This is a genomic window from Salinibacterium sp. GXW1014 (assembly GCF_044769865.1).
In the GTDB taxonomy this organism is placed as follows: domain Bacteria; phylum Actinomycetota; class Actinomycetes; order Actinomycetales; family Microbacteriaceae; genus Homoserinimonas.
Genome location: NZ_JBIZWA010000001.1, coordinates 672666 through 786083 on the forward strand (window position 1 = coordinate 672666; position 113418 = coordinate 786083).

Genomic DNA, 113418 nt, shown 5'->3' on the forward strand with positions numbered 1-113418 from the left:
GGCCACCAGGAGCGTGCTGAATGACATGCGCGTCACATCCTGAAGACGCCGTAGGACGGCGCCGGGATCGGGGAGTTGGCGGCGACCGACAGGCCCATGCCGAGCACGCGGCGCGTGTCGGCGGGGTCGATGACGCCGTCATCCCAGAGGCGGGCGGTCGAGTAGTAGGGCGAACCCTGTTCCTCATACTGCGTGAGGATCGGGTCGCGGAAGGCGGCCTCCTCCTCGGGCGACCATTCGCCACCCTTCGCCTCGATCGCGTCGCGGCGCACGGTCGCGAGCACGGATGCCGCCTGCTCGCCGCCCATGATCGAGATGCGGGCGTTGGGCCACATCCAGAGGAAGCGCGGGTCATAGGCGCGGCCGCACATGCCGTAGTTGCCGGCACCGTAGGAGCCGCCGATCACGACCGTGAACTTGGGGACGACGGACCCCGCCACGGCCGTCACGAGTTTTGCCCCGTCCTTCGCGATGCCGCCGTTCTCGTACTCGCGGCCCACCATGAATCCCGTGATGTTCTGCAGGAACACGAGCGGGATGCCGCGCTGGTTGCACAGCTCGACGAAGTGGGCACCCTTGAGCGCGGACTCCGAGAAGAGGATCCCGTTGTTGGCGACGATCCCGACCGGGTACCCCCAGATGCGGGCGAAGCCCGTGACGAGCGTCGTGCCATAGAGCTCCTTGAACTCCTGCAGCTCGGAGCCGTCGACGATGTGCCGGATGACCTCACGCACGTCATAGGGCGTGCGAGAGGAGACGGGCACGACGTCATACAGCCCCTCCTGCTCGTGCAGCGGCTCGACGATCTCGCGCTGCTGCAGGCTCGGCGCCTCGTGCCGTTCGAAGGTCGCGACGATGTTGCGCACGATCTGGAGCGCGTGGTCGTCGTCCTCCGCGAGGTGGTCGGCGACGCCGGAGGTGCGCGCGTGCACGTCGCCGCCGCCGAGCTCCTCCGCGCTGACGACCTCCCCCGTCGCCGCCTTCACGAGGGGTGGCCCGCCGAGGAAGATCGTGCCCTGCTTGCGCACGATGACCGTCTCATCCGACATCGCCGGAATGTAGGCGCCGCCCGCCGTGCAGGAACCCATGACGGCCGACACCTGCGGGATGCCGCGAGCGCTCATCTGCGCCTGGTTGTAGAAGATGCGCCCGAAGTGTTCCTTGTCGGGGAACACCTCGTCCTGCATCGGCAGGAAGCCCCCGCCCGAGTCGACCAGGTAGATCGCGGGAAGCCTGTTCTGCAGCGCGATCTCCTGCGCGCGCAGGTGCTTCTTCACCGTGAGCGGGTAGTACGTGCCCGCCTTCACGGTCGCGTCGTTGGCAACGATGACGCATTGGCGGCCGCTCACCATGCCGATGCCCGCGATGACGCCCGCGCTCGGCACCTCTCCCCCGTACATGCCCTCGGCCGCGAGGGGAGCGATCTCGAGGAACGGGCTGCCCGGGTCGAGCAGGCGGTCCACCCGTTCGCGCGGCAACAGCTTGCCCCGCGCCGTGTGCTTCTCACGGGCGCTGGCCGAGCCGCCCTGCCGCGCCGCGTGCATCCGCTCCCTGAGCTCTTCGACCAGTGTGCGCAGTGATTCCGTCATGCGGCCGGGCCCTGTGGCCTGCCATAGGTCGCGGCGGCACCCAGACCGGTGCCAGCGACACCCCATCGTGTCTCCATACCGCGATCCTAATCACGCGATCTGGGCAGCGTCAGTCAGCGAAGGCGTGAAACGGCCCGAGCGCTCGGAAGCGCACACGACAGCCCGCCGGCAGCTGGCCCGCAAGGTCGAGGTGGTGGGATGCGACGGCGCCGATGACGGGATACCCGCCCGTCAGCGGGTGGTCGGCAAGGAACAGCACGGGCTGCCCATCGGCCGGCACCTGGATCGCACCCGTGACCGTGCCCTCGCTCGGGAGTTCGCCGTGGACCGTCCGCTCGAGCGGTTGTGCGCCGTCGAGCCGCAGCCCGACGCGGTTCGAGCGCGGCGTCACGTGCCATTCCTGTCGCTGCAGGAGCTCGAGTGCATCGTGCGTGAACCAATCGCTGCGCGGCCCCAGCACGACGTCGAGCACGACCAGTTCGCTTGGCGCGGGGAACGAGCGTTCGGGCGACTGCGCCGTATCGACCACCCGGATGCCGCGAGCGGCCCTGCGCACCGAGAGTCGCGTGCCCGGGGCGAGTGCGGGAGGGCCGAGGCCCGAGAGCGTGTCGGTCGAGCGGCTGCCGAGCACGACTTCAGCCTCGAGTCCGTGCCGCACGGCGAGGTAGGCGCGCACGCCGCGCGCTGGGGCGCCGATGTGAAGCTCCTCCCCGTCCTCGAGCGCGATGGCGCGCCTCGGCAGCACGGCGCTCTCCCCCGCCGCCGACACGAGCCGCAGCTCGCCGACCGCGCCCGTGACCGCCACCTCCGTCACCCCGCGACTCACGACGACGAGTCCACCGTGCGCGACCTCGATGCCAGCAGCGCCCGCCTCATTGCCGACGAGCCGGTTGGCCTCGCGCAGCGAGCGACGATCGAGGGCCCCCGACGGGGAGACGCCGAGGCTCGCGTGCCCGGCTCGCCCCAGGTCCTGCACGAGCGACTGGATGCCCGCCTGCCGCACCTCGAGGGTGGGCCCTTCTGCTGCCGCTGGGCTCGTGGCATCCGCGGTGCGCACCGGGCCACGCCGCGCGCCCCGAGCTTCGACGAAGCGCACGCGGTCGCCGGGCTGCAGCAGGGCGGGCGTCTCGCGCGAGAGGTCCCACATGGGCACGTCGGTCACGCCGATGAGCTGCCAGCCGCCGGGACTCTCGCGCGGGTAGACGCCGCTGAAGGTGCCCGCGAGGCCGACGGAGCCGGCCGGGATGCGCGTGCGCGGCGTCGCCCTGCGCGGCACGTCGAGCGCGGGGTCACCACCGCTGAGGTAGGCGAAGCCCGGCGCGAACCCGGTGAAGGCCACGCGATACTCGGTGCCCGTGTGCCGCTCGACGACCTCGCGCTCGCTCAGGCCGAGGATCGCGGCAACCTCAGCGAGGTCGTCGCCGTCGTAGTGCACGGGGATCTCCACGAGCGTTCCCGAGCTCGCCTCGGCGGTGCCCAATGTGCGGGCTCGCAGGAACTCGACGAGCCGCTCCGCCGTCACGGCGGCCGGCTCGTACCTCAGCAGCACGGTGCGGGCGCCCGGCACCAGCTCGACGACGCCGCGGAGTGGCTCCGCGACGAGCGAGGCGTGCAGCGCCATCGCCTGGCCCAGGTCATCGACCTCGACGAGCACCGCGTCATCGGCGGCGGGAAGCACTCGCATGGGGCTCAGGCGGCGACCACGGGGGCGATCTGCACGCCGGCCGCCTCGAGCCGCTGCCGCACGCGCCGGGCCATCTCGAGCGCGCCAGGGCTGTCGCCGTGCACGCAGATGGAGTCGGCGCGCACCCGCGCCACCGAACCGTCGATCGCCGTCACGGTTCCCTCGGTCACGAGCCGCAGCATCCGCTCGGCCACCTCGTCGGGGTCGTGCAGCACGGCTCCCGGTTCCCGGCGAGACACGAGGGTGCCCTCTGGCGTGTAGGCGCGATCGGCGAAGGCCTCAGCGACCGTGCGGAGGCCCGCCTCCTCGGCCAGCCGAAGCAGGGCCGAGCCGGGGAGGCCCATGACGGCCAGGCGCGGGTCGATCGCGACGATCGCCTCGACCACGTCCCGCGCCTGCCGCTCGTCGTGCACAGCCGTGTTGTAGAGCGCGCCGTGCGGCTTCACATAGCTGAGCTGTGCACCGACGGATGCCGCAATCCCCTGCAGGGCCCCGATCTGGTAGATCACGTCCGCGACGAGGTCTGCGCTCTCGACGTCGATGTTGCGCCTGCCGAAGCCGGCGAGGTCGCGGTAGCCGGGATGCGCGCCGATCGCGACACCGGCAGCCCGCGCGCCCCTGACCGTGCGCAGGATCGAGCGGGGGTCTCCGGCGTGGAAACCACACGCGACGTTGGCGCTCGACACGAGCTGGAGCATGGCGAGGTCGTCGCCCAACTCCCAGCGACCGAAGCCCTCGCCAAGGTCACTGTTGATGTCGATTGTTGCCACTGCCGCTCCCGTCGCCGACGGCATCGACCCTAGCGGGCGGCGCGCTGCCTCGACACCTCGTAGAGGGTCACACTCGCGGCGATGCCCGCGTTGAGCGACTCCGTCGCGGCGCTGATCGGGATTGACACGATTGCGTCGCACGTCTCGGTCACGAGGCGAGAGAGCCCCTTGCCCTCGCTGCCGACGACGATCACGAGCGGCTCCTTCGCGAGCTGCAGCGACGGCAGGTCGATGTCGCCGTCACCGTCGAGGCCGAGCACGAAGGCGCCGCGGTCCTTGAGCGCCTTGAGTGTCTGCGTGAGGTTCGCCGCCATCGCGACGGGCGTGCGGGCGGCGGCGCCGGCCGAGGTCTTCCACGCCGAGGCGGTCATGCCGACCGAGCGACGTTGCGGCACGATGACGCCCTGGCCACCAAAGGCAGCGGTCGAGCGGATGATCGCCCCCAGGTTGCGCGGGTCGGTGATGCCATCGAGTGCCACAAACAGGGGCACCTGGCCGCGGTCGACCGTGAGGTCGAAGAGGTCGATGGGGTGCGCGTACTCATAGGGCGGCACCTTGAGGGCGACGCCCTGGTGCACGGAGTCGAAGCCGCCCATGCGGTCGAGCTCCGGACGCATGACCTCGAGCACGGGGAGGCCGCGCTTCGTGGCGATCGACATGATCTCCTTGACGCGGTCGTCGTACTCGATGCGGGTCGCGATGTAGAGCGCCGTTGCCGGGATCTTGGCGCGCAGCGCCTCGACGACCGAGTTGCGGCCCGTCACGACCTCGGCCTGGTTGGCGCCCTGCTCCGACTTGCGCTGGCGCGACTGCGGCGGGCGGCCGCCATCGGCCTGCTGGGGCTTGCCGCCCCGGCCACCGCGCTTCTCGGCGAGACGCTCCTGCGCCGCCTTGCGCTTGCCCGCGGGGTGGTACGGGCGGTCCTCCGCCTTGGGGGTCGGCTTGCGACCCTCGAGGGCCTGGCGACCCTGGCCGCCAGAGCCGACCTGGGGCCCCTTGCGGCTCTTGCGCACGGCTCCGGCCCTGGGCTTGTTTCCGCTGTTCTTCATGGGGTGTCCCTACTGCTCGGCACTGCTATCTGTCTGTGAGGCTCCAATGTGGGCCTTCCGGGGTGTCCTCGATCTGGATGCCCGCGGCGGCAAGCTCGTCACGGATGCGGTCGGCCTCGGCGAAGTCCCGCGCCTCGCGCGCAACCCGCCGACTGTCGAGCAGTCGCGTCACGAGGGAGGAGAGGGCCGTGACGGCCGGCTCATCCGCTGCAGTCTGCCACTCTACGCTGAGCGGATTGATGCCCAGGATGTCGGTCATCGCAAGCACGGCACCCTGAGCGCGCGCGGCCGTCGCGAGATCCTCGTTGTCGAGCGCCGCATTGCCGGCCCGCACGGTGTCGTGGATGACGGCGATCGCCTGGGGCACCGAGAGGTCGTCGTCCATCGCCGCGGCGAACTCCTCGGGCACATCCCGCACCACCTCGGCTGCGAACCGCGTGGACGAGATGCGTCGGTCGGCTCTCCGCAGGAAGCCCTCGATCCGCTCGATCGCCGAGTCGGCCTCCTCCAGCACCCCGTCGTGGTAGTCGATCGTGGAGCGGTAGTGCGCCGAGCCGAGGTAGTAGCGCACGGCGAGAGGGCGTGCAGCCGAGAGCAGGTCACTCGCGAAGACGGAGTTGCCGAGCGACTTCGACATCTTCTGCCCGTTGACGTTCACGAGGCCGTTGTGCACCCAGTAGCTGGCGAAGGCATCCCCCGCGGCGGCCGACTGGGCGAGCTCGTTCTCGTGATGCGGGAAGCGCAGGTCGAGCCCACCGCCGTGGATGTCGAACGCCGGGCCGAGATAGCGCGACGACATGGCCGAGCACTCGATGTGCCAGCCGGGCCGTCCCGCGCCCCAGGGCGACGGCCAACTCGCCGAGGCTGGCTCCTCCGGCTTGTGCCCCTTCCAGAGCGCGAAGTCGCGGGGGTCGCGCTTGCCACGCGGGTCGGCATCCGTCGCGGGCGCCATGTCATCGAGCCCCTGACGCGTCAGCTCCCCGTAGGTCGGCCACGACGCCGTGTCGAAGTAGACGTCGCCCGAGCCGTCCTCCGCCGCGTAGGCGTGGCCACGGTCGATGAGTCGCTGGATGATCTCCTGCATCTGCCCGATGCTCGCGGTCGCGCGCGGCTCATAGGTCGGGGCGAGGATGCCGAGGGCACGGTACCCGGCGGTGAACTCGAGCTCCACGCGGTAGGCGAGCGCCCACCACTCCTCCGACTCGGAGGCGTTCGCGAGGATCTTGTCGTCGATGTCGGTGACGTTGCGCACGAAGGTGACGTCGTAGCCGCGCCAGGTGAACCAGCGGCGCCACAGGTCGTAGACGAGGGCCGAGCGCAGGTGCCCGATGTGCGGCGACGATTGCACGGTGGGTCCGCAGACGTAGATGCCCACGCGACCTGGCTCGAGCGGTTCGAAGTCGAGCAACTCCTGGGCACGGGAGTCGTAGAGGCGCACGGTCATGCGCCCAAGCTTATTCGAGCGAAGCGCGGCACGACTCGGCCGACGGATGCCTCGGCCCGCTAGTTCACCGAGCGGATGAGCGCGGTCGCGAGCGCCGTCAGCCCCTCGCCGCGCCCCGGGAACCCGAGACCGTCCGAGGTCGTCGCGGAGACACTTACCGGCGCGCCGACGAGACCGCTGAGGTTCTGCTCGAGTTCGACGCGGCGCCCCGCGAGCTTGGGCTGGTTCGCGATCACCTGCACGGCGACGTTGACGACCTCATAGCCGGCCCCCGCGACCAGTCGCACGGTCTCCCGAATGAAGACGTCGCCGTGGGCACCAGCGAAGCGGTCGTCGGCGGTGCCAAAGCGGCCGCCGATGTCGCCGAGCCCCGCGGCCGAGAGCAGCGCGTCGCAGATGGCGTGGCAGACGGCATCCCCGTCGCTGTGGCCCTTGAGCCCCGGTTCGTCCGGCCAGTAGACGCCGCCGAGCCACAGCGGGCTCTCGGGATCGAAGGCATGAACGTCGAGGCCGATACCGCTGCGGAAGACCGGCACGTCACTCGAACGCCCGGCCGCAAGCGTCTCGGCGCGGGAGAGGTCCCACGGCGTCGTGACCTTGAACGCCAGCGGATCGCCCGAGACCGTCGTGACGGCGTGGCCGGCCGCGGCGAAGAGGGCTGCGTCGTCCGTGTGCTCAACGGTTGCCCCGGCGTATGCAGCGACGAGCTGTGCTCGCGGGAATCCCTGCGGGGTCTGCGCTGCCGCCAGCTCTGAGCGATCCGGGGTACCCACGACCGAACCATCGCGCTTGAGTTGCTTGATCGTGTCGGCGACCGGCAGCACGGGCAGCACGCCCGCGCGAGTCGCGCGTGCGGCATCCGCCACCGTGTCGAAGAGCGACGAGGGCGTGAACGCCCGCGCAGCATCGTGCACGAGCACGACGTCGACCGAGCCGCGCACCGCGGCAAGCCCCGCCGCGACCGACTCCTGACGGGTGGAACCACCCGCGACGGCCGTCACGAGGTCGGCGACCGGCCCCGCGAGCTCTCGCGCGATCGACTCCGCCGCCTCGACGCGGTCCGTCGGCGCGACGACGACGACCTGGGCCGGTGCGGTCATGCCCAGCACGGATGCGACGGCATGGCCCAGCAGGGTGCGCCCGGCAACCCTGACGAAGGCCTTGGGCTCGCCGAGTCCCAGGCGGGCGCCGCTGCCTGCGGCGACGATTACGACAGCGGTGCGAGGCTCATGCATGCTTACGAGGGTAGCGCCGGCCGACAACGCAGAAGCCCCGCCGTCGCTGTCGCGAAGGCGGGGCCGTGAAGCGTTGGTGCCGACTAGGAGGCGAGCACATCGTCGAGCATGCCCGACGCCTTCTCCTCGTCAGTCTTCTCTGCGAGCGCGAGCTCCGAGACGAGGATCTGGCGCGCCTTGGCAAGCATGCGCTTCTCGCCGGCGGAGAGGCCGCGGTCCTGGTCGCGGCGCCAGAGGTCGCGCACGACCTCGGAGACCTTGATGACGTCGCCGGAGGCGAGCTTCTCAAGGTTGGCCTTGTAGCGGCGTGACCAGTTGGTGGGCTCCTCGGTGAAGGGAGCGCGCAGCACCTCGAACACCTTGTCGAGGCCCTCCTGGCCGATGACATCACGCACACCGACGAGGTCGACGTTGTCAGCCGGGACCTCGATCGTCAGGTCGCCCTGAGTGACATTGAGCTTGAGGTAGAGCTTCTCTTCGCCCTTGATGACGCGCTTCTTGACCTCAATGATGGTTGCAGCACCGTGGTGCGGGTATACGACGGTTTCGCCGACCTCGAAAAGCATGGGTTAAGCTCCATTCCGTGGCCCCCAGTTTACCACAGGGGCGCCCCCCTTCGGCCTGCCCGCCGGGCACCGGGCCTGAGGGCCGTAGGATAAACTCAGAACTGCCGCGACGGGGATCTCCCGGCGGCCACATGCACCTGTTCCGACTCACCTGGAGGGTTCCCCGTGAGAGCTCGCACCGTCGCCACCGTCGCCCTCTCGGCGAGCATCGCACTCGTCGCCACGGGCTGCGGCTTCATCACGCCGCAGGCGACCACCGAGTCCTACGACCCGAGTGACGGCGTCGGCGCCACGATCGGTGACGTCAAGGTGCTCAACGCCCTCGTCGTCTCCCAGGACGGCGAGAACGGCAACCTCGTGGCGGGCTTCGCCAACAAGGGCACCGAGCGCGCACGCATCACCATCCAGTTCGAGGGCAGCGACGGCAAGCAGGACCGCACCGTCACGGTCGCGCCCGGCGAGGTCAAGTCGATCGGCAGCGAAGAGGTCTTCGAGCTCGAGGGCATCGACGCGGAGCTCGGCTCGCTCATCCCCATCTTTGTGCAGCACGGCAACGAGACCGGCAAGCAGCTGCTCGTGCCGGTGCTCGACGAGTCGCTGCCCGAGTACTCCGACCTCGCCCCGTAGGGCGCCCGCGGCATCCGCCAAGTCTGAGCGTCCGTCAGTCCAACCGCCTTCGTGTGCGGCGCTTCAGCGCGCCGCTCGACCTGACGTCTAGGCCGACTCGTCTTCGAAGCGGTAGCCCAGCCCACGCACTGTCACGAGCAGCTTCGGCTCCGATGGCGTCTGCTCGATCTTCGAGCGCAGCCGCTTGATGTGCACGTCGAGGGTCTTGGTGTCGCCGAAATAGTCAGAGCCCCAGACGCGGTCGATCAGCTGACCGCGGGTCAGCACCCGGCCCGCGTTGCGCAGCAGCACCTCGAGCAACTCGAACTCCTTGAGCGGCATGGGCACCTCCGCGCCGCGCACCTCGACCGTGTGGCGGTCGGTATCCATGCTCACGGGGCCGACCTCGACGATCGCGGGGTCGAGTTCCTCGGCCGGCTCCACCCGCCGTCGCAGCACGGCGCGCACCCGTGCGAGCAGCTCCCGGCTTGAGTAGGGCTTCGTGACGTAGTCGTCGGCCCCGAGTTCGAGCCCCACGACGATGTCAACCTCGGAATCCTTCGCCGTGAGCATGATGATCGGCAGCTGCGAGACGGCACGGATGCGACGGCACACCTCGGTGCCCGAGATGCCGGGCAGCATGAGGTCGAGCAGCACGAGGTCGATGCCGCCCCGCTCGAACTCCTCCATCGCGGCGGTGCCGTCGTCGGCGATGGTGACGTCGTAGCCCTCCTTCGCGAGGAGGTACTCGAGCGGCTCGCTCAGCGAACGTTCGTCTTCGACGATCAGGATGCGGGTCACGAGACTCCCTCTAGGGTGGCTGGGCTCGGCAGGAGCGGGGTTGGGCCGGTCGCGGCATCCGTCATCGACTTGAGCGACGACTGCGATGCCTCGGGAAGACGGATGGTGAAGGTGGAACCGCGGCCGACCTGCGACCACACGCGCACGTCGCCACCGTGGTTCTGCACCGCGTGCTTGACGATGCTGAGTCCGAGGCCCGTGCCGCCCGTGTTGCGGGCGCGAGCCGGGTCGATGCGGTAGAAGCGCTCGAAGACCCGCTCGAGGTCCTCCTCGGGGATGCCGATGCCCTGGTCGGTCACCGCAACCTCGACGACGCCGTCGCTGTGCGTCACGCCGACGCCGATCCGCGAGCCGTCCGGCGAATACTGCACGGCATTCGACACGAGATTGTGCACGGCGGCGACGAGGATCGGCTCGTCGCCGTAGACCTGCGCACCCGTCGCGCCGCCACTGACGAGCGTGATGCGGTGCTTGTCGGCCTGCACGCGACTCGCGTCGATCGCGGCGGCCACGATGTCGTCGACTTCGACGAGCTCGGGCTTGGCAAGGGCATCCGCCGCCTGCAGCCTCGAGAGCTCGATGATCTCCTTGGTGATGCGCGCCAGCCGGTCAGACTCCTTCGTGAGGCGCTTGGCGAACCGTCGCACCTGCTCAGGATCGTCGGATGCCGACTGCAGCGCCTCGGCAAGCAGCCCGACCGCGCCGATCGGGGTCTTCAGTTCATGACTGATGTTGGCGACGAAGTCGCGCCGCACCTCGTCGAGCCGGTAGGCCTCCGTGCGGTCCTCCGCGAGCAGCAGCACGAAGCGGGAGCCGATGCGGGCGACGCGCACGAAGAGGTGCACATTGGCGTCGCTGAAGGGGCCACGCGAGAGCACGACCTCCTGCGAGACGGGATCACCCTCGCGTCGCACCCGGTCGACGATCTCCACGAGCTCCGGATGCACGAGCGACTGTTGCGCGACGAGGCCGAAGGCGAGCGCGCCCGGCGAGGCCTTCATGACGTTGTTGGAAGGGTCGAGTACGACCCCGGCGGTCTCGAGCGCGTCGAGCACCTGCTCCACGCCGTCAGGAACGCCGCCGCGCACCACCGCCACGGCTCGCTCGCCCCGGCGGGCGGCATAGTGAATCAGGCTGACCAGCGCAGCGCCCACGGCAAGGCCGAAGAGCAACGACAGGGCAACCAGCACGCTGGGTTCCATAGCGACTAGATTAGTTACATCTCGACCCCGTCCGTCCGGGTGGCTGCTGGTTCGCTTTGAGAAGCCGAGGTGTTCAACGGATGCTCACCCCGCGTTAACCTTCCCCGGTCAGGATGGCCCGGGATTGTGCGGGCTCACTGCCCCGCACCATTAACGCCAGGAATGAGGAACGGTCGATGCGCGAAGTCTTCCAACAGGAACTGCAGGAGGTGCAGGAGCGTCTCGTCGAGATCGCGAGCCTCGTCGCCATCTCGATCGAGAACGCCACCCGCGCCTTCAACGAATCCAACGTCTCGCTCGCCGAGCGGGTCATCGCCGACGATGACAAGATCGACGAACTCGCCATCAGCCTCGACGAGCTCGCCATCAACATCCTTGCTCGCCAGCAGCCGGTCGCGCGCGACCTGCGCATCGTCGTGAGTGCCCTGCGCATCTCGGCCTCGCTCGAGCGCATGGGCGACATGAGCGAGCACATCGCCCAGCTCGCCCGTTATCGCTTCCCTGAGAAGGTTGTGCCCAAGACGCTGCGGCCCACCTTCGCCGAGATGGGGCAGCTGGATGTCACCATGGCGCGCAAGCTCGCGGAGCTGCTGCGCACGGAGGACGTGCGCCTCGCCGAGGAGATCCGCAATGACGACGACAAGGTCGACGCGCTGCACCTCAGCGTCTTCGACACCGTGCTCGGTGAGAAGTGGAAGGGCGGCGCTGAAGACACGGTCGACGCGACGCTCGCCTCGCGGTACCACGAGCGCTTCGCCGACCACGCCGTCTCGATCGCCAAGAAGGTGCAGTACCTCGCGACGGGTGACTGGATTCCGGTCGACTGACCCTTTGAGTGCAGAGAAAATGCCCATCCCGCTCGGCGGGATGGGCATTTTCTCTACTTCGAGGGCCTAGTGCTTGCCCTGTGCCGCGACGGCGGCGGCGCCCGCGGCGGCCGCCTCGGGGTCGAGGTACCGCGAGGGCGCGACCGGCATGAAGTCTTCGCCGAGTTCGTAGACGAGCGGGATGCCCGTGGGGATGTTCAGGGCAGCGATGTCGTCATCCGAGATGCCGTCGAGGTGCTTGACGAGGGCGCGCAGGGAGTTGCCGTGCGCCGTGACCAGCACGGTCTTGCCCGCCGCGAGGTCAGGCGTGATGTCGGACTCCCAGTAGGGAAGCATCCGCTCGATCACGTCTTTGAGGCACTCGGTGCGGGGCAGCTCGTCGCCGAGCTCGGCGTAGCGGGGGTCGCCTGCCTGCGAGAACTCGTTGTCGTCATCGAGGGGCGGCGGCGGGGTGTCGAAGCTGCGGCGCCACGTCATGAACTGTTCCTCGCCGTACTTCGCGAGGGTGTCGGCCTTGTCGAGGCCCTGCAGCGCGCCGTAGTGGCGCTCGTTGAGCCGCCATGAACGGGTCACGTCGATCCAGTCGCGGTCGCAGGCCTCGAGCGCGATGTTCGCCGTGTGGATGGCGCGCTTGAGCAGCGAGGTGTGGAGGATGTCGGGCAGCAGGCCCTCCTGGGCCATGAGTTCACCCGCGCGACGCCCCTCGGCGCGGCCCTCCTCGGTGAGGGGCACGTCCACCCATCCTGTGAAGAGGTTCTTCTCGTTCCAGTCGCTGCGGCCATGGCGGAGGAGGATGAGCGTGTAGGTCATGCGGACAGTGTACTGAGGGCTCAGGGTCTGGCGGATGCGATGTCATCCCTCAGGACTACCGGGAGGCGACCCGAGGCCGACGCGGCAGGGGCCGCCTGCGCAGTGGGATGGAACCATGAACGTTTCACGCCTACTCGCCGCCACCGCGGCCGCCGCCCTCGCCACATCGACCCTCGCCGGTTGCGCCGTCATCGACATGATCTTCGAGGACGGCCCGCCCAAGGACCCCGAGGAGCGCCACTTCGAGGTGTACGCCGACGCGCCCACGACGGGGCAACTTGCCTTCGCGATGCCGAGCTTCGTGCCGAAGGACGCGACCGACATCGACGTGCGGCTCATGCCGAGCGCTGAGCCCGGGTACCTGCTCCGCTACACCTCAAGCAAGGGCTTCAAGGATGCCCGCTGCGAACCCATCGCGGAGGCACCGCCCGCCGCGATCGACTCCACCTGGTGGCCCGACGAGGAGTTCGCGGAGGCGTGGGAGTGCAACGAGAAGCGCATGATCCGCCCTGTCTACGTGAGCGCCGCCGGCGACACCGTCTATGCGTGGACATCCGACCTCGAGGCGGCAGACATGACCCCGGATGCCACGCCCGAGGCCGAGTCGGAGCCCGCACCCAAGACGACCGACGGCACGCCCGGCGCCGAGTAGCCCTAGGAGCTGGGAAGAAGCGTCCGCGCCTCCTCTGGCCGCATGCCAGTGGCCACGAGGAGGTCGACGACGAGCGGCCGCAGCAGGTGCACGACGATCGTCGTCGGCATGCGGGCCCCGGGCAGGGAGTTGCTCGGGTCGAGCATGGGCATGACGTCCACGAGCACGCCGCGGGCACGCTCGGCGGCGGCGGGGTCGTCGAGGCTCTCGCCAAGGAGGGTGACGGCGTCCGCCACCTGCTGCACGAGGCCGGCGAGCGCCGGCCGCTGCTCTCCATCCCGCACGAGGAAGGCGATACGGCGCGAGATGACACGAAGGTGGCGCGCGGCCAGGTCGAGGCCCGCCAACACCTGCGACTGCCGCCGCAGTGCCGGCAAATGACGCCGCAGGAAGGGTGAGATACGCGCGATCGCGATCGCCGATTCTTGCGACTGCGCCCATGCGTCGATGAGCGCCTGCGTGCGCCGCAGCCTGGAGAGTGCGAGGGATGCCGCTGGCTCCTGTCCGTCGCGAAGCGCCTCGACGACCGACGAGAGCGACTCCGAGAGCGTCGCGAGCAGCCGCTGCGCGTCACGCCGGGCGATGCGTCGCGGGTCTCGCGGAAGCAGTGCGGTGACGGCGAGGGCGACGAGGCCTCCCACGAGCCCGTCGATGCTCCGCGTGAACACGCCGCCGTCGGGCGCGGGCAGCACCATCACGAGGATCGACTGCACTCCCGCCGCGATCGCAAACGGTGCACTAGGTGACAGCAGTCGGGCCACGAAGAGGGTGACGGTGAGCACCGTGGCGATCTGCCACCACCCCGACCCGACCACGAGCAGCGCGACCTCGCTGAGCACGATGCCAACGAGGATGCCGACGGCAGACTCGAGCACGCGCCGGGGGCGGGCGTCGCGGTTGAATCCCAGGATCGTCAGGGTCGAGACGAGCGCGATCGCGGGGGTCGGATGACCGAGCACCTCGTGCGCGATGAGCCACGCCAGCATGGCCGCCAGCACGATCTGCGCGATGTTCGGTGCCGATTCGGCAACACGGCCCAGCGCCGCCCGGGCGTCCAGGCTGCGGTTGAGGCGGCGTTCGAGCCGCCGGGCGCTGCCGCTCTCAGCCATTCGCGCCGGGGCGCGTGGGGCGCGTAGCCGCCCCCAGCCGCGGCAGACGCGGGATGTCGGCCGTCGCGCCCGCGCCGACAGGCACGATGACCTCTTGGCCGGCAGCGACCGGGCCGCCATTCGTCACCACCGTCAGCGTCTCGACCGGGTCGGTCGACCGCTTGATGACGGCGAGGGCGATGGGCCCGAGCTCGTGGTGGCGGGCGACGGATGTCACGGCGCCGACCTCCTTCTCGCCCAGCACGACGGTGTCACCGCGCTGCGGCAGCAGGTCATCGGAGCCGTCGAGGTGCAGCATGACGAGGCGGCGGGGCGGACGACCGAGGTTGTGCACCTTCGCGACCGTCTCCTGGCCGCGGTAGCAACCCTTGTTGAGGTGCACCGCGCTGCGCAGCCAGTCAAGTTCGTGGGGGATGGACCGCTCGTCGGCCTCCGTCACGAGCCGTGGGCGCCACGCGGCCACCCGGAGCGCCTCGAGCGCGAGCACCCCCGCGGGAGGCGTGTCGAGGCTCTCGAGCGCGGCGCGCTCGATGAGCGTCTCCCGGTACGGGAACGCGGGCGAGGGATGCTCGCCCTCCGCATACTGCCACCCGCCCGCGACAACCTCGGTCCACGGGTCACGCCACACCAGCGCCACGCCAGCGCGCTCCACAGCGGGCAGGTCGACGGGCCCGATGTGGCCCAGGGTCGCAAAGTCGGCGCTGCGGTCGGCGATCTCGACCCGCATCATGAAGCGCATGCGCAGGAGCCAGGCGGCGAGGGCATCCGCTTGGCTGCGGTCGACGAGGAGCCATGCGGTCTCGCCGTCATCGACGATGCGTACGGAATGCTCGATGCGGCCCTGCGGGTCGAGGATGAGAGTCTCGGCGGAGTCGCCTGGCGCGAGCCGGGCGATGGACTGGCTGCTGATCGAGTCGAGCCAGGTCAGCCGGTCTGGGCCAGTGAGGGAGAGCACTCCCCTGTGGGACAGGTCGACGACGGCGCGGCCGGCCTCGAGCTCGCGCTGTTCGCGCACGGGGTCGCCGTAGTGGGCGGCGACGCCGGCATCCGGCTCGTCGGCCTCGACCGCGCCGGGGCGGTCGAGCCAGGGGGAACGCCACGCCTCGGTTGCGGCGGGCTCGGTGCCGGCAGGCTCGGTGTTGGCAGGGTCAGTCGACACGGGCGAGCCTCGCGGATGCGTGGGAGGTGAGCTGCTGGCCGAGGGCCGCAATGTCCCAGGCCCACAGCAGGTGGTCCTCGACGAGCCCATAGATGCGGGTCGACGCGGAGTGCTCCTTGGCGTCTGCCGAGCGCATGACGGCATCTGTCGCCAGGTCGATGCGCGGGCCGTTGACCTGCCCCAGGTAGAGCTCGCTCACCCCGCCGGGGTGGATGATCGACACCTCGATCTCGAAGGCGCCCGCAGCGTTGCGGAGGGTCTCGACCTCGCTCGCGGTCGAATATGGCGTGTCGCCCACGCCGGGGAGCATGCCGGGGCCGACATCGCCCTCGCCGAGGGCACGCGAGAGGCGCCAGTACCCCGTCTCGGCGGTGAGGACGGCCGGTTGCTCCCCCTCCTGGAGGAGCCACACGGAGGAGCTGTAGTTGAGGTAGGACGTGCCGTCATGGCTGAAGCTCACGCGCTGGCCGAACTCGAACTCCCTGACGTCACCATCGACGGGGTAGGAGATGACTCCCGTGCCCTCCCAGACGCCGAGCAGCCAGGAGAGGGGCACCAGCTCGGAGGGGAGCGAGGCGTCGAGTTCGATCATTCGGGCACCTCCCGTGGCGATGCGATCGGATGCAGCGTGCTGCGACCCCGGCTTAGCGCTGGCCGCGGAAGAGGTTGTACAGCACCACCGCGGAGACCCCGCCGATAGCCAGGAGGGCGAGGATCAGCAGTCCGACGTAGAAGAGTTCGAGTGCAAGGAGCATGGGGCGATTCTACCCCTCCACTGACGTGGCGAGGGCGAGCACCCCGGTGGCCACCGCGAGGATCACGACGGACCCCCCGACACTCGCCATGAGTCGGTTCACGAAGCCCACCTTGCTGTCGAGCGCAAGCTGCAGGCAGAACGACAGGATGGTCGCGGCTGCGAGCACGATCGGGAACCACTGGAGTCGAGCATCCGGAGCAACGAACACGGCCGTGATGACGGCGCCCACCGCGACGAAGAGCCACACCGCCGCGACGCTCACCCGCGCCGTGGAGCGGTTCGGTGCCGTGTTCTCGTCGACCGTCATGCCCCAATCCTGCCTGATATCCCCGAAAACGCCCTGATGCGGCCTGAACATTCACGGCGCTACGGTCTGGATAGACTTGCTCCAAAATTTTGGAGGCCCCGTTGGCGCAGCTGTTGATACTGACTCCGGCAGTCGACAGCGAGGTGCTGCCATCCCTGGCCCTCCTCAGCCACCGGGTGCGTCAGGTGCCCGCGACCTCATCGCAGTTGGTCAACATCCCGAGTTGCGATCTCATGATGGTCGATGCGCGCAAAGACCTCGCCGCCGCCAAGGCCCTCTGCAAGATCCTCGGCAACACGGGAGCCTCCGTCCCCGTGATCGCCATCGTGACGGAGGGCGGGCTCACCGCCGTGACACCCGAGTGGAACGTGGCCGACGTCGTGCTCGTCGACGCAGGGCCCGCTGAGGTGGACGCGCGCATCCGCCTGGCCATCGGTCGCTCCTCGGCGGATTCCTCGAATCGCAAGATCCAGGCATCCGGTGTCGTGATCGACGAGGTGAGCTACTCGGCCAAAGTGCAGGGCAAGCCGCTCGACCTCACGTTCAAGGAATTCGAGCTGCTGCGCTTCCTCGCGAGCCACCCCTCGCGCGTGTTCACACGCGAACAGCTGCTGAGCGAGGTGTGGGGCTACGACTACTTCGGCGGCACGCGCACGGTCGACGTGCACGTGCGACGCCTTCGCGCGAAGCTCGGCGACCTCGAGTCGCTCATCGGCACGGTGCGCAATGTCGGCTACCGATTCACGGGACACGATGATGCCTGAGCAGCTTCCCCAGTGGCTGCGTACGCTCGCGACCCGCGCCACCGAGGTCGACGGCCAGCCGCCCTTCTCTGACCAGACCTGGGTGGAGTTGCGCGACGGACGCCGCGAACTGCTCGCGACGGCTGAAGATGCCGCAGCGGCAGTGCGGCCCGGAACTCCCGGCGAGCTCGAACTGGTCGTGCACCCGGATGCCCGGGGCCGCGGCATCGGCGGCGCCCTCCTCGAACGCGTGCTCGGCGAGCATCCCGACGTGCTCGCGTGGGCACACGGCGACCACCCCGCATCGCGGGCCCTCGCTGCGCGCACGGGCTTCGAACCCATCCGCGAGCTCCTGCAGCTGCGCCGCGACATCGCCGACCACGAGCCCGCCGCGAACGCGCTCGACGGCTTCACCTCCTTCCGGCCGGGTAGCGACGACGCCGACTGGCTCGCGCTCAACGCGGCAGCGTTCGCGAGCCACCCCGAGCAGGGCTCCCTCACCCAGGTCGACCTGGACGAGCGGATGTCGGAACCCTGGTTCGACGCGGGCGACTTCCTGCTCCTCCGCGACGCCGACGGGCTCGCCGCCTTCGTCTGGATGAAGGTCGAAGACGACATCGGGGAGTTCTACGTCGTCGGCGTGGACCCGTCCCGCCAGGGCGGCGGCCTCGGACGGCGGCTCGTCGAGGCGGGGCTCGCGCGACTCGTGAGCCGCGGCATCCGCACCGCCTCGCTCTACGTCGATGCCGACAACACGGCCGCTGTGCGCCTGTACCGCGGCTACGGATTCGGCGACCACACGATCGACGTGCAGTACCGGCGCGAGGTTCGTTAACCCGACGGCAAGGTCTCGGTGCCAAGATTGGCCGATGGACGCCGAACGCATCATCGATGACACGGGGCTCGCGACCGACAGTCTTGACGACGACTACGACGCGGTCGGCTGGGTCGACGACGGCACGCTGCCCGCCGATCGCTACCTCGACCGCGAGCTGAGTTGGCTGGCGTTCAACCAGCGGGTGCTCGAGCTTGCGGAGGACCCAACCCTGCCGCTGCTCGAGCGCGTCAACTTCCTCGCGATCTTCGCGAGCAACCTCGACGAGTTCTTCATGGTGCGCGTCGCGGGGCTCAAGCGCCGCATCACGACGGGCATCGCCGTGCCGACCAACGTGGGCCGTTCCCCCACCGATGTGCTCGCCGACATCAGCGCCAAGGCGCACGAGCTTCAGGAGCGGCACGCCCGGGTGTTCCGCGAGATCGTGAAACCGGCACTCGACGAGGCCGGCATCCACATCGAGGGATGGGCCGACCTCCACGAGGATGACCGCGACCGCGTCGACGAGATCTTCTCCAGCCAGATCTTTCCCGTGCTCATGCCGCTCGCGGTCGACCCCGCGCATCCGTTCCCCTACATCTCGGGGCTCTCGCTCAACCTCTCGGTGCGGGTGCGCAACCCCAAGACGCGCAAGGAGCAGTTCGCCCGCATCAAGGTGCCGACGATCCTGCCCCGCTTCGTGCAGCTGCCGGATGACGAACGCGGGCTGCTGCGCTTCATCCCCCTCGAAGACCTCATCTCGAACCACCTCGAGGAGCTCTTCCCCGGCATGGAGATCCTTGACCACCACGAGTTCCGCGTCACGCGCAACGAGGATGTCGAGATCGACGAGGACGAGTCGGAGAACCTCATCCAGAGCCTCGAGCGTGAGCTCCTGCGCCGTCGCTTCGGTCCGCCCATCCGGCTCGAGATCACCGACGACATGGACGACCGCACGCTCGAACTGCTCGTGCGCGAACTCGGCGTCACCCCGCAGGAGGTCTACCGCCTGCCCGCGCCGCTCGACCTCGGGGGGCTCTTCGAGGTCTTCAAGATCAACCGGCCCTCACTCAAGTACCGCAAGCACGTGCCCGCGACGAGCCCGGAACTCATGCCACCGGAGCCGGGCGCCAAGCCCAACATCTTCGCCTCCATCAGCCGCGGCGACATCCTCGTGCACCACCCCTACGAGTCATTCGGCACGAGCGTGCAGGCCTTCCTTGAGCAGGCGGCATCCGATCCCGCCGTGCTCGCGATCAAGCAGACCCTGTACCGCACGAGCGGCGACAGCCCCATCGTGGAGGCGTTGATCGACGCGGCAGAGGCGGGCAAGGCAGTGCTTGCGCTCGTCGAGATCAAGGCCCGCTTCGACGAGCAGGCCAACATCGAGTGGGCGCGCAAGCTCGAGAAGGCAGGAGTGCATGTCGTCTACGGGCTCGTGGGCCTCAAGACGCACTGCAAGCTCGCGCTCGTCGTGCGGCAGGAGAAAGACGGCAGCCTTCGCAACTACAGCCACGTCGGCACGGGCAACTACAACCCCAAGACGAGCCGCGTCTATGAAGACTTCGGGCTCTTCACAGCCGACCCCGTCGTGGGCCGCGACCTCACACGACTCTTCAACGAACTCTCGGGCTACGCGATCGAGAAGAAGTTCAAGCGCCTCCTCGTCGCGCCCCTGCACCTGCGCAAGGGGCTCATCAAGCGCATCAACGCCGAGCGCGACAACGCGACCGCGGGCAAGCCCAGCGGCATCCGCATCAAGCTGAACTCGGTCGTCGACGAGCAGGTCATCGACGCGCTCTACCGCGCGAGCGAGGCGGGAGTGCCGATCGACCTCGTCATCCGCGGCATCTGCGCCATCCGCCCTGGGGTGCCCGGGCTCAGCGAGACGATCCGGGTGCGTTCGATCCTCGGCCGCTACCTCGAGCACTCCCGCGTGTTCTGGTTCGAGAACGACGGCGACCCGCAGGTCTACATCGGCAGCGCCGACATGATGCACCGCAACCTCGACCGCCGAGTCGAGGCGCTCGTGCGACTCACCGAGCCCGAGCATTTCGAACGGATCGCAACGATGTTCGACCTCGCGATGTCGGACTCGACCTCGTCGTGGCGCCTCGAGAACGACGGCTCCTGGGCACGCCAGTACGAGGGCCCCGACGGCGAGCCCCTCGACGACATGCAGAATGTGATCATGGACCTCATCACCTCCCGCCGCCGCCCTGTGAGACCACGATGAGCCCCGCGGAGCCCGTGCTCGCGGCCGGAGCCGTGTGCTGGCGCATCGTCAAGGGCAAGATCCGCGTCGCCCTCGTGCACCGCGAGCGGCACGGTGACGTGTCCTTCCCGAAGGGCAAGGTCGACCCGGGTGAGAGCCTCCCCGAGACCGCCGTGCGGGAGATCGCCGAGGAGACCGGCCTCGAGATCTCGCTCGGCGCGCCGCTCGGCACGACCGAGTACACGCTGCCCGGCGGGCGCGACAAGGTCGTGCACTACTGGACGGCCGAGGTCGACGACGTGACCCACGCGGCATCTCCCTTCGTGCCCAACGATGAGATCGAGCACCTCGAATGGCTCTCGATCAAGAAGGCGCGCAAGGCACTCAGCTACGCGCACGACCGCGACGTGCTCGATCGTTTCGCGGCGCGGGTCGACAACGACACCCTCCGCACCTTCGCGATCATCGCGCTTCGCCATGGCAAGGCGATGCCTCACCACCAGTTCGATGGTCCGGATGCCAAGCGACCGCTCCTCCCGCAAGGCAAGCAGGACTCGGATGTCGCGGCTAGGGGCATCGCCGCATACGCCCCCGAGAAGCTCATCACGAGTGACGCCGTGCGTTGCCGCCAGACCATCGCCCCTCTCTCCGAGCTCATGGGCCTCAAGGCCAAGAAGACGTCCAAGATCAGCCAGGACGCTTGGGAGAACGGCGAAGCCGAGGTCGAGAAAGTCGTCGCGAAGCGGCTCCGGAAGGGCATGACGGCCGTGCTCTGCAGCCACGGGCCCGTGCTGCCGGAGATCATCGAGCAGGCGGCGCGGCTCACGAACTCCCCCGTCGACCGCTCAGTGCGGGCATCCGCGATGCTCGACACGGGCGCCTTCGCGGTGCTGCACTTCGCGAAGGAGCGGCCGGAGGCGGGCATCATCGCGATCGAGGTGCATTCGCCCGGTCGCTAGTGAACGCGGGGTGAACCGCACGCGGCACGCGGGTGAATTGGTTAGCCTGTGCAGGTGACTTTCGACGGCCGCCCCACCGCCCTCCGCAGACGAGTACTCGCCACCGCCGGCGCGATCACGGCGACCCTCCTGCTGGCGTCCTGCGCTGTCAACGAGCAGCCGCCCGGCGCCGACGTCGGTGGCCACCGCGGCATCGTCGTCGGAGGCGGCTCCAGCGCGCAGCAAGCCGCGCAGGAGGCCTGGGTCGTCGGATTCCAGACCGACAACCCCGCCGCGACGGTCGAGTACGATCCGGCAGGTTCGGGCGCAGGGCGCGAAATGTTCATCGCCGGTGGGGCAGCATTCGCCGGATCCGACCGTGCCTTCGAACTCGAGGAGCTCGAGGAGGAGGAGTTCGTCGCCTGCGAGCCCGGCTCCGGCATCATCGAGCTGCCCGCCTACATCTCCCCGATCGCCCTCGCCTTCAAGCTCGATGGCGTCTCGTCACTCAACCTCGATTCCGACACGATCGCCCGCATCTTCACGGGCGAGATCACGCGTTGGGACGACCCCGCCATCGCCGAGCACAACCCCGACGTCGACCTGCCCGAGCAGACCATCACTGCCATCCACCGTTCCGACGATTCGGGCGTGACCGAGAACTTCACCGAGTACCTCGCGGCCGTGGCATCCGACGCCTGGCCCTACGAGCCGAGCGGCGTGTGGCCGCTCGAGGGTGAGGCCGCGCAGGGCACCTCCGGCGTTGTGAGCGCGCTCAACAACAGTTCCGGCACGATCGGCTACATCGACGCATCCCGCGTGGGCGACCTCGGGGTCGTCGCGGTCGGCGTCGGAAGCGAGTTCGTGCCCTACTCCTCCGAGGCGGCCGCCGCAATCATCGACGCCTCGCCCGTCGGCGAGGGCCGTGGGCCCGGCGACCTCGCCGTCGAGATCGACCGCACCTCGACCGAGCGCGGCGTGTACCCGATCGTGCTCATCAGCTACCTGATCGGTTGCGAGGACTACATCAACGACGACGACGCGGAACTCGTGCGCGCCTACTTCGAGCACGTCATCAGCCCCGAGGGGCAGCAGGACGCAGCGGATGCCGCGGGCTCGGCGCCCATCTCCGCGACCATGTTCGAGCGTGCCTCCGAGGCTGCCGCGCTCATCCACTGAGCCCGCCCCTCGAAGCCCAGACCCCGCCGGGTCGCATCCCGCCGCACTCGCTGTTCGCGGCTCGTTCATCTTCCGTTCACCGGTTGTGGTCACTCTGGTCAACAGGCATTCGTAGCGTCGCACGAGGGCCTGCACCGGGCCCACGATCACATTCCCGAAAGGAAGTCCGTGAACATCACGCGCAACGCCAAGCGGTGGGGCAGCCTCGCCGCCATCGCCATCGCAGGCTCCGTTGTTCTCACCTCGTGCGCAGCAAACGAGGGCAATGCATCCGACACGGCCAACGACAGCGGCCTCTCCGGCACGATCGTCGGCGGCGGCGCCTCCTCGCAGGGCGTGGCCCAGGAGGCCTGGGTCGCAGCCTTCCAGACCGCAAACCCCGACGTCACGGTCGAGTACGACCCCACCGGTTCCGGCACGGGCCGCGACAACTTCATCGCGGGCGCGAACTGGTTCACCGGTTCCGACCGCGCGTTCAAGGACGAGGAGCTGGCCGAAGACAACTTCGCCGGCTGCGTGCCCGGAACGCCCATCGTGGAGATCCCCGCATACATCTCCCCCATCGCCGTCATCTTCAACCTTGACGGCATCGACAGCCTCAACATGGATGCCGCGACCATCGCGGGCGTACTGAAGGGCGACATCACCAACTGGAACGACCCGGCAATCGCCTCGCAGAACGAGGGCGTCGAGCTGCCCGACCTCGCCATCACGGCCGTGCACCGCTCCGACGAGTCGGGCACGACGGAGAACCTCGCCGAGTACCTCGCGGCGGCAGCTCCCGACGTGTGGACCGCTGAGGTCAGCGGCGACTGGGCCTGGGATGGCGGCGAAGCCGCACAGGGCACCTCCGGTGTCGTCGACGCCGTCTCCGGGGGCACCGGGACGATCGGGTACGCGGATGCCTCGCGTGCCGGTGACCTCGGAACCGTCGCCGTGCAGGTCGGCGACGAGTACGTCGAGTACTCGGCCGAGGCCGCTGCCGCGATCGTCGACGCCTCGCCGATCGTCGAGGGCCGCGACGAGGTCGACCTCGCGATCGAGCTCGACCGCACCTCCGAAGCCGAGGGCGTCTACCCGATCGTGCTCATCAGCTACCTCATCGCGTGCTCCGAGTACGAGGAGACCGAGCGTGCCGAGCTCGTGCAGGCCTACCTCGACTACGTGATCAGCGACGAGGGCCAGCAGGCCGCAGCTGACGCTGCCGGCACCGCGCCCATCTCCTCCTCGCTCTTCGAGAAGGCCAAGGCCGCGGTCGACAGCATCAAGTAACGACCACCACCGCAGACTGCCCGGTGCCCCTCGTGTTGTGCGAGCAGGGGGCACCGGGCAGACTGGGGATGTGACTGAGTCCACGTCCCCGCTCCACACCAACACCACCACCACCCAGCAGGGGGCCAGGACCCGATGACCACGCCGGCCACGGCACCACGCCTCAAGTCAAAGCAGCGCCTCGGCGACAGGATCTTCTCGTCGACGGCGCTGACCGCCGGCTCCCTCATCCTCGCGATTCTCGCCGCCGTCGCGGCCTTCCTCATGGTCGAGAGCGTTCCCGCCCTCACGGAGGACCCGGAGGACATCGCAATCCTCAGCGGCCAGCCATTCTGGTCGTACGTCGCGCCCCTCGTCTTCGGCACCGTCTGGTCTGCCGCCCTCGCCCTCCTCATGGCGGTGCCCGTCTCGATCGGCATCGCGCTCTTCATCTCCCACTACGCGCCACGCAAGCTCGCCGCAGGCCTCGGCTACATCATCGACCTGCTGGCCGCCGTGCCATCCGTCGTCTTCGGCCTCTGGGGCGCCAACGTGCTCGCGCCCGCCGTGCTGCCGCTCTACACGTGGCTCACCGAGAACCTCGGCTGGATCCCCTTCTTCGCGCCGCCCGCATCCGGCACGGGACGCACGATCCTCACCGCTGCCATCGTGCTCGCGGTCATGATCCTGCCGATCATCACGGCGCTCACGCGCGAGGTCTTCCTGCAGACGCCAGTGCTGCATGAGGAGGCTGCCCTCGCACTCGGCGCCACCCGCTGGGAGATGATCCGCACGGCAGTGCTCCCCTTCGGCAAGCCCGGCATCATCAGCGCGTCGATGCTGGGCCTCGGCCGCGCCCTCGGTGAGACCATGGCGGTCGCGATGGTGCTGTCCGCTTCCGGAGGCATCACCTTTGCGCTCCTGACCTCGACCAACCCGGGCACGATCGCGGCGAACATCGCCCTGCGATTCCCGGAGGCGTTCGGCACCAACATCAACCTGCTCATCGCGACCGGCCTCATCCTCTTTGCGATCACGCTCGTCGTGAACATGATCGCGCGCTGGATCATCGGCCGCCGCAAGGAATTCTCGGGAGCCAACTGATGAGCCAGGCAAGCGCAACCGACCGCGCACTTCCCAACACCTACGCCGCAGGACTCCTCGGCAAGCGCGTGCCGTGGTACGTGCTCGGGGCAGCATTCGCCATCTCGGCCGTGAGCTTCTTCCTCATCGGGCAGGCTGAAGGCGGCGACTTCAACATCGTTGGCGTCGTGCTCGTCACCGCCCTGCTCTACATGGCAGGCATCTATGTGACGTCCCTCCTCATCGAGGGCCGGCGCAAGGCGACCGACCGACTCGTCACCGCGCTCGTCGGCACGGCCTTCGTCGTGGCGCTCCTGCCGCTCATCTCGCTCATCTTCACGGTCATCTCCAACGGCACCGCCCGCTTCGACCTGGAGTTCTTCACCTACTCGATGCGCAACATCGTCGGCGAGGGCGGCGGCATCGTCCACGCGATCGTCGGCACCCTGCTCATGACACTGACGGCGGCGCTCATCTCGGTGCCAATCGGCCTCCTCGCCGCGATCTACCTCGTCGAATACGGTCGCGGCACCCTCGCTCGGGCCATCACCTTCTTTGTCGACGTCATGACCGGCATCCCCTCGATCGTCGCGGGCCTCTTCGCATACTCGGTCTTCGCAATCTTCTTCGGCCCCGGCATCAAGCTCGGCATCGCCGGGGCGATCGCCCTCTCGGTGCTCATGATCCCGATCGTCGTGCGTTCCTGCGAAGACATGCTCAAGCTGGTTCCCAACGAGCTGCGCGAGGCCGCGTACGCACTCGGCGTGCCCAAGTGGCTGACCGTCATGAAGGTCGTGCTGCCGACCTCCATCGCCGGCATCATGACCGGCGTCACGCTCGCGATCGCCCGCGTCATCGGCGAGACGGCACCACTGCTCGTCGCCGCCGGCTTCACCAACAACCTCAACTACAACCTCACCGAGGGGCGCATGCAGAGCCTGCCCGTGCTGGTCTACAACCAGTACGTGAGCCAGGGCTCCGTACCGCAGGCCTACCTCGACCGCGCCTGGGCCGGAGCGCTCACCCTGATCCTCATCGTCATGGTGCTCAACCTCGCCGCCCGACTCATCGCCAAGTACTTCGCGCCCAAGACGGGCAGGTAAGGATCCCAGTGTCAAAGAGAATTGAAGTTCGCGACCTCGACGTCTACTACGGCAAGTTCAAGGCCGTGGAGGGCATCACCCTCAACATCGAACCGCGCAGCGTCACCGCCTTCATCGGCCCCTCCGGCTGCGGCAAGTCGACCTTCCTGCGCACGCTCAACCGCATGCACGAGGTCATCCCTGGCGCCTACGTCGACGGCGAGGTACTGATCGACGGCAGCAACCTCTACGGTGCCGGCGTCGACCCCGTGCTCGTGCGTCGCCAGGTCGGCATGGTGTTCCAGCGGCCCAACCCGTTCCCCACCATGTCGATCAGGGAGAACGTGCTCGCGGGCGTCAAGCTCAACAACCGCAGCATCTCCAAGTCGGATGCCGATGACCTGGTCGAGAAGTCACTCCGGGGCGCGAACCTCTGGAACGAGGTCAAGGACCGCCTCGAGCGCCCCGGCTCCGGCCTCTCGGGCGGGCAGCAGCAGCGTCTCTGCATCGCCCGGGCGATCGCCGTCTCGCCCGACGTGCTCCTCATGGACGAGCCCTGTTCCGCCCTCGACCCGATCTCGACGCTCGCGATCGAGGACCTCATCGAGGAGCTCAAGACCGACTACACGATCGTGATCGTGACCCACAACATGCAGCAGGCATCCCGAGTGTCTGACAAGACGGCGTTCTTCAACATCGCCGGCACGGGTGCCCCCGGCAAGCTCATCGAGTACGACGACACCAACACGATCTTCTCGAAGCCGGCCGAGCAGGCGACCGAGGACTACGTCTCCGGCAAGTTCGGGTAATCCGTAGCCTCGCCCTCGACAGGCTCCGCACCAGCCCGGATGATGGGGTCGTGGAGAAGATCGACTTCAAGGAGACACTCGACTGCTACAGGGTCGCTCCGAACGAGTTCCGGGAACTCCACGTTCCCGAGATGCGGTACCTGGCCGTCGACGGTCGCGGGGACCCCAACACGCCGGGCCTCACGCAAGCGATCGAGGCCCTCTACCCCGTGGCATACGCCCTTAAGTTCGACAGTAAGCGGCGGCTCGACCGCGACTACGTCGTGCCGCCGCTCGAGGGCCTGTGGTGGGCGGATGACCTGAGCGCCTTCACGACGGCGCGCGACAAGAGCAAATGGCAGTGGAGGGTCATGCTCATGATCCCCGAGTGGCTGGATGACGCCGCCGTGGCCGACGCGATCGATTCGACCCGCGCCAAGAAGTCACCCGAACGTATCGATGACGTGCGCATGGAGACCCTCACGGAGGGACGCTGCGTGCAGCTCCTGCACGTGGGCGCATTCGATGACGAGGGCGGTGTGCTCGCGCAATTGCACGAAGAGTACCTGCCCCAGCACGGCCTCCGGCCGACGGGACGTCACCACGAGATCTACCTCAGCGATTTCACGCGGGTCGCCCCCGAGAAGCAGCGCACGATCCTGCGGCAGCCGGTCGCATCCGCGTGACCGGACGCCGGCGGCGGTGAAGAAAGAGTGAGTGCCAGACCGCAGAAACGCCTCTCGGCGCGAGGCCGCTCGAAGCGGCGAATTTTGGAGCCCGGGGTTACTGCGGCCCGACCTCCACGAGTTTACCCGGGGCTTCCGGGGTACCCAACTTGAGCGGGCACGCTCTCGGCGAACGTTGCTGGACTGAGTGCGGGCGCTGCGGTTCCTGATGCACTTTTTCGCCGACACGCCGGTCGCGACATCCGAAGCATGGCGTGTCGCCCGAAAAGTGGTGCAGTAACCGCAAGCCTGCGCCATGGCGGGCGACGACGCGAGCGGGCACTCAGCCGAGGACGGCGGGCAGCGGCAGCTGAGACGGAGTCCGCTCAGTCGAGTGATCCGGCGCGCCACAGTTTGGCGCAGGTCACGAGTTCGACGGCCATGTGGCTGAGGCGGGATGCCTTAGCCGTGAGTGCGCTCGCCCGATCGGGTGATGTCGTCTCAAGGTCGTCCGCGACATCCGTTGCGCCCAGCGACGTGAGGCGGCAGAACGCGGCGGCGCGCTCGAGGGCGACCGCGAAGTCGCCATCGAAGAGGCCGCGCAGGATCTGGTCGGCGAGCGCTGTGATCTCCGCCGCACCAGTCGGCACCGTCGCGCCAGCAACGACGGGATCGATCGTGACGGCGAGTTCGGTGCCGCGACGGTACAGGAACGACGACTCCTCGGCATCCTGTCGCGTCAATGCGCGCAGCAAATAGATAGCCCACAGGGCGCCAGGGAGGCTGCGCGGGCTCGCACGCGACCACAACTCCGCGATCGCGTCGATGCCATGGTGGTCGGTGTATTCCACGAGCCGGTCGATGATCTCGGTCTCCGGAGCATCCCGTACTCGGCTCAGGAGCGCGGCCGCCGTGTCGTGGGCGATGCGACTCACCTGGGCAGGGTCGTCGCCACCCAGGAAGTCGTCGAAGCGTGAGCCCGCGAAGAGGGTCGGCTTGTGGAAGTCTTCGGCCATCGTTCAAGGGTACGCCCGCGACATCCGTGCCCCCAGTGGCGTCGAGTTGCCCACTTCGGCTGCTTCAAGTGCGGCGGAGCAGCAGAAGTGGGCAACTCGGCGGCAGGCAGCGCTGACGGAGCGAACGGATGCCCCGGGGTTGTAGATTGGGAAGGTACGGGCCTGTAGCTCAGTCGGTAGAGCATCGGACTTTTAATCCGCGGGTCGTGGGTTCGAGCCCCACCGGGCCCACTGCTTCTTCTGAATTCCTAGCGTTCAGCTTCCAGGATCGGGGCGCGCCACCGCAGGGCTTGAACGGTGAGCCACAACAGCGATGATGCGGCGCCGACGGCAGCAAAGGCGACCGCCCACGCGAGCGACGACGCCGGGTAGAAGCCGAGCACGCTGGCCTCCCCGATGCCAAGCAGCCCGATGAGGCCGCCGATCGCCAGACAGGCCACCCCGAGCCCGAACAGCCAGCTGACGTATGGGTTGCGAGGTGTGGGCACGTTGCGGATGGGAAGCGTCGTCTGTGTCACGAAGCCACCGTACCGCCGCGCGAGCGCCGGCCACAGACCCGGGCTCCCCAACCGTGCCCACCGTGGTGCCCCACTGCCCCATTACCGCTTCGCGCGCAGCGTCTCCAGGAACGCCCCGATGCGGGCGATGCCCTCGGCCAGTTCTGCCCGGGATGCCGCGTACGAGAGCCGCACGTGACTGTTGGCGGTCGCCGCGGCGAAGTCGCGCCCGGGCGTGAGTGCCACGTGGGCTTCGCGCAGCACGCGCTCGCAGAACGTCCAGGCATCCAGCCCGGTCGAGGTGACGTCGAAGTAGGCATAGAACGCGCCATCCGGTTCGACTGGAACATGCAGCCCGATCTCGGCGAGGCCATCGAGCACGATGCGGCGCCGTGCCGCCAGCTCGAGGCGCCGCTCCTCGCTGATGGCGAGAGATTCGGGCGTGAACGCCGCGAGGGCGGCCTGCTGCGCAGGAGCGGAGGCGCTGAGGAAGTAGTGCATCGCGAGCCGCTCGACCGGCTCGACGAGCACCTTGGGCAGCACGACCCAGCCGAGGCGCCATCCGGTCATGCCGAAATACTTGGAGAAGCTGCCGACCGCGATCGCGTCGGGGTCGCTTGCCAGCACGGTGCGGGCCGGGGTGCCGTCGGGCGCGGGGTCGGCGAGGTCGAGGTAGATCTCGTCGACGATGCGCCACGCGCCCCGCTCGCGGGCAAGAGCGCAGATCGCGGCGAGCTCCGCGGGAGGCACCGAGGTGCCGGTGGGGTTCGAGGGGCTCGCGAGCATGACGGCGGTCGTGCGCTCGGTCCACGCCGCCTCGACGGATGCCGCATCGAGCTGGTAGCGGGACTCCGCGGTGGTCGGCACAGACACGATCGTGCCGCCAAAGGTGCGCACGAGCTCCTGGTTGGCGGGATACGAGGGGTCGGCGGTGATGACCTCGTCGCCGGGGTCGGTGGTCGCGGCGGCGACGAGCAGCAGCGCGGAGGAGGCACCGGTCGTGATCGCGATGCGCGCCGGGTCGACCTCGACACCGTGCTTGTCCCGGTAGAACCCCGCGATCGCCTGGCGCAGGGCGGGCAGGCCGAGGGCCGGCGTGTACGAGAGGGGCCGCCCGTCCATGGCTTCGCGCATGGCCTCGCGTACCGCGGGTGGCGCCCCGAAGTCCGGCTCGCCGAGCGAGAGCTTCACGACGTGGTGCCCCTCGGCCTCGATCGCGTTGGCCTGCTGGAAGAACGCAATAGCATGGAACGGAGGGATGTCCTGGGCCCGCTTGGCGATGGTCATACCGCCCATCGAATCATGCGCGCCGCCCGCCGCGCGATGCAGCTCCGACCCCGTTCACAGAACCCGGCTGCCCGTGCGCCCGCACGAAGTGCAGGTGCGCGGCATAGCAGGCGCCCCGCAGGGTGCGGTAGTAGCCGATCAGCTGGCGCCCCTCCGGCTCGCCCGTCACGGCGCGGTAGCCGCGCTCCCCATTGATCTCGATCATCCGCACGATCGCGTAGCGGCGCTCGTACTGGTCGAGCATCCACCACTCCCCCGGTCGCTGCTCAACGGCCGAGAGGATCGGATGCCAGTGCGGGCGATAGGTGCGCTGCGCGCGGGCGGATGCGTCGACGCCGTCTTGAACGCTGTGTCGTAGTGCCATGTGGTGCTCCCTGTGGTGCTGGAGCAGTCCGGCCACTGCAGGACTCGATGGTACGACCGACCGCCGACACGGAAAAGGGGTCAGACGACGGTGGCGCCGAAGGCGAGGCCGAGCGCGTAGGTGACGGCGGCGGCGCCGAAGCCGATCGCGAGCTGCCGTAGCGCACGCCAGTGGGGCGGCCCGCCAGACAGCACGCCGACCACGCCGCCCGTGACGAGCAGCGCGACGCCCACGATGGCCGCGGCGACGACGACCGCCAGCATGCCCTCAAGGCCGACAAGGTAGGGCAGCACGGGCAGCAGCGCACCCGTCGCGAAGAAGCAGAAGCTCGAGAGGGCGGCCCCGGTTGCCGAGCCGACCTCCTCGTGCGTCGCGGCCACCGGCACCTCGCCGGAGGCGTCGCTGCTGCGGAGGGTTGCGATGGTCTTGCGGGCCCGGGCATCCGCCTCGACCGGATCCATGCCGCGCGCACGGTAGACGAGCGCGAGTTCATTGGCGTCGACATCGAGGTCGGGCAGCACCCGCTGCGTGCGTGGGTCGGGGTCGGATGCCGCGAGCAGCTCGCGCTGCGACCGCACCGACACGTACTCTCCCGCCGCCATTGAGAGGGCGCCTGCGAAGAGGCCCGCGATGCCCGTCGCGAGGATGATCGAGGGCGCCACACCGGTCGCCCCGATCCCCATGACGAGTGCCAGGTTGCTCACGAGCCCGTCGTTTGCCCCGAAGACGGCGGCCCGGAAGGACCCCGAAATTCGGGCACGCCCCCGCGCCGCGAGGCCGCGCACCACCTCGCCGTGGATGCGCTCGTCGGCGGCCATCGCGGCGGTCGCGTCGGCATCCGCCTCGTACGGCGAACGCGCCTCGGCACGCTGCGCCAGGGCGAGCACGAACACCGAGCCGAAGCGTCGCGCGAGCCAGCCGAGGGCACGCGTGCGCAGGGCACCCCGCCGCGGCGGCCCCACCTCGTCGCCGAGGAGCGCGATCCAGTGTTGTTCGTGCCTCGCCTCCGCCTCGGCGAGCGCCAGCAGGATCTCCCGCTCCTCCCCCTCGCGACGCCCCGCGAGGTCGCGGTAGACGGCGGCCTCGGCCCGCTCGTCCGCAAGATAGCGGCGCCAGCGACGGATCTGGGAACGGCTCGGCTGCGGATGCGGCTCCCCGGGCACGTCAGCCGGCATAGTCGATGCCCCACGAGGTCGACCAGACCTCGTCGGGGGCGAGCCAGCGCAGTCCGAGCCCGCTGTTGAAGGCGTCGGGCGGTGCCGTCATCGGCTCGATCGCAACCGCGAGGCCCATGCCGTCAGCCTTCGGGAACTCGCGCGTCGTGAACACCTGTACCCAGCGCCAGTCCTGCTCCTGCCAGATGTGCAGGGCTCGCCCGTCGGGGGCGGCGAGGCTGTGGGTGATGCGTCCGTCGCGCTCCGTGAGGTCGCCGAAGGCGTCGTCGAGCGAGAGCTGGCCGACGGCGCGGCCCTTGCTGAGATCGAAGTCCGTGCCGGGCACCGCGACATCGCCGGTCGGGTTCAGCCGGTCATCCACCCCGACCCTGGAACCAGCCTCGATCGTGAGCGTGAGCTCCTCGACGGGCACGTCACCGAGGCGGAAGAAGGGATGCACGCCGAACGCGACGGGCGCGGCGGCGGCCGAGCGGTTGGTGGCGCTGTGGGTGACCCGCAGCCCGCCCTCGACGAGCTCGCAGCGCACGCTCGTGTCGACCATGAACGGGTAGCCGTGCTGCGGGAACACGGTGGCCGCGAGCGTGATCGCGGCAGCCGTGCGCTCCACGACCGTGTAGGGCGCGTTGCGGAGGAGACCGTGGATGGCGTTGCCGCGTGCCGGCTCCGTGATGTCGAGCTGCTGGGTCTCGCCGTCGAGCTGCCAGCGGCCGTCACGCACGCGGTTGGGCCACGGCGCGAGCACGATGCCGCAGCCGAAGGGCGGCAGGGTGTCTTCGGCGAAGGGTTCCGTGAGGGCCACCCCGTCGACCTCGAACACCCGGAGCGCTGCAGCAAGCTCCGTTATGATGGCTCGGCCGGTGTGGCCGCCCCCTGAGAACGACAGTTCGAACTGTTCTCCCGTGTGCGCACGCATGCCGTCAGCCTAGAGCGAAAAGGGTGCCATGGCCCAGATCACGAAGACCGTCACGACCCTCGCCGACGGCCGCGAACTCATCTACTTCGACGACGCCGACACGAGCCTCAGTGGCGAGCGGGCGGTCGACGCGCGCACGCTCGACCCGCGACTGGCCACAGCGACCATGCGGCAGGACGTGCTGACGGGCGACTGGATCTCGGTCGCCGCCGCACGGCAGAACCGCGTGTTCCTGCCGCCAGCGCACCAGGACCCACTCGCGCCGGCCACCCCCGAGAACCCCAGCGAGATCCCCTCGAACTACGACGTCGCCGTCTTCGAGAACCGATCCCCCTCCTTTGGCCCCGAGGTCGGCGAGGCGGATGTCGCGGGGATCGGCTTCGAGCGCACGGCCCCCTCCTACGGCCGCTGCGAGGTCGTCTGCTTCAGCCCCGAACACGAGGGCTCCTTTGGCACGCAGACCCCGTCGCGCGCCCGCACCGTCATCGAGGCGTGGGCCGACCGCACCGCCGCACTGTCGGCGATGCCGGGCATCCGCCAGGTCTTTCCCTTCGAGAACCGCGGCCAGGAGATCGGCGTCACGCTGCCCCACCCGCACGGGCAGATCTACGCCTACCCCTACGTGACGCCGCGCACGCAGCGGCTGCTCGCATCCATCGACGAGCTCGGGCCCGACCTCTTCGAGCGGATGCTCGACCGCGAGCGCTCCTCGACGCGCGTGCTGCTGAGCGGTGAACACTGGACGGCCTTCGTGCCCTTCGCCGCCCGCTGGCCCATCGAGGTGCACATGCTGCCGCACCGCCACGTGCCCGACTTCGCCGCGACGAACGAGGAGGAACGCGACGAGCTCTCGCACCTCTACCTCGAGCTGCTGCGCGGCATCGACGCCGTCTACGACACCCCGACCCCCTACATCGCCGCATGGCACCAGGCACCGGTCGACCTCGCGCGTGACAGTGTGCGCCTGTCGCTCCAGCTCACCTCTCCGAGGCGCGCCGCCGACAAGCTCAAGTTCCTCGCCGGCTCCGAGGCCGCCATGGGGGCCTGGATCGGCGACGTGCCGCCCGAGCGCAGCGCCGAGCTCGTGCGCGAGGGCATCGAGCGGGCACGTGCCACGAAAGGAACCGCATGAGCGACATCAGGGATGACGCACGCCAGGGCTTTGCCGAGACCTTCGGCCACGAGGCATCCGGGGTCTGGTCCGCGCCTGGGCGCGTGAACCTAATCGGCGAGCACACCGACTACAACGAGGGCTTCGTGCTGCCCCTCGCGATCAACCGTCGCACGGTCGTCGCGCTCGGGCCGCGGGACGACGGCATCCTGCGCGTCGCGAGCGCCTTCGCCGACGAGGTCGCCGAGATCGCCCTCGCCGACCTCGCTCCCGAACGGCTCGCCGGCTGGGCCGCCTACCCGCTCGGCGTCGCGTGGGCCCTCGGCCAGCACGGTGCCGACCTCGCCGCGGTTCCCGGGGTCGACCTCTTCATCGACTCCGACGTCCCCGTCGGCGCCGGCCTCTCGTCCTCCGCCGCGATCGAGAGCTCGGTCGCCCTCGCGCTCAACGACGTGTGGCAGCTCGGCTTCGACCGTAGCACCCTCGCTCGTGTCGGCCAGCTCGCCGAGAACGAGGCGGTCGGCGCCCCCACGGGCATCATGGACCAGTCGGCGGCGCTGCTCGGGGAGACTGACTCCGCCGTCTTCCTCGACTGCCGCAGCCTGCACGCCGAGATCGTCGACCTCGGCTTCGAGCGGGCGGGCCTCGCCCTCGTCATCATTGACACGGGCGTCTCGCACTCACACGCGACAGGCGGCTACCGCGATCGTCGCGAGTCCTGCGAGCGGGGGGCACGGATGCTCGGGGTCGAGCACCTGCGCGACCTCAGTGTCGACGACCTCGAGCGGGCGCGCACGACCCTCGACGACGAGACCTTCCGGCGCGTGCGCCACATAGTGACCGAGAACCAGCGCGTGCTCGACACCGTGCGCACGCTGCGGGAACAGGGTCCCACGGCGATCGGCGAGCTGCTGGATGCCTCGCATGCCTCCATGCGCGACGACTTCGAGATCTCCGTGCCCGAGCTCGACCTTGCGGTCGAGGTCGCGAACGCGAACGGTGCCCTCGGTGCACGAATGACGGGTGGCGGCTTTGGCGGGGCGGCGATCGCGCTCGCTCCCTTTGACGCCGTCTCGCGCATCCAGGTCGGCATCGACGGCGCGTTCGCCGAGCACGGCTTCGGCCAGCCGGAGATGTTCGTCGTGGCTGCCTCTCATGGAGCAATGAGAGAGTAGGCGCATGTTCGTCAAGATCTGCGGCCTCAGTGAACGCGTCCACGTCTACGACGCGATCGAAGCGGGCGCAGACGCCGTCGGCCTCGTGCTCACCCCGAGTCCCCGCTTCGTGACGGCGGATGCCGCCAAGGACCTGGTCGCCGCCGCCGAGGAGCGCGTGCTCACGGTCGGGGTGTTCCGCGACGAGACCGTCGACGAGATCGAACGGCTCGCGGAGGCATCCGGAGTCTCGGCGATCCAGGTGCACGGCAACCGCAGCCGCGCCGAGATCTCGAAGCTCGGGATGATCGGCCGCACGCTCATCCGCGCCGTGCCCTTCGACGACCCGAGCCTCGAGGAGAACTTCGGGGAACACATGCTGCTCGTCGACGCACCGAAGCCGGGCTCGGGCGAGGTCTGGGACTACGCGGCCATGTCGGGCCTGACGCTGTCGGATGTCGGTGGTCGCTGGCTTCTCGCCGGTGGACTCACCCCCGACAACGTGGCCTCCGCAATCGCCGCCGCGACACCGTGGGGCGTCGATGTGTCGAGCGGCGTCGAGACCGCACCGGGCGTCAAGTCGAGCGAACTCATCCGGAGCTTCGTCTCCGCCGCCAAGGCCTAGCCTCCACAGCCCAGGAGCCGCCTTTCACAGGTCAGGAGCCACCTTTCACAATTCAGGACCGGAACGGCATCGTTCCTGAATTGTGAAAGGCGAAGGGGCCGCCGCGCGAACGCGGCGACCCCTCACTGTGTGCCTTGCTTACTCGGCGCCGGGGATGCCGTTCTCGAACGGAACCTGGCCGCCCGTGTACTCCGTGACCTCGCCGTCTTCGTAGACGTAGGGAGTGCCGAAGTATGCCTGCACGCCGCTCTTCACCTGGCTGAGCTGCACGCCGGTGTTACCAGTGTGGTCCTCAGGCGAGTAGCCGAGGGGCACGAGGCCCGAGCCCTTGACCGCGCCCGACTCGATCGCCTCGACGATCGACTCACGCGTGGGGTTGTCGCCAGCTGCCGCGAGCGCCTCAGCGAACATGTACGCCATGTTCATGCCGAAGATGTCGTTGCCGCCGATCTCGCCGCCGCCGTTGTACTCGTCCTGCACCATCTGGAAGTGCTCGATCCAGGGGTCGTCCTGGTTGGTCTCGAGCGAGAGGTAGAACGTGCTGATGAAGTTCTCCAGCAGCAGGGGTGCATTCTCCTGGAGGTAGTCCTTCTCGAGCGTGCCGTAGTCACCACCGGCCGAGGTGGCCATCCACTGCGGGAAGAAGCCGAGCTGCGCGGCCGTTCCCACGGCGAGTGCCGTGAACCCGTTGATGCTGGCGAGGAACACGACGTCGCAGTTCGCAGCCTTGAGAGCGCTGATCTGGGCCGTCACGTCCTGGTTCGCGACCGAGTAGCGCTCGCTCGCGGCGAGGCCGTCAGCGCCGAGGATCTCGAGTGCGCCCTTCTCGAAGTCGTCACCGAAGTCGTCGTCCTGGCCGAACATGCAGTAGGTGCCGTCGGGCATCTCCGTCTGTGCGTAGTGCGCGAGGATGGCCGCCTCAGCGATGTACTCCGAGTTGTAGCCGAAGGTCCACGGGTACTTCTCCGGCTGGTCCCACATCGGCGACCCGCCCGAGACGAAGAGGTCGGGGACCTCGTTCTCGTTGAGGAAGTCGATGACGGCGCTGTGCGTCGGCGTGCCGAGGCCACCGAGGATCGCGAAGACCTCCTCCTGCAGCACGAGGTCACGCACGACCGTCTGCGTGTTGGCGGGGTTGTAGCCATCGTCCTTGACGATGAACTCGATCTCGCGACCGTTGATGCCGCCGTTGTCGTTGATGTAGTCGAAGTACGCGCTCGTCGCAGCCGAGATCGACGAGAAGCCGGCTGCGGCCGGACCCGTGAGCGGCTGGTGCGTGCCGATCACGATCTTGTCTTCAGTTACACCGGGCACGTCCTGGGCGTCGCCTCCGCCGCCTCCGGGCGAGGAGCACGCCGCGAGGGCGAGCACAGAAGCGGCACCCACGACCGCGAATGCGCGATTCCTTTTGAGAGTCATCTTTGACCTTTCTGTGGTGATTGGTTGGTGCTTGGGTATTTCGGGTTATTTCGGGACAGGAACTGATTGCGGAGTTCCTCGGGATTGCATCTTGAGCCGGCCCTTGCGGAGGAGGCCCTGGATGCCGAGGGGAGCGACGATCACGACGAGCACCATGATGGCGCCGAACAGTCCGACCGCGAGGTTACCGTCGAGGCGCTGTGCGACCTCGGGCGACAGGGACAGGCTCTTGGTAAGGGAGCCGATGGCATCCGGCAGCACGACAAGGAGGATGGACCCCCAGAGCGCGCCGTAGAGGGTGCCGATCCCACCGATGACTGCGGCCATCAGCAGGAAGAGGGAGAAGACGAGGCTGAAGGCCCCGGGGCTAGCGCTCTGGGTCATGAAGGCGAGCACAGCACCGCCGGCGCCCGCTGCCGCCGAGCTGACCGTGAACGCGATCACCTTGGTGCGCGCGACGTTGACCCCGGCGATCGCGGCGGCGACCTCGTTGTCTCGCACGGCACGCATCTGGCGACCGAAGTTGCCCTTCATGAGGTTGCGCAGCAGGATCACGACGAGCGCAGCACACGCGATCGCGACCCATGCCTGGAACATCTCGGTGCCGCCTCGACCCGCGAGGAACTCGGGCCTGCGCTCGACCGAGATGTAGAGGCCCTGGTCGCCGTTGAAGACGTCGGAGAAGCGGCTCGTGATCGCGGGAAGGGCGAGCACAAGCGCCAGGGTCACACCGGCGAGGTAGGGCCCGTGCAGTCGCGCCGCCGCGAGCCCGACGATGAGGCCGAGCACTGCCGCGCCCGCGACGGCCGCGAGGATCGGCAGGATGAGCAGCACTGGGCCGGTGACCTCCTGCTCCGCGAGGCCGTTCGCCGTGAAGGCGTAGCAGTACGCACCGCAGGCCGCGAGCGCCGCGTGGCCGAGCGAGAGCTGCCCGTTGACGCCCGTGAGCATCGTGAGGCCGGCCACGACGCAGAGGTATGCGGCGATCGTGGCGAGTTGGTAGTTGCGGTACGGGTCGAGCACGAAGGTGAGACCGATGACCGCGACGAGGCCCACAAGGCCGATGATGAGTGTGGTGCGACTGCTCATGCTGTGCGCTCCTTGGTGACTGAGAAGATTCCGCCGGGCTTGATGAGGAGCACCGCCAGGAGGAGCACGAGCACGGCGACGGGAGAGAGCGTCGCGCCCAGGTATCCGCTCACCCAGCTGAGCAGCACGCCGACCACGAGGCCGCCGATGACCGCTCCGGGGGCGGAGTCGAGCCCGCCGACCACCGCGATCGTGAATGCGTAGACAAACACGGCATCAGTGGAGTGCGGGTTGAGCCCGAGCTCCGTGGGGACCACGAGGAGCGCAGCCAGTGCGCTGAGCGCGGATGCGAGCATCCATCCGAGCGTGATCATGCGGTTCGAGCGAACCCCCAGGAGACGCGCGAGTTCGGGCGAGAACGCGGCTGCGCGCATCCGGAGCCCCACGTTCGTCTTGCCGAAGAGCACGGCCAGGCCGATCACGACGAAGCCGACACAGGCGAACACGAAGAGGTCGTAGGCCGAGATCGACAGCCCCGCGAGCCACGGCAGCGGACTCTGGCTGAAGGGAACCTGCATCGGGTGGTAGCCGTTGCCGAACAGCATGCCGATGATCGCCTGGATGACAAGCAGCACTCCGAGAGCAGCGATCACCGAGTTGAGCGGGTTGACCGAGCTGACGTAGCGCATGACCCCACGCTCCACGACGAAGCCGATCGCCGCTCCCCCCAAAAGTGCGGCCACGAGCCCGAGCCAGTAGTTGCCCGTTGCCGAGGTCACGACGAAGGCGAGATACGTGGCCGCCATCGCGATGGCGCCCTGTGAGAAGTTGATGATGCGCGCTGCACGCCAGATGAGCACGAGCGAGAGAGCGAATACTGCCAGCACGGCACCACGGGCGAGCCCGTCGACCGTGAGGAATAAGAAGCGTTCCAGTTCCATCAGAACCCCAGGTAGGTGTGTCGGAGGTCGGTGTCGGCCGCGAGTTCCGCAGCGGGCCGGGCAGCGACGACGCGGCCCAGGTTGAGAACGACGCCGTGGTCGGCCACGGAGAGCGCACTGCGCACGTTCTGTTCGATCAGCAGCACGGTGAGGCCGGTCTCGTCACGGAGGCGACCGAGGAGCTGCAGGATCTGGGCGGTGATGCGGGGCGCAAGGCCGAGCGAAGGCTCGTCGAGCAGCAGGAGCTTCGGCTTGGCCATGAGTGCGCGGCCGATGGCGAGCATCTGCCGCTCACCCCCGGAAAGCTGGTGGCCCGCCGACTTGCGACGGTTCTGCAGCGGCTCGAAGAGTTCGTATACCTCGGCGAGGGTGCGGGACGACTCAGCCGAGTTGCCGCGCCAGAGCCCTCCGAGGCGAAGGTTCTCGTCGACTGTCAGCTCGGTGATGACACCGCGACCCTCCGGCACGAGGGCGAGCCCGTTGCGCACCATGTCTTCGACCTTGACCTTGCTGAGGTCTGTACCGCCCATGCGGATGCTTCCCGCACTGGGCCGGATCTGCCCCATGATCGTGCGGAGGAGGGTGGTCTTGCCCGCGCCATTCGCACCGACGACCGCGGTGATGCTGCGCTCCGGCACGGCGAGTTCGATGCCGTGCAGCACGGAGACGGGGCCGTAGCCCGCGCTGACCCCGTTGAGGGTGAGAAGGTCGCTCACGCGGCATCCACCCCCAGGTACGCCTCGGTGACGGCGGGGTTCGCGCTGACCTCTGCGGGAGTGCCCGTGGCGATCAGCTTGCCGAAGTCGAGCACGGCGATGCTGTCGCACACCGACATGACGAGGTCGACGTGGTGCTCGACGAGCACGACCGAGCAACCCTTGCCGGGGATCGAGCGGATGAGCTCGCCCAGTTCCTCGATCTCGTCGTGGCCGAGGCCACCGGCCGGCTCGTCGAGCAGCAGCAGCGAGGGCTCGCTGACGAGGGCGCGCGCGATCGATACCTTCTTGCGAATCGCGTAGGGGAGCGTGTCGGGAAACGCCGCCGCATACTTCTCGATGCCGAGGGAGGCGAGGGTCGCCATTGCTCGCTCCTTCTTCTCGCGCTCCTCGCGCGCGGCGCGGGGCAGGGAGAAGAGCTCCTCGACGAAGGTGTGACGGGTCGACGACTGGAGGCCTGCCACCACGTTCTCCAGCACGGGCTGGCCGCTGAAGAGGCCGAGCCCTTGGAGCGTGCGCGCGATGCCGTGCTGCGTCAGTCGGTGGGCGCGGGGCCGCACCTCGGTGCCGTCGACCGACATCGTGCCGGAGGTCGGCTTGTAGACGCCGCACACGACGTTGAAGAGCGTGGTCTTGCCTGCGCCGTTGGGGCCCATGATTCCGACGACTGAGCCGGCGGGAACCTCCACTGAGACCGAGTCGAGCGCGGTGAGTCCACCGAACTTGACCGTGATGTCCCTCAGGGCGAGCCGCGGCACGCTCGCTGGGCCGGGGTCATGAGCTGTCATGTGACCACTCCTTTGTGATGCTGTGTAAGTAGACATTCGGGTTGCCTATGTTCTCCGTCAGGGTTTCGTCTCAGTCCGGCTGCGCGACCTGTACGACGAGACGACCGACGGTGCTGCCGTCGCCGAGGCGCTGCACGGCGTCGGCAGCGTCTTCGAAGCTCACGACCTCGCTGACGAGCGGTCGAATCGCACCGGCGTCGGCGAGCTGTGTCAGTTCGCGGTGTGCGTCGACGACGAGCTGCGGGTTCTTGCTGTTGTAGAGGCCCCAGTGGAGGCCGACGATGCTGTAGTTCTTGACCAGCGCGTGGTTGGCCTTGGCGGTCTGGATCTCGCCCCCGGCGAAGCCCACGACGACGATGCGGCCTTCGAAGGCGACACACTTGGTGGAGCGCTGGAAGGTCTCGCCACCGACGGGGTCGTAGATGACATCCGCACCGCGTCCGCCGGTGTGCTCGTTGACGATCGCGACGAAGTCCTCTTCGCGCCGGTTGACGACGATGTCGGCACCCGCATCAAGGGCGACCTGCCGCTTGGCCTCGCTGCCGACGACGCCGATGACGGTGGCGCCTGCTGCCTTGCCGAGCTGTACAGCCGCAGTGCCGACACCGCCCGCCGCCGCCTGCACGAGCAGGGTTTCGCCCGCCTGGAGCTGGCCGCGGCGGTGCAGGCCGAACCAGCCCGTCTGGTGTCCGATGATGAGGGCGGATGCCTCAGCGTCGCTCAGTCCCTCTGGCGCTGGGAAGGTCGCGGCCGCCGGCACGATGACGGTTTCGGCCATGACTCCGATGTGCGACGAGACGACGCGGTCGCCGACTGAGAAGCCCTCGACCCCCTCGCCGATCGCGCTGACCTCGCCGCAGACCTCGATGCCGGGGCTGAAGGGCAGTTCGGGCTTGACTTGGTATTCGCCTCTCGCCAGCAAAACGTCAGGAAAGTTGATCGCGACCGCGCGCGATCGCAGCGCCAACTCGCCGGGGCCGGGTGTCGGCTCCTCGAGTTCGACGATCTGCATGACGTCTTTCGGCTCGCCGTGTGCTGTTACGTGCCATGCCCTCATTGGGTTGCCTCCGGGATTCGCAGTGAGGTGATGTAGAGCTCGGTGAAGTGCTTGGCGAGCTCGGATGCGCTGATGCCGCCGTCGGACGAGTACCAGTGCGAGAGGTAGTGGGGGTTCGCGAAGAAGTTGGCGGAGAGCACGATCGCAGGGATGTCGCTGCGGAACACGCCCTCCTCCTGTCCCTTCGCGAGCACGCCCATGAAGATGTCGTTGAACTCTCGACGACGGCGCTTGACCTCGCGCTGGCGCCCCTCCGAGAGCATGTGCTGCGAGCGGAAGAAGACGGCGCCCTCGCGGATGCCGGCGATCGACGTCGTCATGAGGTCTTCGCAGATGAGCCGCATCGTCTCGAGCGGGCCGAGCCCCCTCGCGACGATCTCCTCGAGGTGCGCCCGCTGGAGCGAGAGGAGGCGGTCGTAGATGTCGAAGAGCAGGTCATCCTTCGACGAGAAGTAGTGGTACAGCGCACCCTTGGTGACTCCCGCCGCGTCGACGATCTGCTGCACGCTCGTCTTCGCATAGCCCTGGGTGGAGAAGAGCTCCACGGAGACCCGCTGGAGTTCCTCTTGGATGTTCACTGATTTCTTCATGAGCCGACTATCGCATCCAGCCTCAGCCGACCGTTGCCAACGTGCCGCCACCGTCGATGACGATGGTCTGGCCGGTGATCCAGGCGGCGTCATCGGAGAGCAGGAAGGTCACGGGGCCCGCGACGTCCTCCGGGTTTCCGAGGCGTGCGAGGGGGTACTTGGCGGCGACCTCTTCTTCGCGGCCCTCGTAGAGCGCCTTCGCGAACTTCGTCTTGATGACGGCGGGTGCGACCGCATTGACGCGGATGCTCGGCGCGAGCTCGAAGGCGAGCTGCTGCGTGAGCGACATGAGGGCGGCCTTGGAGACGCCGTAGAACGCGATGCCGGGTGCCGCACCGAGCGCCGAGACGGAGGAGATGTTCACGATCGCGCCCCGGAGACCGGCAGCGACGCAGTCGCGGGTCCAGGCGAGGGCGCCGACGACATTCACATCGAGGATCTTGTGCACGACGGAGTCTTCGATCTCGAGGGCGGGCCCGTAGGCCGGGTTGATGCCCGCGTTGTTGACGAGGTGGTCGAGGCCACCCATCTCGGCGATGCGGGCGAGCACCTCTTCGCGGTGCGCCGGATCATCCGCCTTGCCCGCGATGCCGACTGCGACATCGGAGCCTCCGAGGCCCTCCACGGCTGCGTCGAGTGCCTCCTGGCCTCGTGCCGTGATGACGACTCGCCCACCGTCGGCGACAATGCGCTGCGCGATGGCGAGTCCGATGCCTCGGCTCGCGCCGGTGACCAGCGTCGTCGTGCCCTCGAATCGGCCCACGTCCACTCCTTCGTGACTGTCGGGATGTCGGCTCTAGATTCAGAACCGACCAGTTGGTATGTTCACCTTACAGGCACGACCGCAGGAACTTGCAAGACATTTCTGTACCGAATTCCTCACGATGCAAAGGAGCTTCGAATGAGCGACACCACCCCGACCCGAACAGCCGTGGTGTACGGCGACAACGACCCAAGGTTCGACGCAGTGAGGGAGGAGTTCCAGCGCCGCCTCGACAGTGGAGAGGAACTCGGCGCCTCGATTGCGGCCACGATCGACGGCGAGACGGTGATCGACCTGTGGGGCGGCTACGCGGACGAGGAGCGCACCCGGGAATGGGAGCGCGACACCATCACGAACGTGTGGTCCACAACCAAGACGGTCGTCGCACTCGCCGTGCTCGTGCTCGTCGACCGGGGCGAAATCGACCTCGATGCGCCCGTCGCCAAGTACTGGCCCGAGTTCGCGCAGAACGGCAAGGACGGCGTCACGGTCGCCCACCTCATGTCGCACACCTCAGGTGTCAGCGGATGGGACGCGCCCTTCGCGACGGAGGACATGTTCGACCACGAGAAGGCGGCAGCGTCACTCGCGGCGCAGGCCCCGTGGTGGGAGCCGGGCACGGCATCCGGATACCACCTGCTGAACTACGGCCACCTGCTCGGCGAGGTTGTGCGCCGCGTGACGGGCAAGACGATCGGCACCTTCGTGCGAGAGGAGATCGCCGGCCCGCTCGGCGCGGACTTCCACATCGGCCTCGCCCCCAGCGAGTTCGCACGGGTCAGCCCCGTCGTCCCCCCGCCGCCCGCACAAATGGACCTCTCGGCGCTGCCGCCCGAGCATCCGGCGATCCGCACCTTCATGGCACCCGTGCTGGATGCGACCGCGACCTGGAGCGATGACTGGCGCAAGGCGGAGATCGGCGGCGCGGGCGGGCACGGCAACGCGCGTTCCGTGGCGCGCATCGAGTCCGTCATCACGAACGGCGGCGAGGTCGACGGCGTCAGACTCCTTTCCCCCGCCACGATCGACCGCATCTTCGAGCAGAAGTCCGACGGGCTCGACCTCGTGCTCTTCCAGCACCTGCGCTTCGGCGTCGGCTTCGCCCTGCCGAGCGCGGGCCAGCCAGCCATCCCGCAGCGCGACCGGCTCGCATTCTGGGGCGGCTGGGGAGGTTCGCTCATCGTCAATGACGTGGGACGCGGGGCGACCTTCGCCTACGTCATGAACAAGATGTCGGCGGGCATCATCGGTTCGCCGCGCAGCGACGCCTACATGACCGCCTTCGACGGCGCGCTCGGAGAGGCCTAGCGGAACGGCGCCGGGTCGCCCAGCCACTGCGAGAAGGTCACCCGAAGGTCTTCTGGAAGTGGGACTGGGCGGCCCGATGCCGTGTCGACGATCACGAGCGTCGTGCTGGCGATCGCATAGACGACAGAACCGTCCGCCTCGCCGAGCTCGTAGCCGAGGTCGACGCTCGAGCCGCCGACACGAGTGACCCAGAGCCGCACGGTGAGGGGCTCGGCGCGGTAGTTGAGGGGCGCCCGGTACTCGATGCGGTGGCCGGCGACGAGGCCGTTGCTGCCCTCGGGGAAGAGGTCGAAGACCCCGAGGGACGGGTCGACGCCTTCGGCCGCCTGCTCTCCGAGCGGCGGCGTGAAAATCGCGAAGCGGGTGTCTTCGAGGTAGCGCACGAAGAAGACGTTGTTGACATGCCCATATGAGTCCATGTCTCCCCAGCGGATGGCAACCTTCGCTTCAGGCATGTGCTCCTCTTTCTTTTCTGCTCGCTTCGCTATAACATACCGGCTAGTCGGTTTGTCCGACGGGAGGTCTTCAATGTCGCAGCTTCTACACCCCACGAGTTCGGGAGCATCCCGACGAGCGCCGAGCGGCGTGACCCTCGATGCCGCCGGACTCTCAGCGCGAGCAATCGAGGTGGCAAAGCACAGCCTGCCGTGGCTGCGCGAAATGCCCCCGCGCCGGCTCATGCTCATGGATCGCGTGACTCAGGCCGGCATCCGATCGTTCCAAGCGTACTTTCGCGACCCGGACTCGGCGGATCCCACCGACATGTTCGCCGTCGCCCCTCGCGAGCTCGTGCGTTCCGTGACGCTCCAGCAGACCCTCCAGCTCATGCGCGTGACCTCCTCACTCATCGAGGAGACCCTCGCGACGACCGAGGAGCGCGAGGCGAGCGTGATCTTCTCCCGGCAACTCGCCTTCGCCGCCGCTGAGCTCTACGCGACGGTCGGCGACGGCAACGGTCTCTGGGAGCGTCGACTCGAGCAGTATGTCGTGGATGCCGCCCTCCGCGGCACCCTCCCTGACGCCCTGCACCAGCGCATCCGCGCGGTCGGATGGCGCGGCCAGGGTGCCGCGATCGCCGCCGTCGGCACGCCACCAGACGACGGCGACACCGACCGCCTGCGCCGCCTCGCGTGGGACGCGGGCGCCGACGTGCTGCTCGGCACCTCGGGGGAGCGGCTCGTCGCCATCGCCTCGGTTGTCGAGGGCCACTCGGCCGACGACCTGCCAGCCGTCGTCGCCGCGATCGCGGACGGCTTCGGCGCAGGCCACGTGCTCGTCGGCCCCGTCGTCGGCGACGTGACGGATGCCTGGAGCAGCCTCCACGCGGCATCCGTCGCCGCCACCGTCGTCATTGCGAGCGACGCCGACACCCGCGTCGTTGCGGCCGACGATCTTCTGCCGGAGCGCGCGCTCGCGGGTGACGAGCGTGCCCGCGCCGCCCTGATCGAGAAGGCCTACTCCCCGCTGCGTCAGGCGAGGCAGCCGCTCCTCGAGACGGCGCGCCGCTTCGTCGAGGCGGGCGGGGCGGTCGAGACGGCGGCCAAACGGCTCGACGTGCACCCCAATACCGTGCGCTATCGCCTCAAGCGCATCGCGGATGCCACGGGGCTCGACCCGACGGGAGCACGCGATTCCTTCGTGCTGCAGTGTGCCCTGCGCCTCGGCCTCATGCAGGACGCCACCACCTCCTGAACCGAAGATATCTCGACATCGAGAGACTTTGACAACAGAAGGTAAGATTGGTGCGGCCCTACGAGAGGAAGCACACAAACGTGGCAAAGATCAAGGTTGAAGGAACCGTCGTCGAGCTCGACGGCGATGAGATGACTCGCATCATCTGGCAGAAGATCAAGGACACCCTGATCCACCCCTACCTCGACGTGACGCTCGAGTACTACGACCTCGGCATCGAGAAGCGCGACGAGACCGACGACCAGATCACGATCGACGCGGCCCACGCCATCCAGAAGCACGGCGTCGGCGTGAAGTGCGCGACCATCACCCCCGACGAGGCACGCGTCGAGGAGTTCGGCCTCAAGAAGATGTGGAAGTCGCCCAACGGCACCATCCGCAACATCCTCGGCGGCGTCATCTTCCGCGAGCCCATCATCATCTCCAACATCCCGCGCCTCGTGCCGGGCTGGAACAAGCCGATCATCATCGGCCGTCACGCCTTCGGCGACCAGTACCGCGCCACGGACTTCAAGTTCCAGGGCGAGGGAACGCTGACCGTCGAGTTCACCCCGAAGGACGGCGGCGAGCCGCAGAAGTTCGAGGTTTACCAGGCGCCCGGCGACGGCATCGCGCAGGTGCAGTACAACCTCGACGCGAGCATCCGTGACTTCGCACGCGCCTCGCTCAACTACGGCCTGAGCCGCAAGTACCCCGTCTACCTCTCGACGAAGAACACGATCCTCAAGGCCTACGACGGCCGCTTCAAGGACATCTTCGAGGAGATCTACCAGACCGAGTTCAAGGCGCAGTTCGAGGCCGAGGGCCTCACGTACGAGCACCGCCTCATCGACGACATGGTCGCCTCGGCCATGAAGTGGGAGGGCGGCTACGTCTGGGCCTGCAAGAACTACGACGGTGACGTGCAGTCCGACACGGTCGCGCAGGGCTTCGGCTCGCTTGGCCTCATGACCTCGGTGCTCTCGACCCCGGACGGCAAGATCGTCGAGGCCGAGGCCGCCCACGGCACGGTCACGCGCCACTACCGCCAGCACCAGGCCGGCAAGCCCACCTCGACGAACCCGATCGCCTCGATCTTCGCCTGGACGCGCGGCCTCGCGCATCGCGGCAAGCTCGACGGCAACCAGGAGCTCATTGACTTCAGCCTCGCGCTTGAGGACGTCGTCATCAAGACGGTCGAGTCGGGCAAGATGACGAAGGACCTCGCGCTCCTCGTCGGCCCCGAGCAGCCGTACCAGACGACCGAAGAGTTCCTCGCGACCCTCGACGAGAACCTCCAGGCACGGATGGCCGCCTAGCCAGTCCCGCCTCACACGACGGCCCCCGCTCACTCGAGCGGGGGCCGTCGTGCATCTCCGGCGCAGGCGATCACAGAATTGACCCCCGGAAAGTCCTCCAGAGTGAGGACAGCAGCGCGGGAGTTCTTGGCGAGAGGATAAGCACACCCCCCGTGCGGGGGTAGACGCCGTCTTATCGTGCGTCTGCCGCGTCGATACTGACGCGTGCATCCGGTGTTCCTCCTCGAGAACTGGACATTCTGTGAAGAAGCGCATGCTCACCTCCGCTGTTGCCGCCGCCGCGCTCGTCGCGGCCTCGCTCGTGGGAGGGGGGTCGATCGCATCCGCTGCTCCCCCACCGAGCTTCGCGGGCGGCGTCATCGGCAAGAGCACGCAGACCGCCTTCACGCCGGGGCGCTACATCGTGACGCTCGCCGACCAGCCCGTCGCGACCTACGACGGCGGGGTGCGCGGCTTCGACGCGACGACGCCGGAGAAGGGTGAGCAGCTCAACACGCGCAGGCAGGCGGTGCAGGAGTACGGCGACTACCTCGCCGAGACGCAGCAGGAGGTCGCGGAATCGGTCGGGGCCACGATCGACGCCTCGTACAGGCTCGCGATGAACGGTTTCTCGGCCGACCTCAGCGTCGAGCAGCTCGCCGCACTGTCGGCCAACAAGAAGGTCGCCTCGCTCGTGCCGGACGAGCTCAAGCACATCACGGAGGCGGAACGCTCAACCGAGTTCCTCGGGCTCGAGGGCCCCGGCGGCGTATGGGAGGCCGTCGGCGGCGCCGAGACCGCGGGCGAGGGTGTCGTCGTCGGCGTGCTCGACACGGGCATCGCGCCCGAGAATCCCGCGTTCTCTGGTGAGCCACTCGGCACCGACCCGGGCGCCGGCCCCTACCGTGACGGCGACGCGATCGTCTTCGAGAAGAGCGACGGGGGCACCTTCACGGGAGCCTGCGTCGAGGGCGAGCAGTTCACCGCCGACGACTGCAACAGCAAGGTCATCACGGCGCGCTACTTCGCCGAGGGCTTCGGCGTCGGCAACCTCGGTGGCGCGGACCTCGGCGAGTACGTGTCGCCGCGCGACGGCGACGGGCACGGTTCGCACACCGCGAGCACGGCCGCGGGCAACCTTGACACCCCCGCGAACGTGGGTGGCCAGGACTTCGGCACCTTCAGCGGTGTCGCGCCGGCCGCCAAGATCGCCGCCTACAAGGTGTGCTGGACGGGCCCGGACCCCGCCGCCACGAACGACGACGGATGCACCACGACCGACCTCCTCGCGGCGATCGACCAGGCCGTGGCCGACTCGGTCGACGTCATCAACTTCTCCATCGGCGGCGGCTCTGCCCGGGGCACCGCTGAGCCCACCGACCTCGCCTTCCTGGGCGCGGCGGCGGCCGGCATCTTCGTCGCAGCATCCGCCGGCAACGCGGGCCCCGGCGCGACGACGCTCGACAACGCGGCCCCGTGGATCACGACCGTCGCGGCGAGCACGATCCCGAACTACGAGGCCACGGTGGAGCTGGGCGACGGACAGCGCTTCGCGGGAGCGTCGGCCACGGTCGATCGCACCGAGGGCGCTGAGCCGGTGAGCGGACCCCTGGTTGCGGCATCCGCTGTCGCACTGCCGGGCGCGACGGATGCAAACCTGTGCCTCGCGGACACGCTCGACCCCGCCCAGGTGGCTGGCACGATCGTCGTGTGTGAGCGCGGCGTCAGCGCCCGGGTCGACAAGTCGGCCGAGGTCGCCCGCGCGGGCGGCATCGGGGTCGTGTTGATCAACCCGAGCTTCAGCTCGCTCGACCTCGACACGCACGTCATCCCGACAGTGCACCTCGACGCGGACACGCACGCGGCCGTGCTGGCCTACGCTGCGACCCCGGATGCAACGGCCACGCTGCTGCCCGGAAACCTCACGGGCGTCGAGACTCCGGCCCCCCAGGTCGCCGGCTTCTCGTCGCGCGGCCCGATCGAGGTCGACGGCAGCGACATCATCAAGCCTGACATCTCGGCGCCCGGCGTCGGGATCCTGGCGGCGACCGCCAACCCGGCCGACGGTGAGCCGACCTACGCGTTCCTCTCCGGCACGTCGATGTCGTCGCCGCACATTGCGGGGCTCGCCGCGCTCTACCTGGGCGAGCGGCCCACCGCGACACCGGCCGAGATCAAGTCGGCGTTCATGACGACCGCCTACGACACGGTCGACCGGGAGGCGGGCCGGGTGACCGACCCCTACGCACAGGGTGCGGGGCACGTCGACCCGACGCGCTTCTTCTCACCGGGCCTGCTCTACCTCAACGACACGCCTGACTGGCTGTCGTACCTCGAGGGCGCCGGCTACGACGTGATCGACCCCGCGGTCGAGCCCGTCGACCCGAGCAACCTCAACCTGGCCTCGATCGGCATCGGCTCACTGACCGGCACCGAGACGATCACACGCAGCGTCACCTCGACGCAGGCCGGCACCTTCACGGCGTCGATCGACGTGCCGGGAATCGAGGCGACCGTCGAGCCCTCGACGCTCACCTTCGGTGCCGCGGGCGAGACGCAGACGTTCACGATCACGGTGACGCGCACGGATGCTCCCCTCGACGCCTTCACGAGCGGCTTCCTCACCTGGAGCAACGGCGAGACCGAGGTGCGCAGCCCCGTCTCGATCCGTCCCGTGACGATCGTCGCACCCGACGACGTGGCGGGCGAGGGCGTCACGGGGGCCGTCGATGTGACGGTCACCCCGGGAGGCACGGGAGAGATCCCGCTCGGCACGACAGGGCTCACCCAGGGCACGCTGCATCCGGACCCCACTGGCGTCGAGACGGAACACTCGGGTTCCGGCACCAACGGCGACACCTTCACCTACCAGGTGGCGGTCGGCGAGGGCGCGCAGTACGCCCGCTTCGACCTCGACTCGATCGACGACACGGCCGACCTCGACCTGGTCGTCTACCAGCTGGATGCGGCCGGCACGCCGATCGCCGGTTGGCAGTCGGCGAGCGGCGCGGCCGATGAGCGCGTCAACCTGGTCGCGCCGGAGGCGGCCACCTACCAGGTGATCGTGTCGATCTACTCGGCGAACCCCACGACGGCCTTCGACCTCAGCACCTACGTGGTGGCGCCGGGTGGAGCGCCGCTCGCGCTCGCACCGCCCGTGCTCGCGGGGGTGCAGGGCGAGCCGGTGACCTACACGGCATCGTGGGCCGACCTCGCCCCGCACAGCCGCTACCTCGGCCTGATCGAGTACGGCGAGACGGGCAAGTTCACGGCGCTGCAGGTGACGACGGGTGAGCCGCCGGCCCCTGACGCCCCCATCAACACGGTGCCGCCCACCATCACTGGTGAGCCGCGGGTCGGCGCAGTGCTGCAGGCGAACCCCGGCGAGTGGAGCATCGAGGGTCTCGAGTTCACGTACCAGTGGCAGGCCGACGGCCAGGACATCGCGGGGGCGATCGGCCCCATGTACCGCGTGACCGCTGCTGACCAGGGCCGCGCCATCAGCGTCGTGGTGACGGCGACGGGAGACGGCCTGCCCAGCGCGACCGCCGCATCCGAATCTCTCACGATCGCGTACACAACCTCGACACGCCTCTCGCTGTCGAAGTCGCTCGCGTTCTCGTGGCAGAAGGTGACGGCGACCGTGAAGGTCAGCTCGGCGGCCGACTCGGTGCCCGGCACGGTGCGCGTGAGCGTCGACGGCAAGCAGGTCGCCGAACAGCAGGTGTCGGCGGATGGCTCGGCGAAGGTCACGCTGCCCAAGCTGCGCTTCGGGGCGCACAAGGTGACGGCGGAGTTCGTGCCGACCGACGCATCGCTCGTCAGCGGCAGCCGCAGCAGCGCCAAGTACGTGCTGGTGCTCTTCTAGAGGCGAGAGACGAAGGAAGGCCCCCGGCGAGCGCCGGGGGCCTTTCTCGTTGAGATGGCTACGCGGTGACCTCGGGCTGCACGTTCTCGGTGCGCTGGCCCGACATGACCTCCACCTTGCGAGGCTTCGCGCGCTCGCTGACGGGGATCATGACGCTGAGCACGCCGTTGTCGTAGTGGGCGCTGATGGCTTCCGTGTCGAGGCCGTCGCCCAGGTTGAGCTGCCGCAGGAAGCTGCCGGTCGCTCGCTCCCGGGCGAGCCAGGTCACGCTGTCATCGCCGCGCGCGGTGCGCTCGGCTCGGATGGTCAGCACCTGGCCGTCGACATCGACGTCGATCGAACCCGGGTCGACACCGGGCAGATCGGCGCTCAGCACGTAGTGGTCGCCCTCCTTGTGGAGGTCGATCGGCATGAATCGGGGCCCACGCTGCGCGTCGAGCAGGCTCGCGGCAACGCGGTCCAGTTCACGGAACGGATCGAAGGTCATGGCCATTGTTCGTCAACTCCTTCACGTAGGCCGCTTTCGCGGGATTCGCTTAGTTGAGTCCCTTCGACTCAACTCCAGATTAGCACTCTCACCCAGAGAGTGCCAGATCTCAACACCGGTCAGCCCGTGACCCTGAGCCCCGCCGCCCACACCTCCTCGACCTCCCAGTCGTTGTTCATGACGACGACATCAGCAACGCACCCGGGGGCGAGACGGCCGAACGAGTCACCGAGAGCGAGGGCCTGGGCAGGCACCCACGTCAGGGCGGCCACCGCATCAACCGGATCGAGACCCACGCCCTCGATCGCGCAGCGGAGCGCGGCATCCTGTGTCAGAGTCGAGCCCGCCATGGTCGACGTGCCGCTCAGCAACGCCCGGCCATTCCTCACCGAGACGTTCAGCGAACCCAAGCGGTAGTCGCCGTCGCTGCTGCCGGCCGCAGCCATCGCATCGGTCACGAGCGCGATACGTCCCGGCGCGGCGAGGAATGCCAAGCGCGCGACATCCGGGTGCACGTGCACACCATCGAGCACCAACTCGAGCCGCACCCGCTCATCGAACAGCGCGGCAGTCACGGGACCGGGAGCACGATGATGGATGCCCCGCATCCCATTGAAGGCGTGCGTCAGGAGCGTCGCGCCGCGGTCGAAGGCACGGCGAGCCGTCTCGTAGTCGCAGTCGGTGTGGCCAAGCGCCACGACGATGCCGTCACCCACCAGGCGGTCGATGGCGTCCATCGCCCCCGCGCCCTCGGGCGCGAGTGTCACCTGGCGAATCGCGCCGCCGCCTGCGCCGATAAGGGTGTCGAGGGCGATCGCGTCGACTTCGCGCAGGTGGTCTGGGTGGTGGGCTCCGCGCCGTTCGGTGGCGAGATACGGGCCCTCCAGGTGGGCGCCCAGCACGAGCGGGTCGTCGGCGGCGATCTCTGCGACCGTCTCAAGCGTGCTGCGGAGCATCGCGATCGGGTTCGACACGACGCTGATGACGGACCGTGTGGTGCCGTGAGCGCGGTGGGTGGCGAGCGCCGCCATGATCTCGTCATCACCGTCATCGAAGGTGTGCCCGCCACCACCATGACAGTGGAGGTCGATGAAGCCCGGTGTGATCGTGCGACCCGTCAGGTCGACCGTGACATCGGCGGGCGGAGGTGCACCAGCACCGACCTGGGCGATCGTGTCGCCCCTCACCAGCATCCAGAAATCGTCGACGACGCCCTCGACGTCGACCTTGCGCGCACCGTGAAAGATCGTCGACTGTGACATGGGGCCAGCCTACGACTGGCCGCCGCCGAAGCGCGGAGGCTAGCGGAAGATGATCGTGCGGTGCCCGTCGAGCAGGATGCGGTTCTCCGCGAACCACTTGACCGCCTGCGTGAGCGTGCGGCTCTCCTCGTCCTGGCCGATCGCCATGAGCTCCTCGGGCGTGCTCGTGTGATCGACCCGCACGATGTTCTGCTCGATGATGGGGCCCTCGTCGAGGTCGCTCGTGACGAAGTGCGCCGTCGCGCCGATGATCTTCACGCCGCGGGCGTGCGCCTGCCGGTAGGGGTTCGCCCCCTTGAAACCGGGAAGGAAGGAGTGGTGGATGTTGATGGCCCTGCCGGCGAGGAAGTCGCAGAGCTCCGGCGACAGGATCTGCATGTACCGGGCGAGCACGACCAGCTCGATGTCGTGCTGCTCGACCTCCTCGACGATGCGCGCCTCGAAGGCGGCCTTCTCCTCGGGGCTCGTGACGGGCATCCGCTCGAATGGCACGTCGTAGAACTTCGCGATGCCGCGCAGCTCGTCGTGGTTGCTGAGCACGAGGGGCACGTGCACGGGCAACTGACCAGCGTGCTTGCGGAACATGAGGTCGTTGAGGCAGTGCGCCGCCTTCGAGGCCAGCACGAGGGTGCGCAGCGGGCGGCCCACGACGTCGAGGTGCCAGCGCATCTCGTACTGCGCGACGACGGGCGCGAGCGCCGCCTCGAACTGCTCACGCGACGCCGCCGACTCCACCTGGAGGCGCATGAAGAAGTTGTCGGTGTCGAGACTCGAGAACTGCTGCGACTCCGTGATGTTGCCGCGCGCCTCGACGATCGCGCCGCTGATGGCGTGCACGATTCCCGGCCGGTCATTGCAGACGATCGTGAGCACCCAGTGGGTCGGGTCGACAGCGGAGAGAGGGAGCGAGTTCACCCCACAAGACTATTGGGCTTCCCGGCGAGGGATGCCCGTGCCGCGATCCACCACACGCCGCCGGCACTCAGGAGGAACATCACGGCGAGCGCCGCCCACCCGAAGAGCCCGTTGGTGACTGCGGCCGTGATCACGAGCGGCGCCGCCATGCCGCTGATCGACCAGCCGAGACCGAAGACGCCCTGATAGGCGCCGGCCCGCCGGGTGTCAGCGAGCTCGAAGCTGAGGCCCCACGAGCCGGCCTGCGACAGCACCTCGGCGAAGGTGTGGGCGATCGCCGCACTCACGAGGAATGCCACCGCAACCCAGGCCGAGACGGCACCGGATGCCGCGTACACGAGGCACGCGAGCGCCATGAGCACCCCCGCGATCGCCGTCACCCGACCGGCCTTGCGGATGTCATGCGTGCCCCTGCTGAGCGGGATCTGGAACGTGATCACGATCGCGGTGTTGAGCACGAGCAGCACCGAGACGATCGCGAGCGGCGCATCCGTGTTGTGCAGCACCCACAGCGGCAGGCCGATCTCCATGAGCGCGAAGTGGAGGGCGAAGATCGCGCTCAGCACCGTGAGGCTGAGGTAGCGGCGGTCGCGATAGGGCGAGCGTCCGCGAGGGGCGGATGCCGCGGCATCCGTGTCCCGAACGGGCGCGTCGACGCGGGCCGGGAGGCGCAGCAGCGGGATGATGCTCGCGATCGTCGCGAGCCCGGCCACGATCATGATCGACCGGTATGCCTCCGGCGTGCCGATGATGAGGGCGACACCGGCGACCGCACTGCCGATCGCGATGCCCGCGTTCGTGACGGTGCGGAGCACGGCTCGAGCGTTGACGCGATCGGCCGAGGTGAAGGCGCGGGCGATCATGGCCGAGCGCACCGAGTGGGCGGCTGAGTTCGCGCCCGTGAAGGCGGCCGCGACGAGCAGCACCGCGATGAAGGAGGTCGCGGTGACGTAGAGCAGCAGGCAGACGCCGGCGAGGAGCTCGAAGAGCACGATGAGGCGGCGCGCGCTCAGCCGGTCGGCGAGGGCACCACCGAGGAGCGAGCACACGGCTCCCGCCGCACTCGCGACCGTCAGGACGACGGCCACCTCGACCGCGCTGAGGCCCACGATGAGCGTGAAGTAGAGCACCGTGAGCGCGAGGAAGATGCCACGGCCGAGTGTCATGACGGCGGTCGCGAGCGCGAGCACGCGCAGCACAGGGTCGGCGAAGAGCGCGGTGAAGCGCTTGCGCAGGCTGAGCCGCGGTGCGGGCTCGGGCGCGGTCCTGTCGGGAACGACGCTGGGGCCGTCTGTCGTGCTCATGCCTCAGTTCTCCCATAGCGGCCTCGGCGTCCGAATAGATGAAGCACAATGCTTCATCGAGCCTCGCCAGATCGCGCTGCGACGTTGTAGCGTGATGCCTCATGCTGCGCTACGAACTCGCCGACACCGACCTCGGCGATATCCGCTTCGGCATCTCACCGCTGACCGAATTGGGACTGTCGCTGCGCGCGCTCAAGGAGCCATCGGCCTACCCCCTGCAACTGCCGTGGCTGCGTCGCACGGAAGCCGCCCGCGCGACGCTCGACCTTCAGCTCCTCATGAGCCTCGTCAATGACCGACTCTGGACCCCCGACTTCCTCAACCCCCGCCCCGCCTCACCGCTCACCCGTATCGAGCAGGAGCTGGCCGGGCTGCGAAGCATGCCGAGCGCGCGGTTCTGGCAATACATCGAGGCGGTGCACGATCGGATGCCGCGGCCGCTCCTCGGCGAAGCATCCGAGGTCCAAGCGCGCATCGCCACGGAACTCGAGCGCTACTGGCACGCCTGCATCGGCCCGCACTGGACCCGCATGCGCACGATCCTCGAGGCAGACATCGCATACCGGGGGCGCCAGGTCGCGCAGTCGGGGCTCTCGGCCATGCTGAACGGGCTCTCGCCCCGCATCACCTTCGAGGACAGTTCGCTCAACCTTCGGCTGCAGAGCGAGCATGACGACTCCATCACGGTGGGCGGGCTCGGCGTGACGCTCGTGCCCACCATGTTCACGCGCCGGGTCTCGGCACCGATCCTGGGCGACGAGCCGCCGCTCGTGCTCTACCCGGCACGCGGCCAGGGCGCCATGTGGGAGCGCGTCGATGAGCGGGCGCCCGGCGCCGTGGCGGCACTCCTCGGAGAAACCCGCACCCGACTGCTGCTCGCAGTGGGCGAGCCGGCCTCGTCGACCGAACTCGGCATGCGATTCGGCGTCACGACCTCGGCCGTGAACCAGCATCTTCGCGCCCTTGCGGCTGGCGGCCTCGTCACGGCCACCAGGAACGGACGCAGCACGCTCTATGTGCGCAGCGAGCTCGGGACGCAGCTGATCGGCGACCCAGCGCCCGAAACCCGCAGCGCGTAGAATTACCCAGTCGTCGCGTGGTCCGCGGCGGCCCGTTGGCGGCGTCACGCCCACCAATTCTGAACGGATCTCGCCGCAGCATGACCAGGCCAGAAACCCCCACCCGCCCATTTCCCTACGTCGCCCTCTTCGCCGTCGCCGTCGCCGTCTTCCTCAGCGTCACGATCGAGATGCTGCCGACGGGCCTCCTGACGCCCATGAGCGAAGAACTCGGCGTCTCGACCTCCCTCATCGGCCTCACCGTGAGCGTCTTCGCCTTCACGGTCGTACTCACGAGCACGGGCCTCACCCACCTCACCCGGCGGTTCAACCGGCACACGCTGGTCGTCACGGTGCTCGTCGTGCTCGCGATCTCGACCATCCTGACCGCCATCGCGCCCAACTACGCGATGCTCGTCGTCTCCCGCATCGTCGGCGGCCTCGCCCACGGTGTCTTCTGGGCCGTCGTAGGGGCCTACTCCGCCTACCTCGTGCCCAAGGAACAGATCGGCCGCGCCGTCTCGATCTCCCTCGGCGGCGGCTCCCTCGCCTTCGTGCTCGGCGTGCCCCTCGGCACGGCGCTCGGGCAGGCGGTCGGATGGCGCGGGGCCTTCGCCGTGCTCGCCGGGCTCACGCTCCTCGGCGCCTTCCTCGTCTACAAGCTGTTGCCGAGGGTGGCCGCGGGGGCGGACACGCCAACGGACAGCGTCACGACCGTGACATCCGCCACCGGTTCTGTGACGGTCGTCGAGACCCCGAGCCGCGCGCCGCGACCCGAGCAGTCGGTGCTCGGTGTCGTCGCCGTCTGCCTCGTCACCGCCGTGGTCATGATCGGGCACTACGCCTTCTACACCTACGTCGAGCCGTTCATCACGGGTCCCATGGGCCTCCCCCACGTCGGCGTGAGCCCGACCCTCTTCGGCTACGGCGTCGCGGGCGTCGTCTCGCTCGTGCTCGTCGCGACCATCTTCAGCGGGCGCCCGCGCACGGGACTCATCATCGCCCTCGCATCCGTGCTGCTCCTCACGGTCGGGCTCGCGACGACGCCTGCCGTGCTGCCCGTCTCACTCACCCTCTTCGTTGTGTGGGGGCTCGCGTTCGGCCTCATCCCGCCCCTGCTGCAGACGCGTATCCTGCATGTCGCGCCCGCGCGCATCCGTGACACGGCGAGCGCCTTCTACACGACCGCCTTCAACACCGGTATCGGCGGCGGGGCCCTGCTCGGCGCCGTCGCGCTGCAGCACGTCGGCATCGCCATGCTGCCCGCCATCACGGGTGGGCTCATGGCGCTCGCGCTGCTGCTCGTCGTCGCCTCGGATGCCGTGCTCGCGCGGCGACAGCCGCGCCGCGTCGTCGAGCACTGACCCGATACCGATCGGCCCGACTCGCGCTACAATCGGGAGGTCGCGACTGGCGTTGAGGTGGGCAACCACCGGGGAGCGAAAGACATCGCAGCGGCCGTACGCCTGGGCCGCCCGAGAACCGCAACTCCGTTGCGGGTACCTTGGTCATGTCAGCCCCAAAGGAGACAGTGTGAACGACAAACTTCCCTCGACCTTCACCGATCCGCTGTCGAGCGTCGACCCCGAGATCGCCGCTGTGCTCGGCCAGGAGCTCGGCCGCCAGCGCGACACCCTTGAGATGATCGCGAGCGAGAACTTCGTCTCCCGCGCCGTGCTCGAGGCGCAGGGCTCCGTGCTCACCAACAAGTACGCGGAGGGCTACCCCGGCCGTCGCTACTACGGCGGATGCGAGTTCGTCGACGTCGCAGAGGACCTCGCCCGCGACCGCGCCAAGGCCCTCTTCGGTGCCGGCTACGCCAACGTGCAGCCCCACTCTGGCGCGCAGGCCAATGCGGCCGTGCTCATGGCGCTCGCAAACCCGGGCGACAACATCCTGGGCCTCGAGCTCGCCCACGGTGGCCACCTCACGCACGGCATGAAGCTCAACTTCTCGGGCAAGCTCTACAACGCCAACTCCTACGGGGTCGACCCGACGACGGCCCGCGTCGACATGGACATCGTGCGCGAGCAGGCCCTCGCGGTGCGTCCCTCCGTCATCATCGCCGGCTGGTCGGCCTACCCCCGCCAGCTCGACTTCGCCGCCTTCCGCGAGATCGCCGACGAGGTCGGCGCCAAGCTCTGGGTCGACATGGCCCACTTCGCCGGTCTCGTCGCGACGGGCCTGCACCCCTCCCCGGTGCCCTACGCGGATGTCGTCAGCTCGACCGCGCACAAGACCCTCGCCGGCCCCCGCTCGGGCTTCATCCTCACGAACGACCTCGAGATGCACAAGAAGATCAACTCGGCGGTCTTCCCCGGCCAGCAGGGCGGGCCCCTCATGCACGTCATCGCGGCGAAGGCGACCGCCTTCAAGCTCGCAGCGGAGGACGAGTTCAAGGACCGCCAGCAGCGCACCGTCAGCGGCGCCAAGATCCTCGCCGAGCGCCTCATGGCCGACGACGCGAAGGCTGCCGGCATCGACCTCCTCACGGGCGGCACGGATGTGCACCTCGTGCTGGTCGACCTGCGCAACTCGGCGATCCACGGCAAGGACGCGGAAGACATCCTGCACTCCGTCGGCATCACCGTGAACCGCAACTCGGTGCCCAACGACCCGCGCCCGCCGCTCACCCCCTCGGGTGTGCGCATCGGCACCCCCGCGCTCGCGACCCGCGGCTTCGGCGACGAGGAGTTCACGGAGGTGGCCGACATCATCGCGACCGCACTCATGCCGAACCCCGACATCGAGTCGCTGCAGGCGCGAGTCAAGACGCTCGCGGGGCAGTTCCCGCTCTACCCCGGGCTTGAGAGCCCCGGAACCTGGGCATGACCGCAACGATCCTCGACGGCGTCGCCACCGCATCCCTCGTCAAGGCCGAGCTGGCCGAGCGCATCGCCGCCCTCAAGGCGCGAGGCGTGACGCCTGGCCTCGGCACGCTCCTCGTGGGCGACGACCCCGGGTCGCGCTCCTACGTGGCGGGCAAGCACCGTGACTGCGCCGAGGTGGGCATCGAGTCGATCCGGGTCGACCTGCCGAGCACCGCGAGCGATGCGGATGTCGCGGCGGCCATCCGTGACCTCAACGACGACCCCGCCGTCACGGGCTACATCGTGCAGCTGCCCCTGCCGAAGGGCCTCGACGAGCACGCGGCGCTCGAGCTGATCGACCCCGCCAAGGACGCCGACGGGCTGCACCCCACCAACCTGGGCCGGCTCGTGCTCGGGGTCGACGGCGAACTCGACTCCCCGCTCCCCTGCACGCCCGCGGGCATCGTCGAACTGCTGCAGCGCTACGAGGTGCCCATCAGCGGCAAGCACGTCACGATCGTGGGGCGCGGCCTCACGGTGGGCCGCCCGCTCGGCCTCCTCCTGACCCGCAAGGGGCTGGATGCGACGGTGTCGCTCACGCACTCCCGCACGAGCGACCTCGTGGCCGAGGTCAAGCGCGCCGACATCGTGGTGGCCGCCGTGGGCGTCGCCCACCTCATCCGCCCCGAGTGGATCGCGCCGGGTGCGGCCGTGCTCGACGTGGGCATCACGCGCGTCGAGAACGCGGCGACGGGCAAGGCCCAGCTCCTGGGCGATGTCGACCCTGCCGTGGCGGAGGTCGCGGGGTTCCTCTCGCCCAACCCGCGCGGGGTCGGCCCCATGACGCGAGCGATGCTCCTGAAGAACGTGGTCGACGCGGCGGAGCGAAACCTCCGCTGAGTCAGCGGACGCTCGCTTTTCGGCGGGATGCTCAACGCGCTGCTCGAGCATCACGCCGAACGTTGAGCGCCGCGGCTGGGAACCCGCTCCGAGACCGTGAGCTCGGCGCCGCACGGACCTACCGTGGCGTCATGGCTGACAGGGACAACGAAGACGACATCACGAGCGGCAAGCGCGGCGGAAGCGACGCGGACTCGCCGAACTTCGCACCGCGCGACATGGCGCACAGCGAGGCACCGATCGACCAGCTGGCCGACCAGCCGCAGGCCGGCAGTGAGCAGAACCCGCCGCTCGCGGATCAGGGCCCAACCGACGGCGAGCATGGCACCGACAACGACCCCAAGCTGAGCGAGGACTAGCCGGGCACGGGCCAGGTCTCCCCCCGGGTGCCCTTCTAGACTGTGGGGATGCCCTCGACTCCTCTCGCGCGCCCCCTCGCCGCCCTCTTCAACGTGGTGCGGGGGGCCCTCATCGGCGTCGCGGAGATCATCCCGGGTGTCAGCGGTGGCACGATCGCGCTCATCATCGGTGTCTACCGCGCGATCATCGATTCCGCCGGCCACCTTGTGCGCGGCGTCGTCGCCGCGGCCGTCGACGGCGTGCGCCGCCGCGGACAGTCACGAAGCCGCGAGCACCTCGCCCAGGTGCAGTGGGGCGTCGTGCTTCCGGTCGCAGTCGGGATGTTCGCCGCCGTCTTCCTGGGTGCCAAGCTGCTCGCGCCGCTCATCGAGGAGCACCCCGAGCTCGCCCGTGCACTCTTCGCAGGGCTCATCGCGACCTCCCTCATCGTCCCCATCCGCATGGTCGGGGGCCGGTGGCGGGCCGTCGAATGGCTCGGGGCTGCAATCGCGGCGGGCATCGCGTTCGCCTTCTCCTCCATCCCGGCCGCTGCGCCCGCGAACCCGCCCCTCCTCCTTGTGGCCCTCGCCGCCGCGGTCGCGGTGTGCGCCCTCGTGCTGCCGGGCGTCTCGGGCTCGTTCCTGCTGCTCGTGGTTGGCATGTACGCGCCGACCCTCGACGCCGTCAATGACCGCGACTTCGCCTACCTGGGCACCTTCGTGCTCGGTGCCATCGTCGGCCTCTCGCTCTTCGTGAGCGGCCTGCAGTGGCTGCTCGACCACAGGCGACGCATCACGTTGGCCATCATGACGGGGCTCATGGTCGGCTCCCTTCGCGCCCTCTGGCCGTGGCAGACCGAGGACGGCGAGGTGCTGCCGCCCGGGGATGTGCCCACGGCCCTCGTGGCGTTCGTGATTGGCATCGCGATCGTCGCCGTCCTGCTTCTCGTCGAGTCCAGGCTCGTGCGTCGCCGGGCAATGGAGGGCACGGATGCGCTGCACCCCGAGACGGGCGAGATCCGGACGCAGGACCTGCGCTGACCTGAGAGAGGCAACAGGAGAGGGCCCCGACGGCATCACCGTCGGGGCCCTCTCCTGTCTGTTGCCTAGACCGCTGCCGGGGCACCCGCCTGCTGCGAGTAGTGCGCCGCCAGTTCGCGCTTGAGCACCTTGCCGCTCGGCCCCAGGGGGAGCTCGTCGACGAAGTAGATCTTGCGTGGGAACTTGTAGGCCGCCATGTGCTCGGTCGAGAAGGCCGTCACATCCTCTGCCGTCAGCGTGGAGCCGGGCGTGCGGATGATCGCTGCCGCGACCTCCTGGCCGTGCCGCTCGTCCTTGACACCGAAGACCGCGACCTGGGCAACGCCCTCGAGCCGGGAGAGCACCTGCTCGACCTCGGTGGGGTAGACGTTGTAGCCGTTGCGCACGATCATGTCCTTCTTGCGGTCCACGATCGTGATGCGGTCGTCTTCACCCTTGGTGCCGAGGTCTCCCGTGCGGAACCATCCGTCGATCACGGCCTCGGCGTCCGCTTCGGGGCGACCGAGATAGCCCTTGAAGAGGGCGTGACCGCGCACGACGATCTCGCCGAGCTCGCCGGGCGCCAGGAACTCGATGCGGTCGTCGATGTCTGCATCGGCGATCTCGACGTCGACGCCCCAGATGGCGCGGCCGACCGTGCCCGCGATGGGCTCGTCGCGCTGGTGGTTGGTCGACACGACTGGCGAGGTCTCCGTCAGACCGTAGCCCTCGTGCACCCGGGCGCCGAAGACCTCCGTGAACTTCTCGAGGATGGCGACGGGCAGCGACGCGCCACCCGAGATGCCGTACTCCAGCGGCGGGCGCTCGGGGTTGCGGGATGCCGCCTCGAGCAGCCCGATGAACATGGTCGGCACGGCCACGAAGGAGGTGGCGCCGTGCTTGACCATGAGGGCGAGCGCCTCATCCGGATCGAACTTCGGGAGCAGGATGATGGATGCCCCGCGCCGGAACGCCGTGTTCAGCACCGCGGTCTGCCCGTAGGTGTGGAACAGCGGCAGACCGCCGAAGAGCACATTGTCCTGTCGCACGTCGAACACGTCGATGAGGGTCACGTGGACCTGCTCGACGAGCGACATGTGGCAGCCGACGGCGCCCTTCGGTCGACCCGTGGTTCCACTCGTGTAGAGGATCGTGGCTGGGTCGAGCGGGCTCGTGGACTCGTAGCGCTGAAGCGGCGTGGCCACCTTCGCCTCGTCCTCGAGCCGGGGCACGGGCACCTGCTCGACCATCTCGTCGGGCAGGAGCACGCTGACGGTCGGCACACCGGCCATCGCGGCAGCCTTGCCACCCTCGGCGAGCATGGGCGCCGCCGCGACGAGGAGGGTCGAGCCGCTGTCGCGCAGCACGTACTCGATCTCCTCCGCCTTGAGCAGCAGGTGGATCGGCACGACGACGGCGCCGAGCGACAGCACCGCGTAGTACACGCGGGCGAAGTCGGGCACGTTGGGCACCAGCATGGCGACACGGTCGCCGCGCTTCACCCCACGGGCACGCAGGGCACCCGCGTAGGCGAGCGTCTGCTGCCAGAGGTCGCCGTACTTGATCTTGTGATCACCGATGATGAGCGCCGTGCGCTCGGGGAATCGGTGAGCGGTGTCGGAAAGGATCGCGGCAACGGAAAGCGTGCCGAACCCCGGGGAGGTGAGGGCCGACGTTTCGGTGCCCCCTGTCGTGCTGTTGCTGGTCATCGTTGACCTCCTGTGATCGGGATGTGGACTGCGGGTGTCGGGTCAGTTGCTCGGAGCAAGGACGTGGAGCGCGATGGTCTCCGCGATCGCCGCAGGCTTCTCAACGCCCTCGATCTCGACCGTGACCGACGAGGTGATGCGGGCGCCCTGGGGAACGCGCTCAACCCCCGCGATGACGGAGCGGGTGCGGATGCGACTGCCCACCGCCACCGGGTTGATGAAGCGCACCTTGTTCATGCCGTAGTTGACACCCATGAGGGTGTTCTTGATGCTCACCGCGCCGTCGGCGAGGTAGGGCAGCAACGAGAGGGTCAGGAAGCCGTGGGCGATGGGGGCGCCGAACGGGCCAGACTTGGCACGCTCCGGGTCGACGTGGATCCACTGGTGGTCCTCGGTCGCGTCGGCGAAGGTGTTGACCCGCTCCTGCGTGATCTCGAACCAGTCGCTCACGAACTCGTCCTTGCCGACCGCGGCCTCGACCGCGGCGATGTCTGCGTATTCAGTCATGACTCAGCCCTTCGGTCCACCGGCGACGTACAGCACCTGGCCGGAGACGAACGACGCCTCCTCACTTGCAAAGAATGACGCGGCCGCCGCGATGTCCTCGGGCTTGCCGCTGCGGCCGACCGGGATCTCCGAGACGGCGTGCGCAATGAAGTCCTCGAAGGGCACGCCGACACGCTCGGCCGTGGCGCGGGTCATGTCGGTCTCGATGAATCCGGGGGCGATCGCGTTGGCGGTCACGTTGTAGCGGCCGAGCTCGATCGCGAGCGTCTTGGTGAAGCCCTGGAGTCCCGCCTTCGCAGCGGCGTAGTTGGCCTGGCCGCGGTTGCCGAGCGCCGAGGTGCTCGACAGGTTGACGATGCGGCCCCACTTCTGCTCCACCTGGTGCGCCTGCACGGCGCGGGACATGAGGAAGGAACCGCGAAGGTGCACGTTCATGACGGCATCCCAGTCGCCATCGCTCATCTTGAAGAGCAGGTTGTCGCGGAGGATGCCGGCGTTGTTGACGAGGATCGTCGGAGCGCCGAGCTCCTCGGTGACGCGCGCGACGGCCGCCGCGACGTCGTCGGAGTTGGAGACGTCGGCACCGATGCCGATGGCCTGGCCGCCGGCCGCGTTGATGGCCTCGATGGTGGCGGTGGTGTCTTCTTCACGCAGGTCGATGACCGCCACCTTGTGGCCGTCCTTGGCAAGGCGCAGCGCGACGGCTGCCCCGATGCCCCGGCCGGAGCCGGTCACGATCGCGGTACGCGTTTCAGTCATTCGGATGATCTCCTTCGTTCGGGTGCTGTGGGTGTCAGTGGGTGCGTCGCAGTTCGGCCTTGCCGAGCGCACTCAGGTGCACCTCGTCGGGGCCGTCGGCGATGCGGAGCGCGCGGGCGGTGGCGTACATCTCGGCGAGCGGGAAGTCCTGCGAACCACCGGCGGCACCGAAGATCTGGATGGTGCGGTCGACGATGGTCTCGAGCATCCGGGGCACCGAGACCTTGATGGACTGGATCTCGGCGTGGGCCGCGCGGTTGCCGACCGTGTCCATGAGCCAGGCGGTCTTGAGCACGAGGAGGCGGTTGGCCTCGATCGCGATGCGGGCCTCGGCCATCCATTCGCGGATGACGCCCTGCTCGGCGAGCGTGCGGTGGAAGGCCGTGCGGCTGTTGGCGCGCTCCCGTGCGAGGTCGAGGGCGCGCTCGGCGAGGCCGATCGCCCGCATGCAGTGGTGGATGCGGCCGGGGCCGAGGCGGGCCTGCGCGATTGCGAAGCCCTCGCCCTCACCCTTGAGGATGTTCGTCACGGGCACGCGCACGTTCTCGAAGAGCACCTCGGCGTGACCGCCGTGGTCGCGGTCGTCGAAGCCGAAGTAGGTGAGCGGGCGCACGATCGTGACGCCGGGGGTGTCGCGGGGCACGAGCACCATGCTCTGCTGGCGGTGGCGCTCAGCCTCGGGGTCGGTCTTGCCCATGACGATGAAGATCGCGGCATCCGGGTTCATGGCGCCCGTCGACCACCACTTGAGGCCGTTGATGACGTACTCGTCGCCCTCGCGGCGGATGCTTGTGGCGATGTTGGTGGCGTCGGAGGACGCGACATCCGGCTCCGTCATGCAGAACGCGGAACGGATCTCTGCGTTGAGGAGCGGCTTCAGCCACTGCTCCTTCTGCTCGGGGGTGCCGAACTCGCGCAGGATCTCCATGTTGCCCGTGTCGGGGGCGGCACAGTTGGTGGCGGCCGGGCCGAGCTTGGGGCTGCGGCCCAGGATCTCGCAGATCGGCGCGTACTGGAGGTTCGTGAGGCCGGCACCGCCATCGCTGCTGCCGGCGGAGGCGGGGAGGAACATGTTCCACAGGTCGCGGCTGCGCGCCTCAGCGCGAAGCTCGGCGACGACGGGAGCGGCCGACCAGCGGTCGGGGTTCGCGGCGAGCTGCTCCTCGAGCACGGACTCCGCCGGGTAGACCGCCTCGGCCATGAACTTCTCGACCCTGGCGATGTAGTCCTTGGTCGTCTCGTCGTATTCGAAATGCATCGTCACGCCTCTCCTGTGAGGTAGCGGCGGCCAGCACGCGCGAGAGGCGTCACGATCGAGCCCATACGCTCGAAGCCCTCTCCCACGGTCTGGCCTGCCTGGTATCGGTAGTGGATTCCTTCGACAATGACCGCGAGCTTGAACGCGGCGAACGCCAGGTACCACGACATGTCGGGCACCTCGATGCCGGCGGCCTTTGAGTAGACCTCCACGAGCTCCTCGAACGAGGGGTACCCCTCACCCGGTGCGACCGAGGTGGCCACGGAATCCTGGGGCATGCCCTCGAAGGAGTTGATGTTCCAGTAGAGGCCGAAGAGCCCGAGGTCGGTGAGCGAGTCGCCCAGTGTCGCCATCTCCCAGTCGAGCACTGCCTGGATGTGCGGCTCGCCCGACTCATCGACAGCGACCAGCGCGTTGTCGAGACGGAAGTCACCGTGCACGATCGACGAGTAGCGAGCCTCGGGAACTCGCTCGGCAAGCTCGCGCTGAAGCGCGTCGAGCTCGGGCAGGTCGCGATTGCGCGAACCCTCGTACTGGCGGCCCCAGCGGTCGACCTGGCGCGCGAGGAAGCCCTCTGCCTTGCCGAAGTCGGCAAGGCCCACCTCGGCCGGGTCGATCGTGTGCAGGTTCGCGAGCACGGTCGCCAGCTCGTGGCTGAGGCGCACGAGCTGCTCGCTCGAGAAGTCGGCATTGTCGGCACGCGACTTGAGCGCCCGGCCCTCGACGCGCTCCATGAGGTAGCAGGGCATCTCGACCCCCGCGGCGGGGTCGTCGATGAAGAGGAGCGTGCGCGGCACGGGCACGGCTGACCCCGCGAGCGCGGAGATCACGCGAAACTCGCGCGCCATGTCGTGCGCCGTCTTCTGCACGTGGCCGAGGGGCGGGCGGCGGAGCACGAGCGGCTCGGCTGCCCCGTCGATCGCATAGGTGAGGTTGCTGCGGCCACCGGCGATGATGCTGGCGCTGAGCGTGCCACCCGCGAGGATCTCCGGCGCGTGCGTCGTGAGCCACCGTTCGAGGGCATCAAGGTCAAGCCCAGGAAGTTCCCTGCTGTCGGTCGTCATTGTCCCCGTCGCATCTTCGCTCACGTGATGACAATACCGACCGGCCGGTATGTATTGCAACCGCGCGACACCGTCTTTCTTGCCATCTACTCGGCGAAGACGATGACCTGGCGGATGGCGCTGCCGTCGGCGAGCGCATCCATCCCCGCGTTCACCTCGTCGAGGCTGATGTGGGAGGAGATGAGCTTCTCGACCGGCAACTTGCCCTCGCGCCACAGCTGGGCATAGCGCGGAATGTCGCGCTCGGGCACCGCGGACCCGAGGTAGCTCCCGACGATCGTGCGCGCCTCGGCCACGAGTCCGAGCGGGGAGACGGATGCGGTGGCGCTCGGCGCCGGAAGCCCCACGGTCACGGTCGTGCCGCCGGGGGCAGTCGCGGCGATCGCAGCCTCGAAGGCACGAGCATTGCCCGCCGCCTCGATCACGACGGGCGCGCGGACGCCCGACTCCGCGAGCTCGGACGGCGAATACACAGCCGAAGCACCAAGCTCGAGCGCGCGATCAAGCTTCTCCTGCACGGCGTCGACGCCGATGACCTCGTGGCCGAGAGAGACTGCCGTTAGCACGGCAGCCATCCCGACTCCCCCGAGCCCGACGACGATGATCGTGTCACCCTCGGCCGGATGACCCGCGTTGATGACGGCGCCCCCGCCGGTCAGCACGGCGCATCCGAGCACGGCCGCGACATCCGCCGGCACATCGTCGTCGACGGGCACGACGGAGTTGCGGTTGACGACCGCATGCGTCGCGAAGCCCGAGACCCCCAGGTGGTGGTGCACGTCGTGACCGTCGCGGTGCAGGCGGCGCTCGCCCCCCACCAGTTCGCCCGCATTGTTAGCCTTCGTGCCGACCTCGCAGGGCAGGCGACCATCGGTGCGGCATCCCGCGCACTCGCCGCAGCGGGGCAGGAAGGTCATGACGACCCGCTGCCCGAGCCGCACATCGTTCACGCCTTCGCCGAGCTGTTCAACGCGGCCGGCCGCCTCGTGCCCGAGGAGCATGGGGACGGGCCGCACGCGGTTGCCGTCGACAACCGAGAGATCGGAATGGCACAGCCCTGCAGCCTCGATGCGCACGAGGATCTCGCCCGCGCCGGGTGCGTCGAGTTCCAGCTCCTGCACGGCGATGGGCCGCGAGTCCGCATAGGGGCGGGCCCTGCCGATCTCCTCCAGGACTGCTCCGGTGATCTTCATTGAACCTCCAGGTTTCGGATGTGGGGACGTGCAGGACACATTCTCACGAATGCCGACGAGGGCGAACATACCGCTGTCCGTTCCGCACGGGGCGGGTTAGCCTGAACTGCATGGGTGAACTCAGACTTGAAGAGCTATCCGCTGCCAACGCCGCCGCGGCGAACGGACTGAGCCTGAAGCCGGGCCAGGAGCAGTTCATTGCGCCGGTCACCTACGCAATGGCCGACCCCTTCCTCAACCCCAGCACGACCTGGTCACGCGTGGTGCGCGACGCCGAAGACGAGGTCGTGGGCTTCGTGCTCGCGAACTTCGACCAGGATGCGACGGAGGAGGAGTTCCGCAGCTGCATCTGGCGAATGAACGTGGCCGCGGAGGCCCAGGGTGGCGGCGTCGGGCGTTTCATCGTCGAGCGGGCCACGGATGAGGCGCGGCGGCGTGGCTTCGACCGCATCACCGTGATCTGGGAGTCGGGCGACGACGGCCCGGAGGACTTCTTCGTGCATGTCGGTTTCAAGGTGATCGGCGAGACCCAGTACGGCGAGAAGATCGGCGCCATCGAGAGCTGATGCCCGCCTCGGCTCCGCACCCGGACGACGAGTTCGCCTCACACGTGCTCGATATCGTCGCGGCAATCCCGCCGGGACGCGTCATGACCTACGGCGACGTGGCATCCGTTCTTGCCTCGCGGGGAGCGCGCGTCGTGGGTAACATCCTGGCGCGAAGCGGCAGCGACCTGCCCTGGTGGCGGGTCATCCGCGCCGGCGGCCTCGCCCCGTCGGGTAAGGAGGAGCGCGCCCTCGAGCACTACCGCGAGGAGGGAACGCCCCTGCGGTGGCGTGCCGACGGCACGTTCCGGATCGATATGGGCACGGCCCGCCACACCCTCTGACCCCCATTAAGGTCATCCCCATAGGTGTGAGGGTATGTCAAGCTTGCCGGGTTGCACTCAACGCACAATGGGAGCTCTCAATGACGAAGCCTGTCCTGCGCCACTCGCTCACCCTCCTCGCCGCCTCGGCGGTCGTCGCCCTCGCCGGTTGCACGCCGGGAGCGACCGCGAGCAACGGCTCGGTCGAGCTCACGGTCGGGGCGCTCCCGAGCGTCGAGAGCGCGCCGCTCTTCCTCGGACAGGAGAAGGGATTCTTCGCCGACGAGGGCATCCACCTGCGCATCGCCTCGCTCGCATCGGGCACCGCCATGATGATCGACCCCGTCGTCGACGGCACCTACGACATCGCCGTCAGCGACATGCTGACGCTCATGGCCGCGAACGAGGACGGTGCGGAGCTGCGCCTGCTCGCACCGGCGGGTTCGGCATCCGGCGACACGACCTCCGACTTCGGGGCCCTCGTGGTCAAGGATGACTCGCCAGCCCAGCAGTTGAGTGACCTGGAAGGCGCCTTCGTCGGGAGCAACAGCACGGGCGACACCAACAACACGGTCCTGCGCTCGATCATGGACGCGACGGCAGGCTTCTCCTACACGGTGCAGTGGAAGGAGGTGGCGTTCCAGGCTGCCTCGTCGGCGCTCGACGACGGCACGATCGACGCGGCCTTCCTCGTCGAGCCATACCTGACGCGGGCGCTCAACGGCGACAAGCGCGTGCTCAGCTACGTCTACTCGGAATTCGACCCGGCACTCGACGTCAACGCCTACTTCACCTCGGCATCCTTCGCCAGCGACCACTCAGACCTGCTCGAGCGCTTCAGGGCCGCGCTCACCAAGTCGATCGACTACGCGGCGGAGAACCCCTCCGAGGTGCGCGCGATCATGACGAGCTACGCCGAGACGCAGTGGAACGAACGGTCGGGCGCCGTGCTGCCGCGATACACGACCGAGTTCGACGTGCCCGCGGCCACCCGGCTCGCCAACGACGCCGTGAAGTACCTCGTGCTCAAGCAGGTGCCGGACTTCGACGCCCTGATGCTGGACTAGCCACGAGGCATCCGCCCTCAGCGGATGCGTGCGGACAGGCAGGTCACGCCGCCCTCGAGCTTCTCGAACTCCGAGATCTCGGCCGTTACGACCGTGTAGCCGAGGCTCTCGATGAGCGCCGCCGTGCCGGGAGCGGCACTCGAGACGAGGACGGTCGCGTCGTCGAGGGGGACGACCGCGGAGCCTTCCACCTCCGGCACCGACAGGAAGCGGTGGAAGAGCGAGGGCTCATCGACGTTCGGTGCGTATCCGATGACCGTGCCATCCGGCAGCGCCGAGACGGCCGTCTTGAGGTGGAGGACCTTCGTCACGGGCACCGCGACGACCTCGAAGCCGAGCGGCTGCACGATGCGACGGAGTTGGCGGATGCCCTCGGCATTCGTTCGCCCGCTGCTGCCCACGTAGACCGTGCGCCCCACCGTGAGCACGTCGCCGCCCTCGAGGGTGCCCGGCGCCTCGATGTGCTCGACGTGGAGGCGCAGGCCCCGCACCATCGCTTCGACCGCCTCCGTCTCGCCCCTCCGCGACTCCGTGCCGGCGATGCCGATGACCGCCGTGTCGTCGAAGGTCATGACGGTGTCTTCAACGAAGACCGAGTCGGCGAGGCCCTCCGCGACGGGCACCTCCATGACATCCCAGCCGTGCTCGGCGAGCACCGCGACGTAGGACTCCCACTGGCGGTCGGCCCGCTCGGGGTCGACCGCACTGCGCTCGATGTGCGTCACCTCGCCGTCGGCGAGCGTGCTGGCCGGGAGGCGCACGAGCGCGATGCGGCGCTCGGAGTCCTCGCCGGGCGCGCCGGCGATCGCCCGCCAGACGGCCACCCCGACGGTCGCCGCGAAGATGCCGCAGGCCACGATGAAGACGAGGTTCGGCCCGATCAGCGAGGCCGCGAGGTAGTCGGTCGTATTGGCATCGAGCGCCGCGCCCTCGCCCAGGACCGCGAGCAGCGTGCCGAGGTAGGAGGAGACGACGGCGACGGCCAGCCCGACGGGAAGTGCGATGTACCAGCGGCGGAACGCCTCGAGCGCGGCCGCGAGGCTCAGGAGCACGAACGTGAGCGCGGTGCCGTTCTGGAAGAAGCGGGCGAGGCTCGCGAAGGTCTCCGGGTTCGCACCCGCCGAGACGAAGAACGCGAAGACGGTCGTGACGTGGGCGAGCAGCGCGATCGACGCCCCCGTCGCCAACGCGCCGAGGATGCGCCGAGAGATGGACAGGTGCGGGGAGGGGTACGCCATACTCGAGAGCCTATTCCCCGCCGCGACGCTGCAGGACCCCGCAGCTTCCGGGTCAGACGAGCGACTCCCGCCACGCCGCGTGCATGCGGGAGAAGCGGCCATCGCCCGCGATGAGCTCGACCGGCACGCCGTCCTCGACGATGCGGCCGTGCTCCATGACGAGCACCCGGTCCGCGATCTCGACGGTCGAGAGCCGGTGGGCGATGATGACGGCCGTGCGGTCGGCGAGGAGCGTCTGCAGGCCGCGCTGCACAAGGCGTTCGCTCGGGATGTCGAGCGACGCCGTCGCCTCATCGAGGATGAGCACGGCGGGGTCGGCGAGGAACGCCCGGGCGAACGACAGCAACTGCCGCTGCCCCGCCGAGACCCGGCCGCCACGCTTGTTGACGTCGGTGCCGTAGCCGTCGGGAAGCGCACAGATGAACTCGTGCGCACCCACTGCCCTCGCGGCATCCTGGATCTCGGCGAGCGTCGCCCCCGGGCGCCCCAGCGCGATGTTGTCGGCGACCGTGCCGCTGAAGAGGTAGGCCTCCTGCGTGACCATGACGATCGCACGACGCAGGTCGTTGGGGTGGAGCTCTCGCAGGTCGATGCCGTCGAGGGTCACGGCGCCCTCGCTCGGGTCATAGAACCGCGAGATGAGCTTGGCGAGCGTCGACTTGCCCGCACCCGTCGTGCCGACGAGGGCGATCGTCTGCCCAGCCGGGATGTCGAGGGTGAACTCCGGCAGGACGACGCGCTCGGGCGTGTAGGCGAAGGTCACCCCCTCAAAGCGCACGGTGCCCTTCGCCTCGCGCAGGTCCTTCGGTGAGGCCGGGTCGGGCACGCTCGGCAATTCCTCGAGCACGCCCGAGATCTTCTCGAGCGCGGCCGCCGCCGACTGGTAGGAGTTGTAGAACATCGCCATCTCCTCCGCGGGCGCGAAGAAGTTGCGGGTGTAGAGCAACGCCGCGAGGAGCACACCGATCGGCAGCGAGCCGTCGGCCACCCGGAAGCCGCCCACGAGCAGCACGACCCCGAGCGTCACGTTGCCGATCAGGATGAGCACGGGCTCGTAGGTGCCGAACAGCTGGATGACGCGGGCATTGGCATCCCGATTGTCCTCGACGAGCTCGCCGAACTCGCGCTCGTTGCGGCGCTCCCGGCGGAAGGCCTGCACCGCGCGGATGCCCGTCATGGTCTCGACGAACTTCACGATCATGCGGGCCGAGGAGACGCGCGTGCGCCGGAACATCCGTCGCGAATTCACCTGGAACCACCGGGTCAGTACCGCGAGCGGCACAAGCGACAGCAACAGGATGAGCCCGCTCACCCAATCGACGATGAGCAGCGCGATCGCGATGAAGACCATGTAGAGGCCGCCCTGCACGAGCTGGTTGAGCCCATTGCCGAGCAGCTCCTTGATCGACTCGAGGTCGCTCGTCTGGCGCGAGATGATGCGGCCAGAGGTGTAGTTCTCGTGGAACTCGAGGCTCAGCCGCTGCGTGTGCAGGAACACTCGCTTGCGCAGGTCGAGCAGCATCGACTGCGCGAGTCGCGCCGTGAGGATCGTGTACCAGGCGACCAACACGGCACCCAGGATGCCCGTGACGACGTAGATGCCGACCGTGACGCCGAGCGGCATCCAGTCGCCCTCGAGCGCCGCGGGAAGCCCCCGGTCGATGCCGATCGCGATGAGGCCGGGGCCCGCCACCTGCGCGATCGTGCTCACGAGGATGACGGCAGCCGTCAGCGTGAGCGTCTTCGACAGCGGGCGCACGAGCGAGCCCAGGAGGCGCACGGAGCGACCCTGCAGCAGCTTGTTCTCCTCGCGCGAGAAGTCATCGCGTTCTTCCTCGACGCCGAGCGTGCTCACTGCTCCACCTCCAGGGACGAGATCACGAAGCGGTAGTGCTCGTTGCGGGCCAACAGCTCGGAGTGGGTGCCGACATCGTCGATGCGGCCATCACGCATGAGCGCGACCCGGTCGGCCAGTTGCACGGTCGACGGACGGTGCGCCACGATGAGCGCCGTCGTCGCCGCGAGGACTCGGCGCAGGCCCGCCTCGACGGCCGCCTCCGTGTCGACATCGAGGGCCGAGAGCGGGTCGTCGAGCACGAGCACGTCGGGCCTCGCCGCGACGGCACGGGCGAGCGCGAGGCGCTGCCGCTGTCCGCCGGAGAGGCTCATGCCTTCCTCGCCGATCGTGGTGTCGAGCCCCTCGGGCAGCGCGGAGACGAAGTCTGCCTGCGCGATGTCGAGGGCCTCGCGCAGCTCCTCCTCCGAGGCATCCGGGTTTCCCAGCAGAACGTTTTCGCGCACGCTCGCCGAGAAGAGAATCGCCTCCTCGAAGCCCATCGCGATGCGCTCGCGCAGCTGCTCGCGGCTCAGGTCGCGGATGTCGACCCCGTCGAGCATGATGCGCCCGCCCGTGACGTCGTAGAGCCGGGTCGTCAGCGCCGTCAGCGTCGACTTGCCGCAGCCCGTCAACCCGACGAGCGCCATGGTCTCCCCCGGCTGCAGCTCGAGGCTCACCCCGTCGACGATGTCGCGCGAATCGGGGTGGGCATCCTGGTAGCGGAAGTGCGCATCCTCGAACACGAGCCTGCCCTCGCCGCGAGCCACGGACGACGGATGCTCGGGGTCGACGATGGGGTTCACCTCGTCCATCACCTCGAAGTAGCGGTCGACCGCCGTGCGGGTGTCGAAGGTCATCGAGAGCAGGAAGCCGATGGACTCGACCGGCCAGCGCAGCACCGCCGCGGTCGCGAAGAACGCGACGAGTCCGCCGACCGAGAGGTCGCCGTTCACCGTGAGGAAGACGCCGGCGAGGAGCGACAGGGCGAACGTGACATCCGGAACCAGCAGCAGCCAGAGCCAGATGCCGGCGATCGCGCGGGCCTTCTCGATCTCGGTGCCGCGCAGCTCCTCCGCCTGCTTCGTGAAGTTCTCGAGAGCGTGCCGGCCGCGGCCGAAGGCCTTCAACACGCGGATGCCGTGCACCGACTCCTCGACGGTCGTCGCGAGGTCGCCCGCCTGGTCCTGGCTGAGGCGCGCCACCCGCGAGTACCTGTTCTCGAAGGCGAAGGTGTAGATCCAGAGTGGGATCGAGCAGATGACGAAGAGCACCCCGAGCTGCCAGCTGAGGTTGAGCAGCAGCACGAAGCCGATCACGACCGTCACGATGTTGACGACCAGCAGCACGATGCCGAAGGATAGCCAGCGGCGGATGAGCCCCAGGTCGGTCGACATGCGCGAGAGCAGCTGCCCGCTCGGCCAGCGGTCGTGGAAGGCCACGGGCAGGTCTTGCAGGCGCGCATAGAAGTCGTCGCGCATCCGTGCCTCGACATGGGTGCCGGGCACGAGCACGAACCAGCGGCGCAGCCAGATCATTCCCGCCTCGAGCGCCCCCAGCGCGAGCACCGCGGCGACCGCCCACCACAGGCCATTCAGGTCACCCTCGCTGAGCGGGCCATCCACCAGAGACCGCAACACCTGCGGGATCAGCAGCGAGACGACCGCACCCACAAGCGCCGCGACCGCGCCCATCGCGATGCGCGGAAGGGCAGGGCGCACCCAGGGCAGGATGCGCAGGATGGCGCGAGCAGTAGACGGGCGCTTTGTGGGCGCCGCGATGTCCGGGGGAAACACGGGGACTCGTTTCTAGGATCGCCGTGCGGATCGGCGCACAAACGGGCATTCAGCGTACAGAGTGCGGTTCGGGTGGCGCAACCGTTCGCGCCGACGGTTCCCGCGTCAGTCAGCCACGCCCGTCATCGTTGTGCCGGTTTGCGGGCGATGTGCGTGATAGAGCACGCACATCGCCCGCAAAGTCGCACAAGGTCACGACGCTGCAAACGCGGCGCGGGTCAGTGGAAGAAGTGGCGCTCGCCCGTGAAGTACATCGTCACGCCGGCACGCTGCGCCGCCGCGATGACCTCCTCGTCGCGCACCGAGCCGCCGGGCTGCACGATGGCTCGCACGCCGCCCTTGGTCAGCACCTCGAGGCCGTCGGCGAAGGGGAAGAAGGCGTCGGATGCCGCGACACTGCCCGCTGCGCGGTCGCCCGCCCTGTTCACCGCGAGGTGGCACGAGTCGACGCGGTTGACCTGCCCCATGCCGACGCCGACGGATGCCCCGTCCTTCGCCAACAGGATCGCATTCGACTTCACGGACCGCACGGCACGCCAGGCGAAGGCGAGGTCGGCGAGGGTCGCGTCATCCGCTGCCTCGCCCGTCACGAGCTGCCAGTTGTCGGTGCTGAAGTCGTCGTAGGTGTCGGGGGACTGCACGAGGAGCCCACCGGAGATCTGCCGGACCTCGCGCTCGGCACGCGCGAAGTCCGCCGGAAGCTCGATGAGGCGCAGGTTCTTCTTCGCCGTCAGGATGGTCAGCGCCTCAGGCTCGAAGCCGGGAGCGACGATGACCTCGGTGAAGATGTCCTTGATCGAGATCGCGGCCGCCTTGGTGATCGTGCGGTTGGCGGCGATGACACCGCCGAATGCCGAGACGGGGTCGCAGTCGTGCGCCCGAGCGTGCGCCGACGCGATGGGGTCGCCCTCGCCGCGCGCCACCGCGATGCCGCACGGGTTGGCGTGCTTGATGATCGCCACGGCCGGCTCATCGAAATCGAAGGCGGCCCGCAGCGCGGCATCCGCGTCGACGTAGTTGTTGTACGACATCTCCTTGCCGTGCAGCTGCGTGGCCTGCGCAATGCCGTGGCCCTGCTTCTCGACGTAGAGGGCCGCCGGCTGGTGCGAGTTCTCGCCGTAACGGAGCTGCTGCTTGAGGGTCGCGCTGAGGGTGACCGATGCCGCGGCATCCTGCTTCTTCGCTTCGTGCTCGGCGCGCACGCCCACGTTGCCGGCCATCCACTCGGCGACCGCCGTGTCGTAGGCCGCGGTGTGGGCGAAGGCCTCGCCCGCGAGCCGCTGGCGCTGCGCGAGGGTCGTGCCGCCCAGGGTCGCCGCCTTGATGATCTGGGCGTAGCTCTCGGGCGAGACCGCGATCGCGACGTTCGCGTGGTTCTTCGCGGCCGCGCGCACCATCGCCGGGCCGCCGATGTCGATCTGCTCGACGACCGCGTCACCCTCGGCGCCCGACGCGACGGTCTCGACGAAGGGGTAGAGGTTCACGACGACGAGCTGGAACGGTTCGACGCCCATCTCGGCCAGCTGGCGCTCGTGCGACTCGAGGCGCAGGTCGGCGAGGATCGCGGCGTGCACGAAGGGGTGCAGTGTCTTGACGCGGCCATCGAGCGCCTCGGGGAAGCCCGTGACGGTCGCGACCTCGGTGACGGGGTGACCGGCATCCGCGATCATCTTCGCGGTCGAACCCGTCGACACGATCTCGACGCCAGCGCCGACGAGCGCCTCGGCGAGCTCGAGCAGGCCGGTCTTGTCACTCACCGAGATGAGCGCGCGCTTCAGGGGGATCGCGTCGCGGTGGCGGTAGAGGGATGCGTCGTGGCTGGGGCCGCTCATGAGGCGAGTTCCTTCAGGTCGATGGTTCCGTTGGCGATGTCGAGCACGGCCTGCACGAGCAGTTCACGCTCGACCAGCTTGATGCGGTCGTGGAGGGTCGATTCGGTGTCGTGGGGCAGCACGGGCACGCGGCGCTGCGAGATGATCGGGCCACTGTCGACCCCGTTGTCGACGACGATGACGCTCGCGCCCGTCTGGGTCACGCCCGCCGCGATCGCGTCACGCACGCCGTGCGCGCCAGGGAACTCGGGCAGGTATGCCGGATGCGTGTTGATCAGGTTGGGCGAGAGGGCCTCGACGACGTTCGCGGGCAGCAGGCGCATGAGACCGCTCAGGATGACGAGGTCGGGCTCCCAGCGCTGGATCTGCTCCAACAGGGCGGCACCCCAGGAGTCACGGTCGGGGTAGTTCGCGAAGGAGACCGCGAACGACGGGATGCCGAACTCCTCCGCGTGCGCGAGTCCATCCGCGTCACGGTCGGCACCGATCGCGACCACGCGGGCCGGGAACTCGGCATCCTCCGAGGCCTCCAGGAGGGAGCGGAGATTCGAACCGCCGCCGGAGATGAGCACGACGAGTTTCAGCACCCGCCAAGCCTACTCCGAACGGGCAAGCCGCCTGCCCGCCACCAGCAGGCCGAGGATGCACGCGACGCCGACCTCGAGGGCCGCGCACAGCCCGACGAGAAGCGGGTTCGGGCCGATGAGTTCGAGGCGACCCGGCCCCCCGCTGCCGCCCGACCACCACGCCAGGAGGGCGAACACGGCGCCCGCCACGACGCCCGCGAGCGAGCCGAGCGCGACGGTTGACGGGAGTTCGAGCATCCGCTCGCTCCTCATGCGCACGAAGGCACCCACCAGGAACCCGGCGATGACGGGGACGAGGATGCCCAGGAAGCCCCAGGCGAGGTCGCCTGTCGGCACCGCGCCGAGCACCGGGATCGGCGGGATGGGGCCGAGCGTCGTGCCGAGCGGCGAGACGGCAGAACCGGCGCCGATCGCGAAGCCGGGGCCCAGAAGCCAGGATGCCGCCCAGATGACCAGGTTCGGCACGAATGCGAGTTGCGCCACCGTCAACACTGTCACGCCCAGGGGCCCGCCCTGCGAGGCCTCATAGAGGGCGATGATCCCGCCGTAGTTCACGGCCACGAGCACCGCCACGACCACGGACGCGACCAGCATGACCGCGGCAACGGATGCCACACCCGCACGCAGCCCGCCCCAGACGACCGTCTGCACGCCCGCCGGCCAGTCGGTGAGCCACGTCACCGCACGGTCGACGAGATCCTTGGGGCGGGAATCCGACAGGCGGTAGCGCGCCAGGCCCGCACCGATCGCGAGCCCCGCGACGAAGACGAGCGTCGTGAAGATCGTGCCCTGCACGATCGAGGGGCGGGCCAGCTCATGGAGCGACGTCATGACGGCGGCGAAGGCGAGCACCGCGAAGGTCGCCGCCGCGACGCCCAAGCCGAGCAGGTGGTGCGGCGTCTCGGCGATCCGCCGGCCAGCGCGCTGCCCCAGCAGCAGGGTCAGCAGGGCGAAACCGAGCGGCGCGAGCGACAGGATGAACGGCTCACTGAGGGCCGGCAGGCCGAGCGTCGCCGCGAAGTCCGGGTCGACCGTCGCCCGCATGGAGGCGCCATGGCCCAGCAGCCACGTGTCCACGGCGGCGCGCCAGAAGACCGGCCACTCCACCTGCAGCTCGTACTGGAACCCCCACATGAAGGTCAGCGGCAGCAGCGGAATCGCAATCCCAATGCCCACGACAAGCAGCGCCTCCAACCCGGAGAAGACGGCGGTGAGCGAGCGATTCATACCGTCACCGACACTACCCGCGGCACCCTCCACTGCCGCCGCGCCCCGCCCGCGCTCCCCCACCTGTCAGAAACTCAGGAATCTCGGCCGGGCCGGGGTTCACCGGGCCGTACGCTCTCTCGCTCTCAGCAGTTCTTCCTGAATTTCCGACAGGGTGAGGGGATGACCGCCTCCGTGTATGCCCGCGCCCTCGGTGAACGCTTCGGGATGCTGCATCCGGAACTCCAGCGCTGGTTCGGCAGCACCACCACCGTGCGCGCCGCGGGCATCTTCGACGAGGCCGGCTCCCGCCGCCGCTGGATGCGGCCCCTTCTGCGCGTGACGGCGAGGTTCGGCATCCTCATGGCCGAGCACGGCCGCCGCGTGCCCTTCGAGGTTGAGATGACGCCGGTCGGCGCGAGCACGATCGCGACCCGCCGCGTGTTGCACTTCTCCCGCACCGACCGCATCCTGAGCGACACCACCAGGGTCGCCCGGGGTCGGCTGATCGACTCCTTCGCGGGCGGTCGCCTGCAGGTCGAGATGGTTCCGGATGTCGCGGACGGCGCGCTCATCGTCCGATCCGCGCGAGCTCGGCTCATGCTCGGGCGGTACCCACTCCCGGTGCCGACGCCGCGCGTGCACCTGCGCCACGCATGGGACGCCGATGCCGCGCACCACACGATCGACGTCTCCGTGAGCATCCCCGTGCTGGGCGAGGTCTTCGGCTACCGCGGGCAGTTCACCGCGAAGGACGCGTGAGACTCCGCAAGTTGCAGTATCCGGGCGCGCGCGATGCAAGTTGCGCAGTCTCACGGCCGGTTAAACGACGAAGGGCCCGCCGGAGCGGGCCCTTCGCATGGTGAATCCTTAGAGGGACTCGAGGATCTCGCGCATGAGCTGCGCCGCCTCGGACGGGGTCTTGCCGACCTTGACGCCTGCAGCCTCGAGGGCCTCCTTCTTGGCCTGCGCGGTGCCCGCGGAGCCGGAGACGATCGCGCCGGCGTGGCCCATCGTCTTGCCCTCGGGAGCCGTGAAACCCGCAACGTAGCCGACGACCGGCTTCGTCACGTTGGCCTTGATGAAGTCGGCCGCCCGCTCTTCAGCGTCGCCACCGATCTCGCCGATCATGACGATCGCCTTGGTCTCGGGGTCAGCCTCGAAGGCCTCGAGCGCGTCGATGTGCGTCGTGCCGATGACGGGGTCGCCACCGATGCCGATCGCGGTCGAGAAGCCCAGGTCACGGAGCTCGTACATCATCTGGTAGGTGAGCGTGCCCGACTTGGAGACGAGGCCGATCGGTCCCTTGCCGGTGATGTTCGCCGGCGTGATGCCGACGAGCGCCTCGTCGGGGGTGATGATGCCGGGGCAGTTCGGCCCGATGATGCGGGTCTTGTTGCCCTTCTCCTGCGCGTAGGCCCACGCCTCGGCGGTGTCGCCGACCGGCACCCCCTCCGTGATGACCACGAGGAGCGGAATCTCGGCGTCGATGGCCTCGACCATGGCGTCCTTGGTGAAGGCGGGCGGCACGAAGGCGATCGAGACGTCGGCGCCCGTGGCCTCCATGGCCTCCTTGACGGATGCGAAGACGGGCAGCTGCACCTCGTTGCCGCTGGCGTCGTTGTGCGTCACGGTGGTGCCGGCCTTGCGGGCGTTGACACCGCCGACGACCTGCGTGCCAGCCTTGAGCATGAGGGCGGTGTGCTTGGTGCCCTCACCGCCCGTGATGCCCTGGACGATGACCTTGGAGTCCTTGTTGAGGAAGATAGACATTCCCTGATCCTTACTTCGCTGCTGCGGCGAGCTCGGCGGCCTTGTCGGCGCCCTCGTCCATGGATGCGGCCAGCGTCACCAGCGGGTGGTTGGCCTCGTTGAGGATGCGGCGGCCCTCTTCGACGTTGTTGCCGTCGAGACGCACCACGAGGGGCTTGTCGGCCGAGTCGCCGAGAATCTCGAGCGCCTTGACGATGCCGTTGGCGACCGCGTCACAGCTGGTGATGCCACCGAAGACGTTGACGAAGACGCTCTTGACCTGCTCGTCGCCGAGGATCACGTCGAGGCCGTTGGCCATGACGGTGGCGGATGCTCCACCGCCGATGTCGAGGAAGTTGGCCGGCTTCACGCCGCCGTGCTGCTCACCCGCGTAGGCGACGACATCGAGCGTCGACATGACGAGGCCCGCGCCGTTGCCGATGATGCCGACCTCGCCGTCGAGCTTGACGTAGTTGAGGTCGTTGGCCTTGGCCTTCGCCTCGAGGGGGTCAGCGGCGTCCTTGTCTTCGAGCGCCTCGTGGTTCTCGTGGCGGAAGCTGGCGTTCTCGTCGAGCGAGACCTTGCCGTCGAGGGCGATGATCTCGCCGTCCTCGGTGAGCACGAGGGGGTTGACCTCGACGAGCGTCGCGTCCTCACCCTTGTAGACGTCGTAGAGCTTCACGAAGACATCCGCGACCTTCTCGACGAGCTCCTCGGGGAAGTTCGCGGCCTTCGCGATCTCGACGGCCTTCGCCTTGTCGATGCCCGAGTTCGGGTTGACCTCGATGCGCGCGAGCGCCTCGGGACGCTCAACCGCGAGCTCCTCGATCTCCATGCCACCCTCGACGCTGCAGAGCGAAAGGTAGGAGCGGTTGGCGCGGTCGAGCAGCACCGAGAAGTAGAACTCCTTGTCGATGCGGGCGCCCTGCGCGATCATGACGCGCTTGACGACGTGGCCCTTGATGTCGAGGCCCAGGATCTGCTCCGCTGCCGCGTAGGCGTCATCCGCGTTGTGGACGACCTTGACGCCGCCAGCCTTTCCGCGGCCACCGGTCTTGACCTGCGCCTTGACGACGACCGTGCCGCCGATCTTCTCGGCCGCGGCCTTGGCCTCTTCGGGGGTGTCGGCGATCAGGCCGGCAAGTACGGGGACGCCGTAGGACTCAAAGAGGTCCCTGGCCTGGTACTCGTATAGATCCACGCTGTTCTATTCCAATCCGCGCGTATTCGTGCTTGAGATGGTGTGAGAGGGGCGATGTTCTGGAGCGAGCCGCAGCGGCCCGGAGAATGTGCCACCGAGAACTCTACCCGCTCAGATTCAGGGGTTTCCCCAACAAGTGCCGCGAAAGATCGGCAACTCTTGGCGATGCTTCACATTTCGGGCGGGTGATTCCTATGCGTCCGGGCCCAGTCGAGGGAACGGCTCCAGGGAGAAGACCACCTCGACGGGCACGTCGAAGAAGCGCGCGATCCGCAGCGCGAGGTGCAGGCTCGGATTGTACTCGCCCCGTTCCAGGTAGCCGACCGTCTGGTAGTGCACCCCGACGGCATCCGCGAGTTCTCGCCGTGACACGCGCCGCTCGGCGCGCAGCATCGCGAGGCGGTTGTGCACGGCATCCGACTGCTCGGGCTTAGCTGCCCGGCCGGATGCCCCGGAACCACTCGAATACGCGCTCTGCGGTTCAGACACGGCTGAGCGCACGCTCCCTGCCCTGGGCGACACTGGCGGCCGACTCACGCCGCGCCATCCGCGACAGGAGCATGGGCGCCAGCAGAAGCCCCGCCGCGGTCCACGCAGCAAGCACAGGGAATACCAGCCATAGCCGCCATTCTCCCCCGACTTCGAGCACGGCGAATTCATCGGGCAGCAGGGCGGCACGGATGCCGAGGCCGACCCAGTAGAGCGGCGAACCCTGGCCGACGACCTGCGCCCACGCCGGCATGCTCACCATGGGCTGGATGAGGCCCGACACCCAGGCGAGGGCGCCGATCACGAGAAAGCCCCAGCCGCCGACCGCGCGCGGGCTCCGAAAGATCGAGCCGAGCACGAAGCCGAAGGATGTCAGGGCGACGATGCCCAAGATCAGCACGCCCGCCAGGATGAGCACGTCGAGGGCGGAGAGGGTCATCCGTGGCCAGAGGATGACGACGACCACGGCAAGGGTCACCGCCGCGATGGCGACAAAGTCCAGGACCGCCCGCGCCGTGATTCCGGTCGTGTAGGCCCTGACGCCGGCCGGGAGCGACTTCATGCGCAGGAGGGTCCCGTCCTCACGTTCGGTGCTGAGCAGCACCGCCACGTTGTAGGTCGTCGCGAAGGTCAACTGCACCGCCAGGACGCTCGCGACGACATACACCGCCATCGGCGTCGTCGAGCCTTCGATGAGGGTGGCGTCGCGGTAGACGTAGACCACGACGCCCGCAATGACGACCCCCATGATCGTGTAGCTCACATCCCCCGGGTTGCGCAGCGAGATGATCCACTCGAGCCACCCCCGCCGCGCGCCGAGTCGCATTGCGTTCCACTGTGCGCTCATCGCGCCGCCTCCCTCTCCTCAGCACCCACGCCATCCTGGGCCGCCGCCTCGTTCCGGCGGGCGACCATGGCCAGGTAGGTGTCTTCGAGTGTCTGTTCGCGCACCCGCAACTCGGTGACACTGTCACCGTCGCGGGCGAGCAACTCACGCACGAAGGCCGTTGCGTCGCTCGCGCTGTGCACGTGCCGCACGCCGTGCTGCATCCAGCTCACCTCGCTCGCCCCCGCCACCTGGCGGGCGAGCTCGTCCGAACTGCCGGATGCCACGATCCGGCCGCCGTCGAGGATCGCGATCCGATCCGCCAAGACCTCCGCCTCCGCGAGGTCGTGGGTGGTGAGGAGGATCGTCGTCTCCTCGAAGTCGACCAGGCGATGGATGAGCTCATGGAACTCCCGCCGCGCCTGCGGGTCGAAACCAGCGGTCGGCTCGTCGAGGAAGAGCACCTCCGGTCGGCCGACGATGCCGATCGCGACATCCAGTCGTCGGCGCTGCCCGCCCGAGAGTGAACGGATCTGGCTCCCGGCCTTCTCGGCGAGGCCCACCATCTCGATGACCTCGTCGGTGGGGATCGGCCGCGGCATCGCCGCCGTGCCGAAGGGTGCGAAGAAGTCCCCCATGTGCCCGAGCAGCTGCCGCACAGTCCACCGCGGGTGGTCACGCCACGACTGGAGCACGACACCGATGCGCGCCCGCCACCGCTCGTCGCCGCGCGACGGGTCGACGCCGAGCACGCTCAGCTCGCCCGCATCGGGCGAGCGAAATCCCTCCAGCAGTTCGATCGTGGTCGTCTTGCCCGCACCGTTGGGCCCGAGAAGGGCGACGAGCTCACCCTTCCCCACAGCGAGGTCAACGCCATCGAGCACCACCCGGTTGCCGTAGCTCATCCTCAAGCCGCGTGCTTCGATCGTGTTCCCCACCGCCACACCTCCATACCGTCTCTCTTACGAACGATAGTAGGTGTACTACATTTTGTAGCGCAAGAGCACGCCCCTGCCTGGTGGACGAAGCTACAGCTTCTCTATCGGGTTCGGCGCGAAGCGACGAACAGACAGGTGGGCGAAGCTACAGCTTCTCGATCGGCGCTATCTTGACGAGGAGGCGCTTGCGGCCTGCCGTGTCGAACTGGATCTCGGCGATGCTCTTGGCCCCGTTGTCGGTGACAGAGCTGACCCGGCCCTCGCCGAAGTCGTCATGACGCACGCGGTCGCCCACCGCGAGTTTGAGGTCACCGTTGTCGCGCACCGTGCCCGTGACCTTGTTGGCCCACTGGGTCTTCTCCCCCGCCTCTGCCTTGCGGGCGGCGCGGGCGAGCGCCGTCGCGCTGGGGCCGCTCGAGAAGCCGTAGCCCGAACCGCCGCCGCGGTCGAAGCCACGCGACGTGGAGCCGGAACCGATCGCATCCCGTCGCGCGTTGAGCGCGCGCGGCTGCGTGCCCCCGCGACTGTTGGCCATGCCGGGCGACTGCCGCCACTCGATGAGGTCGGCGGGAATCTCCTGGAGATACCGCGAAGGCATCGCCACGTTGACGTCGCCGAACTGCGCGCGTGTCATCGCGAGTGAGAGGTAGAGACGGCGGCGGGCACGCGTGATGCCGACATAGAAGAGGCGCCGCTCCTCGGCGGGACCGCCGGGCTCGCCCGCCGACATCTGGTGCGGCAGCAGCCCCTCCTCGACTCCCGTGAGGAACACCGAGTCGTATTCGAGGCCCTTCGCCGTGTGGAGAGTCATGAGCGAGACGGTGCCGCTCGTGTCGTCGAGCTCGTCGGCCGCCGCGACGAGCGTGACCTCCGTGAGGAAGTCGATGAGCGTGCCATCCGGGTTCCGCGTGTTGTATTCGCGGGTCTGGGCGAGGAGTTCCTCGACGTTCTCGGCGCGCGCCTCGTCTTGCGGGTCGCGGGATGCGCGCAGCAGGTCGACATAGCCGGTGCGCTTGAGCACGGCCTCCAGCAGGTCTGCGACGCGGGCGGGCTTGCCCGCGCCCTCCGGCGGGTCGGCCTGCGCCGTGAGCTCGTCGAGCAGCTTCACCAGGTCGGTGATCGCGCCGCGCACCTTGGGGCCGAGGCCGAGCTCGTCGACGTTGCGCATGGCATCCCGCAGCGTCATCTCGTGCTTGTCGGCCCACAGCTGCATGGCCGCCTCGGTCGCGGGACCGATGCCGCGCTTGGGCACGTTCATGATGCGGCGCAGGGCGATGGGGTCGGCCGGATTGGCGATCGCGATGAGGTAGGCCATCGCGTCCTTGATCTCGGCGCGCTCATAGAACTTGGTGCCGCCGAGCACCCGATACGGAATCGCCGAACGGATGAAGATCTCCTCCAGCGCACGCGTCTGCGCGTTGGTGCGGTAGAAGACGGCGATGTCCTTGTAGTCGAGGCCGCCCTCGTGGAGGGTCGTGATCTCGTCGGCGATGAACTGCGCCTCGTCGTGCTGGCTGTAGCCCGTGAAGCCCACGATCTTCTCGCCGGAGCCGATCGTCGTGAACAACTTCTTGTCCTTGCGATCGAAGTTGTTGGAGATGACGGCGTTGGCGGCGTCGAGGATGTTCTGGGTCGAGCGGTAGTTCTGCTCGAGCAGGATGACCTTCGAGTTGGGGAAGTCGCGCTCGAACTCGACGATGTTGCGGATGTCTGCCCCACGGAACGCGTAGATCGACTGGTCGGAGTCACCGACGACCGTGAGCGAGGCGCCCGGGATGCGGCCGACGCCGTCGCGCACGCTGCGGCCATAGCCCAGCTCGGATTCGAGCGAGTCGGCGACGTTTGCATCGACCGGGCGGGTCAGCTCGCGGATGAGCGAGTACTGGGCGTGGTTCGTGTCCTGGTACTCGTCGACGAGGATGTGGCGGAACCGCCGCTGGTACACCGCCGCCACCTGCGGGAAGGCGCGGAAGAGGTAGACCGTCTGGCCAATGAGGTCGTCGAAGTCGAAGGCGTTCGCCCGCTGCAACTCTCGCGTGTAGGTGCGGAAGAGTTCTGCGAAGACCCGCTCGGCCGGGTCGTTGAAGTTCGCGTTGCGCGCGTAGGACTCGACGTCGTTGAGCTCGTTCTTGAGCCGGGAGATCTTGCTCGCGACCGAGCTGACCGTGAAGCCGAAGGCATCCGCCTCCTGCTCCTTGATGATGCGCTTGATGAGCGCCCTCGAGTCAGCCGAGTCGTAGATCGTGAAGTTCTTCGTGAAGCCGAAGTTCTCGGCCTCGCGGCGAAGGATGCGCACGCATGCGGAGTGGAAGGTCGAGATCCACATGCCCTCGGCCGCCTGGCCGATGAGTGCCTCGACGCGCTCGCGCATCTCCGAGGCAGCCTTGTTGGTGAAGGTGATCGCGAGGATCTGGCTCGGCCACGCCTCCTGGGACCGCAGCAGGCCGGCGACGCGGCGGGTCAGCACGCTCGTCTTGCCCGAGCCTGCGCCCGCGACGATCAGCAGTGACTGGCCCCGATATTCGACGGCCTCCCGCTGCTGCGGGTTGAGGCCATCGAGGAGCGGATTCGCGGGGGCGCCGTCGGCGTCGAGAATGAAGGTCATGTCGCCCTCAAGTCTAGGCTCGACCCCTGACAGGGCCCCCGCGATCGACTAGACGACCTCGAAGAGGCCCGCGCCGCCCATGCCGCCACCGATGCACATCGTGACGACGACATACTTGGCGCCGCGGCGCTTGCCCTCGAGGAGGGCGTGGCCCGTCATGCGCGCACCCGACATGCCGTAGGGGTGGCCGATCGAGATAGCGCCGCCGTTGACGTTGAACTTGTCGGGGTCGATGCCGAGCTTGTCGCGGCAGTAGAGGGTCTGCGACGCGAAGGCCTCGTTGAGCTCCCACAGGTCGATGTCATCGACCGTGAGGCCGTGCTGCTTGAGCAGCTTCGGCACGGCGTAGACGGGGCCGATGCCCATCTCCTCGGGCGCGACGCCCGCGACCGCCATGCCGCGGTAGATGCCGAGGGGCTGGAGCCCGCGACGGCTCGCCTCACCGGCCTCCATGAGCACGGCGGCGGATGCCCCGTCAGACAGCTGCGAGGCGTTGCCGGCCGTGACGGTGGCGTGCGAGATGGTGGTGCCGTCGACGGCCTTCGCGCCGTCGGAGAGCACCGTGCGGAGGCTCGAGAGGCCCTCGATCGTGGTCGAGGGGCGGTTGCCCTCATCGAGCTCGAGCGTAACCTCCTTGAAGCTGATCTCGCCCGTCTCCTTGTCCTGCACGCCCATGTTGGCGGTGAAGGGCACGATCTCGTTGGCGTAGAGGCCGGCCTGCTGGGCGGCGGCGACGCGCTGCTGCGACTGGAGCGCGTACTCGTCCTGGTAGTCGCGGCTCACGCCGTAACGCTCGGCGACGATCTCGGCGGTCTCCAGCATCGGCATGTAGATGGAGGGCACATTCTCCTGCAGCCAGGGGTTCAGCATCCGGTGCGTGTTGCGGTGGTTGTTCTGCACGAGCGAGATGGACTCAAGGCCGGCGCCGATGGCGATCTGCTGGCCGTCGACCATGATCTGCTTGGCCGCGGTCGCGATGGCCATGAGGCCAGAACCGCACTGGCGATCCATCGTCATGCCAGAGACGGTCGTGGGGAGCCCGGCGCGGAGGGCGGCCTGGCGGGCCACGTTCATGCCCGTGTTGCCCTCCTGCATGGCGACGCCCATGACGACGTCTTCGACCTCCCCACCTTCGATGCCAGCACGTTCGACGGCGGCGGCGATCGCGTGGCCGGCGAGCTCCTGGCCCTCCGTGTTGTTAAAGGCGCCGCGGTAGGCGCGCCCGATGGGCGTGCGGGCGGTCGAGACGATGACTGCTTCTCTCATGGTGTGTTCACTCCATCGTGGTTCAAGGGGAATGCTGCCATTCCAACACGGGGCGCGGGCGGGCGCCTCTCCCCTGCCGGAGTCGCACGCTTCCCGCCCCGCCGACCATGCCGGAATTGTGACGAGCGCACAAGAGCGGTGTCAGAGGCGGGCGCGGGCGGCGAACGCGAGGTCGGGCTGGTCGGCGAAGACACCGTCGATGCCTGAGGCCATCACGAGATGGAACTCGCCCAGCCAGTCGCCGTAGCGCGAGGCATCCGCCCCTCTTCGCAGGTTGCGCCCGAGGAAGTGGTTCTCGGCGCGGAGGGTCCAGCAGAAGGCGGTGAGCCCGGCGGCGTGTGCCCTGTCGACGACGGATGTGATGCCGAGCGTGTTGCCTGCGGCATCCGTCTGCAGCAGCAGGCGCTTGTCGACACTGATGCCCGCGATTCCCGCGTCGCGCAGGGCGAGCAGCCCCTCGGGCGTGAGGTCGTCGGCGTAGGGGCGCGCGTGCCGCCCGTCGCGCGCCTCACGGTCGGCCGGCGCACCGCTCGCCTCCAGCAAGTAGACGAGGGGCGCAACGACACCTTCGCGACGGATGCCGTGCAGCACGTCGAGCTCGAAGGCCTCGATCGTGAGGCGGTCGTCTTCGGCCCAGCCCGCCGCGCGCAGCTCCTCCGCGACGAGGCGGTCGAGGGGCAGCCCGATGGACGCGAAGTAGGTGGCGTGCTTGATCTCCAGCACAAGCCCGACGCGGCGGGGCGCGGCATCGATGATCTCGAGCAGGTCGCGCAGGCGCAGCACCCCGTAGAAGCCGTTGAAGGTCGCGTTGTCTGGCCGCACCTTCGGCACGCGCTCCCTCGACCGGAGCGTCGCGATCTCGGCCCACGTGAAGTCCTCCGTGAACCAGCCCGTCAGCTTCTTGCCGTCGATCGTCTTCGTCGTGCGCCGCTCGGCGAACTCCGGGCGCTCCGCGACATCCGTCGTCGCCGAGATCTCGTTCTCGTGCCGCAGCACCAGCACACCATCGCGGGTCGGCACGACGTCGGGCTCGATCGCATCCGCGCCGAGGGCGATCGCCAGCTCGTAGGCGGCACGCGTGTGCTCGGGGCGATACCCGCTCGCGCCACGGTGGGCGATCACCAGGGGCCGGGAATGGACGGGCACGGATGTCACGGCTTCACGCTACGCGAGACGGCGCTGTGGATGACACCCCACGACCGCGCCCCCGTTGCTAGCATTCGTGCATGCCACCGTGCTCGAGCTGCAGCGCCGAACTCGCCCAGGACTGGAAGTTCTGCATCTACTGCGGCTCGGCGCTCGTGACGACCGCCGCCGTTCCCGGCGCCATCCGGCCAGAGGATGCCGCGGCCGCCCCACGCACACGCCTCGACGTGCCACTGCTCATCGGCATTGTGCTGGGCGTCGCCGGCGCCGCGCTGCTGGTCTACATGGGCATTCTTTTCTTCGGGCCGCACTGAATTGCCCGCTGCGCAAGATTCGCAGCATGAGAGGGAACACCTCCTATAAGTTTGGTGTTGTACCCCGCAGAGGCGTCACGCCTCGCCAGACCCGGTACCACCAAGGAGAAGACCACAGATGGCCAACCCCGCATTCAGCAACTCGCCTGCATTCGCGGCGGGTGCAAAGGCAGTCGACTACTCGAAGCCCATCTCGGCCGAGGAACTCGACGCCATGTACGGTCGCCCCTCGGCGACCCCCGTCGACACCGACCGGATGTCGTACGAAGACACGATCGTCAAGACGCTCATCGCCTTCGGCGTGCTCGTCGCCACCGCCGCCGTCGGCTGGTTCGTGCCGCTGCTCATGATCCCGGGTGCGATCGCCGGTTTCGTGCTCGCGCTCGTCAACATCTTCAAGAAGCAGCCCTCGCGCGGGCTGATCCTCGCGTATGCGGCGGCCCAGGGGTTGTTTGTCGGTGGTATCTCGATGTTCTTCGCCGCAGGATTCGGCTTCGACATCGTGCCGCAGGCTGTCTTCGGCACGCTCGGCGTTGTCGGCATCACCCTCGTGCTCTTCCTCAATGGCAAGGTGCGCACCAGCCCCCGCATGACGAAGATCTTCCTCGTCGGCATGGTCGGTTACGCCGTGTTCTCGCTCATCAACTTCGGGCTCGTCGCGTTCGGCGCGACCGAGAGCATGTTCGGCCTGCGTGACGCCCACCCGCTCATCAGCATTGGGCTCGGCATCCTCATCGTGCTCCTCGCGGCCTACTCGCTCGTCATGGACTTCGAGAACGTGAAGACCGGCGTGGAGCGTGGCGCTCCCCGCATCTTCGGATGGCAGGCCGCCTTCGGCATCATGGTCACCGTCGTGTGGCTCTACGTCGAGATCCTGCGCCTCATCGCGATCTTCCGCGAGTAGTCTCCGCAAGCATGAAAGGGCCGTCCCGCGAGGGGCGGCCCTTTTCGTATGCCCGTGGCTTAGGCCTCGCGGCGGCGCCCGAAACGTCGACGCTTGGGCGCTTCAACCGCTTGCGCCGGCGAAGGATCCTCCACCGGCACGGGGACCGCTCGCAGGGTGGAGATGCCGCGCTCGGAGTCCTTCACGAGACGCGTCCAGTCACAGCGCACGCACTGCACCACGTAGCGGTGCACAGAAAGGCCCGTGCCGAAGAAGGGATTGGGCACGGTACGAGTACGCGAACGGCACGACGGGCAGGGGATATCCCTGACATCAATCCGCTCGCGGTACATCCCACAATGGTAAACCGACAGGTCTACCCGTCTGTCCCCCAAATATGCAGCGATGTACCCCGGTTGCCCGGGATTACCGCCGGCTCATTCCCACTCGATCGTTCCCGGCGGCTTCGACGTGACGTCGAGCACGACCCGGTTCACATCCTTGACCTCGTTCGTGATGCGGTTCGAGATGCGGGCAAGCACGTCATAGGGCAGGCGAGTCCAGTCCGCCGTCATGGCATCCTCACTCGAGACCGGCCGCAGCACGATCGGGTGCCCGTAGGTGCGGCCGTCGCCCTGTACGCCAACCGAACGCACGTCGGCCAGGAGCACGACGGGGCACTGCCAGATCTCCTCGTCGAGCCCGGCGAGGGTCAGCTCGGCGCGGGCGATCGCATCCGCCTTGCGCAGGATCTCGAGGCGCTCCTTGGTGACCTCACCGACGATGCGGATGCCGAGGCCCGGGCCGGGGAACGGCTGGCGGCCCACGATGACCTCGGGAAGGCCGAGCTCGCGGCCGATCTGGCGCACCTCGTCCTTGAAGAGGGCGCGCAGCGGCTCGACCAACTCGAACGTCATGTCCTCGGGGAGCCCGCCGACGTTGTGGTGGCTCTTGATGTTCGCGGTGCCGGAGCCGCCGCCCGACTCGACGACGTCGGGGTAGAGCGTGCCCTGCACGAGGAAGCGGATGGGGTCACCCTCCTCCTCCATCGACTCAGCGACGAGCTGGGCCTGCGCCGCCTCGAAGGTGCGGATGAACTCGCGGCCGATGATCTTGCGCTTCTGCTCGGGGTCGCTCACGCCGGCGAGCGCCGTGAGGAACTGCTCCTCGGCATCGATCGTGATGAGGCGCACGCCCGTGGCCTTGACGTAGTCCTCCTCGACCTGGCGGCGCTCGTCCTGGCGCAGCAGGCCATGGTCGACGAAGACGCAGGTGAGCTGGTCGCCGACGGCCTCATGCACGAGCGCGGCCGCAACGGCGGAGTCGACACCACCCGAGAGCCCGCAGATGACCTTGCCCGTGCCGATCTGCTGGCGGATGCGCGCCACCTGCTCCTGGATGACATTGTCGGCATTCCAGTCGTTGGGGATGCCCGCGGCGCGGTGCAGGAAGTTCTCCAGCACACCCTGGCCGTGGGCCGAGTGCTTGACCTCCGGATGCCACTGCACGCCGTACAGCTTGCGCTCGTCATCCGCGAACGCGGCCACCGGGGTTGCGACGGTCGAGGCGAGCACGCGGAAACCCTCGGGGGCCTTCGCGACACTGTCGCCATGCGACATCCATGCCGTCTGCGTCTCGGGCTGACCCTCGAGCAGCACGCCGCTGTCGACGACGTTGATCTCGGTCGATCCGTATTCGCGCTGACCCGTGTGCGCGACCTCGCCGCCCAGTTGCTTCGCCATGACCTGGAAGCCGTAGCAGATGCCGAAGACGGGCACGCCGAGCTCAAGGATGCCCTCGTCGAGCTGCGGGGCGCCGGGCTCGTAGACACTCGAGGGGCCGCCCGACAGCACGATGCCGACGGGCGCCTTCGCGGCGATCTCCTCGGCGCTGATCGTGTGCGGGACGATCTCCGAGTACACACCCGCCTCGCGCACACGACGCGCGATCAGCTGGGCATACTGCGCCCCGAAGTCGACGACGAGGACTGGCTTCTGCTCGGTCTCGCTCACGCGGGAACCTCCTTGGGCTCGATCTGGGCGAGGCGAGCCTCGACGAAGCTGGGAACGGTGCGCTCGAAGTAGAACGACAGGAACGGGATGACGCCGCCGAGGGCGATCAGCAGGAAGCGACCGAAGGAGAAGCGCAGCAGGCGCCACAGCACGAAGTCGCAGGCGAGGTAGAGCACGTAGAACCAGCCGTGCATGATCAGGATGATCGTCGACACGTTCACGCCGGTGATGTCAGCCTGCGGCGTCAGGGCAAGGAATCCGTCCTGGCCGCCCAGCTCGATGTCGCCACCCAGTCCGTAGCGGGTGACCATCATCACGACGAGCGCGATGAGGAAGAAGCCCGTGATGTACGACGACACCTTGTAGACGGTGAGGGTCTTGCGGATGCGGGGGACGTCAGAGGGGCGCGGGCCGAGGGGCATAGCCCCAGTTTACCGGGCGACAACTGGGCTTCAGCCCCGCGCTCGGGCCGCGGGCTGCGTCAGGCTGACGCGGCTGCGGCGGCTTCCTGTCGCTCGTGCTCCTCGACCTCCCAGGCATCCTTCACGAGACGCCACCAGAGGAAGATCGCGAAGCCAGCGAAGATCGCCCATTCGGCCGCGTAGAAGATGTTGAGCCAGTTGATCTCCTGCTCAAGCGGCGGCGGAGGCGCATCGATCTGCGTCAGACCCGCAGCGGGGCCATCGGCAATCACGTAGCCGCCATAGATGCCGGCCTCGTCGACGGTCGACCAGAGGTTCGCAAACGCTGCCGGCGCCATGGCGCTCAACTCGCCCGCCTCGAAGTCCGAGTTCTGGGGCGCCTCGCCCATGACGTAGCGACCCTCGATGGTGACCACCTCACCAGCGGATGCTTCGGCCTCGAGCTCGGCCGCGGCATCCGTCACCTCGTCCTCGTCGGCGGACCACCCGAGTGCCACGGCGAGCCCCGCCCCGTCGACGGTGGTGAGGTGCCCCACGAGCCAGAAGCCGGGATCGTCGTCGTGGTAGCGCTCGCTCAGGACGAGCGTGTCATCCGGCACCCAGGTGCCCTCGACTGACACGAGCTGGCCATCGTGCGCGGCCGCGACAGGACCCTGCGGCTCGGCGAGCTCCGTGAGCGGCACGGTCGCCTCGGTCTCGCGCGTGACGATCTCGCCAGAGGCGAAGCTACGTTCGAGCTGCCACTGGCCGAGGCCCGCGAATGCGGCGGCGACACCGAGTGCCAGGAACAGCGCGGCGATCCACCGCGGCCGACGCGCCACCGACCACATGCTGCTGCTCACCGCACCAGCCTAACGGCGCGCGGCTGGGCGCTCTCCGCCGTGCGCCCTTCGCCCTGCCGATGCCGCTCGGTGCGCGGCGCTCCGAACGTCGGATGACTGAGTTTCGGACAGATGATCGTGCCGCGGCGCGATCATCTGTCCGAAACTCAGTCATGCGCGCGGGAAGCGAGGCGCCGGGCGACCGGGAGGTTCGAGGAAGCACCCATCACAACGAGATGTCGGGGGCTTCCAGCCGCACGCGGTCGGCGGATGCGTCATCCGGTTGCTGCTGGCTGGCGCGCTCCGCCTCGACCCGGCGCAGGTAGTGCTGCACCTCGCGCTCGACGCGTTCCTCGCTCCAGCCGTGCACGCGCGCCATGAGCCGGGCCGCGACGGGTGCTGCCTCGATGCCGCGGTCCCACGCCTCGATCGAGATGCGGGTGCGGCGGGCGAGCACGTCATCGAGGTGCAGGGCGCCCTCGTGCGAGGCCGCGTAGACGACCTCGGCCTCGAGGTAGTCGTCGGCACCCGGCAGCGGAGTGTTGAGCGACGGGTCGTCGCGCATGAGGTCGAGCAGCTCATCCGTCAACGTCCCGTATCGGTTGAGCAGGTGCTCGATGCGCACCTTGTGCACGCCGAACGCGCGGGCGATCTTGGCGCGCTTGTTCCATGCCGCCTGGTAGCCCTCGGCACCGAGCAGGGCGATGTCTTCGGTCGTGCTGCGCGGCACGCGTCCGTCGAGGGCAGCGGATGCGGCATCCACCGCGTCCTTCGCCATGACCCGGTAGGTGGTCCACTTGCCGCCCGCGACGACCACGAGCCCGGGGACCGTGTGGGTGACGATGTGTTCGCGCGAGAGCTTGGAGGTCTCGTCGGACTCTCCCGCGAGCAAGGGTCGCAGCCCCGCGAAGACGCCCTCGACGTCGTCGCGCGTGAGCGGCACCGCGAGCACCCGGTTGACGTGCTCGAGCAGGTAGTCGATATCGGCGGCCGTCGCGGCGGGGTGTGCCTTATCGAGGTCCCACTTGGTGTCGGTCGTGCCGATCAGCCAGTGCCGCCCCCACGGAATCACGAAGAGCACGCTCTTCTCCGTTCGCAGCAGCAGGCCGACCTTCGACTGGAAGCGGTCGCGCGGCACGACGAGGTGGATGCCCTTCGACGCCCGCACCTTGAAGGTGCCACGCTCGCCGACCATGCGCTGCGTGTCATCCGTCCACACGCCTGTCGCGTTGATGACCTGTCGCGCCTTGATCTCGAACACCTCGTCGGTCAGGAGGTCGCGGGCCGTGACGCCGACGACGCGCTGCCCCACCTTGAGGAAGCCCTCAACCCGCACCCGACTCGCGACCTTCGCCCCGTAGGACGAGGCCGTGCGCGCAAGGCTCGACACATAGCGGGCGTCGTCGACCTGCGCGTCGTAGTAGGTGATGCCGCCCGCGAAGGCATTCTTCTTGAGGCTCGGGATGCCGCGAAGCACCTGTCGCTTCGTGTGGTGCCGGTGGTGGGGCACACCCGGAGGGTGGTTTCCCGTGCGGGCGAAGAGGTCGTAGAGCACCATGCCGGCGCCGATGTAGAAGCGCTCGAAGACGTTGCGCACGGGGTAGAGAAAGCGCACGGGCTTCACCAGGTGTGGGGCGATGCGCTGCAGCAGCAGGCCGCGCTCGATCAGCGCCTCGCGCACGAGCCGGAAGTCGAGCTGCTCCAGGTAACGGATGCCACCGTGCACGAGCTTCGAAGAACGGCTCGAGGTGCCCGAACCCCAGTCGCGCGCCTCCACCATGCCGACACTCAGGCCGCGGGTGACGGCATCGAGCGCGCAGCCCGTGCCGACGATTCCGCCGCCGATGACGAGCACGTCGAGTTCACGGGTGCGAAGGGCCTCGATCGCGGCCTCGCGCTCCTCGGGTCCCAGCTTGGATGAATGACTGACCGTCATGCGGCTCCCCTCTCTCCGTGGCCGATGCTAGCCCGGGAGGGTCGACGGCGGCTGGGTGGGGTTAGTGGGGAACGTAGGGCGCGACGACCACGTCGACGCGCTGGAACTCCTTCAGGTCGGAGTAGCCCGTCGTCGCCATCGAGCGCTTGAGTGCACCGACGAGGTTCGACTTGCCGTCCGCCGTCTCGGAGGGGCCGAAGAGCACCTGCTCGAGGGGGCCGACCTGGCCGACCTCGACGCGGTGGCCGCGCGGAAGCTCGGGGTGGTGTGCCTCAGCACCCCAGTGGTACCCGCCGCCCGGGACATCCGTCGCCCGCGCCAGCGTCGTGCCGAGCATGACGGCATCGGCGCCCATCGCGATCGCCTTGGCGATGTCGCCGCTCGTGCCGAGCCCGCCGTCGGCGATCACGTGCACGTAGCGGCCGCCGGACTCGTCCATGTAGTCGCGACGTGCGCCCGCGACATCCGCCACCGCGGTCGCCATGGGGGCGTGGATGCCGAGGCTCGCGCGCGTGGTCGAGGCCGCGCCGCCGCCGAAGCCGACGAGCACACCGGCAGCGCCCGTGCGCATGAGGTGCAGCGCGGGCGTGTAGCCGGCCGCGCCACCGACGATGACGGGCACGTCGAGCTCGTAGATGAACTTTTTGAGGTTGAGCGGCTCCTGGTTCTGGGAGACGTGCTCGGCGCTCACGGTCGTGCCGCGGATGACGAAGAGGTCGACACCCGCCTCGACGACGGTCTTGTAGAGCTGCTGCGTGCGCTGCGGGGAGAGCGAGCCGGCGACCGTGACACCGGATGCCCGGATCTCGGCGATGCGCGCCGTGACGAGCTCTGGCTTGATGGGCTCCGCGTAGATCTGCTGCATGCGGCGCGTGGCCTCGGCGGCGGGAAGCGTGCGGATCTCCTCGAGCAGCGGCTCGGGGTTCTCGTAGCGCGTCCAGACACCCTCGAGGTCGAGCACCCCGAGTCCGCCGAGCTGGCCGATGCGGATGGCGGTCTCAGGCGAGACGACCGAGTCCATGGGGGCGGCCAGGATGGGCACGTCGAAGGTGAAGGCGTCGATGGTCCAGTTGACCGAGACATCCTTCGGGTCGCGGGTGCGCCGGTTCGGCACGATCGCGATGTCATCGAACGCGTACACACGGCGTGACCGCTTAGCGCGGCCGATCTCTATCTCCTGCACCGGCCCAGCCTAGCGCGAGCCCCTGTCACGCGGCCCGGAACTACCAGCCGGGGTAGCCGGCGCAGGCAGTTGAGAGCAGGTTCACGCCTGACTCCTGGTCGGCGAACGCCCTCCACGCTGCCTCGGCGTCGCCCGCCTTGGCCGCCTCCTCGAGCGCGTCGATGTTCGACGGCGCTCCCCCAGCCCACTGGCGGTAGCTCGGGTTGTCGATCCCGTCGGCGCCCTCGTTCGCGACGGCACGCAGGCGCTGCACGACGGGCAGCACGGCATTCAGCCTGCTCGCGTTGCCCTGCACCTCGATCATGAGCGGCGTCAGCTCGAGGATGATGTCGCGGAGCCGGTCACAGCGTTCGGCGAGTACGTCGTTCATGGGGTCCTTTCGTCGCGTGCGTCGCGAGTCTATCGAGCGGCCCCCGTCTTGGGGCCACAGGGCCGGTAGAATCCTGACGACCACGGGCATCCGTCGGTCATCTCCGGCGGAAGGGTGCCCGTGAGCCTGTACGAGAGTGTGTTCGCCGCGAACCCCGACTTCGAGCGGCGGCGCTCATGGCCCCGCACGGTGCTCGCGCTCGCGCTGGCTGCCATCGCCGCGGGGGCGCTCGTGTGGCTCATCCTGAACTTCGCCGACGTGCAGCGTGGCGCCACCGAACAGGCCGAGCGCTCGGTCGTGCTGCGCAACGAGGTCTTCACGCGTATCGCGCCCCTCGGCGGTCTCGTGATCGCCGCCGTCGCGACGCCGTGGCTGCTGTGGTGGGCCGCGACCGGATGCCACGTGTGGGTGCGACGGGAGACCGGAGCGCGGCTGCGCCGTCGCGCCGGCGTTGGCTTCGCGGGCGGCGTGCCGACCATGAAGTCGCTGCACGCCCGCTTCGCGACGGGCGACCCCGGCGTCTACACGCCCGTGCCGGAGGCTCGCGCGGACGGCATCGTGGAGGTGTGGGACGTGCCCGAGGACTCGATCGCCTACGTCGGCATGTCGGTCGGCCGTTCGCGCAAGAGCGTCGTGCCCGCCGAACTCATCGTCTTCACCGGCCGGCCCTACGAGGCACTCGGGGCGGCGCTCAAGAACCAACTGCACCGGCCCCTGCCCGAGGACCAGAACCCCATGCGCGGCGTCACCGACGCGGCGCCCGTCGTCACCTCGGCGGTCGAAGCAACCTCGCCGGAGGCTGTGCTCGCGGCCGAGGCATCCGACACCAAACTGCAGAAGTGGGCCGCCTACCTGCAGGGCGGCGGCGTGCAGGAGGAGCAGGTCGACGCGGCCGGAATCACCCGCGCGCGACGCTGGAACACGATCATCCTCGCCGTGAGCGCCGCCCTTCTGCTGGGTGGCGCCGTCGGCCTGGTGGTGCTGTTCACCTCCTCCGGCGTGCGGGTGAGCCTGCCGATCGTGCTGGCGATCTTCCTGCTGCTGCTCGGGCTCATCTTCGTGCCGCGGATGCTCCGCCTTCGCCGGAACCTGCAGCATCCTGATGCGACGATGGCCGTCTCCACGCAGGGCATCACGCTCCCGGCGGTCGGGCTCATCGCGTGGGACGAGCTCGTCGGGCTGGTCTACCTCGATGACACGGCTCGCACGAACACCGCGCTTCGGGTTCCCATCACCGGCTGGGGCGCGCGCCTGGCCTTCCGCGCGGGCGAGGGATCGATCGGCCTGACGATCGGCGTGCGCGACGGGGCCACCCTGCGGGAGCGCAGCGGCGCGCGCATCCGCCTCTGGAACGCCACCCCCGAGGGCACCCGCGCCGGCGACCTCACGGTTCCCCTCGATGTGCGGCTCACCCCCGATGCTCGCGAACGCTTCGTCGCCGCCGTGCGCGGTGGCGCCATCGCGGCCGGGGTGCCGTTCCACGTCGCGAACGGCACGATCGACTACGCCAAACGCGTCGGGCGGATGCTCGACCCGAAGTGGCCGGCAGAGCTGCGGTAGGGGCATCCGGGGTGCTTCTCTGCTGCGGGGGTCGCCGCTGACGCGGTCGACCTGCGGTTAACGGCAAACAATTGCCATGCCGTCGCGGCGTGTCGACCCCCGCCCCGCGGCGAGTCGCCGCAAAACGTTGCTGTTAACCGCGCCGCGTCTTCAACTTCGCGGTCGTGCGTCACGCATCATCGGCGCGGAGGACCGTCGGCACCCCATTCAACTTCGGGGTCGTGGGTGAAGTCGTAGGACATCACCCCATCGCGGGCGAGGGTAAGTTCTACGGCGTGCCAGGCGTGCTCGCCACCGGCCATGATCCGCCGTAGCTCGGCGAAATCGGCGGCAAGGTCTGCGGGTGGCGCGGTGTGCACCGTCCGCCCCTCGCTGTCACGCGGCCTGAACCAGACCCGCTCGCCCTGATCACCGACGGAGTACGCGACGGAGACGGCCTGCCATGAGGTCTTATAGAGGCGTTGGAAGACCTTCGCCGCGATCGTCAGCTGAAGATCCTTCTGCGCTTCGGAGGCCACGATCGCTCATCCGGCGGCGCGCTTGCGACGCGCCTCCTCGAAATACTCGGCGGGAGTGCGGTCGCCGGTACGGAACGCGTCCAGCAGTTGCGCGAACGTCATGCTCGAGTTGCCCCAGAGCGCCGAGCCGTCGGCAGCGAGGATCACGGAGGACCCGCCGCGCACGGGGTTGACTGCGTAGAGCGCGTCGTCCTCCGCGAGCACACGGTGATGATCGATTACGACCTGCTCGTCAACATTGAGGTAGTCGGCCAGCTGACGGATCTGCTCCTCGCTGACGCCGCTCTCACGAGAGGACTCGCGGGGCTTCGCGGCGGGGAACCGAGCACCGGCGTCGGGGTCCAAAATGTCGTTCACGATCTCCTCGATCGGTCGAAGGGCGTACTGGCTGAACTGCACGGCGACGAACTCGTTGCCCGCACCGAAGCCTGCCCAGCGCTCGACCCCGTCGACCTGCCAGGTAAGGAACACGTTTCGCGACTCATCGTGCACGAGGGTGAATTCCTCGGGAACGGATGCCTCGTCGACGGGCAGGCGCACCGGCTCGAGGCCCTCGTGGTAACGGACGAGCTGGCCAGCGTTGAACGCCACGTACTTCTGCAGGGACGCGGCATCCGGAGACCACAGCTTCAGCGAGGGGTCGCCCTTGACGGCGCGGCGGGCCAACTGGATGTACTGCTCCCCCTCGAGGAAGAGATACCCGTGGGCATAGTCGCCGAGGCAGGTCTCCCCCTCAGTGCCGGTGGCCCGCACGTTCCATCCGAGACGAGCAACGAGACCGGCCAGGGCTGGCTCAATCAGCAACGACATCAAGAACCCCCGTGTCCAGCAATTCGAATGCGTTCATCTTCTGGCCGTTGACGCCGAGCACGACCACGTACATCGCGCCGCCGCTGCGACCGAATGCGGGAGCGGTGCGCCCCACCTCGATCTGCCAACCGGCGGGAAGGCTACCGGTAAGTCGATAAGTATGGATGCGGTGGTTCACCGCCTCGGGCAGCAGAGCGCGCTGGTCGAAGTCGCCACCCAGCACGGTGAACACCTCCCCGTCGGGCGGGCCCACCTGGTCGACGATGTCGGAGAAGTCGGCGGCGAAAGACCGCGCGTCCGAGTACCGCACCCGCTTGTCGGGAACGCCACCGCTGGCGGGAACAGGACGCAGGTTGCCGAACTCGTCGATGTACCGCGCCGCCCAATCCTCCGCCGTTAGCGGACGGCCCTGCCCGGAGTCACTCATGTCGCCCCTTCGTGTATTTCTCGAAGTCTTCGAATGTGTATATCGGCAACGGTCTCGCCCCGGCCTCGTTCAGTAGTTCACGGTATCGCTCTCGCGTCGCGAAAACCGGCGCTCCGTCGTCAGAACAATGCGCCGCGTAGACCTCCTCGAACGAAAAGGCCACGAGCTGCCCGAGGCGACACGGAGCCAGGACGTCATCTTTAGGAAACTGCGCCCACTGGGCATCGCCCCACGTCAGCCGAATGCCTTCGCCCGATTGCGACATGTTCACTGAGGACGGAAGGTCGAAAATGTATCGCCGCCATTTCGGATACGCACGCGGCACCGCAGTGAGAGCCACTGAGTTGACCGCTTGCGCCGAATTGGTCGTGAAATCGTGAGTCTCGACTCCACGATTGCGATGGGCAACCTCGATGGTGTCGTCCTGGCGGACGCGCAGGATCACCTGCGTCTCACTGTCACCGAACTCGGCTGCGTGCGCATCCAACCGCACGACCCAACCGGCAACGGCCTCCATCTCCGAGACCACCCGTCGATCAAGTGTCGTCCTGAGATCAGTCAACGGGAATCCCGGGCGCCGACGGCCGTGAAAATCTCGATGATTCCCCGGTCCTCGAGAACATCCAGCGGAACGGCCGTACCGGATTCATCCCTGACGAGAACCTGCAGTCCGCCGCCGGGTTGCCCGTAAGCGTCCGCGATCCGCCCGATCTCAATCTTCCAACCCTCATGGAGACGCGCCCCGTGAACCCAAGAGACCTCATGGAAGTTCTCAGTTTTTGATTGGCTCGGGGGAAGGGCCCTTGAGGCGAAGTCACCGCCGCCGATGCCCATGAACGTGCCATTCGCGGTGCCGCCAATGCGGTCCACCGAAAGGTTGCCGAAGTCAGCAATGAATTCGTCCAGGCCCGCGTACTCCACGCGCGAATCAAGTTTCGCACCCTGATTCGGCGCCCAATCCATCTCTCCGTATGCGGGCACTGTGCCATCGGCGCCTGCTACAGGCGCATTGACATAGCGGTCGGACCACGAGCTGTGGTCGAGTGGGTTGCCTGCCTCATCCCGTCCCCACGGGGCGGACGAGTCGAAATCAAGCAGCTTCGCTGCAGCTCCCTCGGATCCGGGATTTGCTGGACCGTAGTTGGGGTTGAGGATGCCGGGGTTCACCTTGGGGCGGTTGTAGGCCTTGACCTGGTCCTTCACCTCTTGGCTCTCAGAGACGCGAGCGTCAGAGTTTCCGGGATGCGTTCCGTCGATGATGCTTTCCTGGTACGCCGAGAGGGGTTGCATCACGGTGGGGTCGCGGGGCGCGGAGCTGCCCCTCGCATCGTCAGGAGTGGAGGAATCGCCATCGACGGCTTCTGAAGTATCCGCCGCCCCTGAATCGGAAGCCTCCGGCGTTGTCGCAGGGTCGACCGCCGCGTCCCAGTGCACGACATCGCCGTACTCCGGTGGCCAGGAGTGGATCTGGCCTGTCTGGCCGTCGACTGCGACGACATTGGTGCCGTCGTAGTAGGCGTTGAACCAGTGGCCTGCCTGGGGGTCGCCATTGGCATCCGGCGCGCGATCAACTCCGACGACCGCGTGCGATCCTGCGCCGCCCGCGATCAGCTGGTCACGGATCTGGTCGGGGGTCATCGTCACCTGAGGGCGACCTGTCGCGGCCTCCATCTCGGGGACGCTGAGAGTGTCGGTACCCGCAACAGGTGTGCCGTTGCCGTTGAGCCGGTTGTACACGGCAGCGCTCGTCGAACCGCAGTTGTTCGACCTTGGGTCGGTCGGATCACCAGTGAATCCGGGGTTGACCTCGCCGAGCCAGGACTTGATGTCTTCGAGCGATGGGACATCCTCGGCCGGTGTCTGGCCGTCCGCCGAGTCGTCGGGCGACGACGGATCGTCGGTCTCGCGCGATGCCGAGTCGGGGGCTTCCGGGGCGTCTGAGGTTTCCGCAGAGGGCGCCTCGGGGCTCGTGGGAGCCTCCGGGGTCCCGGCCGACGGCGCCTCCGGCGTGCCAGGCGTGCCCGTCGAGGGGGCCATCGGCGTGCGGCTGCTGCCCGACACCGGGTTCGTGAAGTTCACGATCTTCGGGCTCACGGCGGCGACACCGGCTGCCCCAGCGGCGCCGGCCGCCATCGCTGCCGCATCCTCCGGGTCGAAGCCGTCGGGCGACTCCGGCGCATCCGACTCCGGCGCGTTTGAGAACTCGACGGGCGGTACTGGGCCGTCGGTGTCGAGCGGCGCGTCTGTGTCGGGGAGGTTCGAGAACTCGACCGGCGGCACCGGGGCGTCCGAGTCGACGGGAGTGTCAGACTCCGGCGCGTTCGAGAACTCCGCGGGCGGCACGGGGCCGTCGAAGTCGACCGGCGCGTCTGTGCCCGGTGCGTGCGAGAACACGGGGGCGCGACCAACCGGTGCGCCGCCCGCGGGAGCGTCGGATGCGCTGGGCGCCTCAGGAGCGGTGGGCGCCTCGGGAGCCGTCGGGCTCTCCGGAGCGGGGGTGCTCGGAGCCTCCGGCGTGCTCGGCGTTGAGGGTGCCTCTGGCGAGCTCGGCGTGGAAGGCGCCTCGGGCGTCGACGGCGTGCTCGGTGCCTCAGGCGTGGAGGGGGTGCTCGGAGTCGACGGTGCTTCCGGCGTGCTGGGAGCGGAAGGCGCCTCCGGCGTGCTGGGTGTCGAGGGCGCTTCCGGAGTCGACGGAGTAGACGGTGCCTCCGGAGTCGACGGGGTGGAGGGCGCTTCCGGGGTGCCCGGGGTCGAAGGTGCTTCCGGCGTGGACGGCACCTCGGGCGTGGAAGGCGCTTCCGGCGTGCTCGGCGCCTCGGGCGTGCTCGGGGTCTCCGGCGTCGATGGCACCTCGGGGGTGTTCGGGGCTTCCGGCGTGGACGGCGTCTCGGGGGCCGAAGGTGCCTCGGGGGTGGACGGCACGTCCGGCGTTCCGCCGTTGCCGCCACCATTACCGCCGCCACCACCGCCACCGGGCGTGGGGGCTTCGCCACCGCTCGGCACATCGACCGATGGGCCGCCGCCGCCAGGCGTGCTGCCGCCACCGCCGCCGCCGGGCTGGGGTGCGTTGGAGCCGTCGACATTCACTGGGGAGGGCGAGCTGGGGCTCGAGGAGCCGCCACCGTTGCCTCCAGACGGGGTGGGTGCGTTGACCTCGGGGGTGGTGACCGTGGAGGTACCGCCTCCGCCACCCGAACCCGTGTTGGTCTGGGTGTGGCCACGTCCGCCGAGCGCAGGCCGCATCACACCGCCGAGGATCGTGCCACCAACCATGGCCGAGAGCGGGTTGAAGCCGCCCTCCGGCATCGTCAGGCCGAACTCCGTCGTGTAGGAGACGAGGCCATCCGTGGCACCTTCGGCCGTGCCCGCAATCACGTTGCGCCCCACTCGGTTGGAACTGCCCGCGACGACGTTGCCGACGGGGCTGGAAGCCGTGCCGCCGAGGAAGCTTGCGGCACCGGCAACCCACACGCTCTGGCCCTCGTAGTCGGAGTCGAGCGCGCCGCGGACCGAGTTGACACTCGCCTGCACGGTGATCGTGGCGACCGCGCTCTGTGCACCTTCGGCGACGGCACGGAGCAGCCCGCGGAGGAACAGCTTCTGCGCGGCGACCCACGTCTTCAGCTTGTTGATAAGCATCGCGATCTTGACGACCCAGCGCGCGATCGTCGTTCCCGCCTTCGCCATCATCGCGGCCGTACCGATGCCGGCCGTGAGGGGGCCGAGCACGAGCCCGATGCCAATGTCGAGCATGATCTCGGCGACCATCTGTCCGACCATCCACATGAGCTCTTCGCGCGTCTTCTCGACGTTCTCGGCGAAGGAGTCGAGCCCCTGGTACATGGCATCAGCGTTGCCGGAGATGTCGCCGAGGAGCGTGACCACGCGAGTGCGACAGGCGAGGATGGCAGCCTTCTGCGGGATGTCCATCGACTGGACCGCGCTGAACGAGGAGGAGACGGAGCTCTTCACCTTGGTGAGGTCGGAGCTGAAGGTGTCCCACGCCGTGGCGGCACTGCGAAGCTTGCCCACGTTCCCCGTGGGGATGACGACTCCCGCAGCGGCGAGTGCGTCTTCGATGAGCTCCTGGAACTCGCCGCCGAACGGGCCGGGCAGGAAGTCGCCGCCGAGGCAGTTGGGGATCGACCGCGCCGAGTACTCGCCCGGTGCCGTCACCGTGATGCTGCACGAGGAGGGGTCCTTGAGCGCACCGACCATCTCGGCCTGCTTGTAGGCGCGGGCCGTGCCAGTGATGGCGGCGTCGAGCGCGCGAAGCACGGTGACCATGCTGGCCGCGCCCTCGATCACCTTGGGAGCCTCGGTGTCGTAGAACTCGGCGAAGTCCTCCGCGGAGTTGTCGTCGCCGGCCATGCCGGACGAGCCCGCGAGCGAGGAGGTCACCGAGGTGATGTAGGAACGCAGGTCGGATGCGATCGAGTGCAGGTCGTCGCCGTCGCCGGCGAGAACAGTGGGATTGACCCTCACGTGTGTCATGTGTACTCCTAGGCCCCGAGTCCGGAACGGATCTTGGACCAGCTCTCGTCGACATCGTCGATCGTGCTCTCATACGCCGTCAGCGCCGCCTCGGCGAGCTTCTGCAGCTGCTCGGTCTGCAGGCGAAGGGTCTCGGCGTTGACCGCCCACATCTCGAAGGTCGAGAGGAACTGGGTCATCGCAGGCCCCTGCCATTCGGCGGGGAGCATGTAGGCGAAACCACCGGCCCCCTCACGCAGCGCCCCCGTGTAGGTGATGAGTGAGGTGAGGGTCTCGTTGAGCGACCGCAGCGCCTCGATGTCGACCTTCTGCTCAGCCATCCGTCTCGCCCTCCGCCTGCTGCGCCGCGGCCGCGGCCGTGTCGTTGCTGCCCTTGTTGTCGCCCTGCGACTGCGCCGCGCGGGCGGCGATGCTGCCGCCGGCGATGAAGGAGCCGCCGCTGCCGCTCGACTCGAGCTGTGCCTCACCGCGGGCCTCCTTGACCTCGGCGGCGTAGCGCCGGCCCCCCGCCACGCTCGTCGAGACGCCCGCGGCTCCGGAGACGACCCCCTGGTTGCCCTGGCGGCGCCCAGAGAAGCCGGACTGCAGGCCCGACTCGTTTGAGGTGTAGCTGGCCTCGGCCGAGCCCAGCTGCACGGCGAGCGTTGTCAGCGATGCCCGAAGCGTGAGGGCGGATGCGTTCCACACCTCCCACTGCTCAGCGAACTTGTCGGCGTCCTCCCCAACCCAGGAGGCGTCGACGACGCCGGAGACGACGCTGGCCGCCTGCGCGACGTGGCTGTCGAAGACGGCGATGACGCCCTGCAGCTGGGCTGCAACCTCACCGAGCGATTGCGCGCGGACGCGGAACTGAACCATGGAATCCCCTGGGGCCGACGGATGGAACTGGGCAGGACGGTGCGCAGCCCCTCAGCGGGGCTGCGCCGGGAGAATCAGCCGCGGAAGGTGCCCGCGATCGAGTTCTCCGACTCCTCGTAGGAGAGTGAGGCCTGGTTGAGCAGGTCGCTGATGCCCGCGAGGCTCTCCTTGAGCTGCAGGGCGGCCTGGTCCCACTGGCCGTAGAGCTCGTTGAAGCTCTGCGACGCCGAGCCAGACCAGTCGCCGCCGACGAGTCCGTCGACGAGGGCCTTCAGGTTCTGCAGCTGGGACTCGATCGACTGCGAGCCCGACGAGAGCTGGCTGGCGACGCCGGCAAGCGATTCGGATGTCACACGGATTTCGGCCACGGGTACCTCCAGTTAGCGAGAGAACAGCGGGCGGAATCGCCGCCGTGTTTTTGAGAATACCTTGTGCCGTATACGGGGGCCATGGGGAGCACTCCCCATGCCTGTTCAACGGGTTCAGCCGGCGGAGATTTCGGCCGAGACATCCCCCAGCCAGATGCGATCGCCCGCCGCGACGGCGACGGCTCGCCCCTCGACGAGCGGGGTGCGGGCGCCCGCACGCTCAACCGCGCTGCCGTTGGCCGAACCCATGTCGGTCACGGTCGCGGCGCCGTCGCGCACCGTCAGGGTGAGGTGCACGCGGGAGACCGAGCGGGTCGTGTCTTTGACCTCGACCGCCTGGGCGCCCGAGTTCTGGGCGGCCGACTGCGGCACGCGCCCGATGACGGCCGTGCCCGACACGATGGCGTGGTCGCCCGTGCTGAAGTGCAGCTTCACGGCCGTGAGTGGCTGCGGAGCGGATGTCGCGGGCGCGGCGACGGGCGCCGACTCTGCCGGGGCAGCCGGCGTTGACGCGACGGGCTCGGGGGCGCCGCCGATGGGCGGAGGCAGCGGCACGGGCGTGTTCGGTGCTGCGGGACGGCTCTGGGTCGCGGGAGTCGGGGCGCCGGTCGCTACGGGCTGCTGGATGCCGGAGGGCACGGGCGGGTATGCGCCCGCGACGAGCTGCCCGCACGACAGGCAGAACATGCTGTTCGGGCGCAGTTCGCTGTCACAGTAGACGCAGCGAGCCGACATCAGCAGAAACCCCTCGATCGAATTCGCGCGGGCCCGGTGCGGGGCCGTCGTGCGCGTGGAACAAGCAAAGTCTAGTTACCGTCGACCCACACGACGCTGGGGGCCACGGAGCCTCTACTGTCGCACATCGGGAACCTGCACGGGCATCCAGCCGCCGTCTCGAAGCAGCACGCCGCCGCCCGGCGTCTGCGACCCGAGCATGTAGCGCGGAATCTGCGTGCCGAAGAGCTGCGCCCCCACCATGGCGTTGGTGGGCGAGAGCACGATGCCGTGCCGCGCCTTCTTGGCCGCGACGATCGCGCCCCCGAAGAGCGTCGAGGCGGCATCCGCATCGACACCGACGCAGAAGGTCGAGAGCGACGCGACGCCCGTGATCGCCTGCTCGAGCGGCGACTGCTTGAGCATCTCGGCGTCGTCGACGAGCACGCTCACCGTGCCGCCGCCGGCCGCCTGCGCGACCGAGCCGACGAGGTCCATCAGCTGCTGCGCATCCATATCGGGCGCCCGCACGATCTCGAGCGAGTGTCCTGTCGCGACCTCCGTGAGCACGGAGTCGCGCGGCGCGACCACGACGACCGGCCGCTTCGACCAGGCGAGCTGGTGCGCGATCGCGGCGAGGGTGCTCGAGCGACCCGAGCCACGACCGCCGGCGACGATGAAGCCGCCGACGTCTGGCCAGTCGAGCGTGATGCGCGAGAGCTCGTCGCCGCCGACCGCGACGACGGGCGTCGGCTGCGCGCATCCGGATGCCAGCGGCAGCGCGTAGGACGCCGAGAGCGCGATGTAGGTGGGCAGCGGGTCGACCCGGAACGGGCGCGGCAGGTCCGCGAGCTGCGGGAAGGCGTCGAAGTGGTCGCGCACATGCTCGACGATGGAGCGGAATGCCGCGGTCTGCGCCTCACCGCTCGTGTCACGGCTGATGACGGCGAGCTGCGCCTCGGTGCCCGTCGCGCCGAACATGACGCGGCCGGGCGGCAGGTCGGCGGGTACGTCGCGGATCATGACGCCCGCCGCGCGGTAGTCGTTGAAGTCGCGCATGGGCGTGATGTAGCGGGTGTCGATGAAGCTGGCGATCTTGTCGCCCGTGACGCTGCGGTCGGCCGTGATGAGCACGCGGATGCCCACGGCCGGGCCCTCGCGCAGCACCCGCATCATCTGGTCACGGAAGGCGACGAGCTGGTCGGCATCGAGCGTCGAGGCGAGCCGCTCCCACCCGTCGACCGCGAGGATCGCGTAGGGCAGGGCATCCGCCGGATCGGCGACCCGCCGCTGCTCCGTGATGTTCGCGACGCCCGCGCGGGAGAGGAGACCCTGTCTGCGTGCGAGCTCGTCGAGCATCCGCTGCATGAGGCGTGGGAGGCGTTCCCCGTCGAGGGGTGTGACGACAGCGCCGCAGTGCGGGGCATCGGCGAGCGGCAGGAGCGCGCCGTTGCCGTAGTCGGCCGCGTAGAGGTGCAGCTCGGCAGGGGTGAAGCGCTGCACGGCCTGCGCCAGGAGGGTGCGCAGCGCCGTCGTGCGGCCCGAGAGGGCCCCACCCAGGAAGAGCAGGTGGGAGTCGTCGACGAGGTTCCAGCCGAGCATCCGCTGCTTCTGCTCGCCAGGCACGTCTTCGAGGCCGAGCACGAGGGTGTTGTCGGGGATCTCGGCCTGCGTGAAACGGTCGAGCGTGAGGAGCGAGGGCAGCGGCAGCAGCCACGGTGAAGGGTTGCGCGCGATGCCCATCTTCTGCGTTGCCGCACTGACCAGGTTGACGAGGGCGCGCAGATCAGTGTCGTCCTGGTCGGCGCGCACGCTCTGGCCCGCCGAGTTGCTCGGGAACTTGGGCGGCGTGCCAAGGGTCGTCCAGTCGATGGGCGCCTTTGGCGGGAGCACGGATGCCGTGCGCTGCACGCCCAGGCGCACGCCGGCGACGCGGGCCGTCTGGAACGCCACGGGCGCCGAGCTGGGCCCCGTGCGCACGTAGCCGCGGCCGGGAGTGTTCGCGCCGATGAGCGCGGCCTCGGCCGAACCGAGCACGTCGTTCGAGTCGCCGCGATCGGTCACGCGGAGGGCCACGCGCAGGTTGATGTTGGACTGCATCTCGGGCGTGATGACGCCACTCGGTCGCTGCGTCGCGAGCACGAGGTTGACGCCGAGCGAGCGGCCCACGCGGGCGATGCGCACGAGGCCGTTGATGAAGTCGGGGAGCTCGGTCTTGAGCTCGGCGAACTCATCGATGACGATCATGAGGCGGGCGAGGCCGTGGCGGGCCGCGGCATCCGCATCCTTCGACCAGGCCGCGTCGACATCCTTCGCCGCCAACTCGCGCAGCACGCGCTCGCGGCGCTTGAGCTCCGCATCGAGGGAGGCGAGGGCGCGCTCCGTCTCGCGGGCATCGAGGTTCGTGACCATGCCGACCGTGTGCGGCAGGCGTTCACAGTCGGCGAAGGCCGAGCCGCCCTTGTAGTCGACGAGCACGAAGTTGAGCGCATCGGGCCGGTTGGCCATCGCGAGGGAGATCACGAGGGCCTGCAGGAACTCCGACTTGCCCGAACCCGTCGTGCCAGCAACGAGGGCGTGCGGGCCGTCCTGGGCGATGTCGAGCGCGAACTCGCCATCGGCACTCGCGCCGACGACGACATAGCTGTTGCGCGGGTTGGTGCTCCACCGCGAGATGAGCGCGTCGGGGTCGTCGAGGTCGACGCCGAGGAGCTCCGTGTAGCGCACGCTCGTCGGGAGCATCCCCTCGTCGCCGACGCCGCTGACGTGCTGGATCGAGCAGAGGCTGCGGGCGATCGACTCGGCGCGGGCCGTCGAGAGGCCGTCGAGCAGCACGGTCGGGAAGTAGGCGTCGTCCGTCTCGAAACGGGCGACCGAGCGGTCGGCCTCATCGACCGCGATGACCGTGCGGCACTCCTCGGGGAGGCGCGAGCGGTCGGTGTCGAGCGCGATGACATGGATGCCGAACCGCGGTCCCTTGTCGAGCAGGTTCACCATGCCCGGCAGCATGCGGTAGCGCCGGGCGCCATCGATCACGACGATGAGCTGCTCATCGAAGACGCCGCCCTTGCCGCCCGTCGCGCGCATCCGTGCCTCCAGCACCGCGTTTGCCTCGCGCAGGCGCTCCCGGCGCGTGTCGTCGGTGTTGCCGATCGCGGCGACAACAGCCTCACCCACCTGGGCGTGCGGCAGCCACTGCACCCACGACCAGTCGGCCTGGTTGTCGTGGTCGCACAGCACGAGCACCTGCGCGTCCCGCGGCGAGCGCAGCACGGTGAGGTGGCAGAGCATGGCACGGGCCGTGTTGCGCACGACATCGAGCGGACCGGCGAGCCCCACGACGCCCGCGCCGAGGTCGGCAGCGATGGGTGCGGGGCCGACGCCGACCTTGCGATCCTCGTGCTTGTCCTTCTGCGAGCCGCCCTCGAAGCGCACGTCGAGCGGCACTTCGGTGACGCCGACGCGCACGTGCAGCGCATCGCGGTCGGCGACGCGTCGCTCCCAGAGGCGCGACAGCGGCTTCGTGGCGATGTCGTAGATAACGACGGGGTCGGGCAGCCGGTACCAGGAGTCGAGGCGTTGCTCCCTCGCGAGCGAGGCGATGCGGGCCGAGGCATCCTTGATGTCCTGGATCCACTGGGCCTCGGTGCGCTGGCCCTTCTTCTTGGCGAGCTTGCGGTTCGTGAGGAAGGACCCAATGACCATGATGGGCGAGGCCGCCGCCATGAGCAGCATGACGACACGACCGAAGAGCACGGCCATCGTGACGCCCAGGATGACGGGGATCGTGGCCGAAAGCCACGGCAACGGCGACTTGTCGGGGTCCTCCGGCTTGTCGCCCGGCAGCGCCACCTGCGGCTGCCGCTGCGTCGGCTGCATGCGCGAGGGCCGGTTGAAGCCACGGCTGCCCGTCACATCGCGCGAGAGGTCGGCATCGGATGCGGGGGCGATGCCAAGGCGGAAGACGCTGCTGCCGACCTGCACGACGTCGGCGGGCACGACATCGACGGACTCCTCGACCCGCTCCCCGTTCACGTAGACGGGCGTGGAGGAGTCGGCGGGGGCGAGCGTCGCGACGAGCGGGGCGCGGCGACCCTCGGCGGCGGGCTCGGCGGCGCCACCGAAGGTGAAGGTGGCGTGCTGGGCGGCAAGGAAGGGGTCGGCGATGCTGAGGTCGGCTGTGGGGGCGCTGCCGATGCCGATCGATACGCCAGCTTGCAGGGCGAAGGACTCGCCCGCGAAGGGGCCGCCCGTCACCTCGAGGCGCGGCTGCCCCGGGAGCGGCTCGCGACTCGCCGTCGACGGCACGATGGCGCCGTTGAGCACGCCCGCGTCAGAGAGCCGGGCATCCTCCGTCGCCGTTGCGATCGCGTGGGGGTGCACCCCGAGCGACTCCGCGACCTCGACGACCGTCGTCGCATCGTCGACCTTGAGCATCCACGACTTGGCCGTCTCGGCCGCCTGTGGGTCCCGCACCGTCAATCGCACGCTCATGCTCCTCCTCGCAAGCCCATCATGCTCCCACCCGATCGAGCAGCCGCACGAAGGCGTCGAACATGCCCGGTGTCTCCTCTGCCGCACCGTCTGGCGGCGGCAGCCTCGGCACCAGCGCCGAGGTCACGTCAGCGTCGGCCCTCGATGGCACGAGGCCGGTCGTGGGGAGTTCTGCGGCGGGCCCGACGAGCGTCACGCTGCCGGTCGCCTGCTCGCCCGCCTCCGAGTAGAGGTGGAACGAGAACTGGTCGGCCCCCGCCGACGCGGTCGGGTGGTAGAGCGCCGTGCCGTCCGGCGAGCAGACGACCGTGCCGTGCACGGCAGCGCCGCACCCGATGAGTCGAAGCTCCTCATCGCCCGCGACCGCGTACTCCCGCAGGTCGAGGGTCACGACGTCGGCGCCCCGCTCGGCGAAGACGTGCAGGGCGCCGAGGCCGCGCTCGCCCGCCCGGTAGAACGACAGCGTGAGGGGTGCCGCGGCCGATTCCTGCCCGAAGTCATCGAGCACGACCACCCCGAGTTCGACCGGGCCCACGTGGTCGGGCGCGACCGCGAAGACGAGGTGGGTCGCGGTCGCCCAGGCGATGCCCGCCTCGCGCGGTGCCACCGAGTCGACCGTGACGGTCATTCCTGTGCAGACCTGACACTCGACGTCAAGGTCGGAGAAGGGCAGCATGACGCGGGTTCCCGCCGCGAAGGGATAGTCGTAATCCTGGTCGGGAAGTACGGGCACGGGTGGGGGCGCGAGCGTCACGATGTAGTCGACCGTGAGCTGCACGGCGCCGTTGCCGAGCGCGAGCGGCACGACGACGGTGCCGAAGTCGGGGTCGTAGGCGGGCGCGGCGAACGTCACTGATTGTGCCTCGCACGCCGTCACGAGATCGGATGCCGCGAGCGCGGCCGCGCAGTCGGTGAACGCCCAGTGCTCAGCCGGCTTCACCTGCGCCTCGCCCTCGTAGGGGATGGCAACCGAGTTGGCGCCCGTGTAGGTCGCGGCCGTGGCATCCGTCGCCGGAATCTGCACCGCGGCGACGAGGGCGAACGCGAGCAGCAGCACGACGATGCGCGCGCGTGCTGCAGCCTTCACCGAGTACCTCCCTCTCGCGGGACAGGCCCGCCGCCCCCGACGACCTTATGCTAGTGACACCCCGACTGGGGGTCTCGCACATCATTCGAGGAGGCGCATGAGCATCGAGCAAGCCCAGCGCAGCGCGCCGCCCGTGCGGATGCAGCTCGGCACCGCACCCGGGCAGCCCTCGCTTCGCAGCCCCTCGCTCTCGGCTCCCGCCGACGCCCCGCCCCGCAAGCGCGAGCTCATGTCGGGCGCCGCCGTGCTGCCCGAGCTGGCCGAGGCGCCCGTCGCGGAACGCAAGTGGTGGAAGCATCCGGCCTTCATCGTCTCGATCATCACGACCTTCCTCGCGCTCGTCGCCGCAATCGTGCTGCTGATCGTCGGCATCGTGACGGATGACACGGCCCGCGTCTCCGGCCTCGGCCTCGACCTCGGCACGGGCAACGCCCAGCTCTCCTGGGATGGCCCCGACGTGCCCTACTCCCTATACGCCGTCGCAGGATCGGGTGACGTGACCGACCTCTCGCAGCCCTTCGTCAAGGGGCGCGAGGCGTGGCTCCCGGTCGGCCTCGGGCAGTTCGACGAGGAGACCTGCTTCGTCGTGCGCCCCGCGAGCATCACCGACGACGTGAGCCTCAGCGCCGACACGCTCGCGAGCCAGGGTGCCCAGTCCGCCTGCGTCGCCAACGCCCGTGAGTAGGCGACGGATGCGCGTGCGCGCGCTCACCGCGGCCGTCGCCATGGGCCTCCTGCTCAGCGGATGCACCGGCCAGCCCGACCCCGAGCCGCCACCCCCACCGGAGGGCGTCGACCTCTCGGCGATCGACCCCGACGACACGGAACGCAACGGTGTCTGGTACCTGAGCGGGGAAGACGCGCTGCGCCAGGTCATCGATGCGGCGCGCAAGGCCGGCGGCGTCACGATGGAGGGCACCGTGACCGAGCGGCTCGTGCTGGGCGAGGATGCTCCCCCGACGCCGGGCCGCAGCATCCGGCTCTCAGTGCAGGGCACGCCGAGCGACTACACCGCGAGCGTGACGGCCGGCGCGATCCGCGTCGAGATCATCGCCGCGGAGGGTGCCGCGCACGTGACGGGCAACCAGGCGCTTGCGGCGGTGACGGGCGTGCCCGAGATCGCGGAGGGCTTCGTCTGCGTCACGCCCGGCGACCCCCTGCTGACACAGTGGCGCGCGCTGCTCTCCCCCGCCGAGTTCCTCACGAGCATCGTCGACTCGGGTGCCGTCACGGCGAGCGCGACCCCGCCCCGCGAGGGGGCCGAGACGGTCGACATCGTGCTCGACTCCGGCGGCTCACCCCTCGGCGTGCTGACCGTCTCGGCCGTCGGCAAACCCCTGCCGCTGCGGTTCGACGGCGCCGACACCTCCGGCGAGGCGGGGCTCACCTTCACGGGCTGGGGCGAGGCATCCGAGATTCCGGAACCGTCGCCCGTCGCGCGCGGCTGCTGAGTGATGGCCCCATGACTCAGCACAGCGAGCACGCCGTGAGCGTGCGCGGACTGCGGAAGCAGTACGGCAGCTTCGCCGCGGTCGACGGCATCGACTTCGACATCGTGCGCGGCGAGACCTTTGCCCTGCTCGGCCCGAATGGCGCGGGCAAGTCCACGACGATCGAGATTCTCGAGGGCTACCGCGACCGCACGGCGGGCGAGGTGAGCGTGCTGGGCGTCGACCCACAGAAGGGCGGGCTCGCGTGGAAGGCGCGCCTCGGCATCGTGCTGCAGGACTCGGGCGAGAGCGGCAACGTGACCGTGCGCGAGCAGCTCAGCCACTTCGCGGCGCTCTACCCCAACCCGCGGAGTGTCGAGGAGACGATCGCCGCCGTCGGACTCGAGGCAAAGGCGGGCACGCTCATCCGCAAGCTCTCCGGCGGGCAGCGACGTCGAGTGGATGTCGCGCTCGGCATGATCGGCCGACCCGAGCTGCTCTTCCTCGACGAACCCACCACAGGCTTCGACCCGCAGGCGCGCCGCCAGTTCTGGGAGGTCATCCGCG

At 68.8% G+C, this 113418-nt stretch carries 108 protein-coding genes, 1 tRNA gene and 1 riboswitch (2 of these 110 running past the window's edge); of the genes, 37 read left to right on the top strand and 72 right to left on the bottom strand.

The window, feature by feature from the left end; all coding sequences use genetic code 11:
- From ACIQK7_RS03320 to ACIQK7_RS03355, 8 genes are all read right to left on the bottom strand, one after another.
- Positions 1 to 27: the 5' end (the start) of an acetyl/propionyl/methylcrotonyl-CoA carboxylase subunit alpha gene (locus ACIQK7_RS03320; RefSeq protein WP_403021248.1), read on the bottom strand. It extends 1899 nt beyond the left edge of the window; 27 of the gene's 1926 nt are visible here — the first part of the coding sequence; the start codon lies at positions 25 to 27; the stop codon falls past the left edge of the window.
- Positions 28 to 32: 5 nt separating this feature from the next.
- Positions 33 to 1589 carry a carboxyl transferase domain-containing protein gene (locus tag ACIQK7_RS03325; protein ID WP_403021251.1) on the bottom strand — a complete coding sequence of 519 codons (1557 nt, stop codon included), beginning with the start codon at positions 1587 to 1589 and terminating at the stop codon, positions 33 to 35.
- A 109-nt stretch (positions 1590 to 1698) separates the two neighbouring features.
- On the bottom strand, positions 1699 to 3273 hold the full coding sequence (gene pxpB, locus ACIQK7_RS03330) for a 5-oxoprolinase subunit PxpB (protein ID WP_403021254.1): 1575 nt from the start codon (positions 3271 to 3273) through the stop codon (positions 1699 to 1701).
- A 5-nt stretch (positions 3274 to 3278) separates the two neighbouring features.
- Positions 3279 to 4043, bottom strand: a complete 765-nt coding sequence (locus tag ACIQK7_RS03335; RefSeq protein ID WP_403021256.1) for a LamB/YcsF family protein — start codon at positions 4041 to 4043, stop codon at positions 3279 to 3281.
- A gap of 29 nt (positions 4044 to 4072) precedes the next feature.
- A complete protein-coding gene (gene rlmB, locus ACIQK7_RS03340) occupies positions 4073 to 5092 on the bottom strand; it encodes a 23S rRNA (guanosine(2251)-2'-O)-methyltransferase RlmB (protein WP_325209509.1) in 1020 nt (339 codons plus the stop codon).
- 25 nt (positions 5093 to 5117) lie between these two features.
- A complete protein-coding gene (gene cysS / locus ACIQK7_RS03345; RefSeq protein ID WP_403021259.1) occupies positions 5118 to 6536 on the bottom strand; it encodes a cysteine--tRNA ligase in 1419 nt (472 codons plus the stop codon).
- A 59-nt stretch (positions 6537 to 6595) separates the two neighbouring features.
- Positions 6596 to 7771, bottom strand: a complete 1176-nt coding sequence (gene ispD / locus ACIQK7_RS03350) for a 2-C-methyl-D-erythritol 4-phosphate cytidylyltransferase (RefSeq protein WP_403021261.1) — start codon at positions 7769 to 7771, stop codon at positions 6596 to 6598.
- A gap of 83 nt (positions 7772 to 7854) precedes the next feature.
- On the bottom strand, positions 7855 to 8337 hold the full coding sequence (locus ACIQK7_RS03355; RefSeq protein ID WP_147722716.1) for a CarD family transcriptional regulator: 483 nt from the start codon (positions 8335 to 8337) through the stop codon (positions 7855 to 7857).
- A gap of 165 nt (positions 8338 to 8502) precedes the next feature.
- Here ACIQK7_RS03355 and ACIQK7_RS03360 point away from each other — a divergent pair, with 165 nt between their 5' ends.
- Complete coding sequence (locus tag ACIQK7_RS03360; protein WP_403021263.1) at positions 8503 to 8964, top strand: hypothetical protein; 462 nt, start codon at positions 8503 to 8505, stop codon at positions 8962 to 8964.
- 87 nt (positions 8965 to 9051) lie between these two features.
- On the opposite strand, the gene ACIQK7_RS03365 is transcribed toward ACIQK7_RS03360, so the two are convergent.
- Positions 9052 to 9744, bottom strand: coding sequence for a response regulator (locus ACIQK7_RS03365; protein ID WP_403021266.1), 693 nt, complete (start codon positions 9742 to 9744; stop codon positions 9052 to 9054).
- On the bottom strand, positions 9741 to 10946 hold the full coding sequence (locus ACIQK7_RS03370) for a sensor histidine kinase (RefSeq protein WP_403021268.1): 1206 nt from the start codon (positions 10944 to 10946) through the stop codon (positions 9741 to 9743). The genes ACIQK7_RS03365 and ACIQK7_RS03370 overlap by 4 nt, the downstream gene beginning before the upstream one ends.
- A gap of 176 nt (positions 10947 to 11122) precedes the next feature.
- Between ACIQK7_RS03370 and phoU the strand changes: the two genes are divergently transcribed.
- A complete protein-coding gene (phoU, locus tag ACIQK7_RS03375; protein ID WP_403021271.1) occupies positions 11123 to 11773 on the top strand; it encodes a phosphate signaling complex protein PhoU in 651 nt (216 codons plus the stop codon).
- 66 nt (positions 11774 to 11839) lie between these two features.
- Here phoU and ACIQK7_RS03380 read toward each other — a convergent pair whose 3' ends face one another.
- A complete protein-coding gene (locus tag ACIQK7_RS03380) occupies positions 11840 to 12583 on the bottom strand; it encodes a phosphoglyceromutase (RefSeq protein WP_403021273.1) in 744 nt (247 codons plus the stop codon).
- A gap of 115 nt (positions 12584 to 12698) precedes the next feature.
- Here ACIQK7_RS03380 and ACIQK7_RS03385 point away from each other — a divergent pair, with 115 nt between their 5' ends.
- Positions 12699 to 13235, top strand: a complete 537-nt coding sequence (locus tag ACIQK7_RS03385) for a hypothetical protein (RefSeq protein ID WP_403021276.1) — start codon at positions 12699 to 12701, stop codon at positions 13233 to 13235.
- Positions 13236 to 13237: 2 nt separating this feature from the next.
- Here ACIQK7_RS03385 and ACIQK7_RS03390 read toward each other — a convergent pair whose 3' ends face one another.
- The 4 genes from ACIQK7_RS03390 to ACIQK7_RS03405 all read right to left on the bottom strand — a co-directional run bounded on the left by ACIQK7_RS03390 (position 13238) and on the right by ACIQK7_RS03405 (position 16567).
- The gene (locus ACIQK7_RS03390; protein ID WP_403021278.1) at positions 13238 to 14344 is read right to left on the bottom strand and encodes an aromatic acid exporter family protein; all 1107 of its coding nucleotides are present in this window, start codon (positions 14342 to 14344) and stop codon (positions 13238 to 13240) included.
- Positions 14337 to 15503, bottom strand: coding sequence for a YgfZ/GcvT domain-containing protein (locus ACIQK7_RS03395; RefSeq protein WP_403021281.1), 1167 nt, complete (start codon positions 15501 to 15503; stop codon positions 14337 to 14339). Before ACIQK7_RS03395 ends, ACIQK7_RS03390 begins: the two co-directional genes overlap by 8 nt.
- Positions 15493 to 16095 carry an FABP family protein gene (locus tag ACIQK7_RS03400; RefSeq protein WP_403021284.1) on the bottom strand — a complete coding sequence of 201 codons (603 nt, stop codon included), beginning with the start codon at positions 16093 to 16095 and terminating at the stop codon, positions 15493 to 15495. Before ACIQK7_RS03400 ends, ACIQK7_RS03395 begins: the two co-directional genes overlap by 11 nt.
- 172 nt (positions 16096 to 16267) lie before the next feature.
- Entirely contained in the window at positions 16268 to 16567 is a 300-nt protein-coding gene (locus ACIQK7_RS03405; protein WP_403021287.1) for a hypothetical protein, read from the bottom strand.
- 101 nt (positions 16568 to 16668) lie between these two features.
- On the opposite strand from ACIQK7_RS03405, the gene ACIQK7_RS03410 reads away from it, so the two are divergent.
- The 10 genes from ACIQK7_RS03410 to ACIQK7_RS03455 all read left to right on the top strand — a co-directional run bounded on the left by ACIQK7_RS03410 (position 16669) and on the right by ACIQK7_RS03455 (position 27346).
- A complete protein-coding gene (locus tag ACIQK7_RS03410) occupies positions 16669 to 17331 on the top strand; it encodes a winged helix-turn-helix domain-containing protein (protein WP_403021290.1) in 663 nt (220 codons plus the stop codon).
- Positions 17324 to 18145 carry a mycothiol synthase gene (gene mshD / locus ACIQK7_RS03415; protein ID WP_403021292.1) on the top strand — a complete coding sequence of 274 codons (822 nt, stop codon included), beginning with the start codon at positions 17324 to 17326 and terminating at the stop codon, positions 18143 to 18145. Before ACIQK7_RS03410 ends, mshD begins: the two co-directional genes overlap by 8 nt.
- 34 nt (positions 18146 to 18179) lie before the next feature.
- On the top strand, positions 18180 to 20360 hold the full coding sequence (locus ACIQK7_RS03420) for an RNA degradosome polyphosphate kinase (protein ID WP_403021295.1): 2181 nt from the start codon (positions 18180 to 18182) through the stop codon (positions 20358 to 20360).
- Entirely contained in the window at positions 20357 to 21298 is a 942-nt protein-coding gene (locus ACIQK7_RS03425; protein ID WP_403021297.1) for an NUDIX domain-containing protein, read from the top strand. The genes ACIQK7_RS03420 and ACIQK7_RS03425 overlap by 4 nt, the downstream gene beginning before the upstream one ends.
- A gap of 54 nt (positions 21299 to 21352) precedes the next feature.
- Positions 21353 to 22456, top strand: a complete 1104-nt coding sequence (locus ACIQK7_RS03430) for a phosphate ABC transporter substrate-binding protein PstS (protein WP_403021299.1) — start codon at positions 21353 to 21355, stop codon at positions 22454 to 22456.
- A 168-nt stretch (positions 22457 to 22624) separates the two neighbouring features.
- Complete coding sequence (locus ACIQK7_RS03435) at positions 22625 to 23728, top strand: phosphate ABC transporter substrate-binding protein PstS (RefSeq protein WP_403021300.1); 1104 nt, start codon at positions 22625 to 22627, stop codon at positions 23726 to 23728.
- A gap of 135 nt (positions 23729 to 23863) precedes the next feature.
- Positions 23864 to 24811, top strand: a complete 948-nt coding sequence (gene pstC / locus ACIQK7_RS03440; protein ID WP_403021302.1) for a phosphate ABC transporter permease subunit PstC — start codon at positions 23864 to 23866, stop codon at positions 24809 to 24811.
- On the top strand, positions 24811 to 25893 hold the full coding sequence (gene pstA / locus ACIQK7_RS03445; protein ID WP_403021305.1) for a phosphate ABC transporter permease PstA: 1083 nt from the start codon (positions 24811 to 24813) through the stop codon (positions 25891 to 25893). The genes pstC and pstA overlap by 1 nt, the downstream gene beginning before the upstream one ends.
- Before the next feature lie 8 nt (positions 25894 to 25901).
- Positions 25902 to 26681 (top strand): phosphate ABC transporter ATP-binding protein PstB, encoded by a 780-nt coding sequence (pstB, locus tag ACIQK7_RS03450; RefSeq protein WP_403021308.1) that lies wholly within the window; start codon positions 25902 to 25904, stop codon positions 26679 to 26681.
- 50 nt (positions 26682 to 26731) lie between these two features.
- Positions 26732 to 27346 carry a GyrI-like domain-containing protein gene (locus ACIQK7_RS03455; protein ID WP_403021310.1) on the top strand — a complete coding sequence of 205 codons (615 nt, stop codon included), beginning with the start codon at positions 26732 to 26734 and terminating at the stop codon, positions 27344 to 27346.
- A gap of 365 nt (positions 27347 to 27711) precedes the next feature.
- Here the strand turns inward: ACIQK7_RS03455 and ACIQK7_RS03460 are convergent, their stop codons facing one another.
- Positions 27712 to 28341, bottom strand: a complete 630-nt coding sequence (locus tag ACIQK7_RS03460; protein ID WP_403021313.1) for a DNA-directed RNA polymerase subunit beta — start codon at positions 28339 to 28341, stop codon at positions 27712 to 27714.
- A gap of 158 nt (positions 28342 to 28499) precedes the next feature.
- Here ACIQK7_RS03460 and ACIQK7_RS03465 point away from each other — a divergent pair.
- Positions 28500 to 28572, top strand: a tRNA-Lys gene (locus ACIQK7_RS03465).
- A gap of 17 nt (positions 28573 to 28589) precedes the next feature.
- On the opposite strand, the gene ACIQK7_RS03470 is transcribed toward ACIQK7_RS03465, so the two are convergent.
- The 5 genes from ACIQK7_RS03470 to ACIQK7_RS03490 form a co-directional block, all read right to left on the bottom strand.
- Positions 28590 to 28859 carry a hypothetical protein gene (locus tag ACIQK7_RS03470; RefSeq protein ID WP_403021315.1) on the bottom strand — a complete coding sequence of 90 codons (270 nt, stop codon included), beginning with the start codon at positions 28857 to 28859 and terminating at the stop codon, positions 28590 to 28592.
- Positions 28860 to 28940: 81 nt separating this feature from the next.
- The gene (locus ACIQK7_RS03475; protein WP_403021317.1) at positions 28941 to 30125 is read right to left on the bottom strand and encodes an aminotransferase class I/II-fold pyridoxal phosphate-dependent enzyme; all 1185 of its coding nucleotides are present in this window, start codon (positions 30123 to 30125) and stop codon (positions 28941 to 28943) included.
- Positions 30126 to 30138: 13 nt separating this feature from the next.
- Positions 30139 to 30489 (bottom strand): hypothetical protein, encoded by a 351-nt coding sequence (locus ACIQK7_RS03480; RefSeq protein ID WP_325209539.1) that lies wholly within the window; start codon positions 30487 to 30489, stop codon positions 30139 to 30141.
- A gap of 80 nt (positions 30490 to 30569) precedes the next feature.
- Positions 30570 to 31664, bottom strand: a complete 1095-nt coding sequence (locus ACIQK7_RS03485) for a VIT1/CCC1 family protein (protein WP_403021319.1) — start codon at positions 31662 to 31664, stop codon at positions 30570 to 30572.
- Positions 31654 to 32577, bottom strand: a complete 924-nt coding sequence (locus tag ACIQK7_RS03490) for an aldose 1-epimerase family protein (protein ID WP_403021322.1) — start codon at positions 32575 to 32577, stop codon at positions 31654 to 31656. Before ACIQK7_RS03490 ends, ACIQK7_RS03485 begins: the two co-directional genes overlap by 11 nt.
- Before the next feature lie 28 nt (positions 32578 to 32605).
- Between ACIQK7_RS03490 and galT the strand changes: the two genes are divergently transcribed.
- From galT to ACIQK7_RS03505, 3 genes are read left to right on the top strand one after another with little or no spacing between them, the layout of a single operon-like run.
- Entirely contained in the window at positions 32606 to 33709 is a 1104-nt protein-coding gene (galT, locus tag ACIQK7_RS03495) for a galactose-1-phosphate uridylyltransferase (RefSeq protein ID WP_403021325.1), read from the top strand.
- Complete coding sequence (gene galK / locus ACIQK7_RS03500) at positions 33706 to 34863, top strand: galactokinase (protein ID WP_403021328.1); 1158 nt, start codon at positions 33706 to 33708, stop codon at positions 34861 to 34863. Before galT ends, galK begins: the two co-directional genes overlap by 4 nt.
- Positions 34864 to 34867: 4 nt before the next feature.
- Entirely contained in the window at positions 34868 to 35467 is a 600-nt protein-coding gene (locus ACIQK7_RS03505; RefSeq protein WP_403021331.1) for a phosphoribosylanthranilate isomerase, read from the top strand.
- 138 nt (positions 35468 to 35605) lie between these two features.
- Here ACIQK7_RS03505 and ACIQK7_RS03510 read toward each other — a convergent pair whose 3' ends face one another.
- The 8 genes from ACIQK7_RS03510 to ACIQK7_RS03545 all read right to left on the bottom strand — a co-directional run bounded on the left by ACIQK7_RS03510 (position 35606) and on the right by ACIQK7_RS03545 (position 42770).
- Positions 35606 to 36886 carry an ABC transporter substrate-binding protein gene (locus ACIQK7_RS03510; RefSeq protein WP_403021334.1) on the bottom strand — a complete coding sequence of 427 codons (1281 nt, stop codon included), beginning with the start codon at positions 36884 to 36886 and terminating at the stop codon, positions 35606 to 35608.
- 45 nt (positions 36887 to 36931) lie between these two features.
- On the bottom strand, positions 36932 to 37975 hold the full coding sequence (locus ACIQK7_RS03515; RefSeq protein ID WP_403021337.1) for a branched-chain amino acid ABC transporter permease: 1044 nt from the start codon (positions 37973 to 37975) through the stop codon (positions 36932 to 36934).
- The gene (locus ACIQK7_RS03520) at positions 37972 to 38856 is read right to left on the bottom strand and encodes a branched-chain amino acid ABC transporter permease (RefSeq protein WP_403021340.1); all 885 of its coding nucleotides are present in this window, start codon (positions 38854 to 38856) and stop codon (positions 37972 to 37974) included. The genes ACIQK7_RS03515 and ACIQK7_RS03520 overlap by 4 nt, the downstream gene beginning before the upstream one ends.
- Entirely contained in the window at positions 38856 to 39572 is a 717-nt protein-coding gene (locus ACIQK7_RS03525) for an ABC transporter ATP-binding protein (protein WP_325209548.1), read from the bottom strand. The genes ACIQK7_RS03520 and ACIQK7_RS03525 overlap by 1 nt, the downstream gene beginning before the upstream one ends.
- Entirely contained in the window at positions 39569 to 40360 is a 792-nt protein-coding gene (locus ACIQK7_RS03530) for an ABC transporter ATP-binding protein (protein WP_403021344.1), read from the bottom strand. Before ACIQK7_RS03530 ends, ACIQK7_RS03525 begins: the two co-directional genes overlap by 4 nt.
- Before the next feature lie 70 nt (positions 40361 to 40430).
- Positions 40431 to 41372: an NADPH:quinone oxidoreductase family protein gene (locus tag ACIQK7_RS03535; RefSeq protein WP_403021346.1), complete on the bottom strand. Its 942-nt coding sequence runs from the start codon at positions 41370 to 41372 to the stop codon at positions 40431 to 40433.
- A gap of 41 nt (positions 41373 to 41413) precedes the next feature.
- On the bottom strand, positions 41414 to 42007 hold the full coding sequence (locus ACIQK7_RS03540) for a TetR/AcrR family transcriptional regulator (protein WP_403021348.1): 594 nt from the start codon (positions 42005 to 42007) through the stop codon (positions 41414 to 41416).
- Between the two features lie 22 nt (positions 42008 to 42029).
- Positions 42030 to 42770, bottom strand: a complete 741-nt coding sequence (locus tag ACIQK7_RS03545; protein ID WP_403021350.1) for an SDR family oxidoreductase — start codon at positions 42768 to 42770, stop codon at positions 42030 to 42032.
- A 138-nt stretch (positions 42771 to 42908) separates the two neighbouring features.
- Between ACIQK7_RS03545 and ACIQK7_RS03550 the strand changes: the two genes are divergently transcribed.
- On the top strand, positions 42909 to 44078 hold the full coding sequence (locus tag ACIQK7_RS03550; RefSeq protein WP_325209553.1) for a serine hydrolase domain-containing protein: 1170 nt from the start codon (positions 42909 to 42911) through the stop codon (positions 44076 to 44078).
- On the opposite strand, the gene ACIQK7_RS03555 is transcribed toward ACIQK7_RS03550, so the two are convergent.
- On the bottom strand, positions 44075 to 44533 hold the full coding sequence (locus tag ACIQK7_RS03555) for a thioesterase family protein (protein ID WP_325209554.1): 459 nt from the start codon (positions 44531 to 44533) through the stop codon (positions 44075 to 44077). The two genes, ACIQK7_RS03550 and ACIQK7_RS03555, sit on opposite strands and share 4 nt — an antisense overlap.
- Positions 44534 to 44606: 73 nt before the next feature.
- Between ACIQK7_RS03555 and ACIQK7_RS03560 the strand changes: the two genes are divergently transcribed.
- The 3 genes from ACIQK7_RS03560 to ACIQK7_RS03570 all read left to right on the top strand — a co-directional run bounded on the left by ACIQK7_RS03560 (position 44607) and on the right by ACIQK7_RS03570 (position 50915).
- Positions 44607 to 45770, top strand: coding sequence for a PucR family transcriptional regulator (locus ACIQK7_RS03560; RefSeq protein ID WP_403021354.1), 1164 nt, complete (start codon positions 44607 to 44609; stop codon positions 45768 to 45770).
- An 80-nt stretch (positions 45771 to 45850) separates the two neighbouring features.
- Positions 45851 to 47068: an NADP-dependent isocitrate dehydrogenase gene (locus tag ACIQK7_RS03565; protein ID WP_403021356.1), complete on the top strand. Its 1218-nt coding sequence runs from the start codon at positions 45851 to 45853 to the stop codon at positions 47066 to 47068.
- 253 nt (positions 47069 to 47321) lie between these two features.
- On the top strand, positions 47322 to 50915 hold the full coding sequence (locus tag ACIQK7_RS03570; RefSeq protein WP_403021358.1) for a S8 family serine peptidase: 3594 nt from the start codon (positions 47322 to 47324) through the stop codon (positions 50913 to 50915).
- Positions 50916 to 50973: 58 nt separating this feature from the next.
- Here the strand turns inward: ACIQK7_RS03570 and ACIQK7_RS03575 are convergent, their stop codons facing one another.
- The 4 genes from ACIQK7_RS03575 to ACIQK7_RS03590 all read right to left on the bottom strand — a co-directional run bounded on the left by ACIQK7_RS03575 (position 50974) and on the right by ACIQK7_RS03590 (position 54883).
- A complete protein-coding gene (locus tag ACIQK7_RS03575; protein ID WP_325209558.1) occupies positions 50974 to 51408 on the bottom strand; it encodes an Hsp20/alpha crystallin family protein in 435 nt (144 codons plus the stop codon).
- 113 nt (positions 51409 to 51521) lie between these two features.
- Positions 51522 to 52664, bottom strand: coding sequence for an N-acetylglucosamine-6-phosphate deacetylase (nagA, locus tag ACIQK7_RS03580; protein ID WP_403021361.1), 1143 nt, complete (start codon positions 52662 to 52664; stop codon positions 51522 to 51524).
- Positions 52665 to 52703: 39 nt separating this feature from the next.
- Positions 52704 to 53579: a formyltetrahydrofolate deformylase gene (gene purU, locus ACIQK7_RS03585; protein ID WP_403021363.1), complete on the bottom strand. Its 876-nt coding sequence runs from the start codon at positions 53577 to 53579 to the stop codon at positions 52704 to 52706.
- Positions 53576 to 54883 carry an MFS transporter gene (locus ACIQK7_RS03590; RefSeq protein ID WP_403021365.1) on the bottom strand — a complete coding sequence of 436 codons (1308 nt, stop codon included), beginning with the start codon at positions 54881 to 54883 and terminating at the stop codon, positions 53576 to 53578. The genes purU and ACIQK7_RS03590 overlap by 4 nt, the downstream gene beginning before the upstream one ends.
- A 101-nt stretch (positions 54884 to 54984) precedes the next feature.
- On the opposite strand from ACIQK7_RS03590, the gene ACIQK7_RS03595 reads away from it, so the two are divergent.
- The 6 genes from ACIQK7_RS03595 to ACIQK7_RS03620 all read left to right on the top strand — a co-directional run bounded on the left by ACIQK7_RS03595 (position 54985) and on the right by ACIQK7_RS03620 (position 61030).
- Positions 54985 to 55962, top strand: coding sequence for a DUF5937 family protein (locus ACIQK7_RS03595; RefSeq protein WP_403021367.1), 978 nt, complete (start codon positions 54985 to 54987; stop codon positions 55960 to 55962).
- An 80-nt stretch (positions 55963 to 56042) separates the two neighbouring features.
- The gene (locus ACIQK7_RS03600) at positions 56043 to 57305 is read left to right on the top strand and encodes an MFS transporter (protein ID WP_403021369.1); all 1263 of its coding nucleotides are present in this window, start codon (positions 56043 to 56045) and stop codon (positions 57303 to 57305) included.
- Between the two features lie 32 nt (positions 57306 to 57337).
- Positions 57338 to 57420: riboswitch (ZMP/ZTP riboswitch) on the top strand.
- Positions 57421 to 57474: 54 nt separating this feature from the next.
- Complete coding sequence (gene glyA, locus ACIQK7_RS03605; RefSeq protein WP_403021372.1) at positions 57475 to 58773, top strand: serine hydroxymethyltransferase; 1299 nt, start codon at positions 57475 to 57477, stop codon at positions 58771 to 58773.
- The gene (locus tag ACIQK7_RS03610; RefSeq protein WP_403021375.1) at positions 58770 to 59651 is read left to right on the top strand and encodes a bifunctional methylenetetrahydrofolate dehydrogenase/methenyltetrahydrofolate cyclohydrolase; all 882 of its coding nucleotides are present in this window, start codon (positions 58770 to 58772) and stop codon (positions 59649 to 59651) included. Before glyA ends, ACIQK7_RS03610 begins: the two co-directional genes overlap by 4 nt.
- Before the next feature lie 131 nt (positions 59652 to 59782).
- Positions 59783 to 60010, top strand: a complete 228-nt coding sequence (locus tag ACIQK7_RS03615) for a hypothetical protein (RefSeq protein ID WP_403021377.1) — start codon at positions 59783 to 59785, stop codon at positions 60008 to 60010.
- 48 nt (positions 60011 to 60058) lie between these two features.
- Positions 60059 to 61030, top strand: a complete 972-nt coding sequence (locus ACIQK7_RS03620) for a DUF368 domain-containing protein (protein WP_403021379.1) — start codon at positions 60059 to 60061, stop codon at positions 61028 to 61030.
- A gap of 65 nt (positions 61031 to 61095) precedes the next feature.
- Here ACIQK7_RS03620 and ACIQK7_RS03625 read toward each other — a convergent pair whose 3' ends face one another.
- From ACIQK7_RS03625 to ACIQK7_RS03650, 6 genes are all read right to left on the bottom strand, one after another.
- A complete protein-coding gene (locus tag ACIQK7_RS03625; protein WP_403021381.1) occupies positions 61096 to 62718 on the bottom strand; it encodes a long-chain fatty acid--CoA ligase in 1623 nt (540 codons plus the stop codon).
- A 42-nt stretch (positions 62719 to 62760) separates the two neighbouring features.
- Positions 62761 to 63225: a MaoC family dehydratase gene (locus ACIQK7_RS03630; RefSeq protein WP_403021384.1), complete on the bottom strand. Its 465-nt coding sequence runs from the start codon at positions 63223 to 63225 to the stop codon at positions 62761 to 62763.
- A 3-nt stretch (positions 63226 to 63228) separates the two neighbouring features.
- Positions 63229 to 63984 (bottom strand): 3-oxoacyl-ACP reductase FabG, encoded by a 756-nt coding sequence (gene fabG / locus ACIQK7_RS03635; protein ID WP_403021387.1) that lies wholly within the window; start codon positions 63982 to 63984, stop codon positions 63229 to 63231.
- Positions 63985 to 64018: 34 nt separating this feature from the next.
- Complete coding sequence (locus tag ACIQK7_RS03640; protein WP_403023957.1) at positions 64019 to 65242, bottom strand: acyl-CoA dehydrogenase family protein; 1224 nt, start codon at positions 65240 to 65242, stop codon at positions 64019 to 64021.
- 2 nt (positions 65243 to 65244) lie between these two features.
- On the bottom strand, positions 65245 to 66330 hold the full coding sequence (locus tag ACIQK7_RS03645; RefSeq protein WP_403021390.1) for a phosphotransferase family protein: 1086 nt from the start codon (positions 66328 to 66330) through the stop codon (positions 65245 to 65247).
- A 62-nt stretch (positions 66331 to 66392) separates the two neighbouring features.
- On the bottom strand, positions 66393 to 67499 hold the full coding sequence (locus tag ACIQK7_RS03650; protein WP_403021392.1) for an alcohol dehydrogenase catalytic domain-containing protein: 1107 nt from the start codon (positions 67497 to 67499) through the stop codon (positions 66393 to 66395).
- Between the two features lie 110 nt (positions 67500 to 67609).
- Between ACIQK7_RS03650 and ACIQK7_RS03655 the strand changes: the two genes are divergently transcribed.
- From ACIQK7_RS03655 to ACIQK7_RS03665, 3 genes are all read left to right on the top strand, one after another.
- Positions 67610 to 68065 carry a GNAT family N-acetyltransferase gene (locus ACIQK7_RS03655; protein ID WP_403021394.1) on the top strand — a complete coding sequence of 152 codons (456 nt, stop codon included), beginning with the start codon at positions 67610 to 67612 and terminating at the stop codon, positions 68063 to 68065.
- Positions 68065 to 68388: an MGMT family protein gene (locus tag ACIQK7_RS03660; RefSeq protein ID WP_403021396.1), complete on the top strand. Its 324-nt coding sequence runs from the start codon at positions 68065 to 68067 to the stop codon at positions 68386 to 68388. The genes ACIQK7_RS03655 and ACIQK7_RS03660 overlap by 1 nt, the downstream gene beginning before the upstream one ends.
- An 80-nt stretch (positions 68389 to 68468) precedes the next feature.
- Positions 68469 to 69434, top strand: a complete 966-nt coding sequence (locus ACIQK7_RS03665; RefSeq protein ID WP_403021398.1) for an ABC transporter substrate-binding protein — start codon at positions 68469 to 68471, stop codon at positions 69432 to 69434.
- A 17-nt stretch (positions 69435 to 69451) separates the two neighbouring features.
- Here the strand turns inward: ACIQK7_RS03665 and ddaH are convergent, their stop codons facing one another.
- From ddaH to ACIQK7_RS03695, 6 genes are all read right to left on the bottom strand, one after another.
- Positions 69452 to 70672, bottom strand: a complete 1221-nt coding sequence (gene ddaH, locus ACIQK7_RS03670) for a dimethylargininase (RefSeq protein ID WP_403021400.1) — start codon at positions 70670 to 70672, stop codon at positions 69452 to 69454.
- Between the two features lie 52 nt (positions 70673 to 70724).
- Entirely contained in the window at positions 70725 to 72527 is a 1803-nt protein-coding gene (locus ACIQK7_RS03675; RefSeq protein WP_403021401.1) for an ABC transporter ATP-binding protein, read from the bottom strand.
- Positions 72524 to 74200, bottom strand: a complete 1677-nt coding sequence (locus ACIQK7_RS03680) for an ABC transporter ATP-binding protein (protein ID WP_403023960.1) — start codon at positions 74198 to 74200, stop codon at positions 72524 to 72526. The genes ACIQK7_RS03675 and ACIQK7_RS03680 overlap by 4 nt, the downstream gene beginning before the upstream one ends.
- Positions 74201 to 74520: 320 nt before the next feature.
- The gene (gene purH / locus ACIQK7_RS03685) at positions 74521 to 76134 is read right to left on the bottom strand and encodes a bifunctional phosphoribosylaminoimidazolecarboxamide formyltransferase/IMP cyclohydrolase (protein ID WP_403021404.1); all 1614 of its coding nucleotides are present in this window, start codon (positions 76132 to 76134) and stop codon (positions 74521 to 74523) included.
- Positions 76131 to 76721 carry a phosphoribosylglycinamide formyltransferase gene (purN, locus tag ACIQK7_RS03690; protein WP_325209581.1) on the bottom strand — a complete coding sequence of 197 codons (591 nt, stop codon included), beginning with the start codon at positions 76719 to 76721 and terminating at the stop codon, positions 76131 to 76133. The genes purH and purN overlap by 4 nt, the downstream gene beginning before the upstream one ends.
- A 9-nt stretch (positions 76722 to 76730) precedes the next feature.
- Positions 76731 to 77948 carry a DUF6350 family protein gene (locus ACIQK7_RS03695; RefSeq protein ID WP_403021406.1) on the bottom strand — a complete coding sequence of 406 codons (1218 nt, stop codon included), beginning with the start codon at positions 77946 to 77948 and terminating at the stop codon, positions 76731 to 76733.
- A 162-nt stretch (positions 77949 to 78110) separates the two neighbouring features.
- Between ACIQK7_RS03695 and ACIQK7_RS03700 the strand changes: the two genes are divergently transcribed.
- On the top strand, positions 78111 to 78689 hold the full coding sequence (locus ACIQK7_RS03700; RefSeq protein WP_403021408.1) for a DUF4166 domain-containing protein: 579 nt from the start codon (positions 78111 to 78113) through the stop codon (positions 78687 to 78689).
- 108 nt (positions 78690 to 78797) lie between these two features.
- Here the strand turns inward: ACIQK7_RS03700 and sucD are convergent, their stop codons facing one another.
- The 8 genes from sucD to ACIQK7_RS03740 form a co-directional block, all read right to left on the bottom strand.
- Complete coding sequence (sucD, locus tag ACIQK7_RS03705; RefSeq protein ID WP_403021410.1) at positions 78798 to 79700, bottom strand: succinate--CoA ligase subunit alpha; 903 nt, start codon at positions 79698 to 79700, stop codon at positions 78798 to 78800.
- A 10-nt stretch (positions 79701 to 79710) separates the two neighbouring features.
- Positions 79711 to 80880: an ADP-forming succinate--CoA ligase subunit beta gene (gene sucC / locus ACIQK7_RS03710; protein WP_403021413.1), complete on the bottom strand. Its 1170-nt coding sequence runs from the start codon at positions 80878 to 80880 to the stop codon at positions 79711 to 79713.
- Positions 80881 to 81072: 192 nt separating this feature from the next.
- Positions 81073 to 81369 carry a helix-turn-helix transcriptional regulator gene (locus ACIQK7_RS03715; protein ID WP_325209587.1) on the bottom strand — a complete coding sequence of 99 codons (297 nt, stop codon included), beginning with the start codon at positions 81367 to 81369 and terminating at the stop codon, positions 81073 to 81075.
- Positions 81362 to 82216, bottom strand: a complete 855-nt coding sequence (locus ACIQK7_RS03720) for an ABC transporter permease (RefSeq protein WP_403021415.1) — start codon at positions 82214 to 82216, stop codon at positions 81362 to 81364. Before ACIQK7_RS03720 ends, ACIQK7_RS03715 begins: the two co-directional genes overlap by 8 nt.
- Positions 82213 to 83100, bottom strand: a complete 888-nt coding sequence (locus ACIQK7_RS03725; RefSeq protein WP_403021417.1) for an ABC transporter ATP-binding protein — start codon at positions 83098 to 83100, stop codon at positions 82213 to 82215. The genes ACIQK7_RS03720 and ACIQK7_RS03725 overlap by 4 nt, the downstream gene beginning before the upstream one ends.
- Before the next feature lie 178 nt (positions 83101 to 83278).
- Positions 83279 to 85738 (bottom strand): ATP-dependent helicase, encoded by a 2460-nt coding sequence (locus ACIQK7_RS03730; protein WP_403021419.1) that lies wholly within the window; start codon positions 85736 to 85738, stop codon positions 83279 to 83281.
- A 48-nt stretch (positions 85739 to 85786) separates the two neighbouring features.
- Positions 85787 to 87004: an acetyl-CoA C-acyltransferase gene (locus ACIQK7_RS03735; RefSeq protein WP_403021422.1), complete on the bottom strand. Its 1218-nt coding sequence runs from the start codon at positions 87002 to 87004 to the stop codon at positions 85787 to 85789.
- A 141-nt stretch (positions 87005 to 87145) separates the two neighbouring features.
- Positions 87146 to 88159: a glycerophosphodiester phosphodiesterase family protein gene (locus tag ACIQK7_RS03740; RefSeq protein ID WP_403021425.1), complete on the bottom strand. Its 1014-nt coding sequence runs from the start codon at positions 88157 to 88159 to the stop codon at positions 87146 to 87148.
- Positions 88160 to 88230: 71 nt separating this feature from the next.
- Between ACIQK7_RS03740 and ACIQK7_RS03745 the strand changes: the two genes are divergently transcribed.
- A complete protein-coding gene (locus ACIQK7_RS03745; protein WP_403021427.1) occupies positions 88231 to 88464 on the top strand; it encodes a zinc-ribbon domain-containing protein in 234 nt (77 codons plus the stop codon).
- A gap of 118 nt (positions 88465 to 88582) precedes the next feature.
- Positions 88583 to 89368, top strand: coding sequence for a Bax inhibitor-1/YccA family protein (locus ACIQK7_RS03750; protein WP_403021430.1), 786 nt, complete (start codon positions 88583 to 88585; stop codon positions 89366 to 89368).
- Between the two features lie 59 nt (positions 89369 to 89427).
- Here ACIQK7_RS03750 and ACIQK7_RS03755 read toward each other — a convergent pair whose 3' ends face one another.
- From ACIQK7_RS03755 to ACIQK7_RS03785, 7 genes are all read right to left on the bottom strand, one after another.
- Complete coding sequence (locus ACIQK7_RS03755; RefSeq protein ID WP_403021432.1) at positions 89428 to 89700, bottom strand: hypothetical protein; 273 nt, start codon at positions 89698 to 89700, stop codon at positions 89428 to 89430.
- An 84-nt stretch (positions 89701 to 89784) separates the two neighbouring features.
- Positions 89785 to 91359, bottom strand: coding sequence for a glutamine-hydrolyzing GMP synthase (guaA, locus tag ACIQK7_RS03760; protein ID WP_403021434.1), 1575 nt, complete (start codon positions 91357 to 91359; stop codon positions 89785 to 89787).
- Positions 91356 to 91781, bottom strand: a complete 426-nt coding sequence (locus ACIQK7_RS03765; protein ID WP_403021436.1) for a DUF3817 domain-containing protein — start codon at positions 91779 to 91781, stop codon at positions 91356 to 91358. Before ACIQK7_RS03765 ends, guaA begins: the two co-directional genes overlap by 4 nt.
- 59 nt (positions 91782 to 91840) lie before the next feature.
- Complete coding sequence (locus ACIQK7_RS03770) at positions 91841 to 92623, bottom strand: SURF1 family protein (protein ID WP_403021438.1); 783 nt, start codon at positions 92621 to 92623, stop codon at positions 91841 to 91843.
- A 205-nt stretch (positions 92624 to 92828) separates the two neighbouring features.
- Complete coding sequence (locus ACIQK7_RS03775; protein WP_403021440.1) at positions 92829 to 94538, bottom strand: glycerol-3-phosphate dehydrogenase/oxidase; 1710 nt, start codon at positions 94536 to 94538, stop codon at positions 92829 to 92831.
- 61 nt (positions 94539 to 94599) lie between these two features.
- Positions 94600 to 95721, bottom strand: a complete 1122-nt coding sequence (locus ACIQK7_RS03780; RefSeq protein WP_403021443.1) for a GuaB3 family IMP dehydrogenase-related protein — start codon at positions 95719 to 95721, stop codon at positions 94600 to 94602.
- 40 nt (positions 95722 to 95761) lie between these two features.
- Positions 95762 to 96091: a hypothetical protein gene (locus ACIQK7_RS03785; RefSeq protein WP_403021446.1), complete on the bottom strand. Its 330-nt coding sequence runs from the start codon at positions 96089 to 96091 to the stop codon at positions 95762 to 95764.
- Positions 96092 to 96211: 120 nt separating this feature from the next.
- Here ACIQK7_RS03785 and ACIQK7_RS03790 point away from each other — a divergent pair, with 120 nt between their 5' ends.
- Entirely contained in the window at positions 96212 to 97651 is a 1440-nt protein-coding gene (locus ACIQK7_RS03790; protein ID WP_403021449.1) for a hypothetical protein, read from the top strand.
- Between the two features lie 176 nt (positions 97652 to 97827).
- On the opposite strand, the gene ACIQK7_RS03795 is transcribed toward ACIQK7_RS03790, so the two are convergent.
- The 11 genes from ACIQK7_RS03795 to ACIQK7_RS03845 all read right to left on the bottom strand — a co-directional run bounded on the left by ACIQK7_RS03795 (position 97828) and on the right by ACIQK7_RS03845 (position 111421).
- Positions 97828 to 98169, bottom strand: coding sequence for a hypothetical protein (locus ACIQK7_RS03795; protein WP_403021452.1), 342 nt, complete (start codon positions 98167 to 98169; stop codon positions 97828 to 97830).
- A gap of 6 nt (positions 98170 to 98175) precedes the next feature.
- On the bottom strand, positions 98176 to 98979 hold the full coding sequence (locus tag ACIQK7_RS03800; protein ID WP_403021454.1) for a hypothetical protein: 804 nt from the start codon (positions 98977 to 98979) through the stop codon (positions 98176 to 98178).
- Positions 98963 to 99406, bottom strand: a complete 444-nt coding sequence (locus ACIQK7_RS03805; RefSeq protein WP_403021457.1) for a glycohydrolase toxin TNT-related protein — start codon at positions 99404 to 99406, stop codon at positions 98963 to 98965. The genes ACIQK7_RS03800 and ACIQK7_RS03805 overlap by 17 nt, the downstream gene beginning before the upstream one ends.
- Complete coding sequence (locus ACIQK7_RS03810) at positions 99399 to 99968, bottom strand: hypothetical protein (protein ID WP_403021459.1); 570 nt, start codon at positions 99966 to 99968, stop codon at positions 99399 to 99401. The genes ACIQK7_RS03805 and ACIQK7_RS03810 overlap by 8 nt, the downstream gene beginning before the upstream one ends.
- Positions 99965 to 103900, bottom strand: a complete 3936-nt coding sequence (locus ACIQK7_RS03815) for a glycohydrolase toxin TNT-related protein (RefSeq protein ID WP_403021461.1) — start codon at positions 103898 to 103900, stop codon at positions 99965 to 99967. Before ACIQK7_RS03815 ends, ACIQK7_RS03810 begins: the two co-directional genes overlap by 4 nt.
- Before the next feature lie 8 nt (positions 103901 to 103908).
- Entirely contained in the window at positions 103909 to 104220 is a 312-nt protein-coding gene (locus ACIQK7_RS03820; protein WP_325209606.1) for a hypothetical protein, read from the bottom strand.
- Complete coding sequence (locus ACIQK7_RS03825) at positions 104213 to 104758, bottom strand: WXG100 family type VII secretion target (RefSeq protein WP_403021464.1); 546 nt, start codon at positions 104756 to 104758, stop codon at positions 104213 to 104215. Before ACIQK7_RS03825 ends, ACIQK7_RS03820 begins: the two co-directional genes overlap by 8 nt.
- A gap of 74 nt (positions 104759 to 104832) precedes the next feature.
- Entirely contained in the window at positions 104833 to 105126 is a 294-nt protein-coding gene (locus tag ACIQK7_RS03830) for a WXG100 family type VII secretion target (protein WP_168220134.1), read from the bottom strand.
- Between the two features lie 114 nt (positions 105127 to 105240).
- The gene (locus tag ACIQK7_RS03835) at positions 105241 to 105861 is read right to left on the bottom strand and encodes an FHA domain-containing protein (protein WP_403021468.1); all 621 of its coding nucleotides are present in this window, start codon (positions 105859 to 105861) and stop codon (positions 105241 to 105243) included.
- 114 nt (positions 105862 to 105975) lie between these two features.
- On the bottom strand, positions 105976 to 110334 hold the full coding sequence (locus tag ACIQK7_RS03840) for an FtsK/SpoIIIE domain-containing protein (protein ID WP_403021470.1): 4359 nt from the start codon (positions 110332 to 110334) through the stop codon (positions 105976 to 105978).
- 19 nt (positions 110335 to 110353) lie between these two features.
- Entirely contained in the window at positions 110354 to 111421 is a 1068-nt protein-coding gene (locus ACIQK7_RS03845; RefSeq protein WP_403021473.1) for a hypothetical protein, read from the bottom strand.
- Positions 111422 to 111518: 97 nt separating this feature from the next.
- Here ACIQK7_RS03845 and ACIQK7_RS03850 point away from each other — a divergent pair, with 97 nt between their 5' ends.
- The 3 genes in view from ACIQK7_RS03850 to ACIQK7_RS03860 are tightly spaced (at most 11 nt apart) and all read left to right on the top strand, a layout consistent with a single transcriptional unit that may run on beyond the window.
- The gene (locus ACIQK7_RS03850) at positions 111519 to 112106 is read left to right on the top strand and encodes a hypothetical protein (RefSeq protein WP_403021476.1); all 588 of its coding nucleotides are present in this window, start codon (positions 111519 to 111521) and stop codon (positions 112104 to 112106) included.
- On the top strand, positions 112099 to 112872 hold the full coding sequence (locus ACIQK7_RS03855) for a hypothetical protein (RefSeq protein ID WP_403021478.1): 774 nt from the start codon (positions 112099 to 112101) through the stop codon (positions 112870 to 112872). The genes ACIQK7_RS03850 and ACIQK7_RS03855 overlap by 8 nt, the downstream gene beginning before the upstream one ends.
- Before the next feature lie 11 nt (positions 112873 to 112883).
- Positions 112884 to 113418, top strand: partial view of an ABC transporter ATP-binding protein gene (locus ACIQK7_RS03860; protein ID WP_403021481.1) — the 5' portion only. It continues 326 nt past the right edge of the window; 535 of the gene's 861 nt are visible here — the first part of the coding sequence; its start codon is at positions 112884 to 112886; its stop codon lies beyond the right edge, outside the window.

Coding starts and splice junctions, on each gene's coding strand:
- ACIQK7_RS03325 (WP_403021251.1), bottom strand. CDS start 1,589: ATGACGGAATCACTGCGCACACTGGTCGAAGAGCTCAGGGAGCGGATG.
- pxpB (WP_403021254.1), bottom strand. CDS start 3,273: ATGCGAGTGCTTCCCGCCGCCGATGACGCGGTGCTCGTCGAGGTCGAT.
- rlmB (WP_325209509.1), bottom strand. CDS start 5,092: ATGAAGAACAGCGGAAACAAGCCCAGGGCCGGAGCCGTGCGCAAGAGC.
- cysS (WP_403021259.1), bottom strand. CDS start 6,536: ATGACCGTGCGCCTCTACGACTCCCGTGCCCAGGAGTTGCTCGACTTC.
- ispD (WP_403021261.1), bottom strand. CDS start 7,771: ATGCATGAGCCTCGCACCGCTGTCGTAATCGTCGCCGCAGGCAGCGGC.
- ACIQK7_RS03355 (WP_147722716.1), bottom strand. CDS start 8,337: ATGCTTTTCGAGGTCGGCGAAACCGTCGTATACCCGCACCACGGTGCT.
- ACIQK7_RS03370 (WP_403021268.1), bottom strand. CDS start 10,946: ATGGAACCCAGCGTGCTGGTTGCCCTGTCGTTGCTCTTCGGCCTTGCC.
- phoU (WP_403021271.1), top strand. CDS start 11,123: ATGCGCGAAGTCTTCCAACAGGAACTGCAGGAGGTGCAGGAGCGTCTC.
- ACIQK7_RS03380 (WP_403021273.1), bottom strand. CDS start 12,583: ATGACCTACACGCTCATCCTCCTCCGCCATGGCCGCAGCGACTGGAAC.
- ACIQK7_RS03385 (WP_403021276.1), top strand. CDS start 12,699: ATGAACGTTTCACGCCTACTCGCCGCCACCGCGGCCGCCGCCCTCGCC.
- ACIQK7_RS03390 (WP_403021278.1), bottom strand. CDS start 14,344: ATGGCTGAGAGCGGCAGCGCCCGGCGGCTCGAACGCCGCCTCAACCGC.
- ACIQK7_RS03400 (WP_403021284.1), bottom strand. CDS start 16,095: ATGATCGAACTCGACGCCTCGCTCCCCTCCGAGCTGGTGCCCCTCTCC.
- ACIQK7_RS03405 (WP_403021287.1), bottom strand. CDS start 16,567: ATGACGGTCGACGAGAACACGGCACCGAACCGCTCCACGGCGCGGGTG.
- mshD (WP_403021292.1), top strand. CDS start 17,324: ATGCCTGAGCAGCTTCCCCAGTGGCTGCGTACGCTCGCGACCCGCGCC.
- ACIQK7_RS03420 (WP_403021295.1), top strand. CDS start 18,180: ATGGACGCCGAACGCATCATCGATGACACGGGGCTCGCGACCGACAGT.
- ACIQK7_RS03425 (WP_403021297.1), top strand. CDS start 20,357: ATGAGCCCCGCGGAGCCCGTGCTCGCGGCCGGAGCCGTGTGCTGGCGC.
- pstC (WP_403021302.1), top strand. CDS start 23,864: ATGACCACGCCGGCCACGGCACCACGCCTCAAGTCAAAGCAGCGCCTC.
- pstA (WP_403021305.1), top strand. CDS start 24,811: ATGAGCCAGGCAAGCGCAACCGACCGCGCACTTCCCAACACCTACGCC.
- ACIQK7_RS03460 (WP_403021313.1), bottom strand. CDS start 28,341: ATGGCCGAAGACTTCCACAAGCCGACCCTCTTCGCGGGCTCACGCTTC.
- ACIQK7_RS03475 (WP_403021317.1), bottom strand. CDS start 30,125: ATGACCATCGCCAAGCGGGCCCAGGACATCCCTCCGTTCCATGCTATT.
- ACIQK7_RS03480 (WP_325209539.1), bottom strand. CDS start 30,489: ATGGCACTACGACACAGCGTTCAAGACGGCGTCGACGCATCCGCCCGC.
- ACIQK7_RS03485 (WP_403021319.1), bottom strand. CDS start 31,664: ATGCCGGCTGACGTGCCCGGGGAGCCGCATCCGCAGCCGAGCCGTTCC.
- ACIQK7_RS03490 (WP_403021322.1), bottom strand. CDS start 32,577: ATGCGTGCGCACACGGGAGAACAGTTCGAACTGTCGTTCTCAGGGGGC.
- galT (WP_403021325.1), top strand. CDS start 32,606: ATGGCCCAGATCACGAAGACCGTCACGACCCTCGCCGACGGCCGCGAA.
- galK (WP_403021328.1), top strand. CDS start 33,706: ATGAGCGACATCAGGGATGACGCACGCCAGGGCTTTGCCGAGACCTTC.
- ACIQK7_RS03505 (WP_403021331.1), top strand. CDS start 34,868: ATGTTCGTCAAGATCTGCGGCCTCAGTGAACGCGTCCACGTCTACGAC.
- ACIQK7_RS03510 (WP_403021334.1), bottom strand. CDS start 36,886: ATGACTCTCAAAAGGAATCGCGCATTCGCGGTCGTGGGTGCCGCTTCT.
- ACIQK7_RS03515 (WP_403021337.1), bottom strand. CDS start 37,975: ATGAGCAGTCGCACCACACTCATCATCGGCCTTGTGGGCCTCGTCGCG.
- ACIQK7_RS03520 (WP_403021340.1), bottom strand. CDS start 38,856: ATGGAACTGGAACGCTTCTTATTCCTCACGGTCGACGGGCTCGCCCGT.
- ACIQK7_RS03530 (WP_403021344.1), bottom strand. CDS start 40,360: ATGACAGCTCATGACCCCGGCCCAGCGAGCGTGCCGCGGCTCGCCCTG.
- ACIQK7_RS03535 (WP_403021346.1), bottom strand. CDS start 41,372: ATGCAGATCGTCGAACTCGAGGAGCCGACACCCGGCCCCGGCGAGTTG.
- ACIQK7_RS03540 (WP_403021348.1), bottom strand. CDS start 42,007: ATGAAGAAATCAGTGAACATCCAAGAGGAACTCCAGCGGGTCTCCGTG.
- ACIQK7_RS03550 (WP_325209553.1), top strand. CDS start 42,909: ATGAGCGACACCACCCCGACCCGAACAGCCGTGGTGTACGGCGACAAC.
- ACIQK7_RS03555 (WP_325209554.1), bottom strand. CDS start 44,533: ATGCCTGAAGCGAAGGTTGCCATCCGCTGGGGAGACATGGACTCATAT.
- ACIQK7_RS03560 (WP_403021354.1), top strand. CDS start 44,607: ATGTCGCAGCTTCTACACCCCACGAGTTCGGGAGCATCCCGACGAGCG.
- ACIQK7_RS03570 (WP_403021358.1), top strand. CDS start 47,322: ATGCTCACCTCCGCTGTTGCCGCCGCCGCGCTCGTCGCGGCCTCGCTC.
- ACIQK7_RS03575 (WP_325209558.1), bottom strand. CDS start 51,408: ATGGCCATGACCTTCGATCCGTTCCGTGAACTGGACCGCGTTGCCGCG.
- nagA (WP_403021361.1), bottom strand. CDS start 52,664: ATGTCACAGTCGACGATCTTTCACGGTGCGCGCAAGGTCGACGTCGAG.
- ACIQK7_RS03590 (WP_403021365.1), bottom strand. CDS start 54,883: ATGAGCACGACAGACGGCCCCAGCGTCGTTCCCGACAGGACCGCGCCC.
- ACIQK7_RS03595 (WP_403021367.1), top strand. CDS start 54,985: ATGCTGCGCTACGAACTCGCCGACACCGACCTCGGCGATATCCGCTTC.
- ACIQK7_RS03600 (WP_403021369.1), top strand. CDS start 56,043: ATGACCAGGCCAGAAACCCCCACCCGCCCATTTCCCTACGTCGCCCTC.
- ACIQK7_RS03610 (WP_403021375.1), top strand. CDS start 58,770: ATGACCGCAACGATCCTCGACGGCGTCGCCACCGCATCCCTCGTCAAG.
- ACIQK7_RS03615 (WP_403021377.1), top strand. CDS start 59,783: ATGGCTGACAGGGACAACGAAGACGACATCACGAGCGGCAAGCGCGGC.
- ACIQK7_RS03620 (WP_403021379.1), top strand. CDS start 60,059: ATGCCCTCGACTCCTCTCGCGCGCCCCCTCGCCGCCCTCTTCAACGTG.
- ACIQK7_RS03625 (WP_403021381.1), bottom strand. CDS start 62,718: ATGACCAGCAACAGCACGACAGGGGGCACCGAAACGTCGGCCCTCACC.
- ACIQK7_RS03630 (WP_403021384.1), bottom strand. CDS start 63,225: ATGACTGAATACGCAGACATCGCCGCGGTCGAGGCCGCGGTCGGCAAG.
- fabG (WP_403021387.1), bottom strand. CDS start 63,984: ATGACTGAAACGCGTACCGCGATCGTGACCGGCTCCGGCCGGGGCATC.
- ACIQK7_RS03640 (WP_403023957.1), bottom strand. CDS start 65,242: ATGCATTTCGAATACGACGAGACGACCAAGGACTACATCGCCAGGGTC.
- ACIQK7_RS03650 (WP_403021392.1), bottom strand. CDS start 67,499: ATGAAGATCACCGGAGCAGTCCTGGAGGAGATCGGCAGGGCCCGCCCC.
- ACIQK7_RS03655 (WP_403021394.1), top strand. CDS start 67,610: ATGGGTGAACTCAGACTTGAAGAGCTATCCGCTGCCAACGCCGCCGCG.
- ACIQK7_RS03660 (WP_403021396.1), top strand. CDS start 68,065: ATGCCCGCCTCGGCTCCGCACCCGGACGACGAGTTCGCCTCACACGTG.
- ACIQK7_RS03665 (WP_403021398.1), top strand. CDS start 68,469: ATGACGAAGCCTGTCCTGCGCCACTCGCTCACCCTCCTCGCCGCCTCG.
- ddaH (WP_403021400.1), bottom strand. CDS start 70,672: ATGGCGTACCCCTCCCCGCACCTGTCCATCTCTCGGCGCATCCTCGGC.
- ACIQK7_RS03680 (WP_403023960.1), bottom strand. CDS start 74,200: ATGGGCGCGGTCGCGGCGCTTGTGGGTGCGGTCGTCTCGCTGCTGATC.
- purH (WP_403021404.1), bottom strand. CDS start 76,134: ATGAGCGGCCCCAGCCACGACGCATCCCTCTACCGCCACCGCGACGCG.
- ACIQK7_RS03695 (WP_403021406.1), bottom strand. CDS start 77,948: ATGAATCGCTCGCTCACCGCCGTCTTCTCCGGGTTGGAGGCGCTGCTT.
- ACIQK7_RS03700 (WP_403021408.1), top strand. CDS start 78,111: ATGACCGCCTCCGTGTATGCCCGCGCCCTCGGTGAACGCTTCGGGATG.
- sucD (WP_403021410.1), bottom strand. CDS start 79,700: ATGTCTATCTTCCTCAACAAGGACTCCAAGGTCATCGTCCAGGGCATC.
- ACIQK7_RS03720 (WP_403021415.1), bottom strand. CDS start 82,216: ATGAGCGCACAGTGGAACGCAATGCGACTCGGCGCGCGGCGGGGGTGG.
- ACIQK7_RS03725 (WP_403021417.1), bottom strand. CDS start 83,100: ATGAGCTACGGCAACCGGGTGGTGCTCGATGGCGTTGACCTCGCTGTG.
- ACIQK7_RS03730 (WP_403021419.1), bottom strand. CDS start 85,738: ATGACCTTCATTCTCGACGCCGACGGCGCCCCCGCGAATCCGCTCCTC.
- ACIQK7_RS03735 (WP_403021422.1), bottom strand. CDS start 87,004: ATGAGAGAAGCAGTCATCGTCTCGACCGCCCGCACGCCCATCGGGCGC.
- ACIQK7_RS03745 (WP_403021427.1), top strand. CDS start 88,231: ATGCCACCGTGCTCGAGCTGCAGCGCCGAACTCGCCCAGGACTGGAAG.
- ACIQK7_RS03750 (WP_403021430.1), top strand. CDS start 88,583: ATGGCCAACCCCGCATTCAGCAACTCGCCTGCATTCGCGGCGGGTGCA.
- ACIQK7_RS03755 (WP_403021432.1), bottom strand. CDS start 89,700: ATGTACCGCGAGCGGATTGATGTCAGGGATATCCCCTGCCCGTCGTGC.
- ACIQK7_RS03765 (WP_403021436.1), bottom strand. CDS start 91,781: ATGCCCCTCGGCCCGCGCCCCTCTGACGTCCCCCGCATCCGCAAGACC.
- ACIQK7_RS03775 (WP_403021440.1), bottom strand. CDS start 94,538: ATGACGGTCAGTCATTCATCCAAGCTGGGACCCGAGGAGCGCGAGGCC.
- ACIQK7_RS03785 (WP_403021446.1), bottom strand. CDS start 96,091: ATGAACGACGTACTCGCCGAACGCTGTGACCGGCTCCGCGACATCATC.
- ACIQK7_RS03800 (WP_403021454.1), bottom strand. CDS start 98,979: ATGTCGTTGCTGATTGAGCCAGCCCTGGCCGGTCTCGTTGCTCGTCTC.
- ACIQK7_RS03805 (WP_403021457.1), bottom strand. CDS start 99,406: ATGAGTGACTCCGGGCAGGGCCGTCCGCTAACGGCGGAGGATTGGGCG.
- ACIQK7_RS03815 (WP_403021461.1), bottom strand. CDS start 103,900: ATGACACACGTGAGGGTCAATCCCACTGTTCTCGCCGGCGACGGCGAC.
- ACIQK7_RS03820 (WP_325209606.1), bottom strand. CDS start 104,220: ATGGCTGAGCAGAAGGTCGACATCGAGGCGCTGCGGTCGCTCAACGAG.
- ACIQK7_RS03825 (WP_403021464.1), bottom strand. CDS start 104,758: ATGGTTCAGTTCCGCGTCCGCGCGCAATCGCTCGGTGAGGTTGCAGCC.
- ACIQK7_RS03835 (WP_403021468.1), bottom strand. CDS start 105,861: ATGTCGGCTCGCTGCGTCTACTGTGACAGCGAACTGCGCCCGAACAGC.
- ACIQK7_RS03840 (WP_403021470.1), bottom strand. CDS start 110,334: ATGAGCGTGCGATTGACGGTGCGGGACCCACAGGCGGCCGAGACGGCC.
- ACIQK7_RS03850 (WP_403021476.1), top strand. CDS start 111,519: ATGAGCATCGAGCAAGCCCAGCGCAGCGCGCCGCCCGTGCGGATGCAG.